The sequence below is a fragment of the Streptomyces sp. NPDC026062 genome, from assembly GCF_055568375.1.
On the sequence record NZ_JBVHOQ010000004.1, the window covers coordinates 1 to 106,921 of the forward strand.

The following is a 106,921-nucleotide window of genomic DNA, read 5'->3' on the forward strand; positions in this document are numbered from 1 at the left end:
CATCGCGACCCGCTACGACAAGACCGCCGAGTCCTACCAGGCAGCCGTCACCCTCGCCTCGCTGCTGATGTGGGCGTGACACTTTGACGACAACTTCTAGGCCCGGAGGCCGTGCGCCGCCCGTGGGCCGGCGCACGGCGGGTGTCTCCCGCGCGTACGGTCCGGCCCCCGAGCGTCGCCACCTGAGCGGGCGTCACGGCCGCCGTTCGGTTACCGCGTGACCGCTGTGCCGCCGAACGTCACGACCAGATGCCCGTCCGCAGCGAACGACCAGCCCAGAGCTCCGTCGCACGCGGAGCACCGGGAACCGTTCGAACCGGTCCAGAACTGGTTGGAACTGTCGGCGTCACCGACCGTCTTGTCGTTCGATCCGCTGCCGCTGCGGCAGGAGGTGTTGTTGCGGTACACGGAAGTGCCCTTGTCGAAGGAGAAGTTGCGCTCCTCGTTGTCGATGGCGACATTGTCCGACACCTTCATCGAGCCGGGGTTGCTGTTGTACGTGAACCCGTGGTGGCCGTTGTCGTAGGCGATGTTGCGGCGCACGATGTGGTCGACCTCGATGCCGTCCCCGCCGAGCTTGAAGCCGTTGCGGTCGCCGTCGGCGTTCACGGTCCCGTCCGAGAGAGTGCCGTTGTCGTAGGAGAGGGAGTCCTCGATGGTCACCGGGCCGATGGGACCTGTCTCAGTCTTGGTGTAGAGGTCCCAGCCGTCGTCGATGTTGTTGTGGGACACCGTGTAACGGAAGACGTTCCCCGGGCCCGAAGTGAGCTTGGAGGCGAAGCCGTCGGCGTCCTCACCGTCGGAGTCGGCGTTGTCGTGCGACTCCGAACTCAGGATGAGGTTGTTCGCCGGCCACTCGTCGTCGGGGGTGGTCGAGGCGATCCGTGAGATCTGCAGCCCCGAGTCATGGTTGAAGCGCGTCACTACTCGTTCGATGATGTTGTTGCTGCCCCCGACGAAGATCCCGTTGTCACCGGCGTGCTCGACGGTGATCCCCTCGATGTGCCAGTAGGCCCCGTTGACGGCCAGCCCGCGGTTGGCCGGGTCCTCGCTCATTTCCGAGAAGTTCAGCACCGGGGCCTCACCCGGGTAGGCGGCCAGGGTCGTACGGGCACTCGATGTGCCGTCGTTGCCCGGCGGAATGGTGACGGTCTGCGCGTAGTGGTACGTCCCGCCCCGCAGGTAGACCGTCCCGCCGGAGTCGACGCGGCTGATCGCCGATGCCAGCGTCGTCGGGTCCGCCTCCGTTCCGGTCGCGTCGTCGGTGCCGCCGGGCGCCACATAGAGAGCGGCCGCGTCGAGCGAAACGGAGGAGGCCGCAGCCTCACTGCCGAAGGCGCTGAGGCCGGGCAGGCAAGGGGCGCCGCTCGCGGCGGAAACGGAACAGCCGGTGGGCGATCCTTGTGCCCGGTACGGGGTGGTCGCTGCCTGAGCGGTCGCGCCCGAGACTGCGGCCAGCGAGCCGGCCAGCAGGCCGACGCATGCGATGACGGGTTTGATCTGCATCGTTCGACTCCAGGTGGGGTTGGTTCGTTCGACGAGTTCGCGCGACGCACGGCGCGGCGGCCCGGTCCGCCTCTGGGTGGGGCGGCGAATCGGGCAACCGCACTGTGCGGATGACGATTTCGCGGTCGGCACTGCCGTCGCGGCGTCAGGGGGGCACGCGGAATCCCGCTTCTGCCGAGGCTTCACTCGCGACCACGTGTTCGTTCGAATTCATGAACAGGTCGTCCGGAAAGGGTTCCTCGGATGACCCGCACAAGCGCTTTCTACGGACGATAGACTTAAGCCATGTTCACGTCAATGACATGTACCTGAAACATGGTCATGTCCATGAACATCGCGCGGCGTGGTCACAGCCCCTGCCGTGCGCGCGAGAGATGAACAGCACAGGCTGCCGAAGCACCCCGCGCGCGGCCGACAGACGTCACGGGCACCGGCGACCGACCGGCCCAACGGGCACCAGTACCCCTTCCCATGGCGCCCTGCCAGGCCATGAGGCGGATTCAGGCCGGCCGGAGGGGGCAGCCTCGCCGAGGTTCGGGGAGCCCTCGGCAATACCCCGGAAGCGGTACCCTCCGCCACCCCCTCCGCGCTCCGGCGCCCCGACCGGACGCGCGCCCCGCTTCAATCGGAGCCCGTCGTCCGCGAGTCCCGCTCAGCCGCTTCGGCGACGCGTTTGATGCGCGCCAGTCGCCGGTCCCAGTCGGCAGCGAGGGATGTCATCCATCGCGCCGTCGCGTCGAGCGCCGCGGGCCGCACCGCGTACCGCACCTCTCGTCCGACCCGGGTGCCGGACACGAGCTCGGCGGCGCCCAGAACGGCAAGGTGCTTGGTCACCGCCTGCCGCGAGACGGGAAGCCCTTCGGCAAGCGTCGTCGCGGTGGCTTCGCCCAGCGCGGCGAGCCGGTCGAGCAGCTGACGTCGCGTCGGGTCGGCGAGCGCGCCGAGAACGCCGCCGACGGCCTCGGCGGCGCCGGACCGTTCCTCCGTCACGTCGAGGGCTGTTCGGCGCGCATCCTGAGCGCGTCGAGCTCCATGGGCCAGCCTCCGCTGTGGTCCTCGTGATTCCGGATGCGCAGCTCCTCGGAACCCGCCAGCGCCGCAAACCCGCTCTCGACGACGCGCAGCCGCGTCCGGTCACCCTCCTGGGACAAGGTGAACTCCACGAGGGTGCTGTTGTCCTCACGCAGTTCCTCTCCGGGGAACGCGCTGGTCCAGCGATACGCCAGGTAGGTCGGCGGCCGGACCTTCTCCACACGCACCGGGAAGTCCCCGTGCTCGGCATGCTTCGCCACCATCGATTCACCTTCCCTGGCCACGGTCCCCGGCAGGCTCGCCTTGTCGGCCACCCAGAATCCGGGCTGGGCCACCAGCGACCAGACCCTCTCCAGGGACGCCTCGATCAGGGTTTCGCGTTCGATCCGATCCTCGCTCATGACCCGTCTCCGCTCCGTCACCATCAACAACTTGCAACTCAAGAGTTGCACGAAGAGGATTCATCCGCAACCCACAGGTTGCACCAAGGGCGAGGCGGACACATTTCGCTCATCAATTTGTTCACTCGAACAGAACAGTGGTAGAAAAGCGTCATGAGTGTCGCCAAGCGTTTGGATCTGACCCTGCGACTGGTGCAGGGCACCGACCGGGTTTCCGTGTCGGAGCTCTCCCAGCGCCTGGGCGTGTCGGAGATGACCGTGCGCAGGGACCTGGATGCGCTGGAGGGCCAGGGGCTGGTGCGGCGCGTTCACGGCGGGGCCGTGGCGACGCGCTCCCGGGCCGAGGACGCCGGTTTTTCGGCTCGGGAGCAGTGGCAGGCAGCCACCAAGGACCGTCTGGGTGGTGCTGTGGCGGCGTTGGTAGAGCCCGGGTCGCGGGTGTTGCTGGACGCGGGGACCACGACGGTGCACGTGGCCGAGCACCTGGCCGACCGGGCTCCGCTGACGGTGGCTGTACTGAGCCTTCAGGCTGCGGTGCGCCTGGCCGACCGTCCGGGGATCGAGCTGCTGGTGGTGGGCGGCCGCTCCCGCCCCGGCGAGCGTTCCTTCGTCGGTCCGCTGGCACTGTCCACGCTGGATTCCCTGGCCTTCGACTACTTCGTCATGTCCATCGGTGGTGTGCACGCCGAGCACGGCTGGTCGGAGTTCTCGCTGGACGACGCCGCCGTCAAGCAGACCGGGCTCGCCCGGTCCACGCGCACCATCGCGGTGGCAGACGCCACCAAGCTCGGCGTGCGTGCCTTCAGCCGGGTCGCCCCGCTCGACGCGGCGCACCACTTCGTCACCGACAGCGCCGCGGAGAACGCCGACACCCATCCCCTCGGCCCGCAGACCCTGGAGGCACTGAGTGAAGCGGGCGTACAAACCGTCCTGGCCTGATTCCCCTTATCCGAAACCGAATTGAGGAGTGTGCCGTCATGGCAACTGATCCCCGCTCGCTGATGATCCTCGTCGCCGGCCCTTACAGGTCGGGGACCGGCGACGACCCCGACAAGCTCGAAGCCAACGTCCGCGCGATGAACCGCACGGCCCTCACCCTCTTCCGGGCCGGGCACCTGCCCGTCACCGGCGAAGCCCTCGCCCTGCCGCTCCTCGACGCCGCGGGGAGCACCGGCCCCGGCGATCCGTTGTTCGAGGAGATCTTCCACCCGATCGCCGGGCAACTGCTCGCCCGCTGCGACGCCGTACTGCGGGTCGGCGGTCCCTCGCAGGGCGCGGACATGATGGTCTCCCAGGCCCGCGCCCTGGGCAAGGACGTGTACACCGGCATCGCCGACGTTCCGGAGGCCCGGTGACCGCCGGCCTCGACACCCCCGACCGCCGCGGGCGCACCGGCCTGGACCGGCACGGTCTCGGCCTGACCGGCAATCCACGTGTGCGGATCCGCGATGTGGAGGTGCTTTCCTGCGACTGGTACATCCTGCGCAAGACCACCTTCGACTACGAGCACAGCGACGGGCACCTCAGCAGCGAGCAGCGGGAGACCTACGACAGGGGCGACGGGGCGACGATCCTGCTGTACAACGCCTGCCACGGCACGGTCCTGCTCACTCGCCAGTTCCGCCTTCCGGCATACGTCAACGGCCATCCCGACGGCATGCTCGTGGAGACGGCAGCCGGGCTCCTGGAAGGCGACAGCCCGGACGAAGCGATCCGCCGCGAGGCCGCCGAGGAGACCGGACACGTCATCGGCACTCCCGAGCATGTCTTCGACGTCTACATGAGCCCCGGCTCCGTGACCGAGCGTCTGCACTTCTACGCCGCCCCGTACGATCCTGCCGACAATCCCAGCGGGGCGACAGGGGTCGAGGCCGAGGGCGAGGACATCACCACGGTCGAGCTCCCGTTCGCCGACGCGCTGGCCATGGTCCGCAACGGCTCGATCGCCGACGCGAAGACGATCATGCTGCTTCAGTGGGCCGCTCTCGACGGCCCGTTCAGGCAGGACCGTCCGAACCCGGGGCTGCGCTGAGACGGACCGGCACCCCGCACAGCCCCGTCGGCCCGAAGTCGCCCGGCGGCCAGAAAGCGTCCGGCGGTCAGAGGGCGGCGAGCAGTTCGTCGAGCGGACGGGGTACACGGTCGGGCTCCAGGGCCTCGGTGAGGACGCGGCCGTAGTGGATCTTGCGCCCCTTCTTCGTACCGAGAAAGCGTCGCAACTGCCGCTCAGCGGTCCGGCCCTGCTGGGCCGGCTGGCGCAGGAACGTCTGCAGGGGGCGCAGATCACCCTCCGATGTGATGAGCGCCTCCACCCGCTTCACGCCCAGAGCTCGGATCAGTTCGTCCTCCAGATCCGCCGCGCAGACGAAGTATCCCGGCTCCGCCGCACCGCATCCCTCCCAAGCACGGGCGTAGTAGGGACGCTCGGCCTCGTCGCACAGTCCCGTGAGGCGAAGGCCGAGGCCGGACGGCCCCATGAGGTGGGCGAAACGCCCGACGCTCATCGCGCCTCCCATGGGCAGGACGCACACTCCCTCGGCAGCCAGGTCCCTGCCTCGGCCGGTGGCCAGCGCGTCAACCGCCGCGGCGTCACTGGGCCCTTCCAGCAGAACCGCTGCACGGACGGACAGCCGCGCGGCAATCTCGCGCGCGGGCTCGCCGGATCCGCCTGCCGCCCAGGCAACGACCGCCTCGCGGAACAACCCCATGTCAGCCACGTGAGGAGTCTGGGCCATCGCCCGCCACAACGGTAGGCAATTCTTTTCTCCGGCGGACGGACAGCGGGGAGTAGCCTGTGGCGCCATGCCGTTTCCCGATGAGCCCACTCACGTCGATGTCGTCGACTACCAGCCGCTGTGGCCAGAGGAATTCGACTCTCTTGCCGGAGTGTTGCGTGACGCGCTGGGGAAGCTCGCGCTCGGCGTCGACCATGTGGGATCCACTTCGGTTCCGGGGCTGCCGGCCAAGAACTGCATCGATGTGCAGGTACGGATGAGGTCGGTCGAAGAGGCACAGTGTGTCCCCACACTCGCCGCGATCGGCTTTCGGTGCCGCCCCGAGCCGTGGAACCGTTCCGAAACCGTCGGCGGGCGGATGTGCCACAAGCTCGTCTTCGCACCGCCTGTCGGCGCGCGCCTGTGCAACGTACATCTGCGGGAGGCCGACGGGCCCAACGCCCGCTTCGCGCTCCTCTTCCGGGACTACCTCCGTGCGGAGGGAGCCGCCCGCCGGGCGTGGGGAGCGTTCAAGCAGCGGCTGGCACTGAGCGTGCCGGAACTCTCCGACTACGGGCAGATCAAGGCTCCCGCCACCGAGGTCCTGATGGCCGGGGCCGAACGCTGGGCGGCCATGAACGGCTGGGACGGCGTCTCGGGGACGTGAGCGACGCGAGGAGAAGGCCGTCGTGGGCCGGCGCAAGTTGCCTCGAACCGGCCTGCCGGATCCGCTCACGCGACCATGGAACGGCCGACGTCGGGCTCCGCCTTCAACAGGCAGGACCGTTCAGCCCGGTGCGGGCCGGGCCCAAGGTCCCGCCCAGCACCTCGTCCATCACCTCGTCCAGGGCCGAGCGAGCGAAAGGCGCGAAGCGTTCCGTTCATGCCGAGGCAGTGAGGGAGTTCAGGCACACGGAGCGCAGCGCCTGCGTCAGCGCCTGCGTCAGCGCCGCCGTGTGGAGGTGATCGAGGTGGAGACGGCACCGTACGCGCGCCTGCGCGGCCGTCAGTGCGCCGGCGCAGGAAGGGGCCGCTCGCACGGTCACGGAGCCGGCGATGGCACCGACCAGACCGGCATTGAGCCGGTTGATCTCCTCGCGCACCTCCGCGAGGTCCGGGCGCGCCTCCGGGGCCCCGGAGGGGTCGGCGTCCCAGCGGCGGTGCAGCGTGCGCTGCACCCGCTTGTTCGCCTCGATCTGGTCCCGGAAGATCCGTCTCACCGCCCGCGGGTCCGCTCCGGCTCGACGCGCTTGCCGGACAGCCGTGTCGAGCACCCGCTGCTCACGTACCGGATCGTCGATCGGCCTGCCCGTCCCCCATTTGGCGGCGGCGACCGGACGCGCCGTGGCCAGTCGCCGGGCCGTGAGATCGGCGAGCAGCCGAATCCCTCCGGGCGCGCCAGGGCGTGCTGTGGCGGTGGGGGCCACCGCTGACGGGGCGGCTGCCTCGCCCGGGCCCGTAAGGAGTGCGGCTGCGACAGCACCGGGGATCAGCAGGCACAGTGCGTTCGCGATCGGCTGCATGGGCACGGGCCGATGCTACGTTCGCGCGCCTGCCCGTCCCCGAAGGCGCACGCGGGCGGGCCGCTTCCCTTCCGAGGCGGCGGCTCCGTCGGATGGTGACGGGCCAGACGGTCGGCCACAGCAGGTGCAGTCCCGTCGCAGGTTCCCGTCCCGGGCTCTCCACCGGAGCCGCAGGGGTTCTGAGGCGGTGTCGGGAGTCGGATGACCCGAAGCCTCGCGCTCCGGCCACCGCTCACGGAGCCGATGAGCCGGCCTCGCGGCACGTGACGCACGCCATCCTTTGCGCCCGCGATCTCTGGGAAGGTCTCCGGTACGGTGTCGAACGCTCCGGCCCCGAGAACCGCGGAGCACGTCGCCACCGCCACGTGACCACCGGATACCGATGGGTGCGTCCCGTGCGACATCGCCTGTCCTGAGGCCACGCGCCCGTGACACGACTGGGGAGTTTGATGTTCGACAAGGTATTGGTCGCCAACCGCGGGGAGATCGCGATCCGGGCGTTCCGCGCGGCGTTCGAGCTCGGGATCTCCACCGTGGCCGTGTACCCGCACGAGGACCGCAATTCGCTGCACCGTGCCAAGGCCGACGAGGCCTACCGGATCGGGGAGCCCGGCCATCCCGTACGGGCCTACCTCTCCGTGGACGAGGTGATCGAGGCGGCCCGGAAGGCCGGAGCGGACGCGATCTACCCGGGGTACGGCTTCCTGTCGGAGAATCCTGACCTCGCGGCGGCGTGTTCCGAGGCCGGAATCACGTTCGTCGGACCGCCGGCCCCGGTACTGAACCTGACGGGGAACAAGTCCCGGGCGGTCGCGGCCGCCCGTGCTGCCGGTGTTCCGGTGCTGAAGTCGTCCGAACCCTCCGAGGACGTCGACGCGCTCGTCGCCGCCGGCGACGACATCGGCTTCCCGGTCTTCGTGAAGGCCGTCGCCGGTGGCGGCGGACGCGGCATGCGCCGGGTCGCGGAGCCCGGTGAGCTGCGCGAGGCGATCGACGCCGCCATGCGCGAGGCCCGTTCCGCGTTCGGCGACGCAACGGTCTTCCTGGAGCAAGCGGTCATCAACCCCCGCCACATCGAGGTACAGATCCTGGCCGACGCCGAGGGCAATGTCGTCCATCTCTACGAGCGGGACTGCTCGTTGCAGCGCCGCCACCAGAAGGTAGTCGAGATCGCTCCCGCCCCGAACCTGGACCCGGAGCTGCGGGACCGCATCTGTGCCGACGCGGTCGCCTTCGCACGCCACATCGGATATGTGAACGCGGGCACCGTCGAGTTCCTGGTCGACGAGCGCGGCAACCACGTGTTCATCGAGATGAATCCGCGCATCCAGGTCGAGCACACCGTCACCGAACAGGTCACCGGACGCGATCTGGTGATCGCGCAGCTGCGCATCGCCGCGGGCATGACGCTGCCCGAGCTTCACCTCTCCCAGGACGACATCACGCTCAACGGCACCGCGATGCAGTGCCGCATCACCACGGAGGACCCGGCCAACGGGTTCCGGCCGGACACCGGCACCATCTCCGCGTACCGCTCCCCCGGCGGCCCCGGCGTGCGACTGGACGGCGGCACCGTCCACACCGGCGCCGAGGTGTCGGCGCACTTCGATTCGATGCTGGTCAAACTGACCTGCCACGGGCACGACTTCACCAACGCCGCCCGCCGGGCGCGCCGGGCGATCGCGGAGTTCCGCATCCGCGGGGTGGCGACCAACCTGCCGTTCCTGGGGGCCGTGCTGGACCAGCCCGACTTCCGGGCGGGGCGGATCACGACCAGCTTCATCGAGGAGCACCCGGAGCTGATCCGGGCCCGCCCCTCGGCCGACCGGGGCAGCCGCATGCTCAGCTATCTCGCGGAGACCACGGTCAACCGGCCGTACGGTTCCCGGCCCTCCGTCATCGACCCTGCCGCGAAGCTGCCCCCTCTGCCGGCCGGTACGCCGCAGGCCGGGTCGCGTCAGCGTCTCGCGGCCATCGGTCCGGAAGCCTTCGCCGCCGAGCTCCGGGCCCAGTCGGCCGTGGCCGTCACCGACACCACTTTCCGCGACGCCCATCAGTCGCTGCTGGCCACCCGGGTCCGTACCCGCGACCTGCTGGCCGTCGCCCCGCACGTGGCACGGACCGTGCCGGAGCTGCTGAGCATCGAGTGCTGGGGCGGGGCCACCTACGACGTGGCGCTGCGCTTTCTCGCCGAGGACCCGTGGGAGCGGCTGGCCAAGCTGCGTGAGGCCGTGCCAAACATCTGTACCCAGATGCTGCTGCGTGGTCGCAACACGGTCGGTTACACGCCGTATCCCACCGAGGTCACCGAGGCGTTCGTCGCCGAGGCCGCCGCCACCGGGATGGACATCTTCCGGATCTTCGACGCCCTCAACGACGTGTCCCAGATGCGTCCGGCGATCGACGCCGTCCGCGCCACCGGCACCTCGGTCGCCGAGGTGGCCCTCTGCTACACCGCGGATCTCTCGGACCCCGCCGAGACCCTGTACACGCTGGACTACTACCTGCGCCTGGCCGAGGAGATCGTGGAGGCGGGCGCCCACGTACTCGCCGTCAAGGACATGGCCGGGCTGTTGCGCCCGCCCGCGGCCCGCACTCTCGTCACGGCGCTGCGTGAACGGTTCGACCTTCCCGTCCACCTGCACACCCACGACACCGCCGGCGGGCAGCTCGGCACACTGATCGCGGCGATCGACGCGGGCGTGGACGCGGTGGACGCGGCGGTCGCCTCCATGGCCGGGACCACCAGCCAGCCGCCGCTGTCGGCGCTGGTGGCCGCCACGGACCACACCGAGCGGGCGACCGGCCTCTCGCTCCAGGCGGTCGGCGATCTGGAGCCCTACTGGGAGGCGACCCGCAAGGTGTACGCCCCCTTCGAATCCGGGCTCGCCTCCCCCACCGGCCGGATCTACCACCACGAGATCCCGGGCGGACAGCTGTCCAACCTGCGTCAGCAGGCCATCACCCTCGGGCTGGGCGACCGCTTCGAACTCATCGAGGACTGCTATGCCGCGGCCGACCGCATGCTCGGCCGCCTGGTGAAGGTGACGCCGTCGTCGAAGGTGGTCGGTGACCTGGCGCTGCATCTGGTGGGCGCGGGGGTCGAGGCATCGGACTTCGAGGCGGACCCCGGCAAGTTCGACGTACCGGACTCCGTGATCGGATTCCTGCGGGGCGAGCTGGGCGACCCGCCCGGTGGCTGGCCGGAGCCCTTCCGCACCCGCGCGCTGCAGGGCAGGCCGGCGAAGGCCGGGGCGCCGCACCTGTCGGACGAGGACCTGCAAGCGCTGCGGCAGTCGCCGCGCGCGACACTGAACCGGCTCCTGTTCCCCGGCCCGACCAAGGAGTTCAACGCCCACCGTGAGGCGTACGGGGACACGTCCGTGCTGCCGACGCAGGACTTCCTGTACGGCCTGGAGACGGAGACCGAGCACACCGTGACGCTCGACCCCGGTGTCACGCTGCTGATCGAGCTGGAGGCCATCTCGGAGGCGGACGAGCGTGGCTTCCGGAGCGTACTGGCCACGCTCAACGGGCAGTTGCGACCGGTTTCCGTACGGGACAAGTCCGTGGCGACCGATGTGAAGGCGGCGGAGAAGGCGGACCGGGGCAACGACGGGCATGTCGCCGCACCGTTCGCCGGCGTCGTGACGCTCCAGGTGGAGGAGGGCACGTCGGTGTCGGCCGGTCAGACGGTCGCCACCATCGAGGCGATGAAGATGGAGGCTTCGATCACCGCGCAGACCTCAGGGGTGGTGCGGCGGCTGGCGATCGGCAAGGTGCAGCAGGTCGAGGCCGGCGATCTGCTCATCGAGATCGCCTGACCCGACGGGCCCGCCCGTATCCCGGCGGGCGGGCCCGGCCGCCCGGTATGCCGTCGGTCCGAACACGGGCCCACGGGGCATGGGCTTACGGGCCGGGGTCGTATCAACTCCACCGGCGCATGTTTCGGCAGGCTCTCGGCCGGCGTGAAGGTGGGCAAGTCGCAGAGACGGAGACAGCAGCGGTTCTGCTGCGACTGCGAACGCTCAGGACTTTCGCATATGCCGTGCGGGCATCCCGTCCGCTTCGCGGGACGGTGAGGAGACGCACGTCACAGGCGCCCCTGTCACACTCCATCGGGCCGGCCCGTCAGAGAGGTGTATCCCCGCAATCACGGCAAGGAGAACACCATGGAAGCGCGTTTGAATCTGTCGGCCAACCCGCTGGCGGCCAAGTCCTTGAAGCACATCGTCGCCGCCGGCAAGGCCCTCGCGGACTCGACACTGCCCGCTGCGACCGCGGAACTGGTGAAGCTCCGTGCGAGCCAGATCAACGGCTGCGGTTTCTGCACCGACATACACACCAAGGACGCCGCGCACGCCGGGGAGACGTCGACCCGTCTCAACCTCGTCGCGGTCTGGCGGGAAGCCACGGTATTCACCGACGCCGAGCGTGCCGCGCTGGAGCTGGCGGAGCAGGGCACCCGCATCGCGGACGCGGCCGGAGGTGTCACGGACGAGGCCTGGGCGAACGCCGCCAAATACTACGACGAGGACCAGCTGGTCGCGCTGGTGGCGACCATCGCACTCATCAACACCTTCAACCGGCTGAACGTCATCGTCCAACAGCCTGCGGGCGACTACCAGCCCGGTCAGTTCGGATAGCCCGGGACACTCGCCGCGGCGAGGACCGGTCCGTCGTGGCTGCCGGTGTCACCGGGCACCGGCAGCCGCTCGGAGGCTTGTCGACCGGCGTACGGGCAGGTGTCCTCCACGATCCGCCCCGATGCGTCTCCACGGGGCCCGGCCCGGCTCCGCGATCTCGGCTGGGGGCGCGGCCGTCCGGGTCAGCGATCAAGCGTTCCGGGCTCCCTGGCCGAGTCGAGCCCGCTCCGGGAACTCGCCGGCCCTCACCGCTCCTGACGGGGCAGCCCCAACTCGGCTGCCCGCAGCCCGGCCTGGAAACGTGAACCGGCCTCCAGCGCGGTCATCAGTTCGGCCACGCGCCGCCGGTAGGTACGGATCGACACGCCGAGCCGTCTGGCCGCCGACGCGTCGGTGAGGCCCGAACCAAGGGCTCTGAGGACCGTGCGGCCCTCGTCGTCGAGATGGGGAACGTCGCGGCGCAGATAGGCGTCGAGCTCAACAGAGTCGTCCCAGATCGCCGAGAGCAGCGAGAGCACCCCGTCGACCATGGTCGGCGATGTCGTCACGCTGTACTGGCGGCCCGCAGGCGTCTCCCGTCCGGCAAGGATCATCACCCGCCGGTCGATGATGATGGTCTCGTGCGGCAGTGGCGCGCCGCTGATCCGGACGAGAGCGCCGTTGCTCTGCACCTGCCGCAGGTGCGCTCGGGCCTTCTCGTCGGCGAGTGCCACCGGGCTGAGCAGCTTGCGGGAGATGAAGGACGGGGAATCCGCCGCACGCATCCGGAGCTGGATCGAGGCCCTGGCCTCCGGCTGCGACCACGTATCCAGGTCCCGGGCGGCGCAGAGGAAGTCGGTGGTCGCGGACGCGAAGAGATGACCGGCGCGCGCGATCAGCTCCGCATCCCCTTGGACTGAGAACATCTGTTCATTCCGCACCTCGCCAGTCTGACAGCAAGCTGCCAGGAGGTCGCCGGATCTCCTCCCGGAGGACACCATGACACCCATGACGATCAAGACTTTCTCCCTCGGCGGAGACCTGGAAATCAACCGTCTCGGATTCGGCGCCATGCGCCTGGCCATGGGAACCTTCGACGGTCCGACGCGAGCCCCCGAGACCGGAATCGCGGTGCTCCGCCGCGCGGTGGAGCTGGGCGTGAACCACATCGACACAGCAGGGTTCTACGGCAGAGGAGCCGTGCGGGCCAACGAGCTGATCCGTACCGCACTGACGCCCTACCAGGACGACCTGGTGATTGCCACGAAGGTCGGGCCGCTTCCGGGACCGAATGGTGTGCCGAGCGGACAGGCGACGCCCGGTCAACTGCGTGGGCTCGTCGAGGCGGATCTGCGCGCCCTCGGGCTGGACCGGCTCGATCTGGTCTACCTGCGGGTGGGCGGCGTCAACGGACCCGGCGGCGAGTCGATCGCGGAGCGCTTCGCGGTGCTTGCCGAGCTCCGGGAGGAGGGACTGATCCGGCACCTCGGCGTCAGCAACGTCGATGCCTCCCAGTTCGCCGAGGCCCGGGCGATCGCACCCGTCACGGCGGTGCAGAACCCGTACGTCGATGAGACGGGGCTGCTCGCGGAATGTGAGGCTTCGGGAATCGCGTACGTGCCGTTCTTCCTGCTCGGCGGAGGCGGCACCCCACTCGACACGGACCGGCTCGGCAAGGTCGCGGCGCGGCTGGGCGCGACCACCGCTCAGGTACAGATCGCCTCACTGCTGGCGATGTCGCCGTCGATGCTGGCGATTCCGGGTACCGGTTCCCTGGGTCACCTGGAGGAGAACCTCGCAGCGGATGATCTCGGTCTTGATGCGGAGGACCTGTCCTACCTGCGGAGCGCTGTCTAGTACCGCATCAGGCGACGCCGGCCCTGCTGTGTGTCCCAGCTGATGCCGTGTCACCGAAGAGCCATGCCGTCCGCGGTCGGACATCAACAGGGTTCGTCCTCGCTGCCGAAGTCACCGGCGAGGAGAACCCTGTTGCCGCAGTCGCAGGGACCGTTGTGTGACGCATCTTCCGATCTGCGGAAACACAGAAGTCCGGCCCTGGTGTAGAGGTGGCGGCTGGCGGTCAGGCGTCAGGGTCGACTTCGGGGTGCGTGAAGCGCACGGGTTTGCTCAGCGACCGGGAGTAGGCGATTTCCGCTCGGGTGCTGTCTCCGATGTAGTCGCCGACCACGAGCACCTCATCAGCGAGCCGGATCTTCGCTCGGTGCAGATCATCGAGTCGAACCTTCAGCGCCTCGGCCTCGACAGGATCGGACCAGAGTTCGTGCGGCGACTTCATGTCGCAGCCCGGTCTGACGACGATCTTTCCGGCTGTCGTCTCCCGCAGATCGGCCTCGGTCATCTCAGCCATGAAGCGGGTGGAGCCGCAGATCACGACGATGGGCGGGAGACTCAGCTGCTCCTTCGCGCCGGCGAGCTTCTCCTCGGGGGTGAGCAGGTGCGGATATGACACCGGTTCCTCCTGGTGGTGTGGTCCATGGGTGCCCGCGGAGACAGGAACCGAGGGTGTCCAAGATCTTTTTGCGGGCAACGACATGGCGTCCCTCGCGATGGCACCCTATGCGCCGACCGACGACACCCGGAAGGAGCAACTCCGGGCCGGTGCCAGGGCTCCCGCCGGTCGGCATCGCTCCCCGCCTCAGCGATGCCGCGCCGGTCGTTGGAGCGACTCCTGGCAGGTCCACCCACCTGCTCCAACGGCAGCCTCACGGTGGTCGTGCTCGTCACGCGGACGCGTTGCGGTGCCCCTCTGCCCGCGGGCGGCAACATCGAGTGCGATGTCGTCGAAGCGGCGCCCCTTCTCGTGACTGCCGGTTTCGTTCACACACTCGCATAGGCATCCGATCGAGGGGGCAGCGGCGATTGTGCGACATCATCCCGGCCGCCCACAGGATGATCACCTGGGCGCAGCTCGGCTCGGCTGATGGACCCCGGTGGTCTGTCTCTCGCTGCGCGGACTCATGTTCACCGCTGGATCCGGGAAAGGCCGTAGGCATTTCACTCCCCGAGTACTGGCGATCTCGTCTCACGGGCGTCGGCCCGGAGGTGCCCTGGCTGCCTTCCTTGAGCCGAGGTCACCAGGGGCCGGAGCGACCATCACGACGACCGAGGAGCACGGATGCACCTGATCTCGTCGGAGCAGGAAAAGCTGCTGTTGAGCGTGGCGGGGATGCTTGCCAGCTACCGCAAAGAGCGCGGCATCAAGCTGAACCATCCCGAGGCCGTGGCCTACATCAGCTGTTGGGTCATCGAGGAAGCCCGTGCGGGCAACTACACCGTCGACCAGATGATGAGCGACGTCTGCGTTCCCCTGGAGCAGCGGAAGGGTGACACACAGGGCGAGGGCGAGAGCGTCCTCACGACTGACGACGTCATGGAGGGCGTCGCCGAGATGCTCGACGTCCTCCAGATCGAGGCGACCTTCCCCGACGGCCGCAAACTCGTCACCCTCTACGACCCGATTCGCGCCCCGAAGAATCCCCCGAAGGTCGCACCGATCCACTGAGGACGAACCCGTGCCCTATTTCCAGCCACTGGCGGCGAATCCCACGCCGACCGCGTGTCCGAGCCTGCGACCTGCCTGCGCTTTTCCTCCCGACCTCGGGCCGCCCTCCGATCTGGATCCGGAACAGGCCCACGACTTCTCCCGGTACAAGGTGGGCGGAGTGTGGGTCAAGGACCCGACCGCGGAGCACGTCCTCAACTCCGAAGAGGGCAAGACCACTGTTTACGTGGTGAACATCGGCGACCGTGACATCCAGATCGGTTCGCACATCCACCTGGCCGACGTCAACGAGGACCTGCTGTTCTTCACCGACCTGGACGCCGCCACCGCTACCGAGGCCGCCCTGACCGACCCTGATCGCTTGCGATCCCAACAGATCTCCGCGGCACGCGCGTTGGCGCATGACCGGTCGAAATCGCCGGGAGTGGCTCCTTGGGGCTACCGCCTCGATGTCGCTCCGGGGGACTCCATGCGGTTCAGCCCCGAGAACGCGCCCAGCGACGCGATCGAAGTCGTTCCGATCCGCGGGAAGCGGCGAGTTCCGGGCCTGTGCAAGGACAAGCAGGCCGGCGACGCCGATCTCGGCTAACGGTGCCCTCGATCCCCCAGCTGAAGGAAAGCAATGGCGAACATCACCCGCGAGCAGTATGCGAAGTCCTACGGCCCGACCGTGGGCGACCAGGTCCGTCTGGGAGACACCGACCTCTGGATCGAGGTCACCGAAGACCTGACCTTCGGTGGTGACGAGGCGATCTTCGGCGGCGGCAAGACCGTGCGCGAGTCGATGCTGCAGGGAATCACGACCAGTGCGGAGGGTGCCCCTGACACCGTGATCACCAACGTGGTCATCCTGGATGTCGCCCCCGCCCTGGAGCGGGACAGCACCAGTGCCATCGTGCGTGCCGACATCGGAATCAAAGAGGGCAGGATCGTCGCCATCGGCAAAGCCAGCAACAGCGATGTCATGGACGGGGTCACCGACGGGCTGGAGATCGGTCCTTCCACGGACGTGATCTCCGGCGAGGGCAAGATCCTCACCGCCGGTGCCATTGACACCCACGTGCACTACATCTCCCCCTCGGCCGTCATCGAGGCCGTGGCCACCGGAACCACCACACTGATCGGCGGCGGTGTGGGCCCCTCCGAGGGATCCAAGGCAACCACCGTGACCCCCGGCCCGCAGCACCTGGTGAACCTGCACCGCAGCTTCGACGACCTGCCGGTCAACGTGATGCTGCTGGGCAAGGGCAACACGGTCAGCAAGGAAGGCCTGGACGAGCAGGCGCTGGCGGGCGCCGGCGGTTACAAGATCCACGAGGACTGGGGAGCCACTCCGGCGGTTCTGGACGCCGCACTGCAAGCCGGAAAGGAGTGGGGCCTGCAGGTCACCCTGCACGCCGACTCCCTCAACGAGGCCGGCTTCGTCGAGACCACCCTCGGCGCCATCGGCGGACGCGGGATTCACGTCTTCCACGCCGAGGGCGCCGGCGGCGGGCACGCCCCCGACATCCTGAAGGTGGCCGCCGAGGACAACGTCCTGCCCGCCTCGACGAACCCGACACTGCCGTACACCAGGAACACCGTGGCCGAGCACATCGACATGCTGGCCTCCGCCCATCACCTCGACCTCAGCAACAAGAACGACCAGGCGTTCGCCGACTCGCGCATCCGCTCCACGACCATGTTCGCCGAGGACGTGCTGCATGACATGGGGGCGATGTCCATCACCTCCTCCGATGCCCAGGCCATGGGCCGCATCGGGGAGGTCATCACCCGCACCTGGCAGGTCGCCCACGTCATGAAGGAGTGGAGCCACAAGACCTTCCAGAACGCGAACTTCTTCTACGCAGCCGAGCAGGGAGCCGGCGACAACGCCCGTGCGCTGCGCTATGTCGCCAAGTACACGATCAATCCCGCCATCGCCCACGGCATCGACGACCACGTCGGCTCGGTGCGAGTGGGCAAGCTGGCCGACCTGGTGCTGTGGGACCCGCGGTTCTTCGCCGTGCGGCCCGAAATGATCATCAAGGGCGGCGCCATGGTGCTCGGCAACCTGGGAGACCCCAACGGTTCGGTGTCGACGCCGCAACCGACGTTCCTGCGCCCGGCGCTGGCCGACGCCATCGCCTCCCAGTTGTCCTGCTCGTTCGTCTCGGACAAGGCCCTCAACCCGTCCTCCAGCACCGACCCGTACAACGCGCTGGACGGCAAGGGCGTGTTCAAGGACTCACTGAAGGCCACCCTCGGCCTGCGGCGTGAACTGAAGGGCGCCAAGCCCGTCAAGGACGTCAAGAAGGCGGACATGGTCTTCAACGGCGGGACATTCGACATCGACATCGACCCGCTCACATTCAAGATCGCGGTGAAGATCCCGGGGCTCGACACGACCCAGCGGCACAGCCTCACCAAGCACAGGAGCCGTGCTGAATTCTGGTATCTCGACCAGCCGAATCCGCCGAAGAGCCTGCCACTCGCCCAGCGTTACCTCCTGTTCTGAGACGCCCGGTGAGCACCTCTTCGCTTCTGCTCGCCCTCCTGGGCGACGCCCGGCTCCCGTCCGGGGGACACACGCAGTCCGCCGGTCTGGAGCCGGCCCTGCGGGCCGGCACGACGTCGGCCCAGGTTCCCGCCTACCTGCGGTCCCGCATCCGCACGGTCACCCGTGTCGAGGCGGGGACCGCCGTGGTCGCCCGTGCGGTGGCAGCGGAGGGCGGCGACCTCGCCGAGGTCGAGGCCGCCTGGGCCGCCCGTACCCCCAGCCAGGCGCTCAGGGCCAACGGGCGGCGCCTGGGGCGTGGTTATCTGCGCGTCCTGCAGACGCTGTGGCCGGGACCCGTCGACGCCCGCGCACGCACCTGGCCGCGCCCCGTCGTGCTGGGCCTGCTCGCCCACCGCGCCAGGATGGACCCCGCCGACGTGGCCCGCCTGGTCGGCTACGACGACGTCCAGACCGTGACGGCGGCCCTGCTCAAACTCGAACCGCAGGACCCGCTGCTCGTCGCCGCATGGGTGAAGGCCCTGCTGCCCGACATCGACGAGATGGCCGCTCAGGTCGCCCACCTGCACGCCCCCGAGCACATTCCGGCCCACGGCGCCCCTCTCATCGAGCGCTGGGCCGAGACCCACAACACGACCACAGAGAGACTATTCAGTGCCTGAGAACACCACCGCCCCCACCCGCGCCATGCGTCTGGGCGTAGCCGGTCCCGTCGGCACCGGCAAGAGCTCGCTGATCGCGACTGTGCCAGGCACTCTCCGGCGAACTGCGCCTGGGTGTCATCACCAACGACATCTACACCGACGAGGACGCACGCTTCCTCAGGAGCGCCGGAGTGCTGGACCCCGAACGGATCCGTCCGGTGGAGACGGGCGCGTGCCCGCACACCGCGATCCGCGACGACGTGACCGCCAATCTGCTGGCAGCCGAGGACATGGAGGCCGACTTCGGCCCACTGGACCTGGTCATCATCGAGTCCGGCGGCGACAACCTCACCGCGACGTTCTCACCGGCCCTGGTGGATGCCCAGCTGTTCGTCCTGGACGTCGCCGGCGGTGGTGACGTCGTCCGCAAGGGCGGTCCCGGCATCGCCCGCGCCGACCTGCTCGTGATCAACAAGACCGACCTGGGCCAGTACGTCGGCGTGGACGTCGAGCGCATGGCACGCGAGGGCCGACAGGCCCGCCAAGGCGCCCCGGTGATCGCGCTGTCCCGGCACGACGGGCCGTCCGTCCAGCTGCTGACAAACTGGGTCCGCGACACCCTCGCCCATTACCGCACCGGCGAGCACACCCCCGTGGACCCCGGCCCCATGGCCCCGCACTTCCACGCCGGCCAGGACGGCGGGGGTGGCCACCCGCACGACCACGCGCCGGCGAATGCCGGTCAGCGCGCGTGACCGGCCCGACCCGCCTGAGCGTCACCCCCACGGCGAGCCGCAGCCGCGTCCACCATGCGACCGGGCACCTGACGGTGCGGGTCATGGACCAGGACGCGGACGGAGCCAGGGTGGGGCTGCTCGCCACCCAGGCCCTGCTGCTGTCCGGCGACGCGGTCCGCATCGAGGTGAACGTCGCTCCCGGCGCCTGGCTCGACGTCGTGGAGACGACCGGCACGGTCGCCTACGAAGGCGAGGCACCGTCGTCGTGGACGGTCGACGCCACCGTGGGCGACGGAGCCGTACTGACGTGGGCGGGCAAGCCGTTCGTCGTCTCGGACAGGATCGCCACCCACCGTCGCACCCGGATCCGGCTGCACGGCACCGGCAAGGCGCTGACGCAGGAGAAGGTCGTGCTCGGTCGTGCCGGGCAGTTGGGCGGGGACCTGACCATGTCCCTGGAGGCGAGCGACGACACCGGGCCGGTGCAGGTGGAACATCTGGACCTGGGGCAGCAGACCCGTCAGATGCCGGGCATCCTCGGAAACCTGCGTGCCATGGACACGGTCACCGCCCTGGGATGGACACCTGAACCAACCGGTACGCCAGAAGCCGGCACCACCGGGCCCGGGGAGACCTACTTTCCCCTGGACCGGTCCGGGGCCGCACTGCGCTGGATGGGAATCGGCCGATTCCGCGACCGGCTGTGCGACGCCACCTTCGCCGCCTGGCGCGAGGAGGCCATACGCGATTACCGGCACCGGCGCACCGCAACTGGGTCACGCCGTGGAGGAGACCGGCCTCGGAGGAGCTGATCGTACCCAGGCTGCGGATGCCGTGGCAGCCGCGGCCGAGTGACTGCGTGCCGTTACACGCTGCCCTCCCTGGCCACGTAGCGGAACGGCCCCACTCGGCACCACTCGGAGCGGGCGAGATCGGCGCTGCCGCCCCCATGACGCTGCGCGGCGGACGGCTGCCATGCTGCCGACCAGGGAGGCGACGGTGCACTGATGGGCCCGACTTGCCTCATGCTCATGGGAGATCAGGAGAATACGGGCCAAAGCGGGTACAGCCGGCTGTCCGCCCCGTCCTGGTCAGTCTCCGGGGTTGTCGCCCCCGGCACCAGTGGTTTTCCTCCCGGCCGGCCCGGATCGGGCAAGGCCGGAGCGGTGCCCGTGCGGGGCCGCTGGCCTGCCGGTGTCGGCCCACCAGTAGTTTCTCGGGTGCGAGCCCAGTGGAGACCTGCAGACGGAGGAATGTGCCCCATGGACGACCGCACCGCGCTGGCCGAACGGTTCGAGGAGGACAGGAGCCACCTGAAGGCGGTCGCGTACCGGATGCTGGGTTCGGCCAGTGAGGCCGACGACGCCATCCAGGAATCCTGGCTGAGGGCCGCTCAGGCCGACATCCGTGGTGTGCAGAACCTCACCGGCTGGCTGACCACCGTGGTGGGGCGGGTCTGTCTGAACATGCTCCGCACCCGCCGTACCCGGCGTGAGGACCCTCTTGACGTGTACGACCGGACCCCTGGCCGTGACGAGAGTGACGACCCGGAGCAGGAGGCCCTGCTCGCCGACTCCGTCGGGCTGGCCCTGCTCGTGGTACTGGACACTCTGGCGCCGGCGGAGCGCCTGGCCTTCGTGCTGCACGACATGTTCGCGGTGCCCTTCGCGGAGATCGGCACATTGATCGGCCGATCCCCGGACTCTGCCCGGCAGCTCGCGAGCCGGGCCCGCCGGCGGGTGAAGGGTGGCACCACATCGCCGGATGCGGATCTGCCCCGTCGCCGACGGGTCGTGGAGGCCTTCCTATCCGCCTCCCGCGGTGGGGACTTCGACGCGCTCCTCGCGCTGCTGCACCCCGATGTGGTGCTGCGCGCCGATCCGTCGGTCACTCCCACCCCCGAGCCCGTCGTGGTCCGTGGCGGGTACACCGTGGCAAAGGGAGCAATGGCGGCCACGGGACGCGCGCTGTTCACAGGGATCGCGCTCATCGACGGCGCGGTCGGGCTGGCGATGGCGCCCCAGGGACGGCTGCGGCTGGTTCTCGGCTTCACCATCGTGGACGGGCTGATCACCGAGATCGACGTCGTCGCGGACCCGGACCGGCTCGGCGGGCTCGACATCGGTGTCCTCGATGGCTGATACCGGCCCGGGTCCGGCCGCCGGCACGCTGTCGGCCCGGACCCGGGCCCGGCTCCCCGGCCCGTTGTCGTACCCCTGCGGCAGGATCCTCTCGGGCGCCCTGACGGGTGTCCTGATCTCACCGACTGAGGCCGTCGCCAAGCTGCCGAAGGAGCCTTCCCCGTGGCCCAGGGCCGTCACACCACGGGCTGCGCGGAACGCCGGTAGCTGACACCGTCCTTGGTGCGCGCCAGCAGGCCGCCGATGACCAGGTAGCGGCGGAGCGCGGCGCAGTCCTCATGAACGGTGAGGAGAGCATCGTTCACTTCACGTTCGGTGTACGTCCGGCCAGGCTCGAACAGCGTTTCCGCGAGATGTTCAAGGAGCTGTTCGCGACGGGCCGTCTTGCGCGGGATCGTCGTCAGCCGCCCTCGGGAGAAGAGGGCGGTCACGCCTTGGCTGGTGCTTGATCGGTTGTCTGGCATGGCCCGGAGCCTTTCAGCCGGATCAGGCGCGCGGCAACATCATTTCTCCGGACAGGGGGGATGAGCTGCGGCGATGAGCCATCACACCGTCCGATGCCAGCCTGGGGGCGCGCAAGTTGACGTAGCGGGAAGCCACGGTTTCCTGCTGCGATGACCGCACTTCGTATCGAGCGGGTGGACGGCGATGCCATGCTCCAGGACTGGCAGTACGTCCACGACACGATCATCCCCACAGCGGTGCTGTCGCTCGACGAGGTCCGCGACCGCGCCGGTCGCAACCGGCTCGCCGTCGCGTATCTCGGCGACCTTCCGACCAGCTGCTCCACTGCGCGGCCACCGGCGCGGATGGATGGCTGCCCGGAAGACGCACCGGGAACCTGCCGGATGGGATCGGGGTGCTCCCCATGGCAGGTCCCCGGGACCGGTCGGACCCGGTCAGGCCGTGTCAGGCCGTGTCAGGCCGTTGTCAGGCCGTGTGCAGCGTAAGCCCGTACCGGTTCAGGATCTCGTTGATCGGCTGGTGCCAGGTCTCACCGCCGGAACTGCAGTTGCCCCACCCGCCCGAGGTGACGCCCTGTGCCTGGTCCCCGCTGATGAAGGATCCGCCCGAGTCGCCCGGTTCCGCGCACACGCTGGTCTTCGTCATCTGGTGCACCGCGCCCGCGCTGTAGTTCACCGTCTCGTTGGTGGCGAGTACGTTTCCGCAGTGCCAGTGCGATGTCGAGCCGGACCGGCAGATCGAGGCACCGACCGGAGCCACCGCAGAGCCCCGGACCAGTTGGTCGGAGACGGTGCCCCAGCCCAGGACCACGGGGACGGTCCACCAGCCGTTGCCCACGCTGACCCAGGCGTAGTCGTTGTCGGGGAAGGAGGATCCCTGGAAGTTGCCTATCCCCGATCCGTCCCAGCCGCTGACGGACGCACCCGCCTGTCCGCAGTGTCCGGCGGTGACAAAGCCGCCGTACACGGAGAAGCCGATCGAGCACCTGACGTTCCCCGTGTAGTACGGGTCGCCGCCGACGGTACCGGCGGAGAAGGTCCGAGGTGCCTCTGCCGTCTGCTGGACGGCGACGGGGCCGGCGTCCCGGGCCTGTTCGACGAACTTCAGGACATCGTTGTCGGAGCGCGCCGAGGAGACGACGCTGACGACGACTTTGTTGGCCTCGGGATCGACGTGCCAGCTGCTGACGCCGGCGGGCGCCGGGAGCCGGTCGATCTTGGCCTTGACCGCGTCGAGGCTGCGCGCGGTGTGCGTCACCAGGCGCACGGCGGCGCCCGTCGCCCGTACGGCTGCCGCCTGGTTCTCACTGGTGACGGCGACGGTGAGCGCGTTCGTCGACGGATCGAACCAGGAGCCTCCGTACGACCGCCCGGCAGCGCGTTGCGCCTCGGGCTGCAGCGCGGTCGCCGTCTTCTCTGCGGAGAGCCGTGCCCGGGCCTGGCTCTCCGTCAGGCCGAGGTCCCTCCGCATGGCGGCGAGCAGGCCGTCGGATGCCTGGCGCGTATCGGTGGCGGTGCGGGAACCGGTAGTGGGGGTGTCCGAGGCCGAGGCGGACGGGAAGCCTGCTCCCGCCCAGGCTCCGACGAGGAGCACGGCTGACAGGGCGGTGCGTAAAGCTGTGGTGCGTCTCATGGTGTTGGCCCTTCTGTTGTTCCGGTGGTGTGGGGGAGGAACAGCAGGCGTCCGGGAGACGTCTCGCCTGAGAGCGCTCTCAGAGTGTGCCGATCGGGACTGTAGCCGAGTGACGTTTTCAGGTCCATGCCAATGACGGACCATCGCAGTGGCAACGACGCACTCGCCGGCACCGGTTCCCCGCGCGGCCGGTCGATGAGCGCAGCGCAACGGCGTGATGCGGGCGGCGATGTCCCGGACCTCCGACCACGCCCCTCTCTCGCGGCAACGACTCGGATAACCGAGTCAGGGCAGCTCGGGACAGTAGGTGAATGCGCTCCACAGCTCGCGCAGTGCCTCGCTGTTCTGCCAGAAGTCGGGGCCTGCGAACGGCTCCACCGTTCCCCAGACCCTGACGGCGACGGGTGAGACAGCACCGACAGGTTCCCACCCCGGATCGCCCGTGGCCGCGAATCCGGCCCAGGCCGCGACCATCCGGTCCGACAGAAGGTGGTCCGCCCGAATCGGCGGACCTCCTATCAGGAACTGGACACTCTCCTGCGCCAGGTTCCCGAAAGCGAAGGGAACGTCCGCGCAGTGCCAGGCATACACCCCCGGACCTGATCCGCCCCGTTGCCGGGCAAAGCGGGACAGGAAGGTGCGTCCGCCGGTCCGCGCGTGCGCGACGGCGAGCCGGTTGCTGTACTCACCGAACGACAGGTCACCGTACATCGCCAGGTGAATATCGCGCACGGCCGCCTCAGGCACGAGGCGCCGATAGCCCGCCACCAAGGATTCCGGCAGCCCGAAGTCCTCGGCGAACCGGGCGAGTTCATCCTCGGTGGTGACCTCGGCGAGGCTGCCGACAGCGTCCATCAGCCAGTACTCCTGGGTGGTGTGGCAGACAAGGAGATCGATGTCCGGGGCCGCCCCGGCCCCGATCAGGTCCAGTGGATCGGCACGCAGGAGACGGCCGTCGGCAACCGGGCCGTAGATGACGGGGTCCCAGGAGAGGCGTCCTGAGCGAGCGCCCTGCCGGAATCCGTCGACGACCGCGTCGGATGCCCGCAGGAGCGCCGAGGGGGGCGCGGCCGCCAGAGCGGCATGCGTCGCGGCGATTCCCGCCTCGGTGGCCACCTTCCGTGTGAGCTGCTCGGCGAGCTCCGGTGAGAAGACCGGACCGACGGCACTGTGCGCGATCGCCCGCCGGAAGAGCCCCCGAGCCCTGTCCATGCTCATCAGGCAGGCCACGGACGTCGCTCCGGCGGACTGTCCGGCTACGGTGACGTTGTCCGGCGCTCCTCTGAAGGACGCGATGTTGTCGCGCACCCACTCCAGCGCGGCGATCTGGTCGAGAAGCCCGCGGTTCGGCGGGCAGGCGTCCTCGCCGTCCGCCGGGACATGGCCGAAGCCCTCGAACCCGACCCGGTAGTTGAGGGTGACCACCACGAGGCCTGCCCGGGCCAGCACCACGCCGTCGAAGTCCGGCTGGGCGCTCGACCCGAAGGTGTAGGCCCCGCCGTGGATCCAGACGAGCACCGGCAGCGGGCGATCACCGGCCCCGCTGCCGGGTGCCGGGGTCCAGATATTGAGGCCGAGGACGTCCTCGTCCCCGGGGGACCAGCGAGGTGCCCCCGGCAGTTCAGCCGACTGCGGCGCGACGGGACCGTACTCCACACAGTCACGGACACCTTCCCAGGCGCGCCGGGGGCGCGGTTCCCGGAAACGGTCGGCTCCGAACGGCGGTTCGGCGTACGGAATGCCGAGAACGGCGATGACCCCTCGGTCCGGTGCGCGTCCGCGCACCTGGCCGCTCACTGTGTCGAAGACGCGTGTCAAGGCTGTTCCGCCGTCCTTCGCTCCCCCGCCCCCGCCGGACGGCACGAAGATCACAGTGACAGAGCGGGCGGCCTCCGCGCGAACGAATTGACCGTCACCGCCAGGGGCCTGTCACCGGGTGGAGAACGCGTGCACGGTCGTCGTCCGGTAGGTCCGGCCGGGGCGCAGCACGGTGGAGGGGAAGGACGGCTGGTTCGGCGAGTCGGGAAAGTGCTGGGTTTCCAGGCAGAAGGCATCGCCCTGTCGGTAGAGGCGGCCGGAGGTTCCGGTGAGGGTGCCGTCGAGGAAGTTTCCGGTGTAGAGCTGCGTGCCGGGTTCGGTGGTGTACATCTTCATGACCCGGCCGGATTCGGGGTGGGTGACGGTGAGCGCGTACTCCGGCCGGGGCGTGAGCCCTTTGTCCAGTACGTAGTTGTGGTCGATTCCCTGCGCGATCACGGTCTGCCCGTGCGGTGTGCGGGCCTGTGGGCCGATGCTTCTGGCGCGGCGGAAGTCGAAGGGGGTGCGGGCCACGGGGGCGAGTTCGCCGGTCGGGATGAGCGTGGAGCCGACCGGCGTGTACCGGGCGGCAGCCATTTCCAGCAGATGGCCGTCGATCGAGCCGTTTCCCTCCCCCGCCAGGTTGAAGTAGGTGTGGCTGGTGAGGTTGACGACGGTCGCCCGGTCCGTGGTGGCCTCGTAGTCGATGCGCCAGGCGCCGCGCGGGGTGAGGGTGTAGGTGACCCGGACGGCCAGGGTGCCGGGGTAGCCGGCCTCGCCGTCCGGGCTGGTCCGGGTGAGGACCAGGCCTGTGTCCGCGCCCCGGGTGAACGGCTGGACGTCCCAGATCCGCTTGTCGAAGCCCCGGTCTCCGCCGTGCAGGCTGTTCGGGCCGTCGTTGACGGGGAGTTGGTGGGTGGTGCCGTCGAGGGTGAACCGGCCGTCGGCGATGCGGTTGCCGTAGCGGCCGATCAGTCCGCCGAAGTAGGGCGACTTGGTGACGTAGTCGTCGAGGTTGTCGAAGCCGAGGGCGACGTTGACGGCCCTTCCGTGACGGTCGGCGGTCTCCAGGGAGTGGATGACGCCGCCGTAGGAGAGGACCTTGAGCGTGGTTCCGCCGTTGCTCAGCGTCCAGCGGTGCACCGCCGTGCCGTCGGCGAGCCGGCCGAAGAGCTCCTTGACCGGTGTGCCGCCCGGTACGCCGCGACGGCCTTCGGCCGCGCGGGCGGTTCCCGCGGCGGTGGCCGTGATGCCTGCGGCGGCCGCTGCCGTCAGCACGGTGCGCCTGGTGGTGCTGGGCATGGGTGACTCCTTGACGGGGAGGGAGTTACGAGCCGACCTTGCGTTTGTTGTACACGTCGAAGCCGACGGCGGCGAGCAGCACCAGCCCCTTGATGACCTGCTGGTAGTCGGTGCCGATCCCCACGAGCGACATGCCGTTGTTGAGTACCCCGAGCACGAGCCCGCCGATGATGGCTCCGAGGACGGTGCCGACTCCGCCGCTCATGGAGGCTCCGCCGATGAAGGCGGCGGCGATGGCCTCCAGCTCGAAGTTGGTTCCGGCCTGCGGTACGCCGGCGTTGAGGCGGGCCGCGTAGACAATGCCCGCGAGTGCCGCCAGTACGCCCATGTTGACGAAGACGAGGAAGGTGACGCGCTGGTCCTTGACGCCGGAGAGCTTCGCCGCGGCGCGGTTGCCGCCGAGCGCGTACACATGACGGCCGATGATCGCGTTGCGCATGATGTATCCGAAACCGATCAGCAGCACGGCGAGCAGCAGCAGGACGACGGGGACACCCCGGTAGCTGGCCAGGGTCATGGTGAAGGCGAGTACGGCCGCGGCCATGGCCACGCACTTGGTGAGGAAGATGTTCCTGGGCAGTACGTCGAGTTCGTAGCGCTGCTGGCGGCGGCGGTCGCGGACCTCCTGGAGGAGGGCGAAGGCCAGCAGCGCGCAGCCCATGAGAAGGGTCAGGTTGTGGTAGTTGGTCTCGGGCCCGATCTCCGGGAGGTATCCGGTGGAGATCTTCTGGAAGCCCTCGGGGAACGGGCCGAGCGAGCGGCTGCCGAGGAGGATCTGCGTACCGCCGCGGAAGAGCAGCATTCCGGCGAGTGTGACGATGAACGAGGGGATGCCGACGTAGGCGATCCAGAACCCCTGCCAGGCACCGGCGATCGCTCCGACGGCCAGTGAGAGCACGAGCGCGAGGACCCAGGGTATGTCGTGCTCGACCATCATGACCGCGGCGGCCGCCGAGACGAAGGCGGCCAGTGAGCCGACGGAGAGGTCGATGTGCCCGGCGATGATGACGATCATCATCCCGATGGCGAGAACCAGGATGTAGCTGTTCTGGAGGACGAGGTTGGTGACGTTGTTCGGCTTGAGGAGGACTCCGTCGGTCCATATCTCGAAGAGAACGACGATCAGCCCGAGGGCGATGAGCATCCCGTACTGGCGCATGTTGCGGCGGGCCGCGTCCAGCAGGAGGCTTCCGGTCGTCGGGGGCGCGGCCAGGGCTTCCTTGCCCGGGCGCTGCGCGGTGTCGGTGGGGGCCTGGGGCATTCCTGCTACCTCTTGTCGCTGGTCATATGGCGCATGAGGACCTCCTGGGTGGCCTGCGCGCGCGGGACTTCGCCGGTGAGCCGGCCGGCGGCCATGGTGTAGATGCGGTCGCACATTCCGAGCAGCTCGGGAAGTTCGGAGGAGATGAGCACGACGGCCTTGCCCTGGGCAGCCAGCCGGTCGATGACGGAGTAGATCTCGTACTTCGCCCCGACGTCGATACCGCGGGTCGGCTCGTCGAGGATGAGGACGTCGGGACCGGCGAAGATCCATTTGCCGAGGACGACCTTCTGCTGGTTGCCGCCGGAGAGACGGCTCACCTGCTCGAAGACCGTGGGGGTCTTGATGTTCATCGAGGTGCGGTACGACTCGGCGACACGGGTCTCCTCGTGCTCGTCGACGATCCCGTGCCGCGACACCTTGCCCAGGGCGCCGAGGCTGATGTTGCGGCCGATGGTGTCGATGAGGTTGAGGCCGTACTGTTTGCGGTCCTCGGTGACGTAGGCGATCTTGTGGCGGACCGCTTCGGAGACGCTTCGGGTCCGGATCTCCTTGCCGTCCTTGAGGACCGTGCCGCTGATGTTGCGGCCGTAGCTGCGGCCGAAGACGCTCATGGCGAGTTCGGTCCGGCCGGCGCCCATGAGCCCGGCGATGCCGACGATCTCACCGCGCCGGGCCTGCACGGAGACGCGGTCGACGACCTTGCGGTGCTGGTCGATCGGGTGGTGGACGGTCCAGTCCCGGATCTCCAGGGCCGGGTGTGCTCCGGGGGCGCCCTCGTAGGGGGTTCGTTCGGGGAAGCGGTGATCGAGGTCGCGGCCGACCATGCCTCGGATGATGCGGTCCTCGGTGGTCGATCCGGCGCCCACGTCAAGGGTTTCGACCGTGCGGCCGTCGCGCAGGACGGTGACGGAGTCGGCGACCGCCGTGATCTCGCCGAGCTTGTGCGAGATGATGATCGAAGAGATGCCCTGGCCCTTGAGCTCCTTGATGAGCGCGAGAAGTTTGGCACTGTCCTCGTCGTTGAGGGCGGCGGTCGGCTCGTCGAGGATGAGCAGTTCGACCTTCTTGGAGAGCGCCTTGGCGATCTCGACGAGCTGCTGCTTCCCGACGCCGATGTCCGCGACCCTGGTCTGCGGGTGCTCCCGAAGACCGACCCGGTCGAGGAGGACGGCCGCGTGGCGCAACGTCTCGTTCCAGCTGATGAAGCCGCGGGTGGCGTGTTCGTTGCCGAGGAAGATGTTCTCGGCGATGGAGAGGTACGGCACCAGGGCGAGTTCCTGGTGAATGATCACGATGCCGCGTGCCTCGCTGGCCCGGATGTCCTTGAACGCACAGCTCTCGCCCCTGAACCGGATCTCGCCGTCGTAGCTGCCGTGCGGATGCACTCCGCTGAGGACCTTCATCAGGGTCGACTTGCCGGCACCGTTCTCCCCGCAGATGGCGTGCACCTCGCCCTGGGCCACGGTCAGGGAGACGTCGGAGAGCGCCTTCACACCGGGGAACGTCTTGACGATGGACCGCATCTCCAGGACGGGTACGCCGCCGGCCGCCGGGGCCGTCGGGACCTTCATCGGAGGTCGCTCTCCTTGATGTAGCCGGAATCGACCAGCTCGGCGCGGTAGTTGGCCTTGTCGACGCTCACCGGGTCGAGCAGGAACGACGGGACGACCTTCTTCTCGTTGTTGTACGTCGTGGTGTCGTTGACCTCGGGCTTCTTGTCGTTCAGTACGGCATCGGCCATCTGGACCGCCTGCTTGGCGAGGGCCCGGGTGTCCTTGTAGACGGTCTGTGTCTGCTGCCCCGCGATGATCGACTTCACGGACGCGACCTCGGCGTCCTGGCCGGTGACAACGGGGTACGGCTTGGATCCGGTGCCGTATCCGTCCGATTTCAGGGCGGAGATGATACCGATCGAGATGCCGTCGTACGGGGAGAGCACAGCATCGACGCCGGCGGATGAGTAGGCGCTGGTGAGCAGGTCGTCCATGCGCTTCTGGGCGGTTCCGCCGTCCCAGCGGAGCGTGGTGATCTGGTCCAGCTTCGTCTGCTTGCTGCGGACGACCAGCTGCTTCTTGTCGATGTACGGCTTGAGCGTCTTCCAGGCGCCCTGGAAGAAGTAGCGCGTGTTGTTGTCGTCGGGCGACCCGGCGAACAGCTCGATGTTGAACGGCCCCTTCTCGGCACCGGACTTCAGCCCGAGCTTGTCGAGGATGTAGCCGGCCTGGAGCTCGCCGACCTTCTCGTTGTCGAAGGATGCGTAGTAGTCGACGTCCGGGCTGCCGAGGATGAGCCGGTCGTACGAGATGACCCTGATGCCCTGCTGCCCCGCCTGGTGCAGCACATCGCTGAGGGCGCGGCCGTCGATGGCGGCGACCACGAGGACATCCACCCCCTTGGTGATCATGTTCTCGATCTGGGAGACCTGCTGGTCGACGTCGTCCTCGCCGTACTGCAGGTCCGTCTTGTATCCGAGCTTCTCGAACTCGGCGGCCATGTTCTTGCCGTCGGCGATCCAGCGCTCCGACGACTTGGTCGGCATGGCGATCCCGATCGTGGAACTCTTGCCGCCCGTCTTCTTTTCCTTGCTGCCGCCTTCGCTGCTCTGCCCGCAGGCGGCGAGGGTCACGGAGAGCGCGAGAGCGGTGAGGACCGTTGCGGTCCGGGCGACGCGCGGGGCGGACGCGGTTCGTGAGGTGCGCATGGTCGGTCCTCCGGGTACGAGGGGAGCGGCTGGGCGGACGGCGCTGCCCTCATCGATGGTTCGGTATCTCGGACATAGTTCGGTGTGCGCGACAGGTGGCAACATTCGAAGGCCCGCCACCTGAGGACATTCCCTTGCACGACAAGGCAGTTGAGCCTCGTCGTTCGAAATTTCGTCATGCGTTCGAAATGTGGGCGTGACGGTAGTGAGAGAGCGGGGGAACTGTCAATGGCGCACGCAGGCTCGGCAGGCAACTCGCGGCCTGGCAGGAGGCATTCGGCCGCCGCGCTCGCGATACGGAGTCAACCGCCTCAAGGGACACCGCGCTGTTGCCGAGAGGCGCAGCGGACGCACAATCCGCTACGAGGTGACCGTCGGGATGCGCCGTCCTTCGGAGTTCATGACTCACCTGCCGGTCTGTTCAGCGAGACAGCCGCCCTCGTCCTCATGGAGCGGCTTTCCTCGCGACCGCGGGGCACGACAGGTCTCGTCCAGAGCGGCGGAGGAATCCGGGACTGACCATCGACGTACGCGCCCAGGCACGCACGTACGCGCACGGAACCGACCGACACCGCGGACCGCCGTCAACGGCTGAGCCGCCGCAACCGGGCCCGGTCAGCCGGCCTGGCCGATCGCACTGCGGAGCATCGCCACCGTAGTGGCCGCCGCGGCGCGTTCCGCCTCGTCACTTGTAGCGCGCACCCGCTCCTCCAGCAGCACGACGGCCGCCTGGAGCACACCCACTCGGACCGGAACGCTCTGCATGGCCGTCAGCACGGCCGCCGCCTGTTCGGCGGGCGTCGCCGTCGCGGCCTGAGGGATCAGGGTGGAGATTCCGCGCCCGAGCGCACGGTCACGAGGCGGCTGAGCCGCGGCAGTGGTCACCGAGGAAGTCTGCCGCACCTGGGGCACGGAATGCGTCAGCGACCTGGCCGCTGTTCCCCGGATCCGCCCTGGAGATGATGGTGAACGCGCGCCAACAGAGCAGCGAGCTGGGCACGTTCGCGCGCGTTCAACGGTGCCAGGACATCCTCCTGCACGGCCTTCGCGTCGGCCTGGAGCCTGTCGAGCAGCGCACGGCCCGCCGGGGCGGCGGTGACGGTCACGCGTCGCCGGTCGGTCACGTCGCGTGCCCGCACCACCAGGTCGGCCGCACCCAGATCGTCGACGAGCCTCACCATGTCGCTGCGGTCGATGGCCAGTCGCTCTGCCAGCTGCCGTTGTGCGTGGGGGCCGAAATCCACCAGCGCGGCCAGCACCGCCATGTGCCGGAGGCGCAGGCCACGGTCGGCCAGCCGCTCGGCGATCCGGCTCCGCGCCGCCTTGCCCGTCCTGGACATGAGGTAGGTGGTGGATCCCAGGAGAGTGGGCGGCGTCTCGTTCTTGTTCACATGTATATCGTAGGCACACACCCATGGTGGGTGCCCACCCATCAATGCGAGGTGGGCGTCACGCCGCAGCGCCGCTCATGTCGAACACGAGGCGGCCCGACACCGCACCCTTGAGAACCGCGTCGATCGAGGCGTTGATGTCCGCCAGGTCCCGGCTCTCACGCACCACACGGGTACGGCCGAGGCGGTGCAGCCGGAACACCTCGGTCAGGTCCTGCCGGGTACCGACGATCGAACCGACGATCTTTGTGCCGTTCAGGACGGTGTCGAAGACCGGGATCTCCAGCTTTCCCTCCGCCGGAAGGGCCACCAGAACGAGCGTGCCACCCCTCCGCAGCGCACCGTATGCGGCCGCGAACGACTCATTGCTCACGGCCAGCGAGATCGCAGCGTCGGCCCCGCCCAGGCGGCGAGTCTCCTCGGCAACGTCCTGGACGCGTGCGTCGATCACATGGTCGGCGCCCAACTCCTTGGCGAGGGCCAGCTTCTCGTCCGTCACGTCGACGGCGATGGTCTCCGCGCCGAAGATCCGCGCGTACTGCAGAGCGAGATGCCCCAGGCCGCCGATCCCGGAGATGAGGGCCCGGGTCCCGGGCCGCGCCCCGGAGAGCTTGACTGCCTTGTACGTGGTGACACCCGCACACGTCAGGGGCGCCGCGTCGAGCGGGTCGATGCCGTCGGGCACGGGCACGACGTACGTGCCGTGGGCAAGGGCGTACTCGGCATGGCTGCCGTCGACCGAGTAGCCGCTGTTCTGCTGCGCCAGGCAGAGCGTCTCCCACCCTGAGACACAGTGGTCACAGTGTCCGCACGCTTCACCGAGCCACGGGATGGCCACCCGGTCCCCCACCGCGAGATGGCTGACCTGGTCCCCTGTCGCCTCGACGATCCCGATGCCCTCGTGGCCGGGGACGAACGGCGGACTCGGTTTGACAGGCCAGTCCCCCTGGGCCGCGTGGATATCCGTATGGCACAGCCCGGAGGCCTCCATGCGAACCAGGACCTGAGGTCCGGCCGGCGTGGGTACCGGCCTGTCCTCGACGACCAGGGGCTCGTTGAAGCTGCGGACGACGGCGGCTCTCATGGGCACTCCTCCACTTCGATGCGCTCCTCCGGCCGGCTCGGTTCGCGCAGCCCGATTCACACAAGCCTCGAAACAGAGTATTTCGATTGTCTGATTCTCGCTCTTTTTCTCCTGCCCAGCCAGTCACTTCCCCCGCGCCCACGCGCGCATGGCCGCCCGCGAGGAGAAGGCCGCGACGTCCTTGTCGAGCGGCTGGTCGGTGTACTGGTGAATGCGCCAGGATGCCTTGATACGCGGCTTTCCCGCGCTGACGTAGTCGGCGATCCAGAGGCCGTCCCCGGCGTACGACGTGGTGTCGTGGTGCAGCCAGAAGTACCGGTTGCAGTAGAGCAGGACCTTGTGGTGCGGCCGCAGTCGTTTGACCTCGCGGATGAACCGGTCCTTCTCCGCATTGCTCGGACGGGTGCCCTCCCCGTTCTGCTCCCAGTCGACGGCCAGCAGCTCGCCCGACTTTTCCGGCGCCTTGCTCAGGAAGTACTCCGCCTGCGCCGTGATGTTCCCGGGCCACAGGAAATGGTAGAACCCGACCACGCATTCCGCGTCCCGAGCCCGCTTCGTCTGCGATGTCAGACGTGGATTGACATACGAGCGGCCTTCCGTGGCCTTGATGAAGACGAAATCAAGGCCGTCCGTGCCAAAGGACGACTGATACGCGCTGACGTCGACACCGTGCAGCATGGGCACCGCCTTACGAAGGGTCGGAGAGATTCCGCTTCCTGCTCTCTTACGTTCCCTCAGCCGGTGGGTCCCATCCTTCCGAACGGCGGAAAAACCTTTCGCCCTCGCGCGGAATAGCTTCCGGGAGAGATGAGTTGGAGAACCGGCGAGACATGTTGCACGTACCGCTTGCATGATCGGAAGGTCGTATCCATGAAGATCGGCATCATCGGGGCAGGAAACATCGGTGGCAACCTCACCCGGCGCCTCACCGCGCTCGGCCACGAGGTGTCCGTCGCCAACTCGCGCGGCCCTGAGACACTGACCGCCCTGGCGGAGGAAACCGGCGCCACCGCGGCCACCGCCGCCGAGGCCGCGAACGGCGCCCAGGTCGTGGTCGTCACCGTTCCGCTCAAGGCCGTGCCCGCTCTGCCCGCCGGATTCCTCGACGGTGCCGCGGAGGGCTTCGCCGTGATCGATACGGGGAACTACTACCCCCGCGAGCGCGACGGCCGGATCGCCGCGATCGAGGACGGCCAGCCGGAGAGCCTGTGGACACAGGATCAGATCGGCCACCCCGTCATCAAGGCCTTCAATGGAACGTACGCGCAGGACATCCTCGCCAACGGCCTGCCCAAAGGCGCGGATGCCCGGCAGGCACTGCCGGTGGCCGGGGACGACGTGGCCGCCAAGCAGACGGTCCGTGAACTGATCGACGAACTGGGCTTCGACACGGTGGACGCCGGCGGGCTCGCCGATTCGTGGCGGCAGCAGCCGGGCACGCCGGTCTACGGCAATCGGGGTGATGCAGCGGCGATCGAGAAGGCCCTCGCCGCGGCTTCCGCCGAGCGGACCGCCGAGTGGCGCGCCTGACGGCTGGCTCGGGGCCGTGCGGCAGTAGCGAGCTCCTGCCGCACGGCCCCGAGCCAGCCGTCAGGACGCAGACCGCAGACGAACTGCCGAACACCGGGGCAGAACCGCCCACATGCCCGATCAGCGCCGCGATGTCGTCGATCTCAAGCAGCACCGTGCAGAGGGCACTATCACCACTGGCGCCCCGGCTGCGGCGGTCACAGTGGACGACGAGGAAGTGCGGAGAGGCCGACGAGCTTCTTGGTGTCGGGGCGGTCGGCCGGTGCCGAGGACACCAGGATGGCCATGGGCCCGCTGCCGGACCGCTGACACGCGATCGGGGTGCCGTCGCTCGAGGCAACCGCCGACGGGGGTCGGTTCCTGGTACAGAGTGGGCCTCGGAGGCAAATCACCATCACCACACTTCAACCGCAAGACAAAGAACGGGCTAAAGGGCCGTCCCGCAATTCCTGGCGGTACAGCCATCAGGCCGGTTCCTCCTCACGAGGCGGCAGACTGTCCATGAACGAACTCACCGAGAACACCGCGCGCCCCGGGCCGGGCGGTCCGTAGCCGGGAGGCGAGCTGAGTCCGTACTCCTCCATTGTCGAGCGGTAGGCGTCCAGCAGTCGGATGTGGTACTCCAGCGGCGCACCGTCCGGATTGGTCTTGCCCAGCGGTGTTGTCGGTTCGGGGCACCAGGTGGTGAAGCGCGGGGTGATGCCGTGCGACATGAAGAACCGGAGCCCTTCGGTGGTGGAGTCGATCGCCTCCTTCACCGTGGTGAAACCGAACGGCTCGGCCATCTCCACACCTGCGACGAAGTTGGGAATGACGTTGCGCGCGCCGAAGACGTCGGCGGAGTCCAGGATGCGGCGGTGCCATTCGTCACGACCGACGTAGCGCTCCTTGCCCGGGCAGTAGAGCTCGAACAGTCGGCGGTCCCACACCTCGTAGTTGGGGTGGTAGATCTGCACGCCGTAGTCGTGGAAACGCTGGACGTCGGACTTGGGCAGAGCCTGGGCGACGACCTTGCCGATCCAGCGGCCGGGGAAGCGTTCCTCGATGGCCTTGGCGTACTGGCCGTAGAAGTCGGCCTCGTCGCGTCCGCCGATGTGAGAGGTGATGGCGCCGCCGGTGAGGGTGTAGGCCGTGGAGGTCTTCGCCGTGTCGTAGCGGTCGATGATGGCCAGTGCCTCCAGGACCTCCTCGACGGGCTTCACTCCGGTGTACGGACGTCCCGCGGCCTTGTGCTGGCGCCAGTTGTGGTTGATGTCGCAGTACTGGCACTCCTCCTTCGCGCCGAAGTACTGGCAGACGCGGAAGACCGTGAGGTAGACCAGGTATCCCCACTGGATGGTGGGCGCGACCTCCATGACCGACTTGCCGTTGCCGAGGGTGTGGCGGTAGTAGTCCGGCATGGGCGGCAGCCCGACGTCGGAGATCCGTCGGCCGTCGAGATGGAGGCCGAGCACGCCTTCGGCGTCGGCCGCCACACGGTAGGGGGACGCCGGGTTGACCCGCACGGACACAACGGTGCGCCGCAGTTCGTACGGACCGCCGGTGAGGACGATCTCCTCGGGCGGCCGACGCAACGCGGCCGCGCCGAGCTCGGGGAGGGTGCCGTGGTCGAAGGAGAAGATGAAGTACGACTTCGGCTTGACGTCACCGTCCTCGTTGTCGCTGAGCGCGGACTCGTCGAAGGCCACACCGCCGCGCAGCAGGTCCTCCTTGATGACGGCCTCCCGCGGTACGTGCGGGAACTGCTCCATGAGCCGCTCGATCAGACGGGTGCGGCTCGTGTCGGTGCTGCCGGGGTCAGTACGGCTGGGCATGTGCGGGCTCCTGGGTCCGGTCGTCGAGGGTGTTTCGGATACGCCGTTCCGTCCAACGAACCAGAGGGACGAAGCGTTCGCGCTTCGGTCCGCCGGAACGGCCGGATCCTGCCGTCCGACCATATGTGACCGGTGAGTAAGGTGTGGGGCCCGGGAGCCCGTCGGCCGTGCGGCCGTTCCGACGCCCCGGTGGTAGCCGCAGTCGGCCGCGGATCGGAAGTGCCTCATGGCCCGCACGATGTCCGTGTCCGGCAGCATCGTTGTTCGCGCCGCTCCCTCGTTTGTCTACGACCGGTTGAGTGACCCGACGGCGATGGGGCGCTGGAGTCCGGAGAACAGAGGCGCGAAGGTGCTCGGGGAGCGCCGGGGCGCGTACGTCGGGATGGTCTTCGAGGGCCGGAACAGGCGCGGAGCCATGCGCTGGACGACCCGGTGCACGGTGACGGCGGCCGACCCCGGTGAGCGGTTCGCCTTCCGTGTCCACGCCATCGGCGCCCGGCGTCCGCTGCTGCCGGGGTCCATCGCCACCTGGGAGTACCGCTTCGAGGCCGTGGAGGGCGGCACCAGGGTCACCGAGATCTGGACCGACGACCGCCGCGCCTGGCCGGACTTCCTGGCCAACGCCTTCGACCGCGCGGCAACCCGGGGGCACACCTTCGGCGAGTTCCAGCGCGGCAACATCCGCACCACGCTTGAGCGCCTGAAGGAGGCGCTGGAGACCTCGTCGGCCGACGAGGCCCCTCAGACATGACGTGATGGCGGCCCGTCACTTCTCCCAGTGCGCCGGGCGGCTGAGCGAGGGAGGGAGCCGGGTGGTGTCACTGCCCCTTGCGGCGTTGAGCTGGGACTGCGTCAGGAAGAGGGCGCCGGTCAGGTCGGCGCCGGACAGGTCGGCGTCGCGGAAGTCGGCGCCGATGAGATCGGCCAGCCGGAGATCGGCGCCGGAGAGGTCCGCAGCGATGAGACAGGCGCCGCGAAGATCGGCGCCCCGGAGATCCGCTCCCCCGAGGCGTGCGGCGATGAGGTCCGCACCACGGTGGCTGCGCTTCTTCTTGCGGGGCGCGGTGGCGCGCACGAGTTCGCTGGTACGTGCCAGCAGCGCGGCAACCTCGTCCCGGTGCGCTGCCACGTCCAGGCCGGCGAAGGCATCGGCGTCGAGGCGGGTGAGACGTTCGGTCTCTTCCAGGGTGCGCCGGATCTCGCCGTGGAGGGAGCGGGCGGCTGCCAGGGACACCGCCTCCGTGAGGTACCAGAGGAGTTCGTGGAGCTGTCGCACGACCGGGAAGACCTGGAACATCCGCTGGGCGCTCTCGGGGGCGGTACGCCAGTCCTGTCCGCCGAAGATCTCAACCGACACCTTCTGGCCCGCGCCGAAGCAGTCGTACACGGTGCATCCGGCGAAGCCTTCGCTGCGCAGCCTGGTGTGGATGCCGCAGCGGAAGTCCTCCTGGAGGTTGCGGCAGGGCTTGCCGGCGTCCTTGTTGATGGCGAAGTCCGCGGACCGGGTGAGGGTCAGTGCGACGCAGCACAGTCCGAAGCAGTTCCCGCAGTCGGCGCGCAGAGCCGGGCGGGCTGTGCCATCCGCGCCACTCATGCGTTCCGCGCCGTCGGTGCCGGGGACTCGTTCGTTGTCTGGCACGGTACGTGGGGTCCTTTTGGGTGTACGTGGTCCATGAGTGGTCGAGCCTACCGATGTCCGGTGTTGCGCCCGGCCACAAGGTGCCGCTTCGGACGGCCGATCCGGCGGCCCGCCTCCTCGGACCGGGACCGCCCCCGCCGTCCGGTGAACGGCGGACCATAATGATGGGTAATACATCTTTTGGGAGGTGGCCACCATCGTGGCGAACGCACCGGTCGACAGCATTCCGGCCCAACGGGTCCTGACCGATCCGGCGGGCCTGGCCCGGTACCAGCACGACGAGGCCGAGTGGGCGCCGTACGGCACTCCGCTGGCCGTGGTGCGCCCGCAGAACACCGAAGAGGTGCGGGACGTGGTGCGCCACTGCGTCACCCATCGCATTCCGCTGGTTCCGCGCGGCGCCGGCACGGGTCTGTCCGGGGGCGCGAACGCAGTCGACGGGGCGATCGTCCTGTCCTTCGAGGACATGAACCGCGTCGTCACCATCGACCGCGCGGAGCGGCTGGCCGTCGTCCAGCCGGGTGTGGTCAACGACGATCTGCGTGCGGCGAGCGCTGAGCACGGACTGTGGTACCCGCCGGATCCGGCGAGTTCGCCCTGGTCCACCATCGGCGGGAACGTCGCGACCAACGCCGGGGGCATGTGCTGCGTCAAGTACGGCGTGACACGCGACTACGTCCTGGGGCTGGAGGTCGTCAACGGACTCGGCGAAGTCGTCTCGCTCGGGCGCAGGACCGCCAAGGGCGTGGCGGGATACGACCTGGCGGGGCTGATGGTGGGTTCCGAGGGCACGCTCGGGGTGATTACGGAGATCACGGTGCGGCTGCGGCCGGCGCGGCTCCAGGAGCGGACCGTGGCGGGATACTTCTCCTCCGTGGTCGCCGCCGGTGAGGCGGTGAGCGCCGTGACCGCGTCGGGCGTCATCCCCTCGGCCCTCGAACTCGTCGACCGTCACTGTCTGGCCGCGGTCGACGCCTGGAAGAAGATGGGCCTCTCCGCGGACGCCGACGTGGTCCTGCTCGGCCGTGTCGACACACCGGGCGCCGAGGGGGACGCCGAGGCCGAACTCGTCCGTGACTGCTTCGAGCGTGCGGGTGCCACCTGGGCCGCGGTCTCCACGGACCAGCAGGAGGCGGACGCGCTGTTCCAGGCCAGGCGGCTGGCCTATCCCGCGCTGGAGCGGCTCGGCCCGGTGCTGACCGAGGACGTCTGTGTGCCGCGGACCGCGGTGCCGGAGATGCTGGCCCGGATCGAGCGGACGGCTGCCCGGCACGACATTCTCGTCGCCAACATCGCGCACGCGGGAGACGGCAATCTCCATCCCCTGATCATCACACCGCCGGGGGACGAAGCCGCGCGCGCCCGCGCCCAGCTCGCCTTCGAGGACATCCTGGACGACGCGATCGCGCTCGGCGGCACGGTCACCGGTGAACACGGGGTGGGGCTGCTGAAGATGCGCGGCATGAACAGGGAACTGGGCCCGGCGGTGCTCGGCATGCATCACGCGGTGAAGACGGCACTCGATCCCCACGGCATCCTCAACCCGGGCAAGGTGCTCGGGGGCGCGTGACCCGGTTGTCAGTGGGGCGGCGCACACTGGCACTCGGGCGGCACGGCGAAGGGGAGTCGGATGAGCACCGAGGAAGAGACCGGTTTCGAACCGGCCACCGGGGACGGTCCCCCGTTCCCGGTGCCGTCCGAGCGGAGGGCCGCCTCGGTGCGTACCGCCTTCGCGGGACTGCTCCAGATCCGGCACCTCACGAACACGGGGCACCCGGAGCCGGAGTCGGTGCCGGCGGAATGGGAACTGCACAGTCCGGTAAGGGCCGTTGCCCTTGCCCTGGAGGCTTCGGGGCCGGCCGCCTCGGCCGTCGACGCGTCGGGCCTGCGTACGGCGACGGGTTTCCGGGTGACCGCGGGAGACTCGCCCGGCACCGCACGGGTGGAGTGGCTCGGTCCGCCGGGCAGCGGGGCGGCGCAGGCGGAGGAGGGTGAGCTGACCCGCTGCGCGGCGGTTCTGCGGGAGTTGGGCTGGACCGCCCTGATGTACCGCGGGCCGCGCCGGCGCCGGTTCCTGGAGGTGGAGCCGCCGGCGGGTACGGCTCGGCCGGACAGCCGATAGGAAACGCGCTCCAGCCGTCGCCGAGGACCTGTTGTCAGACCCATGAGGGATGCTTGTGGGTCCGACACCTCTGACCGGGAGATGCTGAGATGCGCAATGACGAACTCGCCGCGGCGCAGGCGTACGTCCGCTTACTGGAGGCGACGCGGGCGGCGCTCTCCGATCCGGACCAGGCCCCGCTGTACATGCCGTTGCTCGCCTCACCGATCGAGGAAGCGGACGGCGCGCTGCGTCGCGCGGGCCTCTCCGGCAATGAGTCGCGCTTCTTCGACCTCGTCCGCTCACTGAGGCCCAGCATGTCGGGCAGTGGGCACTGAACCGTGCCGTCCGCAGGACTGCCGCACGGCAGGCGGCCGGGCCCCCACGGCTGTCATCTGCTCCCCGGGCCGCGTGCGATGGCTGCCCACCGGCTTCCGGACGGCCGTTCACCGCGTCCGACGGGCCCGGCCACCCCGGATTTCCGGGCTGGCCGGGCCCGTCTTCGGCCGTGACGCCCCGATCCGTGGTGAATTGATTCAACCTGCCTCCAACCCAGATGAACACCCTCTGACGGCTTGACTAGCGAGCGTCGCCATACCTAGCGTACGCATGGATGAAACGATTCACTTCATTCTGACGATCACGGTCGTCAGGTAACTCTGCTCACGAGGTGTTCATGTCTGATGTGTCGGCCGTCAAGGCAGCCCTGAAGTCTCAGGTGATCGAGACCCCGTCGTGGGGATACGGCAATTCGGGGACCCGTTTCAAAGTGTTCGCGCAGCCCGGGGTGCCGCGCGACCCGTTCGAGAAGATGGAGGACGCGGCGCAGGTCCACACGTTCACCGGCGTCGCCCCGAAGGTGTCGTTGCACATTCCCTGGGACAAGGTCGCGGACTACGCCGCGCTCACCCGCCACGCCGAGGGCCTCGGGCTGCGGATCGGTGCCATCAACTCCAATGTCTTCCAGGACGACGACTTCAAGCTCGGCTCGGTCACCCATCCCGATGCGGCGGTGCGGCGCAAGGCGACCGACCATCTGCTGGAGTGCGTCGACATCATGGACGCGACGGGGTCGCCCGATCTCAAGCTGTGGTTCTCCGACGGTACGAACTATCCGGGGCAGGACGACATCGTTGCCCGTCAGGACCGGCTGGCCGAGGCCCTGGCGGAGGTGTACGAACGGCTCGGCGACGACCAGCGGATGCTGCTGGAGTACAAGCTCTTCGAACCGGCCTTCTACACCACGGATGTGCCCGACTGGGGCACGGCGTACGCGCACTGCCTCAAGCTCGGCCCGAAGGCGCAGGTGGTCGTGGACACCGGGCACCACGCCCCCGGAACGAACATCGAGTTCATCGTCGCCCTGCTGCTCCGGGAAGGACGGCTCGGCGCGTTCGACTTCAACTCCCGCTTCTATGCGGACGACGATCTGATGGTCGGGGCCGCCGACCCGTTCCAGCTCTTCAGGATCATGCACGAGGTCGTCAAGAACGGTGGTCTCCGCTCCGGTGCCAACGTCAATTTCATGCTCGACCAGTGCCACAACATCGAGGCGAAGATCCCCGCGGTGATCCGGTCGGTCGCCAATGTCCAGGAGGCGACGGCCAAGGCCCTGCTGGTCGACGGGGACGCTCTCGTCGCCGCGCAGACGTCCGGCGATGTGCTCGCGTCGAACGCCGTGCTGATGGACGCCTACAACACCGATGTGCGGCCGCTGCTGGCCGATGTGCGGGAGGAACAGGGGCTGGCTCGCGACCCGTTCGCCGCCTACCTCGCTTCCGGCAATCAGGAGCGCATCGCCGCAGCCCGGGTGGGGGGTACCCAGGCCGGCTGGGGCGCCTGACTCCGGTCGCGCCCGTACACCGCCGCCCGTCGGCCACACCCCGACGGCCCCGTCTCCGTACTGTTCCGTCCCGTCCCGAAGGAATTGCCATGACGTCCCCGACGCACGCCGAAGTCGCCGCGCTCCTGGAGCGCGCGCACCGGATCGGATCCGACCCCCGCAACACCAACTACGCAGGTGGCAACACCTCGGTGAAGGCCGCGGGCGCCGACCCCGTCACCGGCGGCGAAACCGTACTTCTCTGGGTCAAGGGTTCCGGAGGTGACCTCGGCACCTTGAAGGAGGAGGGCCTCGCGGTGCTGCGCCTGGACCGGGTCCGTGCCCTCAAGGACGTGTATCCGGGAGTGGAGCACGAGGACGAGATGGTGGCCGCCTTCGACTACTGCCTGCATGGCAAGGGCGGCGCGGCGCCGTCGATCGACACCGCCATGCACGCCCTGGTCGAGGCTGCGCACGTCGACCATCTGCATCCGGATTCGGGAATCGCCCTGGCGTGCGCGGCCGACGGGGAGAAACTGACCGCCGAGTGCTTCGGCGACAAGGTGGCCTGGGTGGGCTGGCGCCGGCCGGGCTTCCAGCTCGGGCTGGACATCGCCGCGGTGAAGGAGGCCAACCCGCAGGCGGTCGGCGTCGTCCTGGGCGGCCACGGGATCACGGCCTGGGGCGGGACATCGGACGAGTGCGAGCGCAACGCCCTGTGGATGATCCGCACGGCCGAGAGCTTCCTGCAGGAGCGCGGACGGCCCGAGCCGTTCGGTGACGTGCTGCCCGGCCGTACGCCTCTGTCCGCCCAGGAACGCCGCGAGCGGGCGGCCGCGCTCGCCCCGGTGATCCGCGGCCTGGCGTCCACCGACCATCCCATGGTCGGTCACTTCACCGACACCGAACCGGTGCTGGACTTTCTCTCCCGCGCCGAACACCCGCGGCTCGCGGCACTGGGCACCTCGTGCCCGGACCATTTCCTCCGTACGAAGGTCAGCCCGCTGGTGCTCGACCTTCCGGCGGACGCACCGGTCGCCGACGTCGTGGAGCGGCTGAGGACGCTGCACGGCGAGTACCGCGAGGCGTATCGCGCGTACTACGAGCGGCACGCCGTCGCCGGCTCCCCAGCCATGCGCGGCGCGGATCCGGCGATCGTGCTGGTCCCCGGAGTCGGGATGTTCTCCTTCGGCAAGGACAAGCAGACCGCGCGCGTCGCCGGGGAGTTCTACCTCAACGCCATCAATGTGATGCGCGGCGCCGAGGCCGTCTCCGCCTATGCGCCGATCGAGGAGTCCGAGAAGTTCCGGATCGAGTACTGGGAACTGGAGGAGGCCAAGCTCCGCCGGATGCCGAGGGCGAAGCCGCTGGCCACCCGGGTCGCCCTGGTGACCGGGGCCGGTTCGGGGATCGGGCGCGCCATCGCGTACCGGCTGGTGGCCGAGGGTGCCTGTGTCGTCGTGGCGGACCTGAACGCCGAGAACGCGGCCGAGGTCGCGCAGGACCTCGGCGGACCGGACCGGGCCGTGGCCGTCACCGTCGATGTCACGAGCGAGGAACAGATCGCGGAGGCCTTCCGGGCCGCCGTGCTCGCCTTCGGCGGTGTGGACCTCGTCGTGAACAACGCGGGAATCTCCATCTCGAAGCCTCTGCTGGAGACCACGGCGCGTGACTGGGATCTGCAGCACGACATCATGGCGCGCGGCTCGTTCCTCGTGGCGCGCGAGGCCGCACGGGTCATGCAGGCGCAGAACCTCGGCGGCGACATCATCTACATCGCTTCCAAGAACGCGGTGTTCGCCGGCCCCAACAACATCGCCTACTCGGCCACCAAGGCCGACCAGGCCCATCAGGTGCGGCTGCTGGCCGCCGAGCTCGGCGGCCTCGGCATCCGTGTCAACGGCGTCAACCCGGACGGGGTGGTGCGGGGTTCGGGAATCTTCGCCGCGGGCTGGGGCGCCCAGCGGGCGGCGACGTACGGAATCGAGGAGGAGAAGCTCGGTGAGTTCTACGCCCAGCGGACCCTACTCAAGCGCGAGGTGTTGCCCGAGCACGTCGCCAATGCCGTCTTCGCTCTGACGGGCGGCGACCTCACCCACACGACCGGTCTGCACATTCCGGTCGACGCCGGTGTGGCAGCGGCGTTCCTGCGATGACCCGGACACGATCCCCATGGCTGTGAACCCCATCGACACCATGTCCGGCGCCTCCCTCTTCGCCGCCGTGGACCTCGGCGCGACCAGTGGCAGGGTGATCACCGGCCGGGTCGGGCCCGGAAGGCTCGAACTGACCGAGGCGCACCGGTTCGTCAACACACCGGTTCGCCTGCCGGACGGCCTGCGCTGGGACGTGCTTGCCCTGTACCAGGGAATGCTGGACGGGCTGCGGGCTGCCGGGCGCTCGGGTCCGGTCGCCTCCGTCGGCGTCGACACCTGGGCGGTGGACTACGGTCTGCTCGATGCCGACGGAGCGCTGCTGGGGCTGCCGTTCCACTACCGGGACGGGCGCAACGGCCGGGCCTCGGAGCGGCTGCCCGACGGCTGCGGTATGCGGGAGCTGTACGCGGTCAGCGGCTTGCAGCACCTGCCGTTCAACACGGTCTTCCAGCTTCTCGCGCACCGGACAGCTGCCCAGTGGGAGGCGGCCCGGACGCTGCTGCTGATGCCGGATCTGCTGGTGCACTGGCTCACCGGATCGGTGGGCGCGGAGATCACGAACGCATCGACGACCGGACTGTTCGACGCACGCGGCGGCGACTGGTCGGATGAGCTGATCGAGCGCCTGGGTCTGGAGCGTTCGCTCTTCCCCCCGCTGCGTGAGCCGGGCGATCCGGCGGGGACGCTGCTGCCGCACGTCGCCGAGTACACCGGTCTGCCGGGCGGTACTCCGGTGACGACGGTCGCCTCGCACGACACGGCGTCGGCGGTCGCGGCCGTCCCGGCGACGGAAGCGGATTTCGCCTACATCTCGTGCGGCACCTGGTCGCTGGCCGGGCTGGAGCTGGATGCTCCGGTGCTGTCCGAGGAATCCCGGGCGGCGAACTTCACCAATGAACGCGGTGTGGACGGCACCGTCCGCTACCTCCGCAACATCATGGGCATGTGGCTGCTGGAGGAGTGCCGCAGGGGGTGGGACCGCGCGGGCGTGCCCCTCGGTCTGGCGGATCTGCTCGCCGAAGCGGCCGCGTCGGAGCCGTTCGCCGCCGTGATCGACCCGGACGACGCGTCGTTCCTCGCACCGGGCGACATGCCGGCCCGGATCGACGCGTATCTGCTGCGGACGGGGCAGGCCCCGCCTCGGAGGCCTGGCGGGTACGTGCGCTGTGTGCTGGAGAGTCTGGCGCTGGCGCACCGCAGGACGTTGCGCAGGGCGGCCGAACTCTCGGGGCGCGACCCGGTACGGATCCATCTGGTCGGCGGCGGTTCACGCAACGAGTTGCTGTGCCAGTGGACGGCCGACGCGAGCGGACTTCCGGTGACGGCGGGCCCCGCGGAGGCGACGGCGCTCGGCAACATCCTGCTGCAAGCCCGCGCCCACGAGCTGGTGAGCGACCTCACGGATCTGCGGCGGCTGGTCGCCCGTACCCAGGAACTGCGGCATTACGCGCCGCAGGGAAATCAGCGCGCCTGGGACCGCGCTGAAGCCCGGCTCGGGCGCTGAGGCCCGGGCGCTGAACCTGCGCGTGGGCGACGGGGCGGCGCCCCGGCCGGAGGGGAGAGAGGTCCGGCCGTGTCCCGCCCGGGACACGGGACGTCCGACAGCCGGGGCGCCGGACATCCGCCGAAGCCGACATGTACGGGTGTCGGCGGATGTCCGCCCGGGCCCGGCACCGTCCTGACCCGTCCTGACCCGCTGGGGACCATGGGGACCCGTCGTGAGGCGAGGTGAGGCGACGATGCTGCCGTCGGGCGCGTAATGGGTTCCGCGGGACCTCAGCCGGTCATCGCACGGCCGGTCTCCACGTCCGGGCCGAGACCGAGCTCGCCCTCGCCCAGCGGCGCGAAGTGGCGTGCCACAACCTCCTCGGTGACCTCCGCGAGTTCGGCCGGGCTCCACCGGGGGGTGCGGTCCTTGTCAATGATCTGGGCGCGCACGCCCTCGACCAGGTCGGGACGGGTGAAAGCGGTGGACGAGACTCGGTACTCCTGGTCGAGGGCCGCTTCCAGGCTTTCCAGACGGCGGACGCGCCGGAGGGCCGCCAGGGTCACCTTGAGTGCTGTGGGCGACTTGGCCAGGATCGTCGTCGCCGCCTCCTTCGCAGCAGGCACCCCGCAGCCTTCGAGGCGCTCGATGATCTCCTCGACCGTTTCTGCCGTATAGCAGGCGTCGATCCAGTCGCGGTGCCCGGCCAGCTCACCGGCGGGGGCGGTGCGCGCGAACCGCTGCGCCGTCGCGACGACCCCCTCGGGCGTGGTGCACGTGTCGAGCGCGGCAACGAGGGCAGGGACGTCCTCCGACGGCACGAAGTGGTCGGCGAGGCCGCAGAGCAGAGCGTCAGCCGCTCCGACCGCCTCGCCGGTGAGCGCTAGGTGCGTGCCCAGTTCGCCGGGCGCCGCGCCGAGCAGATGGGTACCGCCGACATCGGGCACGAAGCCGATGCCGGTCTCGGGCATGGCGACGCGGGAGCGCTCCGTGACGATACGGAGCGAACCATGGGCTGAGACGCCGACCCCACCGCCCATCACGATGCCGTCCATGAGGGCTACGTAGGGCTTGGGAAACCGGGCGATCCGGGCGTTGAGCCGGTATTCGTCACGCCAGAAGTCCAGTGAGGTCCGGCCTCCGGCCAGGGCGTCGTCGCGGATGGAGCGGATGTCCCCGCCCGCGCACAGCCCTCTCTCCCCCGAACCGGCGAGCAGCACCGCGACGACCGAGCCGTCCTTCTCCGCGGCGTCGAGCGCCTCCCCCATCCGCAGCACCATGGCGTGGTTCAGGGCGTTCAGGGCGCGCGGCCGGTTCAGCGTGATGTGGCGGATGCGTCCCTCGGTGTGCAGCAGGACGGAATCGTCGTTGTTCATGCGTGCGCTCCGGTCAGCCCCAGTGCCGTACCGTCCGCCGGTCACGGACGATCTTCCACTGCCATTGTGCGTGGCTCTCCGGGAAGCACGGCAGGAGGGGTGGCACCGCCGGAAGAGGGCCTGTTGGGACCGGGCCCCGGAGCACCGTACGGCGGGGGTTCCGCTGTGGCAGGCGCACCGAACCCGCCAGACAATTGAGTCACGTGTACGGCAGCCCCGCCGGACGATCTTCGGAGCAGGAATGACCGATCACGACCGGCCAGCATTCATCCCCGTCCCGCCCCGCCTGTTGGTCGAGAGGACGCACCACAGCGAGACAGCGACGGAGGAACGGCTTGCCCTGAACCGCACCGGCAGTTTCGAGTGGGATCTGGACGCCCGGACGCTGGACATCGACGAGGCCGGACTTCTGGTCTTCGGCCTGGACCCGGCCGTATTCGATTCACGGCCCGAGTCCCTCATGGAGAGGCTCGATCCCGCGGAACGCATCCGCCTCGATGTGGCGATCGACGAGGCCATCAAAGGCGGGAACAACTCCTACAGCATCCACTTCCGGGTTCCGCTCGAGGACGACAGTGATCAGTGGACCCATGTTCAGGCACGGATCCTGCGCGGCGCCGACGGGCGGGCGCACCGGGTGATCGGTCTGGTGCGCGACGCGACGGCGGAAGTCACCCATTCGGCCTTCGTGCTGGAACTGGAAAAGCGCCGCCAACGCCAGACCAATATCGTTGAACGTACAACAAGTGCGCTGTCGCGTGCGGTTACCGTGGACGATGTCACGGCCGCGCTGACAGGACCGGGCTCGCTGGCGCGGTTGGGCGCCGACGGTCTCGCGCTCGGACTGCTGGACAACACCACGCTCAATGTCATCGCGCTGAGCGGTGATTCGCTGGAGGTCGTCGACGCGCTGGGGTCGGGCCGGCTCGACCCGAAGTTTCCGCTGGCCGACACCGTTCTCAGTGGACGTCCGCGGTTCGTGAGCTCGCTCAGCGCGCTTCTCCGGCGCTATCCGGTGCTGGAGCCGTTCATGGGACGGCTCAAGTTCCAGGCCGCGGCCTATCTGCCGCTCGTCGCCCAGGCCCGGACCCTCGGTGGGCTGGCACTGTTCTACCGCGAACGCACGGCGTTCAACGCCGATGAACGCAACCTGTGCCTGGGGCTGGCCGCGATCGTCGCCCAGTCCCTCCAGCGGGCCACGCTCTTCGACGAGGAGCGCGAGTTCGCGACGGGACTCCAGTCCGCGATGCTGCCCCGCCGGATCCAGGACATCGAGGGTGGCGAGATCGCCGTCCGCTACCACGCGGCGTGGAGCGGCCGTCAGGTCGGCGGCGACTGGTACGACGTGATCGCGCTTCCCAAGGGCCGCTTCGGCATCGTGGTCGGTGACGTGCAGGGCCACGACACGCACGCGGCGGCGATCATGGGCCAGCTGCGCATCGCGCTTCGCGCCTACGCCGCCGAGGGGCATCCTCCCTCGACGGTACTTGCACGGGCCTCCCGGTTCCTCGCCGAACTGGACACCGACCGGTTCGCCACCTGCACGTACGCCCAGGTCGATCTGGGTACCGGCACCGTACGCGTGGTTCGGGCGGGCCACTTCGGACCGCTGATCCGGCACATGGACGGCCGCGTCGGCACCCCGCAGGTGCGCGGCGGCATCCCGTTGGGTATCGCCACCGACTTCGGGGACGAGGAGTTCCCGGAGACCCGGCTGGATCTGGTCCCGGGCGAGACGCTGGTCCTGTACACCGACGGTTTGGTGGAGGAGCCGGGCGCCGACATCGAAGCGGGGGTGCGGACTCTGATCAACGAGGTCAGCGCGGGACCGGCAGGCGCCGAGGCGCTGGCCGACCATCTGTCGGACCGGCTGTGGGAGCGCTGGGGCTCCGGCGACGACGTCGCCCTGCTGGTGCTGCGGCGCAGTCCGGACCCCGGGTCGCCACGGGCCCCCCGGCTCCATCAGTACATCCACCAGGCCGATCCGGAGGGTCTCTCCGACGCACGGACGATCGTGCGTCAGGCCCTGACCGACTGGGACATGGCCGAACTCGCCGACGACGCCGAGCTGGTGACCGGTGAACTGCTGGTGAACGTGCTGCTGCACACGGAGGGCGGCGCCGTGCTCACCCTGGAGGTGCTTCCCGAACCGGTACGGCGGGTCCGGCTGTCGGTACAGGACCGCTCCAGCGCATGGCCGCGGCGTCGCACACCCGGCGAGACCGCGACCTCGGGGCGGGGGCTGCTGCTCCTGGACGCCGTCGCGACCCGCTGGGGCATCGAGCCTCGTGGCGAAGGCAAGGCCGTCTGGTGCGAGATCGGCCCGGCGGCGCCTCCCACGTCCACGCCGGTGCACAGAAGCGCCACGGTCCACGGCGACCCAGCAGAACCGGTGCGTCCTGCGGGCTCGGACCGTCGGGGCGCTGAGCCCCCGAAGGATCCGAACCGTCCCGGCTCCGCCCCTTCGGGGGCTCATCGCGGGAAGCACTGAACGGACCGACGCCGAGGGGCATGCCGTCTCGTCCCACAGGACACGGCACGCCCCTCGGCCGGGCCCCGGCCACGCTCGGCGCGCCCGGGATCACCCGGACTACGTCAGTGCTGAGCGGTACGGCGCTTGCGCACGGACCACATGATGCCGCCACCGGCCAGCAGCACGGCGACCGCCGCACCACCGATGACCGGCGTGGCGGACGACGAACCCGTCTCGGCCAGATCCGGCGAGCTCGGGCTCGGCGCGGCTGCGGCGGGCGCAGACGACGAGGCGGACTCGCTGGCAGTGTCGGCCGGCGTGGACTTCGCCGGTTCGGGCGTCGCCGTGGTGGGCGTCTCGGACGGCTTCGTCTCGGACGGGGTCGGGACAGGCTCCGAAGGCGTCTCCTCGCACACCGGCGCCTGCTTGGACTCGTCGCGCGAGTACTGGTTGCCGTCGCCGGCCTTGACGACCAGACGGACCGTCAGCGCCTTGTCGTGCTCGGGCAGGGTGATCGTCTTGTCGATGCCCGTGCCGAAGTTCTCCGTCGGCAGAAGGTCCTTGCCGTCAACAGTGACGGTCACCTGGTTGGTGACACGTCCGTTGTACGCGGTCAGGTGCAGGCTCACTTCAGTACAGGTCACGTCCCAGGTGGGGGTGTGAGCTGCGGCCGGACCGGCGGTGAGAACCGTACCGGTCAGGCCGACAACCGCAGCGGCAGCGAGGGTTCCCGCAGCACGCAGCGATCTCCTGGGTATGGTCATGGATTTTTCCTCCGCAAATGTTTCATCGCCCGAATGGCGGTGGGGCGCACAGTACTGCCCCCGCCCTCCAAGTGCGCACCCGCCCCACATATCATTCGACGTAACAACTGGTCGCACATCATCACCGGTTGGTGCAACACGGACACATCACCGGCGCCCGGCCCATCAGGGGCGTGGCCCGAAGTGAACGTGAGAGCCCGAACCATGTCCGTGACGGCGATCCCCGGTCATGTCCCCCTCAGATCCGTCAGAGCGGCCGGTGCATGATGTGCAGTCCCACGAACCCCTTCTTCGGGTGGTTGAAGCCCTCCGGCAGGGTCCCCAGCACCTCGAAGCCGAGCGAGCGATAGAGACCGACCGCCGCGGAGTTACCCTCCACGACCGCGTTGAACTGCATCGCACGGAACCCGGCCGTGCGAGCCCAGTCGATCGTGTACTCGCACAGGGCCCGCCCCACTCCTTGTCCGGAGTGCCGGGGGTCGACCATGTAGCTGGCACTGGCGATGTGCGAGCCGTTGCCCATGTGGTTGGTGTTCATCTTCGCCGTGCCCAGCACACTGCCGTCCTCGCCGACCGCTACGACCGTGCGGTTCGGAGCCTTGAGAAGCCACCATTCGAGGGCATCGGTCTCTCCGAGATCGAGAGGGTAGGTGAACGTCTCGCCCGCGGCGACGATTTCATGGAAGAAGGGCCAGATGGCGGGCCAGTCCTCAACGGTTGCTTCCCTGATCAACATGGTGCAAAGAATGCCTGGATCGGGTGTCGGTGGCGAGCGGTTTGCCCGCGCCCCCGGCAGCCCGGGAAGGACACCGGCTTCCCCGTGCCCTGCGCAGGCGGAACCTGGCCAGCAGGCCTGGAGTGTCGCTACGGGCACCGTTCGAGCCACCACGCCTGCCGCGCTCCCGCATGACTGACTGCGATCGTTCGGCCGATGCGTCCCCCGGTCCAGCCGGACGCGCGGGGCCCGCTGGAGCTACGGGATCCACCGGAATCGCCGGCCCCGCCGGCATGGCTGGTTCGGCCCATGCTCCCGGTCCGCGCGCCGCCCCTTCGACCGGCTCGTCCTCCGTACCGGGCCACCGCCCTTCTCCGGGGCGCGGGGCGCACCGCAGCTCTCGTGCAGCGTCCAGCTCCATCCCGAGGGTGACCCGGCGCCAGAGGATCTCGTCCGGCTCATCGGCGAGCATCAGCTGAGCCATGACCTCGCGCCCGGCAGCCGACCCTCGCCGGCCGACGGACGGCTCGGGACGGACCCTGCCGAAGTAGGCGCGCTCGTACGGGTCATCCACCACCTCGGCCAGCTGGACCGGGTCCAGCGCCTCCGCGACGATGGCCGCACGGGCCCAGGGGTCCTCGGTCAGGGCCAGCAGCCGCTCGATCCGGCGCGAGCGCCAGTTGCGCGCCCGGCAGTCCGTCCCCGCGTCCAGCCGGTCGCGCATCCAGGCCGGGCTGTTGCCCACCAGGAGTTCAGGTGACCGGGCCACCAGTCCGCCCAGCTCCTCCGCGAGATAGAGCCACACCACCGCCCGGTAGCGATTCAGGTAGAACGCGACCGGCGTGACACAGCCCGCACGTGCCAGCCGCGTGAAGCGGACCGGGCTGATCCCGAGCAGCCTGGCCCCTTCTGCGGTTCCCACCGTGCGCACCCGCTCCCGCAGGGTCTCCGGGAATCCGGCCTCCGACCTGAGCCGGTCGAGCTCTTCCTGACACACCCTGGCCCGCCCGTCCGCCTGCCGCACGTCCACCCGGACCATGCCCAGGTGCACCGCCAGGGCGAACTCCGCGCGCCTCAGCTCCAGTTCCGCAGCCGCCCGGCTTGTGGTGATCATGCGAGCGCCGCCGTCGCCCGCTGTTTCCGTCATCGGCATGACGATGCTCCCCCGTGAGATTCAGATACTCTCCGTAACCACGGTAGCCCGGAACAGGCAACTGCCGCCCGCCCTGTGGATAACTCCCGGACCGAGCCGGCCCAGCAGGGGGAACGGGCCGAGCCGGACGAGCGGCAGCACCGATCAGGCAGTCAGACCCGATCGGCCCCCACGTCCCCGTCCTGCCGCACGGCCACGCCGAGATGCTCTCCGACCCGGTTGACCAACAGCGTCATCTCGTACGCCACCTGCCCCACATCGGCGTCCGCCGCGCTGAGCACACACAGGCAGCTGCCGTCCCCGGCGGCCGTCACGAAGAGCATTGCCTCGTCGAACTCCACCATCGTCTGCCGGGCCCTTCCGGCACGGAAGTGCCGTCCCGAACCTCGGGCGAGGCTGTGCAGACCCGATGAGACCGCGGCCAGGTGTTCCGCGTCCTCACGTGCCAGTCCGGTGCTCGCTCCGGTCACCAGGCCGTCGTTCGACAGCACCAGGGCGTGCCGAATGTGCTCCACCCGGCTGGTGAGATCGTCAAGCAGCCAGTCGAGTCCCCTGTCCAGCGCCATTCTGTTCCTCCCCGCTCACATGTTCCCCGTACCCCACTTGTGCGCAAGCCTTACGCACCGGCCACTTACGGGCAAGCGCTCCGCTGTGCAACAGCGGGGCGGGATCAGGCCATCCCGGCTCAGCCCACCGGGTCGAGGCGCCGTGCGGTGTGCATCCGGCCCGCGTATTCGACCATCCGGATCAGGACCTCTTTGCCGGAATCCCGGTCTCTGGCGTCGCACAGCACCACGGGAGTTCCGGGATCGAGGTCGAGGGCGCGTGACACGTCCTGCTCGCCGTACGAACGCGCCCCCGCGAAGCAGTTGACGGCGACGACGAAGGGGATGCGACGGTGCTCGAAGTAGTCGACAGCCGGAAAACAGTCCTCCAGCCGACGGGTGTCCGCCAGAACAACGGCGCCCAGCGCGCCTTGGGAGAGTTCGTCCCAGAGGAACCAGAACCTGTCCTGTCCCGGGGTGCCGAACAGGTACAGGGAGAGTCCGGACCTGATGGTGATGCGCCCGAAGTCCATGGCGACGGTGGTGGTGGTCTTCTGCGCGACGCCCTCGGTGTCGTCGACCGACTGCCCGGCCTCACTGAGGAGTTCTTCCGTGCGCAGGGGCCTGATCTCGCTCACCGCACCAACGAGCGTCGTCTTGCCGACTCCGAACCCGCCGGCGACCAGGATCTTCAGGGCCAGGGCGTCGGTCGGGGCAGTCACCGCGGTCTCGTCCCTCGTGCTGTCGTGCTCGGTCGGCATCGATCACTTCTCTCACCAGTGAACCTCAAGACGTCGAATGCGCAGGTCAGAACCATCTTGAGGGGTTTCGGGTTCAGTGAATCATCGGCAGGCGTACGGCCGTACGGCGACAGCATGGCAAATCAGGACCTGACCGGGGAGGCACGATCGCAATTTTCAGGATGTGACTGTTTCGGGCTTCTCCACGCCCGGAACATTACGAATTCCGCTGCGCTTGTCAGCCGTTCGATTGTTCTTGGCCGATCACCTCGTGTGGGCTCCGCTCTGGCTCCGTGTTCCCGCTCCGTTCCAGTCGCTCCCCGCCGAGAAGGGAGCGCCGCACGGGTGCCGGGGCAGCCGGGGACCCTTCGCAGGCCTGCGCGACCACCTCCGTGCGGCAGATGCCCGGGCTCACGAGCGCGGCCCCGTTCGCCGTCCCGCACCTTCGCGGGGCCACCGCGGAGGCCCTCGGACCCGACGGCCCCCCTGACACACCCCGCCGGACCTCCTGGCCCGCCCCGCCGGACACCCGAAGCTACGCGGTTCGCCGCCGACCTTGCTCCGGCCCCGTGGCTTCCGCACGGGCGGTACGGCCCCGAGTGTCCAGGGACGCTCCGACCGCGGCACCTACACTGGTCGTCTCGGGTGCGAGGAGTCGGCCCACGCTGATGGGAGTACGGAAGTGTCGACAGGTGCCGGCGGCGGTTTCCAGGATCCGCCAGCGGATGTGCTGGCCCAGGCAGCTGCCGCCTTCGGTCTTCTCGCGACCCCGGCCCGGCTGCACATCGTCTGGGTGCTGGCCCAGGGTGAGAGCGACGTGACAGGTCTGGCGGAGCGGGTCGGCGGCACGCTCCCCTCGGTCAGCCAGCATCTGACGAAACTGAAGCTCGCCGGTCTCGTCCGGTCCAGGCGCGAGGGCCGTCGTCAGGTGTACCTCGTCGATGATCCCGATGTCGTGACTGTTGTACGGCTGATGGTCGGGCAGCTCGCGGAACGGGCCGGGTATCCGGCCGGTCAGTCCGTACGTCTTCGTGAACTCGGTGCCTGAGAACCCTGCCGGCGCAGGGTCCTCAGGGACCGGCGAGCGGTCGGCTGTCGTCGTTCGGATGCCCGGTACACGTTCCGTGACCGGGACCGGCTCCGTGTCCGGTGCCGGTTCCTCGGCCGGTGCCGTACGGCCGTCTTCCATACCGACGTCGCTCCAGGTCCTGCGCTCCCTGGACAGCGGGCCGCGAGGGCTGACGGAGCAGGAGGCGCAGGAGCGGCTGACCCGGTTCGGCGAGAACACCCTCCCCGCCTGGCGCGCGGTTACCTGGCCGCGGCGGTTCCTGGGGACGCTGCGGGACCCCTTCACGTCGGTACTGCTCTGCCTGGGGCTGGTCTCGGCAGTGGTCAGCGCGTGGGGCACGGCTGCCGTGATCTCGGTACTCGTCGTCGTCAGCTGTCTGCTGCGTTCCACGGAGGAGCACCGGGCCGACCGGGCGACGGCCGCGCTGCGCGAGCTGGTGGCGACGACCGCGACGGTGCTGCGCCGCAGCGGGCCGGATACAGCGGCTCAGACCCGCGAACTGCCTGTCGAGGAGCTCGTGCCGGGTGATGTGATCCGGCTCGCTCCGGGCGATCTCGTACCCGCCGATGTGCAGTTGCTGCGGGCCAGCGGTCTCACCGTGCACCAGGCGGCCCTCACCGGGGAGTCCGCCCCGGTCGGCAAGCATCCCGCCGGCCCCGGGCCCTCGCGGGCGGCCGGGCCCGGGGCACGGAGTGGGCCCGGCGACGAGGAGGGCGTCCTCGCGGAGCACCCGCGGTGTTTCCAGGGCAGCAGTGTGATGTCGGGCAGCGGCACGGCGGTGGTCGTCGCGACCGGCAGGAACACCCGGTTCGCCGCCGCGTACGACCGGCCGGTGCTCCGACGCGGCGCGAGCGCGTTCGACCGCTCGGTTCAGGGGATCTCCTGGACGCTGATCCGGTTCATGCTGCTGACTCCACCACTGGTCCTGATGGCCAACGCCGCGCTGCGCGGACGCGGTCTGGAGACCTTGCCGTTCGCTGTGGCGGTCGCGGTCGGGCTGACACCCGAAATGCTGCCGGTCATCGTCACCACGGCCTTGGCCCGGGGCGCTTCGCTGCTCGCCCGGGACCATGCGGTGATCGTGAAACGGCTGCCCGCACTCCACGACCTGGGCGCGATCGATGTGCTCTGTCTGGACAAGACCGGCACCCTCACCCAGGACCGCCCGGTCGTCGACCGGGCGGTCGGCCCCGCGGGGAGACCCGATCCCCTGGTCCTGCACTGGGCGGCCGTCAACGCGCTGTGGACGCTGCAGCTCGCGGATCTGCCGGTTCCGGACGCGCTCGACGAGGCCGTACTGGACGCCTGGAACCGACGGGACGAACGGGATGCGGCGCCCCTCGTTCCCGCCGAGGAGTACGACGCGGTGGCCGTGCTGCCGTTCGATCCGGTGCGCCGGCTCTCCACGGCGGTCGTCCGTGTTCCCGGACGGTTCGCCACCCATGTGCTGGTCACGAAGGGTGCCGTGGAGGCTGTCCTGGAGCGGTGTGCGCTCGACCCGGCGGAACGGGACCGGCTGGGTGCGCTGGCCGCGCGCGAGGCGGCCGGCGGTCTGCGGCTGCTCGCTGTGGCCCTGACCGAGCGGCCTGCCCGGCTCGGCTCGTACACACCGGCCGACGAGCACGGGCTGGCGTTTCTCGGATTCGTGGCCCTGCGGGACGCGCTCACGCCGAGCGCGGCAGGCGCGCTGGAGGTCCTCGCACGACGCGGAGTGGCGGTGAAGGTCCTGACGGGTGACCACCCGGGCACCGCCGCCCGCGCCTGCCAGGACCTCGGGCTGGCGCCGGGACGCGTCGTCTCCGCCGAGGAGATCGACGCCCTGTCCGCCGAGGGGCTCGCCGAGATCGTCGGCGGGACGACCGTCTTCGCCCGCTGCACACCCGCGCACAAGGCCCGTATCGTCGATGCGCTGCGCGTCTCGGGACACACCACCGGCTTTCTCGGCGACGGTGTCAACGATCTGCCGGCGCTGCACGCGGCCGACGTGGGTATCTGTCCGCGCAACGCGGTGGACGTGGCACGGGAGACCGCTGACGTGGTCCTCGCCGAGAAGGACCTCGGTGCCATCGATCACGCGATCACGGCGGGCCGCCGCAGCAGCGGCACCATCGCCACGTACCTGCGCATCACGCTCTCCTCGAACCTCGGCAATGTGATCGCGATGCTCGCCGCCGGTCTCCTGCTGCCCTTCCTCCCCATGCTGCCCGCACAGGTACTGGTCCAGAACCTGTGCTTCGACGCGGCGCAGCTCGCCTTCGCCTTCGACCGGCCCGCGTCCTCGGTCCTGCGGCGTCCGACGGTGCTGCGTCCCGGGGACTTCCTGCGCTTCATCACAGGTTTCGGGCTGCTGAACGCCGCCGCCGACCTGGCCACGTTCGGCGTGCTCGCCCTTGCCCTGCACAGTTCGCCCGCGGACGGCCAGGCGGCCTTCCACTCGGGATGGTTCACCGAGAACCTCCTCACCCAGGCCCTGGTGATGGTGCTCCTGCGCACCGGGCGGCGGACCGCACAGGGGCGGCGCGGCGGGCCCTTGCGGGCAGCGGCGGCCGGCCTGGCGGTCGCCGGTGTGTTCCTGCCGCTCACCCCGCTCGGCCCGCTGCTGGGCATGACCGCGCTGCCGCCGCTCTATTACCTGTTGCTCGCCACCGTCCTCGCGCTGTACGCATGCGGCCTCGGATGGGCGCGCAATCGCTATGAAAGGAACCGGGGGATCTCATGACAGCGGTGAGTGCCGATCGCACGGACGGCGGGCCCGCCCACAGCCGGCCGGTACGGGTACGCCGGGCCACGCTCGACGACGTCCCGGCGCTGGTGCGGATGCGGGCACTGATGCTGGCCGACATGGGGATGGACACCGGGGACGAACACGCTGTCTGGCGGGCGGACGCGGCGCGGTGGTTCACCGACCGGATACCCCGGACCGACGAGTTCGCCGCCTTCCTCGTCGAGGATCCGGAGCTGGGCGTGGTGGCATGCGCGGTGGGGGCGTGCGACGCCCACGCGCCGAGTCCGGCCAATCCGACCGGGCTCCGCGGTCATGTGTCCAATGTGAGCACCGATCCTCGGCAGCGCCGGCGGGGGCATGCGCGCGCCTGCGTGGACGCGCTGCTTGCCTGGTTCCGCCAGGAGACCCGGGTGAAGGTTGTCGGTCTGAACGCCACGGGCGACGGGGCCGGACTGTACGAGTCGCTCGGGTTCACCCCGCCGCCGCACCCCTCGTTGCAGCTGCGGACGGCCTGACCCCAGGCCTGAGCTGTCCTGTGCCGGCCGTCGCCCCGCGCCCGATTCATCCGTACGAGAGGTCGCCGCACAGGTCGTCGTCGGCCGAGCGCGCTCCGTCCGCGACGGCGGACGGGATCTCGGACGGCACGGTCGCGGGTGCCGGTGCGGCGGGAGCGGCCGAAGGGCTGTCGGCGAAGTCACGGCCCACGATCAGCTTGATTCCGGGCTCGCCGGACTCCTTGGTCCGCGCACCCCCGAAGAGCCGGGCCGTGGTCTCGGCCTCGTCCCGCAGGCCGGGTCCGTGGATGACGACGGTGCCGGCCTGGTCCTGGGAGTTCGCGGTGGCCGTGCCGGTGACGTTGAACCCGTGGGTACGCAGCAGCCCGGCGGCACGGGCCGCGAGCCCGGTCACCGTGGTGCCGTTGTACACCGCCACCTCGATGCCCTCGCCCGAGACAGGGCCGGTGGGAGAAGGTGTCGCGCCGGACGCGGTGGTGCCCGGTCCGGGCGTGGCTCCCTTGTTCCGGGATGTGCCCGCCGCGTCCTGGCCGTCGATCGTACGGTCGGCCTTCAGAGCCGCCCACAGCGCGTCGGCCTCCGGTTCGACGATGGCGACGCGGGCTCCCTCGTAGCGCCAGGGGACGGTGACGAACTTGGTGTTGTGCAGATCGATGTTCTTCATCGACATGGCGAACGACAGGAGTCTGTCGGCCGAGCCGAGGCCCGGATCGACAGTCATCGCGTCGGTCGCCGCATTGGCCAGCGGGAGAAGGGTGTTCGGGTTCAGACCGCGGGACTTCACCTTCTTGACGAGAGAGCCGACGAAGGCCTGCTGCCTCTTGATGCGGCCTATGTCGGAGCCGTCGCCGATACCGTGGCGGAGGCGTACGTAGTCGAGTGCGCGCTGCCCGGAGACCTTCTGGGGTCCCTTGCCGAAGACCAGTTCGCCGCGGGTGGGGCGCTTGGGGTTCAGATCCCGCTGGTAGACGTCCTGCGGAAGACAGACGGGCACTCCGCCGACGGCCGAGGTCAGAGCGGAGAAGCCGGCGAAGTCGACCACGACGGTGTGGTCGACGCGCAGGCCGGTGAGGTGCTCGACAGTGTTCTGGGTGCAGGCCGGATTGCCTTCGGCGGTCTCCCCCACCGAGAACGCGCCGTTGAACATGACGCGCCGCTGAGGGGCTGTCCAGTCGCCGCCGGGCTTCTTGCAGGCCGGGATGTCGACCAGTGAGTCACGGGGTATGGAGACGGCGACGGCGTGCTTGTGGTCCGCGTAGACGTGCAGCAGGAATGCGGTGTCCGAGCGGCCGACCTCGCCCGTGCCGCCGCCGAGTCCTTTGTTCTCGCCCGACCTGGAGTCCGATCCGATGACGAGAACGTTCTGCCCCGCGGATGTGTCGGGCGGCCGGTCACCGGAGATCCCGTCGGCGCTGAACGTATCGATGCTGCCGTTGAGTTCGAGATATCCCCAGCCGGCGCCGGCGACCAGCAGGACGAGAAAGGACACCCCGATCAGCGCCGTCCGCCGCAGGCGGCCTCCCCTGCTGCCGCCGGCTGTCCCCTTGCGGCTGCCTGTCATCGATCGCCCCGTCCGTCCATCCGCCATGGAGGAGGACTGACGCCGGCCCCACATGGTTGTACAGTTGCGCAATGTAGCAAGTGTTGCGGTCCGCGTGGATCACGGCCCCGTCCATCGTCGGCCCGATCCCCCGTCCTCAGACTCCTGCTGGAAACATTGACCGGAAGACACCTCAAGAAAGGGCGTGACGCACATGCTGCGCAACGGCCTCGAACCCTGGCACCTGCTGGTCGTGGCAATCGTCGTGCTGGCGCTGTTCGGCTCGAAGAAGCTGCCCGACACCGCCCGCGCCCTGGGCAAATCCATGCGGATCCTGAAGAGTGAGACCAGGGCCATGAAGGAGGACGCATCCGTGCGAACCGAGGGCGACTCCCGCGACAGCCCCGCCACTTCATGACCCGCGCAACCAGAGAACCATAGGGGAAGGGCCGCCGCCCTCTTCGGCGGCGGCCGAAGAAACGCTGATCATTGGAGGAAGTTCATGGGTGTGACCCTGGCCAAGGGCGGCAACGTCTCCTTGTCGAAGGAGGCGCCCGGCCTGACCGCGGTGACAGTGGGCCTGGGCTGGGACGTACGGACGACGACGGGCGCCGACCACGACCTCGACGCCAGCGCGCTGCTGTGCTCGGACGCCGGCAAGGTCCTCTCGGACCAGCACTTCGTCTTCTACAACAACCTCAACAGCCCGGACGGGTCCGTCCAGCACACCGGTGACAACCTGACCGGCGAGGGCGAGGGCGACGACGAGTCCATCAACGTGGACCTGGCGGGCGTTCCCGCGAACGTCGCGAAGATCGTCTTCCCGGTCTCCATCCATGACGCACAGAGCCGGGGGCAGAGTTTCGGCCAGGTGCGCAACGCGTTCATCCGCGTGGTGAACCGGGCCAACGGGCTTGAGCTCGCCCGCTACGACCTCAGCGAGGACGCCTCGACGGAGACCGCGATGGTGTTCGGCGAGCTGTACCGGCACGGTGCGGAGTGGAAGTTCCGCGCGGTGGGCCAGGGGTACGCCTCCGGGCTGGCCGGAATCGCGTCGGACTACGGCGTCAACGTCTGACCGTCGGACACGCCGTCTCGCAGCGCTCGGGGCCCCAGCCCCGCCCCGGACGTCCCGAGGGCGGGACAGGGGCCCCGATGCGTCGGCCGCGTCAGCCGTCCGTCCCGGCCTGCCCCGCTCCGGCCGGCATCCGGCTGATCCTGCTCGGCCACCACGCCTTGGGGCCGACGTCCACGACCAGGGCGGGAACCAGGAGCGAACGCACCACCAGGGTGTCCAGCAGTACGCCGAAGGCCACGATGAACGCGATCTGGGCGAGGAACGCCAGGGGGATGACGATGAGCGCCGCGAAGGTGGCGGCGAGCACCACCCCTGCCGATGTGATGACTCCGCCGGTACTGACCAGCCCGCGCAGCACCCCCTGCCGGGCGCCGTGCTCCAGCGCCTCCTCACGGACCCGTGACATCAGGAAGATGTTGTAGTCGACTCCGAGTGCCACCAGGAAGACGAATCCGTACAGCGGTACGGAGGCGTCCGTGCCGCTGAACCCCAGGACGTGCTCGAAGACCAGCGAGGAAACGCCGAGGGTCGCGAGGAAGTTGAGCCCCACGGTGGCCACCAGCAGGACGGGGACCAGCACCGACCGCAGCAGCCCCATCAGGATCAGCAGAATGATCACGAGCACCACCGGCACGATGATGCCCCGGTCACGCTCGGCGGTCGTTTGCGTGTCGTACTGCTGCGCGGTGTAGCCGCCGACGAGCGCGTCGGCTCCCGTGACGCCGTGGACGGCATGGCGCAGGCGCTGGACGGTCTCCTTGGCCGCGTCGCTGTCCGCGGCATCGTCCAGGGTCGCGTCGACGCGCACCCGGCCGTCGACCACCAGAGGCGGCCCACCACCCGGAACGCCGGACGCGGTGACGGGTGCCGCGGCGGCGACACCCGGTGTTCCCGCGGCCGCGGCGGTCACCTCGTCCACGCGGCCGGCCGCCGCGACGACCACGGCGGGGTTGCCGGAGCCGCCGGGGAAGTGTTTGCCCAGGGTTGCCTGGGCGGAGACGGACGGGGCATCGTTCACGAAGATCTCGTCCAGGGGCACACCCCGTGACGTGAGCGTGGGTGCGAACGCCGCACAGGCGACGAGGACCAGGGTGGTGGAGACCCACACCTTGCGCGGGGACCGGTCGACGCGGGTGGCGACCCGGCGCCAGATGCCGTGCCCGCCCGACTCCTCGTCCACCGGTCGCGGCCTGGCGGGCCAGTAGGCCGCCCGGCCGCACAGGACCAGCACCGCGGGGAGGAACGTCAGCGTGGTCAGTACCGCGCAGACGATGCCGATGGCACCCACCGGCCCCAGCGCCCGGTTGTTCGTCAGATCGCTGAGCAGCAGGGCCAGCAGACCCAGTGCCACGGTGGCGGCGCTGGCGGTGATCGCACCGAAGGAACGGCGGAGCGCGGCAAGGGCCGCGGCCGTCCGGTCACCGTGCCCCGTAAGTTCCTCCCGGAAGCGGGCGGTGAGAAGCAGGGCGTAGTCGGTGGCCGCCCCGATCACCAGAATCGACAGGATGCCCTGGACCTGCCCGTCGACACGGACGATGTCCTGGTCCGCGAGGGCGTACACGACCGCGCAGGCGAGGCCGAGGGCGAGGACGGCGCTGATGATGATCAGGAAGGGCAGCAGAAGGCTGCGGTAGACGAGCAGCAGAATCACCAGCACGGCGGCCAGGGCCACGCCCAGAAGCAGCCCGTCGATCCCCGAGAACGCGTCCTTGAGGTCGGCCTGACTGGCCGCCGGCCCCGCGATCTCCGCCGTCGTGCCCGGCACGGAATCCGCTGCGGCGCGCACCCGTTCGAGAGTGTCCGGCAGCGCGTCACCCAGGTCCGAGCGCAGCTGTACGACGCCGGACAGCGCCGCACCGTCCGCGGAGGGCTTCGCGGCCGAGGGTGTACCGACCACACCGGGCTGCCCGGCCAGGGAGGCGAGCGCCCGGGTGGCCGCTTCCTGTCCGCCGCCGGGGATCCCGTCCGCCCGGCCGGTCCAGACGACGATCGCGGGTACGGTCCCCGACTTCTGGAACGCCTTCTGCGCCTCGGACACCTTGGTCGACTCGGCGCTGCGCGGCAGGAAGGCCGCCTGGTCGTTGGTGGCCACCTCGCCGAGCTTTCCTGCGTAGGGACCCAGCGTCCCTCCGATGCCGAGCCAGACGACGAGCAGGGCTACAGGCACCAGCCATCGGACGATGCGGTGCCGCGGTGCGGGCTTCATTGCTTCCCCATGGGTCGACGCACGACAGATATCTCTCCGGCATTGATTATCTCAATGAGTGAGAGATATTACTCTGGGAGTATGCGCACCGCAGACGGAGGCCCGGGCAGAGGAATGAGCGAAGGTTCCACAGGACTCCAGTCGTTCGCGGTGCTGCTGCGCCGCATGAACAGCGAGTTCAACCGCATCGCTCATGAGTTCGCCCAGGCCCAGGGGCTCCATCCCACCGACGTACAGGCCCTCATCGCCATCCTGGACGCGGATCACGGCGAGACGGGCTCGGTCATGACCCCGGGGCGGCTGCGCGAGCAGCTGGACCTCACCTCGGGTGCGGTGACGGCGTGTCTGGACCGGCTGGAACGTGCGGGGCACATCCACCGCGTCCGGGACGGCGGAGACCGGCGGGTGGTGCGTCTGCATTACGCCACCGCCGCGAAAGCGGTCGCCCGCGACTTCTTCCGGCCGCTTGCGGCAGGCACCGAAGCGGCCCGTGAACAGTTCGACGAGGACGAGCTGCACATCGTGGTCCGCTTCCTGGAGGCCATGAACGACGAGCTGGGACAGTTGCGCGGACGTGGGCCGCGCCCGTAGAACCGGCCCGCCGGCACTCAGAGCGCCCGCAGACCGTTGATCACCTCACGCAGGACGCGTTCATCGGGCAGTTGGGCGGGTGGTACCGGACGGCCGACCGTCACATACCCCGATTCGAGCAGATCGCCGAGCAGCACGCGCACCACACCGACCGGCAGGTCGGCGTCGGCGGAGAGCTCGGCGACCGACTGTGTCTCGGTACGGCAGAGGGCCAGCAGCATCCGGTGCTCGGGCCCGAGAAGGGCGTCCTCGGAGCTCCCGGACACGGTGTCGTCGAAGGTGATGAGCGCGATCAGGTCGAAGCGCGTACCACCGGGGCCGGGTTCGGTCCGGCCGCCGGTCATGGCATAGGGGCGGACGAGCGGGCCGGCGTCGGCGTCGTACCACTGGCTGCCCGGCAGCTCGTACGGTTCGGGGGCCTCCGGGCCACCCTCGGTCATGGACACTGTTCTCCCCGTTCCTCAGCCTGCTGCCGACGGGTACTCGGCGAAGCGTGCCGGGGTACACAGGTGCTCACCGACCCGTTTGACGAGGCGGGCCATCTCATAGGCGACCAGACCGATGTCGGCGAAGGCCGTACTGAGCACGGCAAGACACGAACCTTCCCCGGCAGCGGCGACGAACAGGAATCCGTCGTCCATCTCCACCATCGTCTGCCGCACGTCCCCCACTCGGAAGTGCCGCCCCGCCCCCTTGGCGAGGCTGTGGAAACCGGAGGCGACCGCGGCCAGATGATCGGCGTCCTCTCGGCTCAGTGCGCTGGACGCACCGACGGCCAGCCCGTCGCCGGAGAGCACCACCGCGTTCCGGACCTCGCCGACGCGGGTCACCAGATCGTCCAGCAGCCAGTCGAGTTCACCGGACCGGCGGGACGCCCCGGTCCTCTCGTTCGCGATCATGCGGGTTCTCCTTCGCTGGGCGGGCCGGGTTCGGTGGAGCCCGGAACTGCTGATGTGGCCCCCGGGGCGGCGCCTCCGCCGCGTACCCAGCCGGCCCGGTAGGCGGTCATGCGGTCCCTGGCCTGCTCGGGGGTGCGTGGTGCGCCCGTGTCCCCGTCCGGTCCGCCGACCCGCGGCGGTTCGGGCCTCGGTTCCTCACGCAGCTGCGGTACGAGGCTGGCCTGCCGCACCCGGCGGGGCAGGGAGACGTCGTCGGCGTCCTCCCGGGCCGGTTTCCCCGGTGCCTGCCGGATTTCGCCCTTGCCCTCGGCACGGCGGGTGCGCAGCGAGGTGACCTGGGCACCGGGGCCTGTTCGCGGCTCCGGGACCGGAACGGGCGCGGGAAAGGCCGTGTTCTGGTGGCGTACGGCGCGGGGACCCGGCTCGGACAAGGGGTGTCCGGAGGCGTCCCGGCGCTCGTCGGAAACCTTCGGCGCCGTCTCTTCCCCGGGCGGCGGCAGCGCGGGCTCCAGGAGCGCGGTCGGCAGCAGGACCACCGCCGTCGTGCCGCCGTACGGGGAAGTACGGAGCCGGACCTTGATCCGGTGCCGTACGGCGAGCCGGCTGACGACGAACAGGCCGAGCCGGTCACTGTCGAACAGGTCGAGCGCTTCCGCCTGATCGATGCGGCGGTTGGCCTCGGCAAGCAGTTCGGTCCCCATGCCGAGGCCGCGGTCCTCGATCTCCAGGGCGTAGCCGTTGCCGACGGGTTCGCCGGTGATGCGAACCCTGGTGTGCGGGGGCGAGAACTGGGCCGCGTTCTCGACGAGTTCGGCAAGCAGGTGGGTCAGGTCGGCGACAGCCGTGCCCTTCACCGCCGCGTCGGGCAGCCTGCTGACCTCCACCCGGGCGTAGTCCTCGATCTCGGAGACGGCCGCGCGCACGACGCTGGTCAGCGGCACGGGCATCCGCCAGGCCCTGCCGGGGGCGGCGCCGGAAAGGATGATCAGGCTCTCGGCGTGCCTGCGCATGCGTGTGGTGAGGTGGTCGAGGCGGAAGAGGTCGCTCAGCTCGTCGGGGTCGTCGGCGCGGCGCTCCATGCTGTCCAGGAGGTTGAGCTGGCGGTGGACCAGCACCTGGCTGCGCCGGGCGAGGTTGACGAAGACGCCGGAGATCCCGTCCGCGAGCTCGGCCCGTTCGACCGCGGCGCTGAGGGCGGCTCGGTGCACGGTGCCGAGGGCCTCGCCGACCTGGCCGATCTCGTCCTGGGAGGCGAGGCCCGGCGGTGCCTCGGCCATGATGTCGAGCTCTTCGCCCGCGCGCAGTCGCCTTATGGCCAGGGGCAGTTCGCGCCGGGCGATCTCCAGGGCGCTGTTGCGGAGGCTGACGAGTTCCACGACGAGGGCGCGCCCGATGCGTACGGAGATCGCCAGGGACGCCGCGACGGCGACGCAGCCGAAGATCACGGCGGCTCCGGAAGGGCTGAGGAGTCCGCGGGCGAGGGGGTTCGCGCGGTCGGCGGCCCGCTCACCCGCACCGGTGCCGATGCCGTGCAGCTCACTGCGGACGTCGTCGGCGGCGACCTGCCAGTCCGCGGCGCGTACGGCGCGGGCGGCGTCGCGGCCGGGCGCGGCAGCGAGCACCTTGTCCTCGGCGGCCCGGACGGCACGGTAGGCGGGCCGGGCGGTGAGCTCCCGCCAAGCGGCACGCTCGGTGGCGGGGAGATCGGCGCCGGCGGCCCCGGTAAGACTGCGCCGCGTGTCGACCGCGCCGGTGAAGAGCCGCAGCGGGCGGCTTTCCAGTGTGCCTACGCGTGCGGCGATGGCCAGCAGGGCGTCCTCGCGGGCCAGCATCTCGTCACCACGGGCGAGTTCGAGCAGGACGCGGGCGTCGGAGCCGGGGGAGTCGTCCTGAATGCCGGTGAGGGCTCCGGAGACGGCGAAGGCGGCACTGACCGCCGAGGTGTAGCGGTCGTACACGGCGGACTCGTCGCCCCCGGCACCGTTGGGGGTTCCCTTGTCCGCCCCCAGCTCCTGGGCCAGTCGCAGGAACCGGTCGAGCCGGCCCGCCACTCCACCGGGAAGGCTGCCGGTGCCGGCGATGGTGTGGCCGTCGTCGAGGCGCAGTGCGTCGAGCGCTGTGCGGGTTCGCCCGGCGTGCTCCTTCAGTGCCGAGGCGTGTGCGCTGCTGGGTTCGGCGGCCTGGAGCATGGCTGCCTTGCGTTCGTCCTGGAGAGCGGCGACGGCCGCGGCGACCGGCGCCCGCACTTCCGCGTCGACGCGCTGCAACTGCCGCAGCCTGGCTACGTCCTGGGCCGTGGACACGGTGGCGAAGCCCCAGAGGGCGAGCAGGGAGACGACCGGCAGCATGAGCAGCGAGATGATCTTCGCCCGCACGGTCCTGGGGCGCAGCGTCCAGCGTCCGGGCGGGGCGGATATGCCGTGTGCGACCGGCGGGCCGTCGTATTCAACGCTCTCGTCGGCCGGCGGCCCCGCGTGCGCACGCCGGCCTCGGGCCTGTGGAGCGGCGGCCCGGGCGGCGGAGACACCGGGGGCCGGGGTCGTGCGGGGTGGGCGCATGGCCTCCTCGTTCCGGGTCGGGGCTGGGTGGGCGGGTGGGCGGGTGGGCGGGCCGGGCCGCTGGTCAGTGAGTGCCGACGGGTGCTCCGGTGGCGACGGGTGGCGGGACGGAACTGTGGGCGGCGCGCCGGGGCCGCAGGTCCCGGCCGCGCCCGGCCGGTCCCGCCTCGGTGAGATCGGCGGGATTCGGCGCGCGCCCCGCGTGGGCGTACGCGGCGCGTTCGGGCGCGGTAGGGGAAAGGGCCACGAACGCCGAGGTGAGGAAGAGGTAGGAGCCGAGCCCGACGGCGAGGGGGAAGATGAACTGCATCGCGGTGGCCCCCTGCGGTACGGCTCCCGAGGGCGTCACCCGCACGGTCACGGCCATCATTCCGGTGTAGTGCATGCTGCTGACCGCCGCTCCCATGACGAGCGAGGCAAGGGCCACGGCGCGCGCCGACCTGATGTTGAGCGCGGCCCAGAGTGCGGCCGTCGCCGCGATGACCGCGATGGCGACGGAGAGCACGACCCTCAGCGGGTCGTAGTGGACGGTGCCGTGCAGCCGGAGTGCCGCCATGCCGAGGTAGTGCATGCTGGCGACGCCGAGTCCGGTGGCGAACCCGCCGAGCAGCAGCGCCTTTGTCCGGTCGCGGCTGTAGCCGACGGCGAAGACGCCGCCGCCGACCACCAGCATGGCGCCGAGAAGGCTGAGGAAGGTCAGCGGCACGTTGTAGCGGATGTCGGTGCCGTACACGCCGAAGCCGAGCATGGCGACGAAGTGCATGGTCCAGATGCCCGTGCCGATGGCCGATGCGGCCGTGATCAGCCAGTTGCGGCGCGAGCGCCCTGTCGTGTCGAGCGCGCGCACGGTACAGCTCAGGCCGAGTGCGGCGCCGATGCAGGCCATCGCGTACGACAGCAGAGGTGTCAGCCAGCCGAAGGTGGCGTGGTCCAGATGTCCCATGACCTGGGGACGCTAGTCGTGGCGGGGCGCGCGCCCGGCGCGCATTCGCAAGCTGTCGAAATATGACAGAGAGATGTTCCTCAACGATCGCAGCATGGTCGATCGTGCGCGTCGCTTCACAACGTTTCGTTCGGGCTCACACTGCGCGATCATGTCCGTATGGCCGATGACCACACACACGTCCAGGAGTTCTTCGCGGCTCGCGCCGCGAACTGGGACACACGGTTTCCCGACGACGGTCCGGCCTTCGTCACCGCGGTCGCCGCGCTGGGACTTGGCCCCGGCGACGCTGTGCTCGACGCCGGCTGCGGGACGGGGCGTGCGATGCCTGCCCTGAGGGCGGCGGTCGGCCCGCGGGGCACCGTGCTGGGCGCCGACCTCACCGCGGCCATGCTGGCGTCGGCGGCGCGCGCGGGGCGCGGCAGCAGCGGGCTGCTGGTCCAGGCCGATGCCGCACGGCTGCCGCTGCGGTCGCGGAGTCTGGACGCGGTGTTCGCGGCCGGGCTGATCTCGCATCTGGCCCGGCCCGGTCCGGACCTGGCCGAGCTGGCCCGGGTGGTCCGGCCGGATGGGCTGCTGGCGCTGTTCCACCCGATCGGGCGGGCGGCGCTGGCCGCGCGGCACGGCCGGCAGATCACGGACGGTGATCTGCGGGCCGAGCCGAACCTGGGCCCGCTGCTGGCCCGTTCGGGCTGGCGCCTCACCTCGTACATAGACGAGGACAGCCGGTTCCTCGCCCTGGCCGAACGGACCGGCTGACCCCTCCCTCAGACAAGTGGGCGGCCCCGCCGCCCGTCATCCGGACCGCGGGTCGCGGCCCCGGAGGCGCGGGACCGGGCAGCCGCCGACGCCCGGTGTGGGGAACGTGCCGAGCGCGGCCACCTCGTAGCCGTCCGGGTATCCCTTGATCTCCGGGTTCTGCCGCGCGTAGTGCGGCTTGGCGCGCGGCGGCAGGAGACGGACCGCACGCGCTCTCAGACGCAGAGCGCCGCGGGTGAGAGTGCGAGCTGCGGTGCTCGGCCGTTCGTAACGGAAGGCTCTCAACAGCGGGTCGTCGAGCAGAGCGAGGCTCGCCCCGCGCGCACGAGCGGTGCGAGGGGGCGCGGATACCAGGAGGCCATCAGGTCCAGCGTGGCATCCGACACCGACCGCGCCCCTTCGTCCCAGCCGAAGTGCGCGTCCTCGTAGGTGTCGAGGGTGTGCTCGAAGTCCTCGTACGTCTGTGGCAGGTCCTGGATCCCCATATGCGCGCCCAGGGTCCGGTAGTAGGCCGCGGATGCCCGCAGTTCGTGGCCGGACAGCCGACGCCAGCCGTAGACGTCGAGCCATCGCTTCGGTGTGACGACGAAGGTGCACAGGACATAGCGCATGTCGTCGTTGCTGATGTCGAAGCTGTTGTGCATCCGGTTGATCCGGCGGATGGCCGTACGCCCGGGGTCGCTGTCGAAGCCGTGCTCGACGACCGTGTCCAGAAGCAGCGCGGTGTCGTCGTACCGCTTCTGCGAACGGTTCGTCAGTTCGGCTGTCTCCGCCAGGAGCCGCCCGATGGCGGGGACCGCATACGTCCGGTAGAGGGCCAGTTCGAGGGCGCGGGCGATGTCCCAGGGGAACTCGTACGTCACCGTCATCCGGTAGATCTCCAGGAAGTCCCGCTCCGGATCGCGGCGTTGGATGTCCTTCAGCCGGTCGTAACGCTTCACCGCGGCGTCCCCCTTGTCCAGGTCGAGTGTCCAAGCCTACGTGTGGGGGCATGACGGTGAGTACGTACGGACGGCACCGTACGCACAGCACGTACCGCTTCACGCGTGTGCGCCGGCGCTCCCATCGACGAGAGGCGGTCCCCCATGACCGGAGTGTTCGGCCTTCTGCGCAGAGCCGTGTCCCCCGGGCGCGCGAACGGCCCCTCCGCCGGGGCCGCGCGGACGCCTGAGCGCCGGCAGCACAACCTCTTCGAGGCGGCCGCCACGTACGTCGCGGCGTCGGTGGAGGACGACGAGGACCGGATGGACGAGGCGAGCGGCTGGGTGTCGCCCGAGGCGCTCTCCTTCGGCGTCGGTGAACTCGCCTGCCGGGCCGTCATCGCGCTTGCCCGGGAGCGCGACGAGTCACCGGAGACGGTGGCCCGTACGCTGCTCGGCCTCGCGGACGGCTGAGCGGGGCCGCACGGTTCGCCGCCGAAGTCGGCGTCCGGCCTTGTCAGGGCCTCGACGAGCGGGTTACCCACTGGTTAAGGTGCGCCGACGACACGCACGACGGAAGAGGAGGGTCCGGTGGCCGGGACCGACAACACAGTCGCCGACGACGCGCTGTATGTGCTGACCGCGGTCCTGCTGACCCCTGCGCAGTTCCCGAGCGTCCTCGGCGACGACTACCCGGCGGCCTGCGCGGCCCTGGGCCTGGAGCCGTACGCCGAAGGATACGGGCTGGTCCTGGGCCAGGACTCCGACGGGGCCCGGTGGACCGTGGTCGTCGACGACGTCTCACTGGTGGCCGTGGCGATAGCGTCCTGGGACTGCGGGATGGAGTACGACCTCTCGCCGGACGACCGCACGGTGGTCTGTGCGCTGCCCGGCTGGCCGCTTGCCGTGGCGGTCGCCGCTCCGGGAGTGGCAGCCCCCCACGATCCGGCGCCCGACCCCGATGCGGGCGGGGAGGACCGGCCGCCGCTGTCCCCGCCCGACACCGATGCGTGGGGGCCTGCCCAGCGCAGGCTGGGGGCGGACGCGATCGCACTTCAGTGGGCGGTCTGGCGGGAACAGATCGACGACGCGACAGCCTTCGAGCCGGAAGGCGGCAAGGACGCGGATCCGGACACGCCCGCCGAGACCGGCGCGGACGCCGGCACGGACGCCGGCACCGAGACCGCTGCCGACGCGGGCACGGACTCGGTGTCCCCGTCCGGCTCCGAGAAGACCCTTCTCCGCCGAACGCATCCCGGCGTCCGGCGGGCGCTGGCCGACGCGCACGCCTATGTCGGCACCCCGCCGCCGCCCGGCCGCATCCGCTCGTCCTTCGCCCCCGGCGACGCCCGGATGATCCGGGCGGACGGCCCCGGATGGTCCATGGTCGCCAGGACCGACGACATCGCCTTCCTGCTGCTGGACGAGGTGCCGGGGGAAATCCTGACCGTGGGTCGCGGCACCGAGCTCCCCAAGCTGCTCAAGGCTCTGGACGCGATCGCCGTCCGGCCGTCCTGACCTCGGCGGGATGCCGAACCACTGGGTCCGGGAACCTTGGGGATCCAAAACCCCCGGTCTCCCTGGAGTCAGGCTCTCAGACCTGCGCGAGCGGCAGGTGGGGCTCCGCGGGAAGCTCGACCTCGACCGGGTCGCCCGGCCGGACCTCGCCGCCCGCAGCGACCACGCTCATGATCCCGGCCTTACGGACGATGTTGCCCGCCTCGTCCCGGCCGACGACCTGCTTGAGCAGCCCGTTCCGGAAGTTGTCGATCTGGAGGCACGGGTTGCGCAGCCCCGTGACCTCGACGACCGCCTCGTCACCGAGGTGAAGCCTGGTACCGACGGGAAGGGCCAGCAGATCGACACCGCGGGTGGTGATGTTCTCCCCCAGGTCACCGGGGGCGACCTCGAAGCCCACCTCGCGCAGCTCGGCGAACAGCTCTTCGTGTATGAGATGGACCTGCCGCAGATTCGGCCGGGTGGGGTCCTGCGCGACCCTGGAACGGTGTTTGACCGTCACCCCCGCGTGTACATCCCCCTCCACGCCCAGTCCGGTCAGCAGCCTCACACTGTCCCGGTTCGGCTTGGTGAAGCTGTACGTGTCGTTTCTGCTCACGACGGTGACTGTCCCGCTCACTGCACAGGTCTCCTCTAGCGGCCTATTTCCTTGCGCGTGATCCTACGGAGCCTGCGTCGCTGGCCCGGGTCCAAGGCCAGATAAGCGATCGCGGGAACTCCGATGAGCACCAGCAGTGACAGCCAGAACCCGATGAACGGCATCAGGACGACTGCGACGACAACTCCCCCGATGGCGATCTTCGCGCTGTTCGACATCGTCCACGCCTCCTCCGCGGCCGTGGGCCGCTCCTGCTGTGAGAACGCCTGCGGGCGCCCATCGGTTCCATCCGCCGCGGACACGCCCGCGCACGGCCACCTCTGCCGGTTCCACCCCGGCCGGCCCGACCGGTTGCACTCGGGCCGGCCCGCCTCAGCCGGTCCGCCCCCGGCCAGTCACCTCAGTGGAGCACCGACCTCGTGCATGTGCTCCAGCGCCTGCCGGTAGGACTCGGTCGGTCCGGTCTCGGCATACGGCATGCCGAGCGCCTCGCAGTGGGCCTTGACCAGGGGCTGGGCCAGCCGCAGATGCGGTCGCGGCATGCTCGGGAAGAGGTGGTGCTCGATCTGGTAGTTCAGCCCGCCGAGGAACCAGTCGGTGAGGACGCCGCCGCGCACGTTGCGCGAGGTGAGGACCTGCCGCTGCAGATGTCCCCAGCGGTCACCGTCCGGGTCGGGCATCTCCATGCCCTTGTGGTTCGGAGCGAAGGCCATGCCCAGGTGGAGTCCGAAGAGCGCGTGGTGCACGAGCGCGAAGACGACCGCCTTTCCAGGAGACATGACTGTGAGCAGCAGCGTCGCGTAGAGCCCGAGGTGGGCCAGCAGGAGCAGGGCGGACAGGGCCCGCTCCCTGACGGGCTGCTGTCGCAGGTACCGGAAGCCGGAGATCTTCAGGGCGATGCCTTCGAGGAGCAGCATCGGGAAGAACAGCCGGGCCTGGTTGCGGGTGAGCCAACGGGCGAAGCCCGCACGCTGTGCGGCCTGCTTCTGGGTCCAGACGAGGGCTCCGACGCCCACGTCCGGGTCCTTGTCGATATGGTTCGGGTTGGCGTGGTGACGTACGTGCTTGTCGTTCCACCACGCCTCGTTCATGCCGAGCAGGAGGTTGGCGTGGAAGAGGCCGATGGTCCGGCTCACCCGCCGGCTGCCGGATATCTGGGCATGGCCGGCGTCGTGCCCGACGAAGGCGGTACGGGACCAGACGACGGCAAGGGGCAGAGCCAGCGGGAGGGTCCACCAGGTGTTCCCGAGGAGGACCACTGCGGTGATCACCGCGCCCAGTGCGAGCAGATTGACGGCGATGCCTGCCGCGTACCAGCCGGTGCGCCGTTCGAGGAGTCCCTGCTCCTTGACGGCCCGCAGCAGTGGCGCGAAGTCACTTCCCGGACTTCCGGCGCTTCCTGCGATTCCCGGACTTCCCGCAATTCCGGCGCTGTCGCGGGTCCGTTCCGCGACGGCGGTTGCGGCCTGAGGCATGATGTCTCCGGTCTCATAGGTGCGTTGACCTGATGAAACGTACGGGTCGCCGTGGGACGGCAGCCATGGAGCCACCACCCGGGGTCTCCTGGTGCCAGCCCCCTCCTTCCGACAGGGGCCCGCACCACCGGGCAGAAACAAGGAACACCCCCAAGTGACCCGAATCACATGTGCGGCACTCCCCCTGGCGCTTCGAGTGGAGTACCCTCGGCGACCTCGACTCACTAGTCAAATTTGAGGACTCTGATATCGCTGTGCACCGCCTCCCCGCAGCAACGCTCTCCGAGATCTCCGCGCTCGCCGGCTGTTCCGCGGTCTTCCTCCCCGCGTCCCCTTCCCGGACCGGACGGGTCGCCTTCTGGTATCCGGACGGCAGCAGTCCTCCCGACGCCCCGGGATCCGTCGAGGAGCTCACCGTCGCCGGCGCCGACGCGCTGCCGCACGGGGTGCCCGCGCGGATCCTCCCGGTGAGGGACGCACTCCCGGTGCTCACCCGCGCCCGGGCTGCGGCGCACGCCTCCGCCGCAGCCCGGTTCTGGGGCGCAGCGGCTCTGCTGGCCCTGCAGTTCGCCGCCCGGGGGCTGTTGCTGCCGGGGCTGAGTGCCACCGATCATGACGCCTGGCGGGCCGGCCCGCTCACGGCGGACGACCGGGAGCGGATCCGTACCCTTGCCGCGTCCATGCCGCCCACCGCGCACGCGGTGCCGGTCGACGCCTTGGCGCAGCCTCTTCTCCTGCCCGAACCACATGAACTGGTAAGGGAGTTCATCGACGCGATCGCGGACGGGCTGCCGCGCTCACCCGGTGCCCCGTTCGCCTCGGGTGGCCCGGCGTTCACCTCGGACGAGCCCCAGCACCTGCCCGGGCAGCGCGCCTGGGTCGCCGATGTCGCCGCGGGGCACGACGCGGGTGTCCGGCTCTCGCTGCGCGTGGAGGTCCTGGGACTCGACGGAACCGGTGAGACGCCGTCGGGGCAGCCTGCCGGCCCCGTCTTCCGTGTCGTTCCGCAGATCCACGGCGTGAGCGATCCGACGCTGGTCGCCGACGCCGCCGAGATCTGGGCGGGCTCGGGACCGGCAGCGGCGGCGTTCGGGCCGAAGGCCAGGATGGACACGCTGCTCATGCTGCGCCGGGCCGCCCGCGCCTGGCCGCCCCTGGCCCCCTTGCTGTCGGCCGCCGTGCCGGACGCCGTGGAGCCGGCCGACGAGGAGATCACCGAACTCCTCGGTCCCGCCTCCCGGGCCCTCGCCGCCACCGGTGTTCAGGTGCACTGGCCCCGGGAGCTGTCGCACGAGCTGACGGCTCGCGCGGTGATCGGCCCCTCGGGCGAGGCGGACGGGCCGGGCGAGCCCGACGGGAACCCGCTTCACGCGCGCACCGCTCCGGACACCGCGCCGCTGCTGTCCGCCGACTCCCTGCTGACATTCAACTGGTGGTTCGCCCTCGGTGACCAGCAGCTCAGCCGGGCGGAGCTGGACCGGCTCGCCGAGGCGGGACGGCCGCTGGTACGGCTGCGCGACCAGTGGGTGCTGGTCGATCCCGAACAGGCGCGTCGCGCCAGGGAGACGCAGGACCGCAAGGTCACCGCCATCGATGCGCTCGGCGCCGTGCTGACCGGCTCCGCCGAGATCGACGGGCACCGGGTCGACGTACAGGCGACGGGCTGGCTGGAACGTCTGCGGCAGCGGGTCGCGGATCCGGAGTCCCGGCAGGGCGACGAGCCGGCGGTCGGTCAGCCGGCCGCGCTCACCGCGACGCTGCGTGACTACCAGCTCCGTGGCCTCAACTGGCTGCACACCATGACCTCGCTCGGGCTCGGCGGCTGCCTCGCCGACGACATGGGGCTCGGCAAGACCATCACGCTGATCGCCCTGCATCTGCACCGCCAGACCCTCGAAGAGGCCGCCGGACCCACTCTGGTGGTCTGCCCGACCTCGCTGATGGGCAACTGGCAACGGGAGATCGAGAAGTTCGCACCGGGCACCCCCGTCCGCCGCTTCCACGGCGGATCGCGCAGTCTGGAGGACCTGGCGGACGGCGAGTTCGTCCTCACCACGTACGGCACGATGCGGCTGGACGCGTCGCGGCTCGCGACCGTGCGGTGGGGCATGGCTGTCGCGGACGAGGCACAGCACGTGAAGAATCCGTACTCGGCAACGGCCAGGCAGCTTCGCACGATCCGGGCGCGGGCACGCGTCGCCCTCACCGGTACCCCCGTGGAGAACAACATCTCCGAGCTGTGGGCCATCCTCGACTGGACGACCCCCGGCCTGCTGGGCAGGCTCGGCACCTTCCGTACCAGGTACGCGCGTGCGGTGGAGGGCGGCGGCGATCCGGCGGCGGCCGAGCGCCTCGGGGCGCTGGTGCGGCCCTTCCTGTTGCGCCGGCGCAAGTCCGATCCGGGCATCGCCCCGGAACTGCCGCCGAAGACGGAGACGGACCGCGCGGTGTCGCTGACGGCCGAACAGGCGGGTCTGTACGAGGCGGTGGTACGGGAGACACTGGCGGCCATCTCCGAAGCCGACGGGATGGCCCGGCGTGGCCTGGTGGTGAAACTGCTGACCGCGCTCAAGCAGATCTGCAACCATCCCGCGCAGTATCTCAAGGAGGAGGAACCGCGGATCGCGAACCGCTCGGGCAAGGTGGAGCTGCTGGACGAGCTGCTGGACACGATTCTCGCGGAGGGGGCGGGCGTCCTCGTCTTCACCCAGTACGTGCAGATGGCACGGCTGCTGGAGCGGCATCTGGCGGCGCGCGGGATCGATACGCAGTTCCTGCACGGCGGGACGCCGGTGGCCCAGCGCGAGGCGATGGTGAGCCGGTTCCAGTCGGGCGGGGCACCGGTCTTCCTGCTGTCACTCAAGGCCGCCGGGACCGGGCTCAATCTCACCCGGGCCGGCCATGTGGTGCACTTCGACCGCTGGTGGAACCCTGCCGTCGAGGCGCAGGCCACCGACCGCGCGTACCGCATCGGGCAGACCCAGCCGGTGCAGGTCCACCGGCTGATCGCCGAAGGCACGATCGAGGACCGGATCTCCGAGATGCTCGCCCGCAAACAGGGGCTCGCGGACGCGGTGCTCGGTTCGGGCGAGAGCGCCCTGACCGAGCTCAGCGACGCGGAACTGGCCGATCTGGTGGAACTGCGAGGGGGCGCACGATGAGCGAAGGATACGAGCCGGACGCGTTCGGCGAGGGCGAAGGCACGGTGCCCGGGCAGGAGCGCACCTTCGCCGCGCTGCCTCCCGCGCAGGGACGCGGCTTCGCGGAGTCCTGGTGGGGCCGGGCCTGGCTGAAGGCTCTGGAGGACACCGCGCTGGACGGGCAACAGCTCAAGAAGGGCCGCCGGTTCGCCCGTGAGGGCCGGGTCGGCGCGGTGTCCGTGCGGCCGGGCCGGATCACCGCGGTGGTCCGCGACCGTGACGAGAGCGGCTTCCGCAGCGACGTACTGCTCCAGGAGCTGACCGACGGGGAGTGGGACCGCTTCCTCGGCATGGCCGTCGACCGGGCCGGGCACATCGCCGCGCTCCTCGACCGGGAGATGCCTCCGCATCTGGTCGAGGACGCGGCGGCGGCCGGTGTGGACCTGCTGCCGGGGATCGGTGACCTGGACCCCGAGTGCGGCTGCGAGGCCTGGGACCACTGCCCGCACACCGCCGCCCTCTGCTACCAGGTGGCGCGGCTGCTGGACCAGGATCCGTTCGTCCTGCTGCTGATGCGGGGCCGCGGTGAACGGCGGCTGCTGGACGAGCTCCAGGTGCGGATCGCCGCCCGGGCCGCGCGGCACGGACCGTCGGACCCAGCGGACGACGCGGCCGAGGAGGGCGGAAGGACCGAAATCCACGCCGTGCGCGGGGTCGTGGCGGCCGAGGCCTACGCGGCGGCCGGCCTCCTCCCGCCACTGCCACCGGTCCCTGTGCTCCCCGCCGAACCGGGACCGTCTCCCTCCCTGGAAACGGAGACGGATCCAGAACCGGGCGTGGACCCGGCCGCCTTGGAGATGCTGGCAACGGACAGCGCGGCGCGTGCTCACCGGATGCTGGCTGAGGCGCTGTCGCCCGGTCATGGACAGCAGCCGGTCCCTGCCGGGCTGACTCCCGGGCAGGACGCGGTACGGCTGGCGGCGGACGCGCGGCCCGAGCCGTGGATCGCGAACCGGCTGGCGGCGGGATCGGGCCGGCAGCGTGCCGGTCTGGCGGCCGCCGTGCGCGCCTGGCGTTACGGCGGCCCGGCCGCGCTCGCCGTGCTCGACGAGGAGTGGACGCCGGGCGCCGGCACCCTCGCCCGGGCCAGAACGCGGCTCGCCGGAGCCTGGGAGGAGGACGAGGCTCCCCGGCTGCGCGCCGAGCGCAACCGCTGGACGTCCGTGGACGGCACGGCTCAGCTGCGCTACGGACGGGACGGCCGCTGGTATCCGTACCGCAAGGAGAGCGGCCGGTGGACTCCGGTGGGTCCGTCCGACGAGGATCCGGCGGCGGCCTGGGCGGATGCGACGGCGTCTTCGGACGGCTGACAACGGCTCGCCGGCGGCGGGCAGGGTACGCCTTCGACCCGGCCGGACGGCTCCGGCATGGAGACGTCCGTGACGCCTCCGGAGCTGCCGCACCCACCGACCGGCCGAGGACCGGAGCTCCCGGGCCGCGGGGCCCCACCGCCCGGCGGCCCGGCCCCGGCCCGACTACGGGGCGGCCCACGTCACCGCAACTCCCCCTGGTTCGGACCGGTTTCGGACCGCTGCCGTCTTCCGCCACCCGCGCGGCGCCCGTACGGTGGGGCGCGCACGCCGCTCGGCCGCACATCGGACAGCACGTTCCGGTCATCGGACAACAGGGAGTCACGGGATGCCGGTGAATCGGGTACCGGCATTCCACGCGTTGCCGAACGGCCGCGCGAGGCCCGTTCCGGAGCGTCACGCCGCTGCCCTCCCCCACACTCAGGAGTACGCATGGACCGCAGAAGGATCCTTCAGGGCGCCGCCGCGACAGCGGCGGGGGCACTGCTTCCCGCCTCCGTCCGCGCCACCGCGGCAACTGCCGGCGAGACGGACTATCCGGCGGCCCACTGGGTACCGGCCTCGGCGTCCAACTACACGGTATCGACGCGGCCTTCGGCCTATCCGGTGCAGTACGTGATCATCCATGTCACCCAGGAGACGTTCTCGGACACCGTGGCGATCTTCCAGAATCCGGCGAAGCAGGTGTCCGCGCACTATCTGGTGCGTTCCGGGGACGGGTACATCGACCAGTGCGTGCGGGAGAAGGACATCGCCTGGCATGCGGGGAACTGGGACTACAACACCCGTAGCATCGGCATCGAGCACGAGGGCTATGTGGACCAGCCCTCCTACTTCACCAACGCCATGTACGAGAAGTCCGCACTGCTGACGGCCTCGGTGTGCGACCGCTACGGCATCCCCAAGGACCGGGCGCACATCCTCGGCCACGTTCAGGTCCCGGGTACGGACCACACGGACCCGGGTCCCCACTGGGACTGGGTCCGCTACATCCGTCTGGTCAACCTGCTGAGCGCCGGCTGAACCACGCACGGTCGGCCGGACTCCACGCCCCGGGTGTACGCCGGGGGCGTGGACCGGCCGAATGGCCGCACCAGTGCTTCCAAGTCGCCCCGGGCGGGCGGCGGATCAGGAGCGGCCGAGCGGCAGCCGGGGCGGGCCGGCCGGAAAACGGGTGCCGTACCGGATCGGAAGGCAACGCCGGTGACCACCAGGCGAGACGGCCGGTCCCGCCTTCTTGACGGCACCACCGGGCGCACCGAGACTGACGTGGACGGTCACGATTGTCAGCGCTGCCCGTGCGGGGTCTCCCGCTCGTGCGGTGATCGGCCCCGGCCCGCTGGCAGGCAACCCTTCCACCGCGATGGGGTGCCCCGGGTGACGACCGGGTCCTGTCGCACCGACAGGGCAAGCGCGGTCTCGCGTCTCGCGAGCCCCGATGGCAGGACCGGTGGGAATTGCCCAGGAACGGCTTGACGAGGCGCTTGCACATCGATCTGTTGCGTGTCTCCAGCGCTTACTAGTCCACACGCAGGACCTGTCCCGGTCCGATCCGCCGGATTCCCTTTTTTCCGGTGTGATCGCTTCGGGACCCTTCGGGTCCTCCAGGTCCGGACCGGTACGCAAGCGCAGTCGTTCCGCATCCGGCCGCCGGCGCCCACGAGGTGACGGTGGCTTCGTCGTTCCCCCAGGGATCCCCACAGGGAGAGTCATGCCCGAGACAGCATCACGCGGTTCCATCACAGGCAAGTCACCGAATTGCGGCCCCGTTTCGTCCGCCGCCGCATCCCGCGCCGCAGGCCTTCGCCCCTCGTCGGGGGTCCGGTCCCCCCGCTTCCACAGCCGGATCGGCGTCGGGCTCGCCGGCGGGTTCTATCCCGCACCACACCGCTACGAACTGTTCCTGTCGGCGAGTTGTCCGCGCTCGCTGCGCATCTCCATCACACTCGATCTCCTCGGGCTGCGGGACTCGGTCACCACCACGCTCCTGACCCACCCGGCCGGGACGCCCGAGGCCTTCGCCTCGCTGCTCGGTGCGTACGAGGCCACGGTGCTCCACTACGACGGACCGCTGACGGCACCCGCGCTGCGCGACCGCTGGAGCGGCCGCATCGTCAGCAACCACACGCCCGGCATTCTGCGCGATCTCGCGGGTCTGCTGTCCGGGCACGACGAGTCACGCCCCTCCGCGCTCCACCCGCCGGCACTCGCCCGGGACGTCGAAGCCTTGCGTGAACTGCTGGACCGGAAGGTCACGCCGTCCGCCGCGCCCTCGGAGCGCTCGGCGGCACTCGGTCTGATGGAACAGAGTCTCTCCTTGCGGCCCTATGCGTTGGGCGCGGAGCTGACGGCCGCCGACGTGGACCTCTGGGTGGCGCTCGTCCGTCCGGGCCCGGCCGGTTGCCTGTCCGCGTATCCCCGGCTCCAGGAGTTCGTCCGACGCCTCGAAGGCCATCCCGCCTTCCCCCGCGCGGACGACATCGTGCTCGACGACGGCTCCGCGCTCCCGTGCGCGGACGATGCCGTGCCCGACGACCGCTCCGCGTTCTCGTGCGCGGACGATGCCGTGTCCGACGCGGCGTGAGCCCAGGCGTTCAGTCCGAGGCGCGAGCGGTTCCCCGGTCCACACCCTCCGCGGGCTCCCCCGCCGGGGGATAGCGGACGAAGAGGATGCCCTGCACGTCGCCGTCGGGCGCGCCGTAGACGTGGGGCGCGTCGGCCCGCCAGTGCGCGCAGGAACCGGGACCCGCGGTACTGGTGTCGTCCGGCGGGCCGACGACGGCGGTCCCGGCCAGCACCATCAGGCTCTCCCGGGTGCCCGGGACATGCCCCTGCGACTGCTGCACGGCGCCCGCCCTGATGCTGATGCGGAACACATCGGTGACCGCGGGCCCGTCCTCGTGCCGCTCCAGAAGGACAGCGGTGACGGCACTTCCCGAGACACCGGGGAGTGCCGGACCGGAGCCCCCTGCCGGGAGCGGGTCGCTCAGCACGGCGCTGAGCGGTAGACCGAGCGCCGTGGTGAGTGCGTACAGCGTCTCCAGGGTGGGATTCCTGGTGCCGCTCTCCAGCGCCGAGAGCGTGCCCTTGCCCACGCGGGAGCGCCTGGAGAGCTCCGAAAGGGACAGGTCCCGCTCGCGCCGCAGCGCTCGCAGCCTGCGCCCCACGTCCTCGTTCAGCCCCATCGGCCGTGCACCCGCTCCACTCTCCGGTTGACGGGCGTCGGCCCGCTTCTCTAGTGTTCCACATACAGAACGTTCCGTATACGGAACGCACCTTCACGGGCACGCCCCGTCAACCGCGGGCCATCGGTCCAGCCAGGGGCAGCACCCGGTCAGGCACATCGCAGGGGAAGTGGCTCACTCATGTTCGCGATCACCCGCATTCGCTCGATCGCGCCGCCCTCGGCCGTGGCCGCCGGACTGATCGCCGTCATGGTGGGCGTCACCAGCTCGGCCGCCCTGGTCTTCACGGCCGCGCAGGCGGCGGGGGCCGACTCCCGCGAGATCTCCTCCTGGATGCTGGCGCTCGGTGTCGGGCTCGCCTGCACCTGCGTCGGACTGTCGCTGCGCTTCCGGGCCCCTGTCGTGACCGCGTGGTCGACGCCGGGAGCCGCGCTGCTCGCGACCGGACTGAGCGGTGTGCCGATGGCTCAGGCGGTCGGCGCCTTCGTCTTCTCGGCGCTGCTCATCCTCGTGAGCGGGGTGACGGGCTGGTTCGGCCGGCTGATGGGCCGGATCCCGGTGCCCCTGGCGGCCGCGCTCCTCGCCGGGGTACTGCTGCGGTTCGGAACAGGGCTGTTCAGCACGATGGACGGCGGATTCGCGGTCGCGTTCCCCATGTTCGTGATCTATCTGCTGGGCCGGCGCCTGCTTCCCCGCTACGCCGTGCTGCTGGCGCTGGCCGCGGGCGTGGCGACCACCGTGTTCACCGGCGGCTGGCAACTGGGCAAGGTCCGACTCGCCCTGGCCGCCCCGGTCTTCACGGCACCGGAGTTCGACTGGAAGGTCCTCGTCAGCGTCGGCGCTCCCCTTTTCGTCGTCACGATGGCCTCGCAGAATCTGCCCGGCGTCGCCGTGATCCGCGGCGCCGGCTACGACGTGCCGGTCTCGCCACTGATGACATGGACCGGGGCGGCCAACGCCGTTCTGGCTCCCTTCGGCGCGTTCGGCCTCAATCTGGCCGCGATCACGGCCGCCATCTGCACCGGCGAGGAAGCGCACCCCGACCGCGACAAGCGATATCTCGCCGCCGTGTGGGCAGGCGTCTTCTACCTCTGTGTCGGTCTCCTCGGTGCCACCGTCGCCTCGCTCCTCACCGCGATGCCGCAGGAACTCGTCCTGACGATCGCCGGCATCGGTCTGCTCGCCACCATTGAGGCCTCGCTGTCCGCCGCACTCGCCGACAAGGCGTCGAGGGAGGCGGCCGTGGTGACCTTCCTCGCCACTGCCTCCGGCGTGACACTGCTGGGGATCGGCTCCGCGTTCTGGGGCCTGCTGGCCGGCCTGGTCACCGGCGCCATCGCCTCGGCGGGCCGCCCGCGCCACGAGGAGCCGGTACCCGAGCCCCTGCCGGCCGAAGTCCGCGTCCACTGAAGCCCGTAGGGACCTGGAACCCGCCGTGGCGCACCCGGCACCTTCCTGTCCTGTCCGTGGAACGGAGTTGCTCCGGACAGCGGGGGCGGGGTGGGATGGACACCATGCAGAAAGCGGTTTCCCCACCCTCCGCCGAACCCCTGGCGCCCTTTGACCACCTCGACCACCGCTACCGCGGCGAGAACCCGATCCGTACGCTCGGCCACCTCTTCCGGCCCGACCGCGGGCGGCTGGTCCTCGCGGCCGTCATCTTCGTCGTGAAGCACAGCCCCATCTGGCTGCTTCCCCTGATCACCGCCACGGTGCTGGACGTGGTCGTCCAGCACGGCCCGGAGTCCGGGCTCTGGAAGTCCACCGGTGTTCTGCTGTTCATCCTCGTGATCAACTACCCGCTCCACCAGTGGTACGTACGCTGCCTCGGCGGCAGCATCCGGCGCATGGGCACGACCCTGCGCTCGGCGCTGTGCCGCCGGATGCAGCAGCTGTCCATCGGCTATCACTCACGGGTCAGTTCGAGCGTCCTGCAGGCCAAGGTGGTCCGCGACGTGGAGTCGGTCGAGCAGATGATGCAGCAGAGCGCCGACATGGGCCTCGGCGCCGTCGTGACACTGATCGGCGGGCTCGTCGTCATCGGCGTGCGCGTGCCCGCCTTCCTTCCGGTCTTCCTGATCGTGGTGCCGGCGGCCGGCTTCCTCGTGATGAAGCTGCGCTCCCGGCTGCGCAGCCACAACGAGTCCTTCCGGCGCGAGGTCGAACAACTCTCCTCCCGCGTCGGCGAGATGACCACCCTGATACCCATCACCCGCGCCCACGGACTGGAGCGCACCGCGCTCGGCCGGGTCGACGGCTCGCTGCGCCAGGTCTTCGCGGCCGGTCTGCGCCTGGACGTGATCAACGGCCGCTTCGGGTCGCTGGCCTGGGTCATACTCAACACGCTGGGGGTGCTGTGCCTGACGGGGTCGGCTCTGGTCGCCTACCACGGCTGGATGCCCATCACCCCCGGCGACGTCGTGATGCTCAGTGCCTTCTTCACCGTCCTGACCGGTTCCGTCACCACGCTGCTGGGCCTGGCGCCCATCCTCACCAAGGGGCTGGAGTCGGTACGTTCGGCAGGCGAGGTGCTCCAGGCACCCGACCTCGAACACAACGCCGGCAAGGCACAGGTCGACCGTGTCACCGGCCGGATCGACTTCGAGAACGTCGGCTTCGCATACGAGGACGCGGCCCCCGCCGTGGACGGGTTCACCCTCTCGGCACGGCCGGGCGAGACCATCGCCCTGGTCGGCGCGTCGGGCGCGGGCAAGTCGACCGTCCTGAACCTCCTCATCGGATTCATCCGGCCCACCTCGGGCCGCATCCTCCTCGACGGAACCGATATGGCCGGCCTCGACCTGCGCAGCTACCGGCGGTTTCTGTCCGTGGTTCCCCAGGAGTCGATCCTCTTCGAGGGCAGCATCCGCGACAACGTGACGTACGGGATGGGAGACACCGACGAAGCCACGCTGATGCGGGCGCTGGCGGACGCCAACGCACTGGAGTTCGTCAGGAATCTGCCGCTCGGTCTGGACACGGTCGTCGGCGAGCGGGGGGCGCGCCTCTCGGGCGGCCAGAAGCAGCGGCTCGCCATCGCCCGCGCGCTGATCCGCGATCCCAGGGTACTGGTACTCGACGAGGCCACCTCCGCACTGGACAACCGCTCGGAGGCCCTCGTACAGGAAGCTCTCTCCCGGCTCGTGCACGGCCGGACGGTCTTCGTCGTCGCCCACCGGCTCTCCACGATCCAGGGCGCCGACCGGATCGTGGCGATGGAGGGCGGCCGGATCGCGGAGGTGGGGACGCACGACGAACTGATCGGCAGGGAAGGGGTGTACGCGGGCCTTCAGCCCGCCTACCCGTAACGGTCCCCCGCCGGACGACGGCGGCGCCCCCGGCTCACCAGTCGTGGACGCTGCCGTCCCGGAGGCGGTTGACCGGAAGGTAGGCGCGCGCGTACGGATGCGCAACCGCCCTCTCCTCGTCCAGCTCCACACCGATGCCCGGCGCCTCGCCGGGGTGCAGGTATCCGTCGGTGAAGGTGTACGCGTGGCGGAACACCTCCTCGGTCAGGGCGTTGTGGCCCGAGTACTCCTGAATGCCGAAGTTGTGAACGGCCAGGTCGAGGTGGACGGCCGCGGCCATCCCGACCGGCGAGATGTCCTCCGGTCCGTGGATGGCGCTCTTCACCTGGTACTGGGCGGCGAAGTCGAAGAGCTTGCGCAGCGGGGTGACCCCGCCGAAGTGGGTGACGGCCGAACGCGCGTAGTCGATCAGCTGCTCGGTGATCAGCGCCTGGTAGTCGTACACCGTGTTGAACACCTCGCCGACGGCCAGCGGCGTGGTGGTGTGGCGGCGGACCAGACGCAGCGCCTCCTGGTTCTCGGCGGGCGTGCAGTCCTCCAGCCAGAACGGCCGGTAGGGCTCCAGGTCCTTGCCGAGCCGCGCCGCCTGGACCGGGGTGAGCCGGTGGTGGGCGTCGTGGAGCAGCGGCAGCCCGGCGCCGAACTCCGCGCGTACCGCCTCGAAGACGGCCGGCGTGTGGCGCAGGTACGCGTCCGTGTCCCAGTCCTCGACCAGGGGGCGGGCCTGCTGGTGGGCGACGGTCGTGCCGTCCTCGTCCTGGTTGTACACGCCGTACACGGCCTTCAGCCCGGGGATTCCGGTCTGGATGCGGACGGCGGGGTAGCCCTCGGCGAGCCTGGCCCGTACGGAGTCGAGGAGCTCGGGGATGTCGCGGCCGTTGGCGTGTCCGTAGGTGCCGATACGGTCCCTGCTCGCGCCGCCGAGCAGCTGGTAGAGCGGCAGCCCCGCGGCCTTGGCCTTGATGTCCCACAGCGCCACGTCCACGGCGGCGATCGCGGCCATGGTCACCGGCCCGCGCCGCCAGTAGGCGCCGCGGTAGAGGTACTGCCAGGTGTCCTCGATCCTGTGCGGGTCGAGGCCGGTGAGCAGGGGTGCCACATGGTCGGTGAGGTAGCTGACGACAGCCAGCTCCCGTCCGTTGAGTGTGGCGTCGCCGAGGCCGGTGAGGCCTTCGTCGGTCGTCAGTTTCAGGGTGACGAAGTTGCGTCCCGGGCTGGTGACGACGGCCTTCGCGTCGACGATCTTCACGCGCGCTCCTTCCCGGGGACGGAGACGGAACCTCGGCGCCCGGGCGCACCTGGGCCCTCCTGCCGCCCGACCGCCCTCGGAATCGGCCACACAGGTTCGTCCACGTTCATCGGTTCGGTGAGCTGCCGCATGCGGATATCGTCCCATCGCCTCGCGACCGGGCCACCGGCAGGGGCGATCTCAGAGCCGCCACGGCGGGCCGGAACCTCGCCGCAGCGGCTCTGCGTGCCCCGTCCGGCGCTCCGCCGGAGCGCCGGTCAGCCGCACTCCGTCCCGTTGAGGGTGAAGGAGGCGGGCGTCTCCGTCGGCGCACCGGTGGCCTGGAATCCGAAGGAGACGGTGCCTCCCGCCGGGATTCCCGCGTTGTGCGTGGCGTTCTTCACCGTGACGCGGGAGCCGGTCTGGGCGGCGATGGCGTTCCAGGCGTTGGCGACCGTCTCGGCTCCGCCGAAGGCGAAGTCCAGCCGCCAGCCGTCGACGGGGGCCGGCCCGGTGTTCCGGACGGCGACGTCAGCCGTGAATCCGCTGTCCCAGGACTGGCTGACTCGGTAGGTGACCACACAGGAACCGGCCTGACCGGGCGGGTCCGTCGGGTCGGGTGTCGGCTCGGGCGTCGGCGTGGGATCCGGGGTCGTGGTCGGATCGGGGGTCGTGGTCGGATCGGGTCCGGGCGTCGGGTCCGGGCCCCCGTCCGGTGCACTGCCCCACTGCGGCGCCGGACCCTCCAGCAGCACCATGTGCGGTGCGTCCACCGGCGTGGTGCCGGGGGTGGTGGCCGACGACGGGTAGGACCAGTCGTTCGCCGGATCCCAGGCCCCGGCCGAGGTGATCCGGAACTGGACCTCCTTGCGGTACGCCGACTGGCCGGCGGGTGCGATGTCCGTGCCTGAGCAGTCCACCGTCACGTAGTAGACATCGCCCTCGTCATGCGTGGGACCGGTCACCTCACCGCACTGGTTGTAGTTCGTGGTGAGGCTGATCTGCGCGGGCGTGACCCCTGGTTCCAGGGTGAAGTAGTAGCGCGCGGAGGCGTCGGTGAGAGCACGCGCCGGCCAAGCGGACCGGTTGACGAGATATGCCTTGATCTCGGTGAAGTTGCCGCCGGCCGCGTTGACCGAGGCCTGGACGGACATCTCGTGCCCGTCCGGCGTCTCCTGCTGTGGGAAGTCCGCGAGCGGGGCTCCGCCGTACTCGCCGTAGAGCCGGGCCAGCGCTCCGGTGAAGGCCGCGTTGTAGTCGGTGGCCACCTCGTTGTTCACGTAGTTGGCGCGGTCGTCGGTGTAGGTGTCGTCCGCCGCACTCGGTCCGCCGACCAGAGCTCCGTACAGCGTGTGCCGGCTCTCCACGGGGCTGTTCATCTGGTCGGTCCAGGAACCGTGGGCGGTGCGGTGGTGCGGCTTGGTCGGCGGGTTGCTGCCGAAGCCCACCACGTAACTCGACTTGCGCGGGTTGTCACCGAGCGCGTAGTCGATCTGGCGGACAGCGAAGTCGTGGTAGCGGGCCTTGCGGGTGCTGTCGGTCAGCCAGTCGGAGTAACTCAGCGCCACGAAGGCGGTGTTCGCCGCGTAGCGCAGCGATCCCCAGCTGTCCAGCACCGCCTGGCCGCCGGGTGAGTAGGCAACGCGCTGCCCGTTGACGCCGACCGTCCACCAGTCGAGCCAGCGGTTCGCGTCGTCGACGTACTTCTGCTTCCCGGTCAGCTGCGCGAGCAGCACGTAGGCCCCGTAGGAGCTGTCGTCCCAGGAGAGCGTCCAGCGGTAGGACCGTGTGCTGCTCTGCGGCTCGGTGGAGAGGTTGTCGTAGTACGACTCGGCCTTGGCGAGGTACGAGGAGTCGCCGGTGGCCTTGTACAGCCAGATCGCGCCCCAGACCAGTTCGTCGTTGTACCCGCTCCAGGAGTTGTAGTACGACTGCGCGTCGGTGATGCAGTCGCTGTACTTGCCGCGATAGGTGTCGGCGAAGGTGTACAGCTGCTTCGCGTGGGTGATCAGCTTCGCGGCGTACGCCGGGTCACTGTCGGCGAACACCATCGACGAGGAGGCCAGGGCCGCGGCCGTCTGGCCTGCCAGATCGCTGCCCGGGCAGGAGGCGTCGATCTTGTAGGCGGGCCGCTTCATCGGCATCACCTCGGCCGGTCCCCACCACTTGTGATCGTCCCCGCCGTTGCCCACCTGCCCGTACAGGACGTTGGGTGACGGGTGCGCCCTGAGGAAGTAGTCGTTGACGAACCGCAGGTTCTCCCTCAGGTGAGAGAGCTGACCGGAGGCCGCGTAGGCGTCCTTCTGCTCCGAGCCGCCCCAGGCGAGCATGGTGGCGGAGAAGGCCATCGGCAGGCCGAACTTGACGTGGTCACCGGCGTCGTACCAGCCACCTGTCAGATCCAGGCCCGCGTCCTTGCCGTCGTCGAGGGCCGAATCACCGCGCCAGCCGACGCGGTTGGTGGACGGGAGGGGGCCCGACTGCTGAGCCTCGTAGAACAGCACGGACTTCTGCAGCGCTTCGCCGTAGGCGAAGGCCGGTGCGGCGGCGGCGTTGCCGGACAACGACAGCGGGAGCAACAGTCCGGCAACGAGAGCGAGAGCCGGCGCGAGGGCGCCGGGGCGGCGTGCGGAGGGACTGCCGACGGCCGGCCGGTGTCGTCTTCGCAGGGTGGGGAGAGTGAGCGGGCGCAACGGAACAATCCCTTCCGTACGTCGGTGGGGGCACGGCACCGCGGAGGCGTGGGAGCGCTCCCAAAGGCGTTGCTCATGAAGCCAGTTCCCGCGAAGGCTGTCAACAGTTCCGACAGAAGCCGCTCTCGGGGGGCACCTCGCCGCCTCGGCGCGCCCGCGGTTTCGGGGCAGCCCTCGTGCGTCACCCGTTCGGGTGACCCGCGCGCGAACGCGGACCGGTCACCGGAAGCTGGCGGTCTGAACGCCCCGTGCCTGTGGCGTTCCGACCGGAGGTATGCATGAGCGCGATGGACATGCCGGCTGACCTGCCGAAGGAAGCGGGACGCCCCGTGGCCAGGGCCCGGCCGGCGGCCCCACGACTCAGCTGGCTGACCCTGGCCCTGATGACCACGGCATCGGTGGCGAGCCTGCGGGCGGCCCCCACCATGGCCGTCTACGGGCTTGCCTGTGTCTTCCTCTATCTCATCCCCGCGATCGTGTTCCTGCTGCCGACCGCCCTGGTCTCGGCCGAACTGGCATCGGGCTGGCCCGGCGGCGTGTACCGCTGGGTGAGCGAGGGGCTCTCGAAGCCGCTCGGGTTCCTCGCGGTGTGGTGCCAGTTCGCGATGACGATCTTCTACTATCCGAGTCTGCTGGCGTTCGTGGCCTCCACCGTCGCCTATGTCATCGATCCGGCGCTGGCTTCCAACGGTGTCTACACCGCGATCGTGATCATGGTGCTCTACTGGTCCGGGGTCTGGATCTCCTCGCGGGGCACCAAGGCGCTCGCCGGGCTCTCCTCGTGGGGACTCGTGATCGGGACGCTGGTCCCCGGCACCGTCCTGGTGGTGCTCGGCATGGTCTTCCTCGGGCAGGGCAACAGCTCCGCCGCGCCGATGGCCTCCTCCCACCTGCTGCCGCAGTGGGCCGGCCTCGCCAGTCTCGTCCTGATCGTCAACAACTTCCTCTCCATACTCCGGCATGGAGATGAACGCGGTCCACGTCTCCTCGCTCATGAACCCGGCGAAGGAGTATCCGAAGTCGATGTTCCTGGCGATGGGGCTGGTCCTCCTGATCTTCATCCTGCCCGCGCTGGCGATCAGCTGGGTGGTGCCGTCCGACCAGCTGAGCCTGACGGCGGGTGTGATGCAGGCGTTCGACGCGTTCTTCGCCTACTTCCACGTCGGCTGGATGACGCCGATCGCCGCGGTGATGGTGGTGTCGGCGGCCCTCGGCGGGATGCTGACCTGGCTGGCCGGCCCGTCCAAGGGCCTCCTGGAGATCTCCCGCAGCGAGGGCTACCTGCCGCGCCGTACCTCCAGCGCCTGAACAAGCACGGCATCCAGCAGAACATCCTGGTCACCCAGGGCGTGGTGACGACCGTCATCACCCTGATGTACGCGCTGATCCCGAACGTCTCCAGCGTCTACTGGATCTTCTCCACCATCACCACTCAGGTCTATCTGATCGTGTACCTGCTGATGTTCGTGGCGGCGATGCGGCTGCGCCGGACGCAGCCGGACCACCCTCGCGGCTACCGGGTCCCCGCGATCAACGTGATGTGCGTCGTCGGCCTGCTGGCCTCCGTCGCGGCGCTGGCGATCGGCTTCGTGCCGCCCTCCCAGTTCGGCAACGGAAGCGTGCTGGTCTACATCTGTGTCATCGGCGGCGGTCTGGTCATCCTCGGCCTGCTGATCCCGTGGCTGTTCCTCAGACTGCGCAAGCCGGGCTGGCGTACCGCCGCGGCCGACGAGGAGGCCATGTCATGAGCCCCACCCGATTCGCCTCGGAGCACCGCTGGCTGTACATCGGAGTGATCGTGATCCTGGTGGCGCTCGCCGTCGTCGGCGTCATCCGGTACGAGAACGTCAAGACCGGCAACCAGGCGGCGCAGAAGGCCGAGCAGCTGGCCGACGCCGCCGAGGACGCCGGGCTCCCCCGCCCGGACGTGGACACCATCGAGCGGACGCTGGGCAACGACGGCGGGCAGGTGTGCGACAAGCCCGGCTCTGCGCTCAACTCCGCGCTGTGGAAGATCAATCTGGGTAACGGGGCCACCGGCCCCGGTATGCGTCCGGTGATCGCGGACACCCGGGCGGTCAGGGCCGAGGCCAAGATCCTTGAGATCTACTGCCCGGACAAGCTGCACAGGATCCAGGACAAGATCGACGATCTCAAGACCGACGACACCGTGAGGCGCTGATGACCCCCGACGAACTCGCGGACCGCATCGCCGGGCTGATGCCGCGCGCGCAGGCCGATCTGACCGAGCTGGTATCCATTCCCTCGGTGGCCGATCCCCGGCAGTACCCGCCCGAGGAGTGCCGCCGGGCCTCGCAGTGGGTCGCCGACGCGTTCACCGCGGCCGGGCTGCACGACGTACATCTCGCCGAGACGCCGGACGGCAGCAACGCGGTCATCGGACACCGTCCGCCGCCGCCGGGCGCCCCGACCGTACTGCTCTACTGCCACTACGACGTGCAGCCCCCGCTCGACGACGACGCCTGGACGACACCGCCGTTCACCCTGACCGAGCGGGACGGTCGCTGGTACGGGCGCGGCACGGCCGACTGCAAGGGCAACATCGTCATGCACCTCACCGCGCTGCGGGCGCTCGGCGACGACATCCCCGTCGGTCTGAAGTTCGTGGCCGAGGGATCGGAGGAACAGGGCACCGGCGGTCTGGAGGAGTATGTGGCCGCGCACCGCGAACTGTTCACGGCCGACGCCCTGCTGGTCTGCGACACCGGGAACGCGGCCGTGGGCCTCGGTACCGCGACCACCTCGCTGCGTGGACTCGTGAACGTCGTGGTGACCGTCGACACGCTGGCCGGCGAGGTCCACTCCGGAATGTTCGGCGGCCCCGCCCCCGACGCGCTGGCGGCCCTGATCCAGTTGCTGTCCACGCTGCGGGATCCGGAGTCGGGGGCGACCCGGGTCGACGGTCTGGACGCCTCGGGCGGCTGGGAGGGCGCGGGCTACGACGAGCAGCGGTTCCGTACCGACGCCGGTGTCCTGGACAGTGTGCCTCTCACCGGTACCGGCAGCGTGGCCGACCGGCTCTGGGCCCGCCCGGCCGTCACCGTTCTCGGTATCGACTGCCCACCGGTGGTCGGATCGGCGGCCTCGGTACCGCCGACGGCCCGCGCCCGGGTCAGCCTGCGCATCCCGCCGGGCACCGACGCGGCCGCTGCCCGGACCGCCCTGACCGGCCACCTCACGAAGGCCGCGCCGTGGGGTGTGCGGGTGAAGGTGGAGCCGGAGTCCACCGGTTCACCGTTCCGCGCGGCCACGGACGGCGCGGCGTACGGTGCGCTCGGCAAGGCGATGCGCGCGGTGTACGGCAAGCCGATGGCGTTCCTGGGGCAGGGAGGGTCCATCCCGCTCCGCAACGCCCTCGCGGACGCGTATCCGGCCGCCGAGATCATCCTGATGGGGGTCGAGGAGCCGCAGTGCCTCATCCACGCCCCGAACGAGAGCGTCGACCCCACCGAGATCCAGCACATGGCGCAGGTCGAGGCGCTGTTCCTCCACGAGTACGCCCGGACGTTCCGCTGAACGTCCCGCGGCAGACCGGTCCCTGAGGCCGGCCCGGCGGGGAACGTCGGGCCGGCCCGCGCGGTTGGGTCCCGCCGGGATCAGCCCGCAGCTGAGTCACCGGCGTCCGCCGGAGGTCCTTCGGCCAGCGCGAACCAGGCTGTCTTGCCCTCGGGTTCGGGGCGCACACCCCACTGATCGGCCAGGATGTCGAGCAGCATCAGGCCTCGTCCCGACGAGGCGAGTTCGCCGGGGGTCCGCTGGTGGGGCAGCTCGTCGCCCCGGTCCATGACCTCGACGAGCAGCCGGCGCCGGCCGGTCTCACCGGTGACGTACGCGGTCAGCGCGCCGTCCTGGTCGGTGTGGACGAGCACGTTGCCCAGGAGTTCGGTCGCCAGGAGCACCGCGGTGTCCACCTGATCGGGCCGCGCCCAGTCGTGCAGCAGCGCCTTCAGTTCGGCCCTCGCCTCGGCCAGCCCCTCACCCTGGTCCTGGCCCACGGTCAGCATCAGCCGGCGCCGGCTGATCTCCGCTCGTGCCTGCCCGGGGTCCCGGCGAAGGAGCAGAAGGGCGATGTCGTCGCCGTCGCGCGCGGTGCCGTCCGCCCGGTCCCCGGGGCCGGGGCTGAGCACGGCCGCCATGAGCCGGTCGGCCATACCTTCGAGATCATCCACGGGGCCGGGCGAGAACGCGTCGCGTACCCGGACCCAGCCGGTGTACATGTCGTGGCCGCCGTTCTCGATCAGCCCGTCCGTGCACAGCATCAGGACCTCGTCGTCGTGCAGGCGCACGATGTCGACGGGATAGTCCTCCTCGCCGGGCATCAGGCCCAGCGGCAGACCGCCGCTGACATGCTTGACCAGACAGGTGCCGTCCGGGGTCCGCAGGACCGGATGCGGATGTCCGGCCCGCGCGATGTGCAGGTCACCGGTGGACGGATCGGCCTCGATGTAGAGGCAGGTGGCGAACCGGTCCTCGTCGAGCGTGGTCAGAAAGCGTGAGGCCCGTGCCAGTACGGCATCCGGACCGTGCCCCTCCGCCGCGTAGGCGTGTACGGCGGTGCGCAGTTGGGCCATCAGTCCCGCCGCGTGCACATCGTGTCCCTGGACGTCGCCGATGACCAGGGCGAGGCGGCCGTTGGGCAGGTCGATGCTGTCGTACCAGTCCCCGCCGACCATGAGGCCTCCCCCGGTCGGCACATAGCGCGTCGCCACGCTCAGTCCGGTCATGGCCGGGCCGTCGGTGCGCATGCTGTGGCGCAGACCGCGGGAGAGTTCGAGTTCGGCTCTGCTGGCGCGGGCCCGTTCCAGCACCTGGGCGAGCCTCCGCCCGGTCGTCGTCAGCAGTGCGCGCTCGGCAGCGGTGAACGCCACGGGTGCGCGGAAGGCGGTCAGCCAGACTCCGGTGATCCGTCCGGCGGTCACGAGCGGCACGAAGGCCCACGCCGCGCGGCTCCTGCGGGCGGAGATGTGCCAGGTCGCCGGGAAACGGCGGCGGTACTCCTCCTGGGAGGCGAGATAGACGGCCCGCCCGGTTCTGGCCACCTCGGCCGCCGGATAGCCGGTCGTCATCGGCATCCGGAAGTCCCGGTCGACGCCTCCCGGCTGCAAGCCGTACTGCCCCAGGGCGTTCAGGCTTCCCTCACCGATTCCGAACACACACTGGCCGTCCAGCGGGAATGCGGGGGCATACAGGGCGGACACCAGCTTCAGAACCTCATCGACGGAATCCGACTCGGCCAGGTCGTGCCCGGCGGAGAGCAGCCGGGAGTCGCGGCGCCTGGCCTCCTCCTCCGTCCCTTCGACCGGCAGCGGCGGGCTCGGGGGGCCGGGCCGGGGCGCCGCCATGTGGTTCAGGGCGTCGATCTGGTCCAGCTCGGCCTCGACCCCGTCCGGAGGCGGCTCATGCCGTTCACCACCCATCCGGCATCCCTTCGTCCCGATGTCGTCGGCGACTGCTCGTTCCATGCTCCGACGGGAGAGCCCGGTCCGCAGTGCGAGATGTCGGGACGGCAGTGGGGCGCGGGGCCCCACGAGGCCGGCCCCCGGCTGCTACCGGTAAGCGGCCGCCCTTCGCACGTCACTGAAGTCGATGGCCCGGTCGGCCTCGCGCAACGTCTCCTCAGCCACCCTGCGCACCTCGGCCGGCACGTCCCCGTGCTCTTCCACGAGTCCGGCGTAGATAGGTGCATCGGTACTGTCGGTGAAACTCACGTCGCACTGCCTCAATCGGTTGTGTTTGCCATCGTTCGGCCGGAAACAGGGGCCGATTCTACGTGGTCCGCATCCGCTGCCGCCGACGGCACCGAGGAATGGGCGGCCAGGCCGCCGACCTGCGCTCTTGTCGCAGGATCCGGTCTTCGACGCTGCTCCTTCCGCGCCCTCGCAGAGATATCCGTTGACCTCAAGTGCGCTTTAGCTCATAGCGTTCCTTCTGCGCCCCGGTCCGTGTCCGGGAGCCACGCAGGCTTTTTCGCACCCCGGAGGCACCGCATGAGTATGGAAGTCACCGCCTGGTCGTCGCTGCACAGCGCGATGAACGCCCAACAGGACCGCAGACCCTTCTCCCGGGCCACCCTGCGCCGGGTCGCCGGCTTCGCCCGGCCACGCCGCCATGAGGTCTACCGTTTCCTGCTGCTGAGCGTCGTCATGGCGCTGCTGGCCGTGGCCACGCCGGTGCTGGCCGGCCGGGTCGTCGACGCGATCGTCCAGGGTGAGGAGAGCGGGACCGTCACCCGGCTCGCGCTGCTCATCGCCGTGATCGCGGTGGCGGAGGCGGGGCTCGGCCTGCTGACCCGGCTGCTGTCGGCCAGGCTTGGCGAGGGCCTGATCCTGGACCTGCGTACGGCCGTCTTCGACCATGTCCAGCGGATGCCGGTCGCCTTCTTCACCCGGACCCGTACCGGGGCTCTGGTAAGCCGGCTCAACAACGACGTGATCGGGGCGCAGCGGGCGTTCAGCAACACGCTCTCCGGGGTGGTCTCCAACCTGGTGACCCTGCTGCTGACGCTCACGGTGATGCTGACCATCTCCTGGCAGATCACCCTGCTCGCGCTCGTCCTGCTGCCGGTGTTCGTCGTCCCCGCCCGCCGGATGGGCTCCCGCATGGCGCGGATGCAGCGTGAGGCGGCCGCTCACAACGCGGCCATGGGCACGCAGATGACCGAGCGTTTCTCCGCCCCCGGAGCCACGCTCGTCAAGCTGTTCGGCCGGCCCGATGACGAGTCCGCCGAGTTCGCAGCCCGTGCGAGCCGGGTCCGTGACATCGGAATCCGTACGGCCATGGCGCAGTCCACGTTCATCACGGCGCTCACCCTGGTCTCCGCGCTGGCGCTGGCCCTCGTGTACGGGCTGGGGGGTTACTACGCGCTGCGCGGCAGTCTGGAACCCGGTGCCGTGGTGGCCCTGGCTCTGCTGCTGACCCGGCTCTACGCCCCTCTGACGGCGCTGGCCGGTGCGCGGGTCGAGGTGATGAGCGCGCTGGTGAGCTTCGAGCGGGTCTTCGAGATCCTCGATCTGAAGCCGCTGATCGCCGAGAAGCCGGATGCGCGCAGGGTGCCGGAGGGGCCGGTGTCGGTGGAGTTCGACGGTGTCTCGTTCGGCTATCCGTCGGCCGACAAGGTCTCGCTCGCCTCGCTCGAAGAGGTCGCGACGCTGGACTCGCGCGGGGGGACGGAGGTCCTGCACGAGGTCTCCTTCCGTGCCGAGCCCGGCCGGATGGTCGCTCTGGTCGGCTCGTCCGGCGCCGGGAAGTCGACGATCGCCCAGTTGCTGCCCCGGCTGTACGACGCCGATTCCGGTGCCGTACGCCTCGGCGGCATCGACGTACGCGAGCTGACCGCCGAGTCGATCCGCGAGACGCTCGGGATGGTCACCCAGGACGGGCATCTCTTCCATGAGTCGGTCCGCGCCAATCTGACCCTGGCCAGGCCGGAAGCCACCGAGGACGACATCTGGGACGCGCTGCGCCGTTCCCGGCTCGACGGCCTGGTGGCCTCGCTGCCCGACGGGCTCGACACGGTGGTGGGAGAGCGCGGCTACCGGCTCTCCGGGGGTGAGCGTCAGCGGCTGACGATCGCCCGGCTGCTGCTGGCCCGCCAGCGCGTGGTCATTCTCGACGAGGCGACCGCTCACCTCGACTCCACGTCGGAGGCCGCGGTGCAGGAGGCCCTGGCCGAGGCGCTGGAGGGGCGCACCGCCGTGGTGATCGCACACCGGCTGTCGACCGTGCGGGCGGCCGATCTGATCCTCGTCGTCGAGGAGGGCCGGGTGGTCGAGCGGGGGACCCACAACGAGCTGCTGGCCGCGGGGGGCCGGTACGAGGAGCTGTACCGGACGCAGTTCGCGCCGCCGGTGGCCGGGGAGGAGCAGGGGGCGCACGCCACGTCCCTCTGATCCTGGCACGGCCCGCGGCACAGCGCGGAGCAATGCCCCCGGTCCGTGCGAACCGGGGGCATTGCTCCGCGTGCGGTGGTACCGGGCCGTGCACGGAATCAGTCGGTGTCGGTCTTCTCGGCGGTGACGGCGCCGGTGGCCGCGTCGATGTCGACCGTGGTCTCGTTCCAGCTCTTGTCCACGACGTCGACGGACCAGACGAGGACGTTCTTGTCGTTCATCTCCAGGTCGAGGGAAGTGACCGTGCCCTTCTTCTTGTCCGTGGCCGCCTTGGCCGCCTGCTGCGGGGTCTGCTTGGCCTGGGCGATCTGGTCGGCCGTGCGGCTCTTCTCGCCGGCGTCCTGTTCGGAGTCCTCGGTGGACTTGATGACCTTGCCGGAGACGGCGTCGATGCGCACGTTGTGCTCGGTCCCGTCCTTCGCGGCAACCGTCGCGACCCATTCCGGGCCGGTGGCGGCGGGCGAGGCGCTCCCGCTGGGTGAGGCGGTGGTGCCCGTCGCAGAGGGGCTGGCGCTCCCCGCAGGGGAGGCCGTCCCGGACGGCGAGGCGGTTCCCGACGGCGAGGCCGTCGCGGTGGGCGACGCGCTCTCGCGGTCGGTGTCGTCGTCCCAATCCCCCGGCCCCCGCAGATCGAGCTCGACCACCTTGCCGCCGCTGACGGCGCCCTCCGCCGTCGTGACGGCCTTGTCGAAGGTGATCTTGGTGGAGTCGAGGAGTGTCTTGCGGTCCTTCTGGTCCTTGGTCAGCGTGGCGCTCGCCGACGCGCTCCTGCTCGCGCTTTCCGAGGGGGTCGCGGTCCGCTCGGGGACGGCGCGTGCGGCTTCCGAGGTGGCCGTACCGACCGAGGTGTCACCGCTGTCCTGGCCACAGCCCGTGAGAAGGGCCGCGGCCAGGAGGACGCCTGCGGCGCCGGCTGCGCGGAAGCGCCGGGTGCGGAGGAATCCGGTGTTCTTGGGTGGGGAGTCACATGTCATGCCCGCATACCTAACCGCGCCGCAGGCCCGGCATGACGTGCCGCGCCCGGGTGTCACCCGATCACCGGAGCAACCGCCCCGGACCTGCGTGTTCCTCGGGGAGGGTCCCAAGGCCGTCGCGGCCGGGGGCGGCGGGCGGCACGGCCTGCGGTTCGCCGGGGGCTCCGCCGTCACGGGCCTCGGGCCGGGCTGTTCCGGGGACTTGTCGCCCGTGGGTCGCGTTACGCGGGCATCGGTGCGAGCCTGGATACATGACCTGGGCGTCCTGGACGACACGTGGCATCTACTCGGGGCACGGCGGAGTGCTCACCGAGGAGGTCGGGCCGCTGTCCGGCGACCTGACCGTCCACACCACTTGGGCCGAAGGCACGGCGCAGATCACTGTGCAGTACACCGATGCGGCCGACTGGTTCACGATGGCGGGCAGCCCCGTGCCCTGTCCGACGGAGGAGGCCAGTCGCGCGCTTCACGAAGCGGCGGTCGAGGCCGTCCGGAAGGGCTCGGCAGCGACGGTTCCCACGGCACCGGCCGGACCGGACCGCGCGACAGGTGACGCCGCCGCGGAGTAGCGGCGCGGCCGCACGCGTGCCGTGACACGGCCGGGCTGCGTCACGGCACTCGCGCGGCCGCGTACGGGGTGCTTCGTCGGGTGGCATGGAGCGCGCTCGGCCGTCCCTCAGTGCGCCTTCTTCACGAACTCCGTGGTGTAGGTCCTGGAGAGGTCCACATCGGCGTTCTTCAGGTTGGGGTTGAAGGCCTTCATGACCCGCTCGACGGTGGCCGGACCGTCCGGCGGCATCACCCCGTCCGTGGTGAACATGGGGAGGGTGTTCTTGATGGACTGCGCGTAGAGCGCAGCGCCGCCGCCCTGCGCGTAGTCGGCCGGCATCTTCGCGGCTGTCTCGGCCGCGCTGTGCGTCGACATCCATTTCAGCGTCTTCACGAAGGCGTTGGCCAGCTTCTGCACGGTCGCCTTGTGGCCGTTGACCCACTCGGTCCGCATGTAGAGGCTGGAGGACGGGTAGAGCCCGCCCAGCGCCTCCTTGGATCCCTCGGGTGTCCTCATGTCGATGAGGATCTTGCCGAGCTTCTTGTCAAGGATGGTGGCGACCGTGGGATCGGTGGTCATGCCGCCGTGGATCGAGCCCTGCTGGAGCGCGGAGATGAAGGTCTGGCCGGCGCCGACCGCGACGGGGGTGAACTCGCTGGTCCGCACGTTGTTGTCGACCGCGAGGTACTTCGTCAGGAAGTCGGTCGAGGATCCGAGCCCGGTCACCCCGAGCTTCTTTCCCTTGAAGTCCTTCGCCGAACCGATGTCGTCCGCCGCGTCGTTGGAGACGATCTCCACCTCGCCCGGGGCCTGGGAGAGCTGGACCACCGACTCGACCTGCTTGCCCTTCACCTGGAGGTCCAGTGTGTGGTCGTAGAAGCCCACCGTGCCCTGCACATCGCCGGAGACCAGTGCGGTCTCCGCCTGAACGCCCGCGGGCTCGGTCAGCAGCTGCACCGACACGCCCTCGTCCTTGAAGTAGCCGAGCCGCTCGGTGAGCATCGCCGGCAGGTAGATGACCTTGTCCAGGCCGCCCACCATGATCTTGACCTTGTCGTTCTTGTCGCCTGAAGCGGAGACGGAGTCGCCTCCGCAGGCGGTCAGGCTCGCGGCGGCAAGCACGCCGACGACGGCCAGGGCCGGGACCCGGGGGGACATACGCATCTGGTTCACGTCCTTGTGAGAAGCGGCGGGGAGGGGTGGCGCACGAGGGAAGGGGGCGTTCAGCGGGCGGCTCCGGCGTCGGCCGGCTTCCAGCGGAAGAGCTTCTTCTCCAGGAAGGTGAGCAGCGCTTCGGCGAGCAGGGCGACGACGGCGAGGATGACCATGGCGGCGTAGACACCGGCCGCGTTGAACGTGCCCTGCGAGGCCGCGACCAGCAGGCCGAGTCCCTTGGTGGCTCCGATGTACTCACCGACGATGGCGCCGATCAGCGCGAAGCCGAAGCTGACATGCAGGCTGGTGAAGATCCATGAGGTGGCCGAGGGGATGACCACCTGAAGGGTCACCTGCCGGCTGTCGGCACCCAGGACGCGGGAGTTGGCGACGAGGTTGCGGTCGACCTCCCGGGCTCCCTGGAAGGCGTTGAAGAAGACGGGGAAGAACACCAGGACGACCGCGGAGGCGACCTTCGACGCCGGGCCGAGGCCGAACCAGATCAGGAAGACCGGGGCGAGCACGATGCGCGGCAGCGCGTTGAGCACCTTGATGTACGGCCCGAGCACATCGGCGGCGAACCGGACCCGGCTCAGTGCGATACCCAGCAGCACGCCGGCGATGACGCCGATGACCCAGCCGAGCAGTGCTTCGTAGAGCGTGTACCAGATCTGCTCCCACAGGGAGCCCTGCGCGGTGCCGTCGGTCACCCAGATCCGGATCTGGTCCCAGATCTTCGACGGCATGGAGAAGTTGAACGGATCGATGACCGCGGTCCTGGCCAGCCACTCCCACAGCCCGACGACCGCGACGAGTACGGCGGCCCGGCTGCCCAGCACCAGCAGTCTTCGGTTGCGGGCGGCCCTTGCGCGGGCCTCGGTCCGTCCGGTCCTGTTCAGCTTCAGCGGGGCGTCCGTGGTGACGGTCTCAGGCGGCATCGGCGGCACGCCTTTCCCGGGTGATGCGGACCTCTTCGCCCAGTGAGGTCCAGATCTCGCGGTAGATCTCCAGGAACTGGGGCTCCAGCCGCACCTGTTCGACCTTCCGCGGCCGTGGGAGTCCGATCTCGAAGACCTCCTTGACCGTGGCGGGTCCGGCGGTCATCACCACGACCTTGTCCGCCAGGGCGATGGACTCCTCCAGGTCGTGGGTGACGAAGACGACGGAGGCACCGGTTCCGCCCCACAGCTCCAGCAACTCGTCGGACATCAGCGCCCGGGTCTGCACGTCCAGCGCCGAGAACGGCTCGTCCATCAGCAGGATCTCCGGATCGTTGACGAACGTGGCCGCGAGAGCGACCCGCTTGCGCTGCCCGCCGGAGAGCTGGTGCGGATAGCGGTCCTCGAACGAGGTGAGGCCGACCCTGGCCAGCCAGGTCCGGGCCCGTTCCTTCGCCTCTGCCTTCGGCACACCCCGGAAACGGGGCCCGGCCATCACGTTGGACAGGACGGTCCGCCAGGGGAAGACCGCGTCCTGCTGGAAGACAAAGCCGACCTTGTCCCCGATACCGCGCACCGGCTCACCGGCGACCAGGACCTCGCCCTCGGTCGGCTCCTCCAGTCCGCTGACCAGAGTCAGGGTGGTCGACTTACCGCATCCGGTCGGACCGACCACGGCGACGAACTCGCCCCGGCCGATCGTCAGATCCAGATCCCGTACGGCGGTGTGGAGCGCCCCCGACGGAGTCCGGAACGCCTTGCTCGCCCCCCGCAGCTCGATGGCGGGGCTCGTTTCGCTTTTCATGTGGCGGGACGCTAGGGGCGGCCCGGCACGGGCGGGAGCCTTGCGCCCACAACCGTGGCTTGTGCTCGTAAGCCGGGGTTCTGCCCATTGTGCTCACGCCCGCACAACGAAGCCGGAACGAGGGGTAGGCAGCACGGCCGGCGGGCTTTACGTTGCGTTCACACGGAACGAATCGGAATACCGGATTCGAGGGCTGCGAGAGAGACCGAGGGCGACGGCATGCGGATCCACTGGCCCCGTCGTGTCTTCGCGCAGGTGCTGCTCGCTCAGGTCGCCATCACCGTGGGCGTGGTCATGCTCGTCACCGGGCTCTTCCTCGCGCCCCTCAGCCACGAGCTCGACAGCCAGGCCATGCGCCGGGCCCTGTCCATCGCCCAGACCACCGCCGCCGAACCCGGTCTGGCCGACAAGCTGCTGACCACCGGGCCCAGCCCCACCGGGCCCGTGCAGGCCGAGGCGGAGCGGATCCGGCGGGCCACCGGGGCGCTGTACATCGTGGTGATGGACACCCGGGGCGTGCGCTGGTCGCACACCGAGACCGACCGGATCAGCATGCGTGTATCGACCGATCCGAGCATGGCGTTGTCGGGGCGCGAGGTCATGCAGATCGACGTCGGCACCCTGGGCCGCTCGGCCCGCGCGAAGGTTCCGCTGCGTGACCGGCACGGCTCGGTCGTCGGGGCCGTCTCGGTGGGCATCGCCTACAAGAGCGTCCGGCAGGGGCTGCTGGGCACCATTCCGACGCTTCTGCAGTACGCGGGCGTGGCGCTGGCCGTCGGGGTGCTCGCGGCCCTCGTCGTCTCGCGGCGGCTGCAGCGCGGCACCCATGGTCTCGCCTTCGCCGACATCTCCGCGCTGCTGGACGAGCGCGAGGCCATGCTGCACAGCATCCGGGAGGCCGTACTGGCGCTCGACGCCCGCGGCCGGATCCGGCTGCTCAACGACGAGGCGCAGCGGCTGCTCGATCTGACGCCGGAGTCGGTCGGCCGGCCGCTGGGTGACGTTCTGGCGCCGGGCCGGACGGCGGAGGTGCTGACGGGGCGGGTGGACGGCGCGAACCTGCTCACCGTGTGCCGGGGCCGGGTGCTGATCGCCAATCGGATGCCGACCGGCGACGGCGGTGCGGTCGTGACGCTGCGCGACCGCACCGAGCTCGAACTGCTGGGCCGTGAGCTGGACTCCACTCATGGCCTGCTCGACGCGCTGCGCGCGCAGGACCACGAGCATGCCAACCGGCTCCACACGCTGCTGGGCCTCCTGGAACTCGGCCGGCACGAGGCCGCGGTGGAGTTCGTCACCGAGGTGACGGATCTGCACCGCGCTTCGGCCGAGCAGGTCGCCGAGCGGGTCAGCGATCCGCTGCTGTCGGCGCTGCTGGTGGGCAAGGCGGCCGTCGCCGCCGAACGCGGTGCCTCCCTGCGCATCTCCCCCGCCACCCGGCTGCCTCATGTGGTGGTGGACCCCCGGGACCTGGTGACCGTACTGGGCACCCTCATCGACAACGCCCTGGACGAGGCCACGCTGGTGGAGGTGGAGCTGCTGGCCGAGGGGGCCGGGGCGGTGCTGCGGGTCAGCGACAACGGTCCCGGGGTCCCGGTGGCGATGCGGGAGCGGATCTTCATGGAGGGATGGTCCACCAAGCGGCCTCCGGCTCACCGGGAGCGCGGAATCGGCCTGCCGCTGGTGCGCCGCCTGGCCGAGCGGTACGGCGGCTCGGCCCGGGTCACCGCCAGGGCGGGCGGTGGCGCGGTCTTCACCGTCGTGCTGCCCGAGGCACTCGCCGTACGGCAGTTGAGTGAAGTGGGAGAGACACAGTGATCGACGTTCTGGTGGTGGACGACGACTTCCGCGTGGCGGAGATCAACGCGGCGTACGTGGCCAGGGTGCCCGGATTCCGTGTCGTCTCCCGCGCGCACACGGCCGCGCAGGCCTGGTCCGTTCTCGAACGTGAGCACGTGGATCTGATCCTGCTCGATCACTATCTGCCGGACCGGACGGGTCTGACGCTCGTGGCCCAGCTGCACCGGCTCGGTCGTCCCGCCGACGTGATCATGGTGACGGCTGCCCGCGATGTGGTGACCGTGCGGACGGCGATGCGGCTCGGCGCACTGCAGTACCTCGTCAAACCGTTCAGCTTCGGCGGTCTCCGGTCCAAGCTGGAGAGCTACGCGACGCTGCGCCGCACCCTGGAAGGTGTGGAGAGCGGCCGGGGCGAGGCCGGACAGGAGCAGGTCGACCAGATCTTCGGAGCGCTGCGCACCCCCGAGTCCGTGCCGGCGGCGGGTCTGCCGAAGGGACATTCGGCACCCACCGCCCAGGTGATCCGCCAGGTGCTGTCGTCGGCCGGTGAGCCGCTGTCCGCGCACGAGGTGGCGGTCCGAGCGGGGCTGAGCCGTTCCACCGCCCACCGGTATCTCAAGTACCTGGAGGGAGCGGGCCGGATCAGCCTCAGCCTGAAGTACGGCGACACCGGCCGGCCCGAGCACCGTTATGCCTGGGCCGCGGCCGGCTGACGCCGTCGTGCGCCGGAATCACTGGGTGTCACGGACCGCCACGATGCCGTTGAAGACCCCGACGTACGCCGTTCCGTCCGGACCGATGGTGACCGGCGCCCAGTTGTTGTCGTACGAGAGCCCCGTGCCGGTGAGCTTGGACCAACGGCGTTCTCCGGTGCGGTAGTCGACGGCGGTGAGGTACCAGGCGTCGATTCCGAGGGCGTTGGGCTCCTTCTCGTAGAAGTAGAGAAGGCCGTTGGCGGTGGACAGTTTGGGCACGGTGGAGGGCGAGCGGACGGCGCTGTCCCAGACCGTGTCGCAGCCGCTTCCGTCGGGCCGTACGTCGATGCGGGCGACGCCGCCGACGACGCTGCGGCCGAGGAGGAGCGTGCCGACGTTCTCGTAGCCGTAGTTGTTCTCGACGACGAGGCTGTTGCCCCAGCTGATCATGGAGTTGTCGGTGGTGGAGGCGCCGGCGCCGAAGACGGGGATCTTGCAGACGAGGCGTCGGTCGTCGGGGACGTCCGGGGCGCGGCGGTAGACGAGGACGTTCATCCGGTCGTCGGCGTTGTCGGTGATGGCGACGTAGTCGTCGCCGTCACCGAAGAGGTCGGGGGTGGTGCCCGAACCCTGGTTCACCGAGCCGGGTTTGGTGCCGGTCCCCCGGTCGTACGTCTGTCGCCACTGGACGCGCGGGGTGCCGTCGGACGCGGCCGCGAAGCTGTAGAGGGCGTGGTCGGTGACGATCGAGACGCCGTCCTCGGCGACGGAGAAGGAGTTCTGGATCTCCTCGCCGGTGAGCTGCACGGACCGGATTCCGGAGGTCTGCGGGGTGACCGTGCCGACCCGGCCGAGCCGGGTCACCCACCAGATGCGGCCCTGCCAGTCGGGCATGACGGAGGTGACGGGGTCACAGGTGCCGCTCGGGTAGAGGTTGGTCCAGCTGACGCAGTCGTGCGGCACCTGGCCGGTGAGATCCCAGTCGTCTACGACCGTGAATCGCCAGCTCCCGTCCGCGGCCTGCTCGTGCGCGATCCGCTGGATGTGCTGGCGGGAGTCGGCGAGGACCACCCGGTCCTGGTCGTCGAGGTAGAAATAGGCTCCGCCCGAGGTGTCCTTGAAGATCTTCGAGAAGTCGAGCCGGGTGATGGCCTCGACAGTGGAGGAGCGCTGCGGCAGTGCGTACTCGGCGAGGGTGTCGAGGGTGCGCGGATCCAGGAGCTTGAGCAGGAACCCGGTGAACGTGCCGCACACCGTGATCAGCCGGCCCGCCGCGTCGAAGGTGGCGGTGGCGCATTCGCCGCCCAGCGGCGCGATCTGTTCGCTGCTGACCTCCGGGTCGCGCCCGAGCGGTCCCTCGTACGGGTAGGTGCCGCTGCCCGCCGCGTCGGCATGCATACCGCTGCGGCCGTTCGGGGCGAGGAAGGGGTGCTGCGGCGGGGCCTGTCCGGGGAGGGGAGCGGCGGTGGCCGGACCGCCCGTGTAGTCGCTGACCAGCCGGTGCCCGGGGGCCCGCGGGATCTCGGCCGCGACGGCCGGCACACCGGACACCATGATGGCCGACGCACAGAGGGCAAGTATCAGGGCAAGCGCTCGGAAGGGTCCACTTCTGGACTGCGGGGACATCGGGCTCCTCGGTCGTGGGCGGGAGGGGTCGCGCCGCCGCCCGACGCTAGGACGAGCTCCTTGAGGTGTCCATGGAAATGCATGGCGTTTCATGGACGCTTCACGACAGCGCAATGTCGCCGGACCGCGCGAGGCCCGCCCCCGCATCGGGCCTCAACGCCGTCCGCCCGTACGGCGGTCGAGCAGCTCGCGTCTGATCGTGGCGGCCGTGTTCCTGGCCCGGTCGGGGGCCGTCCCGCGGTCGGACTGTGCGGGCACGAAACGGTGCAGTGGATTCGCGCACTGCGGGCACGGGGAGTCGGAGGTGAGCAGCCTGCCGTCCTCGCAGTTCGGCTCGGCGCAGCGTCCCGGCCGGAGCAGCTGTTCGGCGATCTCCAGAGGCTGCCGGCGACGCCCTTCCTCGTCCTGTTCCTGAAGTGAGTGGGACCAGCGCGCGTTCCACCGGCGCTCGACCCGGTCCAGAAGCTGATCCGGGGTGCGCCGGCCGAGCTCCCGCCTGATCAGGGCCACCAGTTCAATCGGGTAGCGGCCGCAGAACGCCCTGGCGAGGGGCGGCGGCAGCGCATGGAGGAGATAGCCGATCGGGTCGGATCCCGGCCGCTGCCATCGCGGACACTGGCAGTCGCCGTCAGCGTCGAGCGGCGTACCGCAACGGCCGCACAGCCCCCGGCAGCCACCGCAGAGTCCATGGTCGAGCCCGTCCAGATACGGGGCGGGCGCCCGGCCGCACTCCCGGCAGCAGGAGGCGCAGAGCCCGCAGAGGCGTTCACTGCCGACGGACGTCGTCCAGGGCCGCTGCTGGCACCGGCAGCAGCGGCTGCTCATGCAGTGCTCGCGATGGGCGGCGCCCCGGTCGCGTCCGAATGGAGGGGATGACATGGCCGCGCTCTCCGGATCCCGGGCCGGCGGAGCGCCCGTTGGCCGTCGCAGCGCCGGGCGAGGCCTCGGTCCGGCCCGTCCCGCGCCCCAGCCGGACCGTTTCACACCCGAATGCCCGCAGTCCCGGATTGGCGGCGATATGCGCATAGTTGACCGCGACGATCATGTTCCGGCATGTTCAGGCACCGAACGGGACCGTTCGTGCGCGATGTCGCGCCGCTGCCCGACTGTGCCACCGGCAGCGACAGCACGGCCGCCGACGCGGCTGCTACGGACCGGCCGACGGCCCGCCCCGGGATACGGGCGACCGCCCGGACAGTGGAGGGCCCGGCCGGCGGCGTTCCGCCGTCTCGGAACCGGCCGCCGTCCGGGTACCGCGGTCAGGGCCTGATGCTGCTGACAACATCCGCGGTGGCCATGATGCCTTCCTGGATGGTGGGCGCCATCCTCGTGCCCGCGAGGAAGAACCCGAGGAGGGCGCAGACCACGGCGTGCGAGATCTTCAGTCCCCCGCCGCGGAGGAAGATCACCGCGAGAATCAGCAGAAGCAGCACCAGTGAGATCGAAATGGCCATGGCAAACCTCCTCCGCCGCACCCGAGTTGCGGCATTCGGCGCCAGTGTGGCGCAGCGGAGGAGCCGTCCGGCGCACTGGCACGTCCGCCAAACGGGTACGGCTGGAACAGCCCCGCCGGGTTGCGAACTCCTCAGTCAGGGACGGGGAGCGCGTGCCGGCTCAGCGCGTGTACCGGTGGCCGCTGTCGTGCGTACGGAGGAACCGGGCGAGGCCCGCGAGGTCATCGCTGTTGAGGTGGTCCACCCCGGCCGCCAGCAGTTCGGCCCAGACCGCCTCGCGCTCGGGCCCCGGCGCATCGGGCGTGGCCCAGAAGCGCACGCGCTGCCCCGCACGGTGCGCGACGGCGGTGACCGTCCGCAGCGCGTCCCGTTCGGCGGGAGGGATCGGGCCGGCGCCCAGCCAGCTGAAGGTCCCCGTCCAGCTGCCGCTGATGAGGGGGATGAACGAGGCCGCGGACTCGGTCCCGAGGTCGTCGAGCCTGCCGTCGTAGAAGGCGTAGCGGGTCGGCTGGGCCTCCATCGGAGCACGGGCGGCCCGGTCTCCGGAGATCACGGGGGTGACGGCTCCCGGGCGCACCCGACCGTGCTGGAAGGAGGTCAGCATCTGCCGGTAACGGCGGAGCTGCCGGTCGAGTTCCGCGTAGGCGGCCGCGCCGTCCGTCTTGATGTCGATCAACAGCTGCACGGGTGTCCGGTCGCCTCGGAACACGGTCCCGTGGTTGGCGCGGACCCTGGCGAGAAGGGGATCGAGGTAGAGCGCGGAGAGGGTGCGGGCGGGGTCGAGGCCGGTGGCCTCGTGAGCGACGAGCAGTTCGCCGTCCACGAGGAAGATGTCGGCCTCGACACTGGTGAATCCCTGTGCCAGTGCGTCGTGGAGCGGCCGGGAGTGCAGATAGTCGTTGTGCGCGTGCGCCCGGAGCAGCGGCCGGGGAACCCGGGCGGGCAGGGCCTCGCCCGCGGTGGCTGTCCGGAGGGGTGCAAGGGTACCTGCGGCCGCGGTGGCCAGTGCGGTGGTGACGACGCGGCGGCGGGTGGGGAACGCCATGGAATCTCCCGGGTGCGAGGCGTGCCGGACGGACGGACGCGACCGAGTATGGAAGCGCCTTGCCTCAACAGGGGCGTGGACGAGGAGAGTTGTCTCGTTCGCCGTCGGCCCGACGGCCGGCGTTCCACCCGCCGTGGCCGGATCCGTACGCAATCGGCCCTTGCCGCCTGTCCGCCGGGCCCGGACGGATCGGCCGTGTGGCCTTGCCCGGGTGCGTGCGGCGGGGGGGGGGGGGGGCGGGGGGGCCCCCCCCCCCCGGGGGGGGGGGGGGGGGGGGGTGCGGGGGGGGGCGCCCCCCCGGGGGGGGGGGGGGGGGGCGGGCCCGGGGGGGGGGCGGGGGGGGCGGGGGCCGGCGCGG

General features: G+C 70.1%; 92 protein-coding genes, 3 pseudogenes and 1 riboswitch. Of the genes and pseudogenes, 46 read left to right on the forward strand and 49 right to left on the reverse strand.

Translation table 11 applies throughout. The annotated features are described in order from the left end of the window. Window positions 1–210 precede the first annotated feature (210 nt). From ACZ4LX_RS04660 to ACZ4LX_RS04670, 3 genes are all read right to left on the reverse strand, one after another. On the reverse strand, window positions 211–1,506 hold the full coding sequence (locus tag ACZ4LX_RS04660) for a right-handed parallel beta-helix repeat-containing protein (RefSeq protein WP_467639893.1): 1,296 nt from the start codon (window positions 1,504–1,506) through the stop codon (window positions 211–213). A gap of 621 nt (window positions 1,507–2,127) precedes the next feature. Beyond that, complete coding sequence (locus ACZ4LX_RS04665) at window positions 2,128–2,496, reverse strand: ArsR/SmtB family transcription factor (RefSeq protein WP_467639890.1); 369 nt, start codon at window positions 2,494–2,496, stop codon at window positions 2,128–2,130. Next, on the reverse strand, window positions 2,493–2,939 hold the full coding sequence (locus ACZ4LX_RS04670) for an SRPBCC domain-containing protein (RefSeq protein ID WP_467639887.1): 447 nt from the start codon (window positions 2,937–2,939) through the stop codon (window positions 2,493–2,495). Before ACZ4LX_RS04670 ends, ACZ4LX_RS04665 begins: the two co-directional genes overlap by 4 nt. 153 nt (window positions 2,940–3,092) lie before the next feature. On the opposite strand from ACZ4LX_RS04670, the gene ACZ4LX_RS04675 reads away from it, so the two are divergent. From ACZ4LX_RS04675 to ACZ4LX_RS04685, 3 genes are read left to right on the forward strand one after another with little or no spacing between them, the layout of a single operon-like run. Beyond that, window positions 3,093–3,878 carry a DeoR/GlpR family DNA-binding transcription regulator gene (locus ACZ4LX_RS04675; protein WP_467639883.1) on the forward strand — a complete coding sequence of 262 codons (786 nt, stop codon included), beginning with the start codon at window positions 3,093–3,095 and terminating at the stop codon, window positions 3,876–3,878. A gap of 38 nt (window positions 3,879–3,916) precedes the next feature. Then, window positions 3,917–4,294 carry a DUF4406 domain-containing protein gene (locus ACZ4LX_RS04680; RefSeq protein WP_467639880.1) on the forward strand — a complete coding sequence of 126 codons (378 nt, stop codon included), beginning with the start codon at window positions 3,917–3,919 and terminating at the stop codon, window positions 4,292–4,294. Continuing rightward, window positions 4,291–4,971, forward strand: a complete 681-nt coding sequence (locus ACZ4LX_RS04685; protein WP_467639877.1) for an NUDIX domain-containing protein — start codon at window positions 4,291–4,293, stop codon at window positions 4,969–4,971. Before ACZ4LX_RS04680 ends, ACZ4LX_RS04685 begins: the two co-directional genes overlap by 4 nt. Before the next feature lie 67 nt (window positions 4,972–5,038). On the opposite strand, the gene ACZ4LX_RS04690 is transcribed toward ACZ4LX_RS04685, so the two are convergent. Then, window positions 5,039–5,656, reverse strand: coding sequence for a TOPRIM nucleotidyl transferase/hydrolase domain-containing protein (locus ACZ4LX_RS04690; RefSeq protein WP_467639874.1), 618 nt, complete (start codon window positions 5,654–5,656; stop codon window positions 5,039–5,041). A gap of 85 nt (window positions 5,657–5,741) precedes the next feature. On the opposite strand from ACZ4LX_RS04690, the gene ACZ4LX_RS04695 reads away from it, so the two are divergent. Continuing rightward, a complete protein-coding gene (locus ACZ4LX_RS04695) occupies window positions 5,742–6,320 on the forward strand; it encodes a GrpB family protein (protein WP_467639871.1) in 579 nt (192 codons plus the stop codon). A gap of 214 nt (window positions 6,321–6,534) precedes the next feature. Here ACZ4LX_RS04695 and aroQ read toward each other — a convergent pair whose 3' ends face one another. Continuing rightward, complete coding sequence (gene aroQ, locus ACZ4LX_RS04700; RefSeq protein WP_467639925.1) at window positions 6,535–7,176, reverse strand: gamma subclass chorismate mutase AroQ; 642 nt, start codon at window positions 7,174–7,176, stop codon at window positions 6,535–6,537. A 449-nt stretch (window positions 7,177–7,625) separates the two neighbouring features. Here aroQ and ACZ4LX_RS04705 point away from each other — a divergent pair, with 449 nt between their 5' ends. Both ACZ4LX_RS04705 and ACZ4LX_RS04710 read left to right on the forward strand, forming a co-directional pair. Continuing rightward, a complete protein-coding gene (locus ACZ4LX_RS04705) occupies window positions 7,626–11,000 on the forward strand; it encodes a pyruvate carboxylase (protein ID WP_467639868.1) in 3,375 nt (1,124 codons plus the stop codon). Between the two features lie 348 nt (window positions 11,001–11,348). Continuing rightward, window positions 11,349–11,822, forward strand: coding sequence for a carboxymuconolactone decarboxylase family protein (locus ACZ4LX_RS04710; RefSeq protein WP_467639865.1), 474 nt, complete (start codon window positions 11,349–11,351; stop codon window positions 11,820–11,822). A 245-nt stretch (window positions 11,823–12,067) separates the two neighbouring features. Here the strand turns inward: ACZ4LX_RS04710 and ACZ4LX_RS04715 are convergent, their stop codons facing one another. Beyond that, window positions 12,068–12,727 carry a helix-turn-helix transcriptional regulator gene (locus ACZ4LX_RS04715; RefSeq protein ID WP_467639862.1) on the reverse strand — a complete coding sequence of 220 codons (660 nt, stop codon included), beginning with the start codon at window positions 12,725–12,727 and terminating at the stop codon, window positions 12,068–12,070. An 82-nt stretch (window positions 12,728–12,809) separates the two neighbouring features. Here ACZ4LX_RS04715 and ACZ4LX_RS04720 point away from each other — a divergent pair, with 82 nt between their 5' ends. Then, window positions 12,810–13,658 carry an aldo/keto reductase gene (locus ACZ4LX_RS04720; RefSeq protein ID WP_467639859.1) on the forward strand — a complete coding sequence of 283 codons (849 nt, stop codon included), beginning with the start codon at window positions 12,810–12,812 and terminating at the stop codon, window positions 13,656–13,658. Between the two features lie 223 nt (window positions 13,659–13,881). Here ACZ4LX_RS04720 and ACZ4LX_RS04725 read toward each other — a convergent pair whose 3' ends face one another. Next, window positions 13,882–14,271, reverse strand: a complete 390-nt coding sequence (locus ACZ4LX_RS04725) for a hypothetical protein (RefSeq protein WP_467639856.1) — start codon at window positions 14,269–14,271, stop codon at window positions 13,882–13,884. 666 nt (window positions 14,272–14,937) lie between these two features. Between ACZ4LX_RS04725 and ureA the strand changes: the two genes are divergently transcribed. The 7 genes and pseudogenes from ureA (at window position 14,938) to ACZ4LX_RS04760 (ending at window position 21,343) form a co-directional block, all read left to right on the forward strand. Then, the gene (gene ureA, locus ACZ4LX_RS04730; protein WP_467639853.1) at window positions 14,938–15,324 is read left to right on the forward strand and encodes an urease subunit gamma; all 387 of its coding nucleotides are present in this window, start codon (window positions 14,938–14,940) and stop codon (window positions 15,322–15,324) included. 10 nt (window positions 15,325–15,334) lie between these two features. Beyond that, window positions 15,335–15,913, forward strand: coding sequence for an urease subunit beta (locus ACZ4LX_RS04735; RefSeq protein ID WP_467639850.1), 579 nt, complete (start codon window positions 15,335–15,337; stop codon window positions 15,911–15,913). Window positions 15,914–15,946: 33 nt separating this feature from the next. Further along, entirely contained in the window at window positions 15,947–17,821 is a 1,875-nt protein-coding gene (gene ureC, locus ACZ4LX_RS04740) for an urease subunit alpha (RefSeq protein ID WP_467639847.1), read from the forward strand. Between the two features lie 8 nt (window positions 17,822–17,829). Further along, window positions 17,830–18,483: an urease accessory protein UreF gene (locus ACZ4LX_RS04745; protein ID WP_467639844.1), complete on the forward strand. Its 654-nt coding sequence runs from the start codon at window positions 17,830–17,832 to the stop codon at window positions 18,481–18,483. 25 nt (window positions 18,484–18,508) lie between these two features. Next, window positions 18,509–19,220, forward strand: a pseudogene (ureG, locus tag ACZ4LX_RS04750) (urease accessory protein UreG). After that, complete coding sequence (locus tag ACZ4LX_RS04755; RefSeq protein ID WP_467639841.1) at window positions 19,217–20,014, forward strand: urease accessory protein UreD; 798 nt, start codon at window positions 19,217–19,219, stop codon at window positions 20,012–20,014. Before ureG ends, ACZ4LX_RS04755 begins: the two are co-directional and overlap by 4 nt. 450 nt (window positions 20,015–20,464) lie before the next feature. Continuing rightward, window positions 20,465–21,343 carry a sigma-70 family RNA polymerase sigma factor gene (locus ACZ4LX_RS04760; protein WP_467639838.1) on the forward strand — a complete coding sequence of 293 codons (879 nt, stop codon included), beginning with the start codon at window positions 20,465–20,467 and terminating at the stop codon, window positions 21,341–21,343. A gap of 176 nt (window positions 21,344–21,519) precedes the next feature. Here the strand turns inward: ACZ4LX_RS04760 and ACZ4LX_RS04765 are convergent, their stop codons facing one another. The 11 genes from ACZ4LX_RS04765 to ACZ4LX_RS04815 form a co-directional block, all read right to left on the reverse strand. Beyond that, a complete protein-coding gene (locus tag ACZ4LX_RS04765; RefSeq protein ID WP_467639834.1) occupies window positions 21,520–21,807 on the reverse strand; it encodes a DUF2087 domain-containing protein in 288 nt (95 codons plus the stop codon). A gap of 466 nt (window positions 21,808–22,273) precedes the next feature. Further along, window positions 22,274–23,440 (reverse strand): S1 family peptidase, encoded by a 1,167-nt coding sequence (locus ACZ4LX_RS04770; protein ID WP_467639831.1) that lies wholly within the window; start codon window positions 23,438–23,440, stop codon window positions 22,274–22,276. A 285-nt stretch (window positions 23,441–23,725) separates the two neighbouring features. Further along, window positions 23,726–25,258 (reverse strand): carboxylesterase/lipase family protein, encoded by a 1,533-nt coding sequence (locus ACZ4LX_RS04775; protein ID WP_467639828.1) that lies wholly within the window; start codon window positions 25,256–25,258, stop codon window positions 23,726–23,728. Window positions 25,259–25,369: 111 nt separating this feature from the next. Then, window positions 25,370–26,539, reverse strand: a complete 1,170-nt coding sequence (locus ACZ4LX_RS04780) for an aldose epimerase family protein (protein WP_467639825.1) — start codon at window positions 26,537–26,539, stop codon at window positions 25,370–25,372. A 25-nt stretch (window positions 26,540–26,564) separates the two neighbouring features. Beyond that, the gene (gene mmsB / locus ACZ4LX_RS04785) at window positions 26,565–27,800 is read right to left on the reverse strand and encodes a multiple monosaccharide ABC transporter permease (protein WP_467639822.1); all 1,236 of its coding nucleotides are present in this window, start codon (window positions 27,798–27,800) and stop codon (window positions 26,565–26,567) included. A gap of 5 nt (window positions 27,801–27,805) precedes the next feature. Then, on the reverse strand, window positions 27,806–29,374 hold the full coding sequence (mmsA, locus tag ACZ4LX_RS04790) for a multiple monosaccharide ABC transporter ATP-binding protein (RefSeq protein WP_467639819.1): 1,569 nt from the start codon (window positions 29,372–29,374) through the stop codon (window positions 27,806–27,808). Then, window positions 29,371–30,504 carry a multiple monosaccharide ABC transporter substrate-binding protein gene (chvE, locus tag ACZ4LX_RS04795; protein WP_467639816.1) on the reverse strand — a complete coding sequence of 378 codons (1,134 nt, stop codon included), beginning with the start codon at window positions 30,502–30,504 and terminating at the stop codon, window positions 29,371–29,373. The genes mmsA and chvE overlap by 4 nt, the downstream gene beginning before the upstream one ends. Before the next feature lie 615 nt (window positions 30,505–31,119). Beyond that, entirely contained in the window at window positions 31,120–31,389 is a 270-nt protein-coding gene (locus ACZ4LX_RS04800; protein WP_467639813.1) for a hypothetical protein, read from the reverse strand. Window positions 31,390–31,424: 35 nt separating this feature from the next. Beyond that, entirely contained in the window at window positions 31,425–31,895 is a 471-nt protein-coding gene (locus ACZ4LX_RS04805; protein WP_467639810.1) for a MarR family winged helix-turn-helix transcriptional regulator, read from the reverse strand. Between the two features lie 58 nt (window positions 31,896–31,953). After that, window positions 31,954–32,979, reverse strand: a complete 1,026-nt coding sequence (adhP, locus tag ACZ4LX_RS04810; RefSeq protein ID WP_467639807.1) for an alcohol dehydrogenase AdhP — start codon at window positions 32,977–32,979, stop codon at window positions 31,954–31,956. A gap of 123 nt (window positions 32,980–33,102) precedes the next feature. Then, window positions 33,103–33,657: a GH25 family lysozyme gene (locus ACZ4LX_RS04815; protein WP_467639804.1), complete on the reverse strand. Its 555-nt coding sequence runs from the start codon at window positions 33,655–33,657 to the stop codon at window positions 33,103–33,105. A 129-nt stretch (window positions 33,658–33,786) separates the two neighbouring features. Here ACZ4LX_RS04815 and ACZ4LX_RS04820 point away from each other — a divergent pair, with 129 nt between their 5' ends. Further along, the gene (locus ACZ4LX_RS04820) at window positions 33,787–34,509 is read left to right on the forward strand and encodes an NADPH-dependent F420 reductase (RefSeq protein WP_467639802.1); all 723 of its coding nucleotides are present in this window, start codon (window positions 33,787–33,789) and stop codon (window positions 34,507–34,509) included. Between the two features lie 464 nt (window positions 34,510–34,973). On the opposite strand, the gene ACZ4LX_RS04825 is transcribed toward ACZ4LX_RS04820, so the two are convergent. After that, window positions 34,974–36,323: a radical SAM protein gene (locus ACZ4LX_RS04825; RefSeq protein WP_467639800.1), complete on the reverse strand. Its 1,350-nt coding sequence runs from the start codon at window positions 36,321–36,323 to the stop codon at window positions 34,974–34,976. A 226-nt stretch (window positions 36,324–36,549) separates the two neighbouring features. Here ACZ4LX_RS04825 and ACZ4LX_RS04830 point away from each other — a divergent pair, with 226 nt between their 5' ends. Beyond that, window positions 36,550–37,074 (forward strand): SRPBCC family protein, encoded by a 525-nt coding sequence (locus ACZ4LX_RS04830; RefSeq protein WP_467639798.1) that lies wholly within the window; start codon window positions 36,550–36,552, stop codon window positions 37,072–37,074. A 15-nt stretch (window positions 37,075–37,089) separates the two neighbouring features. Here ACZ4LX_RS04830 and ACZ4LX_RS04835 read toward each other — a convergent pair whose 3' ends face one another. Beyond that, window positions 37,090–37,917, reverse strand: coding sequence for a pentapeptide repeat-containing protein (locus ACZ4LX_RS04835; RefSeq protein ID WP_467639922.1), 828 nt, complete (start codon window positions 37,915–37,917; stop codon window positions 37,090–37,092). Between the two features lie 244 nt (window positions 37,918–38,161). On the opposite strand from ACZ4LX_RS04835, the gene ACZ4LX_RS04840 reads away from it, so the two are divergent. From ACZ4LX_RS04840 to ACZ4LX_RS04865, 6 genes are all read left to right on the forward strand, one after another. Continuing rightward, complete coding sequence (locus tag ACZ4LX_RS04840; protein WP_467639795.1) at window positions 38,162–39,532, forward strand: FAD-binding oxidoreductase; 1,371 nt, start codon at window positions 38,162–38,164, stop codon at window positions 39,530–39,532. Between the two features lie 60 nt (window positions 39,533–39,592). Then, complete coding sequence (locus ACZ4LX_RS04845) at window positions 39,593–40,084, forward strand: hypothetical protein (protein ID WP_467639793.1); 492 nt, start codon at window positions 39,593–39,595, stop codon at window positions 40,082–40,084. A gap of 89 nt (window positions 40,085–40,173) precedes the next feature. Then, a complete protein-coding gene (locus ACZ4LX_RS04850) occupies window positions 40,174–40,401 on the forward strand; it encodes a hypothetical protein (RefSeq protein WP_467639791.1) in 228 nt (75 codons plus the stop codon). Window positions 40,402–40,739: 338 nt separating this feature from the next. Next, window positions 40,740–41,906, forward strand: coding sequence for an L-rhamnose isomerase (gene rhaI / locus ACZ4LX_RS04855; protein ID WP_467639788.1), 1,167 nt, complete (start codon window positions 40,740–40,742; stop codon window positions 41,904–41,906). Between the two features lie 89 nt (window positions 41,907–41,995). Next, on the forward strand, window positions 41,996–44,041 hold the full coding sequence (locus ACZ4LX_RS04860; RefSeq protein WP_467639786.1) for a bifunctional aldolase/short-chain dehydrogenase: 2,046 nt from the start codon (window positions 41,996–41,998) through the stop codon (window positions 44,039–44,041). A gap of 16 nt (window positions 44,042–44,057) precedes the next feature. Beyond that, window positions 44,058–45,545 (forward strand): rhamnulokinase, encoded by a 1,488-nt coding sequence (locus tag ACZ4LX_RS04865; protein WP_467639784.1) that lies wholly within the window; start codon window positions 44,058–44,060, stop codon window positions 45,543–45,545. A gap of 272 nt (window positions 45,546–45,817) precedes the next feature. On the opposite strand, the gene ACZ4LX_RS04870 is transcribed toward ACZ4LX_RS04865, so the two are convergent. Next, the gene (locus ACZ4LX_RS04870; RefSeq protein WP_467639781.1) at window positions 45,818–46,903 is read right to left on the reverse strand and encodes an enoyl-CoA hydratase/isomerase family protein; all 1,086 of its coding nucleotides are present in this window, start codon (window positions 46,901–46,903) and stop codon (window positions 45,818–45,820) included. Between the two features lie 241 nt (window positions 46,904–47,144). Here ACZ4LX_RS04870 and ACZ4LX_RS04875 point away from each other — a divergent pair, with 241 nt between their 5' ends. Further along, window positions 47,145–49,394, forward strand: coding sequence for a SpoIIE family protein phosphatase (locus ACZ4LX_RS04875; RefSeq protein ID WP_467639779.1), 2,250 nt, complete (start codon window positions 47,145–47,147; stop codon window positions 49,392–49,394). 104 nt (window positions 49,395–49,498) lie between these two features. On the opposite strand, the gene ACZ4LX_RS04880 is transcribed toward ACZ4LX_RS04875, so the two are convergent. The 5 genes from ACZ4LX_RS04880 to ACZ4LX_RS04900 all read right to left on the reverse strand — a co-directional run bounded on the left by ACZ4LX_RS04880 (window position 49,499) and on the right by ACZ4LX_RS04900 (window position 53,314). Next, window positions 49,499–50,140, reverse strand: a complete 642-nt coding sequence (locus tag ACZ4LX_RS04880) for an LAETG motif-containing sortase-dependent surface protein (RefSeq protein WP_467639777.1) — start codon at window positions 50,138–50,140, stop codon at window positions 49,499–49,501. A 247-nt stretch (window positions 50,141–50,387) separates the two neighbouring features. Further along, window positions 50,388–50,876 (reverse strand): GNAT family N-acetyltransferase, encoded by a 489-nt coding sequence (locus ACZ4LX_RS04885; RefSeq protein ID WP_467639776.1) that lies wholly within the window; start codon window positions 50,874–50,876, stop codon window positions 50,388–50,390. After that, window positions 50,851–52,002 carry a DUF6397 family protein gene (locus tag ACZ4LX_RS04890; RefSeq protein ID WP_467639775.1) on the reverse strand — a complete coding sequence of 384 codons (1,152 nt, stop codon included), beginning with the start codon at window positions 52,000–52,002 and terminating at the stop codon, window positions 50,851–50,853. Before ACZ4LX_RS04890 ends, ACZ4LX_RS04885 begins: the two co-directional genes overlap by 26 nt. A gap of 158 nt (window positions 52,003–52,160) precedes the next feature. Continuing rightward, window positions 52,161–52,574, reverse strand: a complete 414-nt coding sequence (locus tag ACZ4LX_RS04895; protein WP_467639773.1) for a roadblock/LC7 domain-containing protein — start codon at window positions 52,572–52,574, stop codon at window positions 52,161–52,163. Window positions 52,575–52,693: 119 nt separating this feature from the next. Beyond that, window positions 52,694–53,314, reverse strand: coding sequence for a GTP-binding protein (locus ACZ4LX_RS04900; protein WP_467639771.1), 621 nt, complete (start codon window positions 53,312–53,314; stop codon window positions 52,694–52,696). A 661-nt stretch (window positions 53,315–53,975) separates the two neighbouring features. Here ACZ4LX_RS04900 and ACZ4LX_RS04905 point away from each other — a divergent pair. From ACZ4LX_RS04905 to ACZ4LX_RS04915, 3 genes are read left to right on the forward strand one after another with little or no spacing between them, the layout of a single operon-like run. Further along, complete coding sequence (locus ACZ4LX_RS04905) at window positions 53,976–54,341, forward strand: ArsR/SmtB family transcription factor (RefSeq protein ID WP_467639768.1); 366 nt, start codon at window positions 53,976–53,978, stop codon at window positions 54,339–54,341. A 58-nt stretch (window positions 54,342–54,399) separates the two neighbouring features. Next, entirely contained in the window at window positions 54,400–57,081 is a 2,682-nt protein-coding gene (gene mgtA / locus ACZ4LX_RS04910; protein ID WP_467639766.1) for a magnesium-translocating P-type ATPase, read from the forward strand. A 5-nt stretch (window positions 57,082–57,086) separates the two neighbouring features. Continuing rightward, window positions 57,087–57,602 carry a GNAT family N-acetyltransferase gene (locus ACZ4LX_RS04915; protein WP_467639763.1) on the forward strand — a complete coding sequence of 172 codons (516 nt, stop codon included), beginning with the start codon at window positions 57,087–57,089 and terminating at the stop codon, window positions 57,600–57,602. 46 nt (window positions 57,603–57,648) lie between these two features. On the opposite strand, the gene ACZ4LX_RS04920 is transcribed toward ACZ4LX_RS04915, so the two are convergent. Beyond that, window positions 57,649–59,163: an LCP family protein gene (locus ACZ4LX_RS04920; protein WP_467639759.1), complete on the reverse strand. Its 1,515-nt coding sequence runs from the start codon at window positions 59,161–59,163 to the stop codon at window positions 57,649–57,651. Window positions 59,164–59,356: 193 nt separating this feature from the next. Between ACZ4LX_RS04920 and tatA the strand changes: the two genes are divergently transcribed. Both tatA and ACZ4LX_RS04930 read left to right on the forward strand, forming a co-directional pair. Then, complete coding sequence (tatA, locus tag ACZ4LX_RS04925; protein WP_467639919.1) at window positions 59,357–59,560, forward strand: Sec-independent protein translocase subunit TatA; 204 nt, start codon at window positions 59,357–59,359, stop codon at window positions 59,558–59,560. Between the two features lie 84 nt (window positions 59,561–59,644). Further along, window positions 59,645–60,220, forward strand: a complete 576-nt coding sequence (locus ACZ4LX_RS04930; RefSeq protein WP_467639756.1) for a TerD family protein — start codon at window positions 59,645–59,647, stop codon at window positions 60,218–60,220. A gap of 91 nt (window positions 60,221–60,311) precedes the next feature. On the opposite strand, the gene ACZ4LX_RS04935 is transcribed toward ACZ4LX_RS04930, so the two are convergent. Continuing rightward, entirely contained in the window at window positions 60,312–62,426 is a 2,115-nt protein-coding gene (locus ACZ4LX_RS04935; RefSeq protein WP_467639752.1) for an MMPL family transporter, read from the reverse strand. 81 nt (window positions 62,427–62,507) lie between these two features. Between ACZ4LX_RS04935 and ACZ4LX_RS04940 the strand changes: the two genes are divergently transcribed. Then, window positions 62,508–63,017, forward strand: a complete 510-nt coding sequence (locus ACZ4LX_RS04940; protein WP_467639749.1) for a MarR family winged helix-turn-helix transcriptional regulator — start codon at window positions 62,508–62,510, stop codon at window positions 63,015–63,017. Window positions 63,018–63,034: 17 nt separating this feature from the next. Here the strand turns inward: ACZ4LX_RS04940 and ACZ4LX_RS04945 are convergent, their stop codons facing one another. The 4 genes from ACZ4LX_RS04945 to ACZ4LX_RS04960 form a co-directional block, all read right to left on the reverse strand. After that, a complete protein-coding gene (locus tag ACZ4LX_RS04945) occupies window positions 63,035–63,457 on the reverse strand; it encodes a DUF742 domain-containing protein (protein ID WP_467639746.1) in 423 nt (140 codons plus the stop codon). A 21-nt stretch (window positions 63,458–63,478) separates the two neighbouring features. After that, on the reverse strand, window positions 63,479–63,916 hold the full coding sequence (locus ACZ4LX_RS04950; protein ID WP_467639743.1) for a roadblock/LC7 domain-containing protein: 438 nt from the start codon (window positions 63,914–63,916) through the stop codon (window positions 63,479–63,481). Then, a complete protein-coding gene (locus ACZ4LX_RS04955; protein WP_467639740.1) occupies window positions 63,913–66,474 on the reverse strand; it encodes a sensor histidine kinase in 2,562 nt (853 codons plus the stop codon). Before ACZ4LX_RS04955 ends, ACZ4LX_RS04950 begins: the two co-directional genes overlap by 4 nt. Before the next feature lie 64 nt (window positions 66,475–66,538). After that, window positions 66,539–67,417, reverse strand: a complete 879-nt coding sequence (locus tag ACZ4LX_RS04960; protein WP_467639738.1) for an MHYT domain-containing protein — start codon at window positions 67,415–67,417, stop codon at window positions 66,539–66,541. A 159-nt stretch (window positions 67,418–67,576) separates the two neighbouring features. Here ACZ4LX_RS04960 and ACZ4LX_RS04965 point away from each other — a divergent pair, with 159 nt between their 5' ends. Next, window positions 67,577–68,176 carry a class I SAM-dependent methyltransferase gene (locus ACZ4LX_RS04965; protein WP_467639735.1) on the forward strand — a complete coding sequence of 200 codons (600 nt, stop codon included), beginning with the start codon at window positions 67,577–67,579 and terminating at the stop codon, window positions 68,174–68,176. 36 nt (window positions 68,177–68,212) lie between these two features. Here ACZ4LX_RS04965 and ACZ4LX_RS04970 read toward each other — a convergent pair. Then, window positions 68,213–69,117 (reverse strand): annotated as a pseudogene (locus tag ACZ4LX_RS04970) (oxygenase MpaB family protein). Between the two features lie 144 nt (window positions 69,118–69,261). Between ACZ4LX_RS04970 and ACZ4LX_RS04975 the strand changes: the two are divergent. Together ACZ4LX_RS04975 and ACZ4LX_RS04980 are read left to right on the forward strand one after the other, a co-directional pair. Beyond that, complete coding sequence (locus ACZ4LX_RS04975) at window positions 69,262–69,570, forward strand: hypothetical protein (RefSeq protein WP_467639732.1); 309 nt, start codon at window positions 69,262–69,264, stop codon at window positions 69,568–69,570. Between the two features lie 117 nt (window positions 69,571–69,687). Next, on the forward strand, window positions 69,688–70,614 hold the full coding sequence (locus ACZ4LX_RS04980) for a hypothetical protein (RefSeq protein ID WP_467639729.1): 927 nt from the start codon (window positions 69,688–69,690) through the stop codon (window positions 70,612–70,614). A gap of 76 nt (window positions 70,615–70,690) precedes the next feature. Here the strand turns inward: ACZ4LX_RS04980 and ACZ4LX_RS04985 are convergent, their stop codons facing one another. From ACZ4LX_RS04985 to ACZ4LX_RS04995, 3 genes are all read right to left on the reverse strand, one after another. Continuing rightward, window positions 70,691–71,233: an MOSC domain-containing protein gene (locus tag ACZ4LX_RS04985; RefSeq protein WP_467639726.1), complete on the reverse strand. Its 543-nt coding sequence runs from the start codon at window positions 71,231–71,233 to the stop codon at window positions 70,691–70,693. A 14-nt stretch (window positions 71,234–71,247) separates the two neighbouring features. Next, window positions 71,248–71,430: a hypothetical protein gene (locus ACZ4LX_RS04990; RefSeq protein ID WP_326733485.1), complete on the reverse strand. Its 183-nt coding sequence runs from the start codon at window positions 71,428–71,430 to the stop codon at window positions 71,248–71,250. A gap of 177 nt (window positions 71,431–71,607) precedes the next feature. Further along, window positions 71,608–72,687 carry a fatty acid desaturase family protein gene (locus ACZ4LX_RS04995; RefSeq protein ID WP_467639723.1) on the reverse strand — a complete coding sequence of 360 codons (1,080 nt, stop codon included), beginning with the start codon at window positions 72,685–72,687 and terminating at the stop codon, window positions 71,608–71,610. A 254-nt stretch (window positions 72,688–72,941) separates the two neighbouring features. Between ACZ4LX_RS04995 and ACZ4LX_RS05000 the strand changes: the two genes are divergently transcribed. The 5 genes from ACZ4LX_RS05000 to ACZ4LX_RS05020 all read left to right on the forward strand — a co-directional run bounded on the left by ACZ4LX_RS05000 (window position 72,942) and on the right by ACZ4LX_RS05020 (window position 79,781). Continuing rightward, entirely contained in the window at window positions 72,942–75,848 is a 2,907-nt protein-coding gene (locus tag ACZ4LX_RS05000; RefSeq protein WP_467639720.1) for a DEAD/DEAH box helicase, read from the forward strand. Continuing rightward, the gene (locus ACZ4LX_RS05005; RefSeq protein ID WP_467639717.1) at window positions 75,845–77,197 is read left to right on the forward strand and encodes an SWF or SNF family helicase; all 1,353 of its coding nucleotides are present in this window, start codon (window positions 75,845–75,847) and stop codon (window positions 77,195–77,197) included. The genes ACZ4LX_RS05000 and ACZ4LX_RS05005 overlap by 4 nt, the downstream gene beginning before the upstream one ends. A 432-nt stretch (window positions 77,198–77,629) precedes the next feature. Next, on the forward strand, window positions 77,630–78,220 hold the full coding sequence (locus tag ACZ4LX_RS05010) for an N-acetylmuramoyl-L-alanine amidase (protein WP_467639714.1): 591 nt from the start codon (window positions 77,630–77,632) through the stop codon (window positions 78,218–78,220). Window positions 78,221–78,472: 252 nt separating this feature from the next. Then, a riboswitch (SAM riboswitch) is annotated at window positions 78,473–78,617 on the forward strand. 52 nt (window positions 78,618–78,669) lie between these two features. After that, window positions 78,670–78,720 (forward strand): putative leader peptide, encoded by a 51-nt coding sequence (locus ACZ4LX_RS05015; RefSeq protein WP_393063431.1) that lies wholly within the window; start codon window positions 78,670–78,672, stop codon window positions 78,718–78,720. Window positions 78,721–78,908: 188 nt separating this feature from the next. Next, a complete protein-coding gene (locus ACZ4LX_RS05020) occupies window positions 78,909–79,781 on the forward strand; it encodes a glutathione S-transferase family protein (RefSeq protein ID WP_467639711.1) in 873 nt (290 codons plus the stop codon). Between the two features lie 10 nt (window positions 79,782–79,791). Here ACZ4LX_RS05020 and ACZ4LX_RS05025 read toward each other — a convergent pair whose 3' ends face one another. Continuing rightward, window positions 79,792–80,382, reverse strand: coding sequence for a helix-turn-helix domain-containing protein (locus ACZ4LX_RS05025; RefSeq protein ID WP_467639709.1), 591 nt, complete (start codon window positions 80,380–80,382; stop codon window positions 79,792–79,794). A 180-nt stretch (window positions 80,383–80,562) separates the two neighbouring features. Between ACZ4LX_RS05025 and ACZ4LX_RS05030 the strand changes: the two genes are divergently transcribed. Beyond that, on the forward strand, window positions 80,563–81,792 hold the full coding sequence (locus tag ACZ4LX_RS05030) for a benzoate/H(+) symporter BenE family transporter (protein WP_467639706.1): 1,230 nt from the start codon (window positions 80,563–80,565) through the stop codon (window positions 81,790–81,792). A 104-nt stretch (window positions 81,793–81,896) separates the two neighbouring features. After that, entirely contained in the window at window positions 81,897–83,690 is a 1,794-nt protein-coding gene (locus tag ACZ4LX_RS05035) for an ABC transporter ATP-binding protein (RefSeq protein ID WP_467639703.1), read from the forward strand. A 34-nt stretch (window positions 83,691–83,724) separates the two neighbouring features. Here the strand turns inward: ACZ4LX_RS05035 and manD are convergent, their stop codons facing one another. Both manD and ACZ4LX_RS05045 read right to left on the reverse strand, forming a co-directional pair. Beyond that, window positions 83,725–84,939: a D-mannonate dehydratase ManD gene (gene manD, locus ACZ4LX_RS05040; protein WP_467639700.1), complete on the reverse strand. Its 1,215-nt coding sequence runs from the start codon at window positions 84,937–84,939 to the stop codon at window positions 83,725–83,727. Window positions 84,940–85,196: 257 nt separating this feature from the next. Next, on the reverse strand, window positions 85,197–87,611 hold the full coding sequence (locus ACZ4LX_RS05045) for a glycoside hydrolase family 9 protein (protein WP_467639697.1): 2,415 nt from the start codon (window positions 87,609–87,611) through the stop codon (window positions 85,197–85,199). Between the two features lie 278 nt (window positions 87,612–87,889). Here ACZ4LX_RS05045 and ACZ4LX_RS05050 point away from each other — a divergent pair. From ACZ4LX_RS05050 to ACZ4LX_RS05060, 3 genes and pseudogenes are all read left to right on the forward strand, one after another. Further along, window positions 87,890–89,359, forward strand: a pseudogene (locus tag ACZ4LX_RS05050) (APC family permease). Next, a complete protein-coding gene (locus ACZ4LX_RS05055; protein WP_467639694.1) occupies window positions 89,356–89,793 on the forward strand; it encodes a hypothetical protein in 438 nt (145 codons plus the stop codon). Before ACZ4LX_RS05050 ends, ACZ4LX_RS05055 begins: the two are co-directional and overlap by 4 nt. Next, window positions 89,793–91,148 carry a M20/M25/M40 family metallo-hydrolase gene (locus ACZ4LX_RS05060; RefSeq protein ID WP_467639690.1) on the forward strand — a complete coding sequence of 452 codons (1,356 nt, stop codon included), beginning with the start codon at window positions 89,793–89,795 and terminating at the stop codon, window positions 91,146–91,148. Before ACZ4LX_RS05055 ends, ACZ4LX_RS05060 begins: the two co-directional genes overlap by 1 nt. 80 nt (window positions 91,149–91,228) lie before the next feature. Here the strand turns inward: ACZ4LX_RS05060 and ACZ4LX_RS05065 are convergent, their stop codons facing one another. Then, on the reverse strand, window positions 91,229–93,049 hold the full coding sequence (locus ACZ4LX_RS05065) for an ATP-binding SpoIIE family protein phosphatase (RefSeq protein WP_467639916.1): 1,821 nt from the start codon (window positions 93,047–93,049) through the stop codon (window positions 91,229–91,231). 129 nt (window positions 93,050–93,178) lie between these two features. Then, entirely contained in the window at window positions 93,179–93,340 is a 162-nt protein-coding gene (locus ACZ4LX_RS05070) for a hypothetical protein (RefSeq protein WP_326733509.1), read from the reverse strand. Between the two features lie 279 nt (window positions 93,341–93,619). Between ACZ4LX_RS05070 and ACZ4LX_RS05075 the strand changes: the two genes are divergently transcribed. Next, window positions 93,620–95,521: an ABC transporter ATP-binding protein gene (locus ACZ4LX_RS05075; protein WP_467639687.1), complete on the forward strand. Its 1,902-nt coding sequence runs from the start codon at window positions 93,620–93,622 to the stop codon at window positions 95,519–95,521. Between the two features lie 98 nt (window positions 95,522–95,619). Here ACZ4LX_RS05075 and ACZ4LX_RS05080 read toward each other — a convergent pair whose 3' ends face one another. Beyond that, window positions 95,620–96,495: a PepSY domain-containing protein gene (locus ACZ4LX_RS05080; RefSeq protein ID WP_467639684.1), complete on the reverse strand. Its 876-nt coding sequence runs from the start codon at window positions 96,493–96,495 to the stop codon at window positions 95,620–95,622. A gap of 251 nt (window positions 96,496–96,746) precedes the next feature. Here ACZ4LX_RS05080 and ACZ4LX_RS05085 point away from each other — a divergent pair, with 251 nt between their 5' ends. Beyond that, the gene (locus ACZ4LX_RS05085; protein WP_467639680.1) at window positions 96,747–97,064 is read left to right on the forward strand and encodes a hypothetical protein; all 318 of its coding nucleotides are present in this window, start codon (window positions 96,747–96,749) and stop codon (window positions 97,062–97,064) included. 107 nt (window positions 97,065–97,171) lie between these two features. Here ACZ4LX_RS05085 and ACZ4LX_RS05090 read toward each other — a convergent pair whose 3' ends face one another. Genes ACZ4LX_RS05090 through ACZ4LX_RS05100 form a run of 3 tightly spaced genes read right to left on the reverse strand, consistent with a single transcriptional unit; the run spans window position 97,172 to window position 99,943 of the window. Beyond that, window positions 97,172–98,209, reverse strand: coding sequence for an ABC transporter substrate-binding protein (locus ACZ4LX_RS05090; RefSeq protein ID WP_467639677.1), 1,038 nt, complete (start codon window positions 98,207–98,209; stop codon window positions 97,172–97,174). 59 nt (window positions 98,210–98,268) lie between these two features. Then, window positions 98,269–99,138, reverse strand: coding sequence for an ABC transporter permease (locus ACZ4LX_RS05095; RefSeq protein ID WP_467639674.1), 870 nt, complete (start codon window positions 99,136–99,138; stop codon window positions 98,269–98,271). Then, window positions 99,128–99,943, reverse strand: a complete 816-nt coding sequence (locus tag ACZ4LX_RS05100; protein ID WP_467639671.1) for an ABC transporter ATP-binding protein — start codon at window positions 99,941–99,943, stop codon at window positions 99,128–99,130. Before ACZ4LX_RS05100 ends, ACZ4LX_RS05095 begins: the two co-directional genes overlap by 11 nt. A gap of 219 nt (window positions 99,944–100,162) precedes the next feature. Between ACZ4LX_RS05100 and ACZ4LX_RS05105 the strand changes: the two genes are divergently transcribed. Continuing rightward, entirely contained in the window at window positions 100,163–101,761 is a 1,599-nt protein-coding gene (locus tag ACZ4LX_RS05105; protein ID WP_467639668.1) for an ATP-binding protein, read from the forward strand. Next, a complete protein-coding gene (locus ACZ4LX_RS05110) occupies window positions 101,758–102,456 on the forward strand; it encodes a response regulator (RefSeq protein WP_467639665.1) in 699 nt (232 codons plus the stop codon). Before ACZ4LX_RS05105 ends, ACZ4LX_RS05110 begins: the two co-directional genes overlap by 4 nt. Window positions 102,457–102,474: 18 nt before the next feature. Here the strand turns inward: ACZ4LX_RS05110 and ACZ4LX_RS05115 are convergent, their stop codons facing one another. The 4 genes from ACZ4LX_RS05115 to ACZ4LX_RS05130 form a co-directional block, all read right to left on the reverse strand. After that, complete coding sequence (locus ACZ4LX_RS05115) at window positions 102,475–104,064, reverse strand: hypothetical protein (RefSeq protein ID WP_467639662.1); 1,590 nt, start codon at window positions 104,062–104,064, stop codon at window positions 102,475–102,477. A 153-nt stretch (window positions 104,065–104,217) separates the two neighbouring features. Next, window positions 104,218–104,943, reverse strand: a complete 726-nt coding sequence (locus ACZ4LX_RS05120) for a hypothetical protein (RefSeq protein ID WP_467639659.1) — start codon at window positions 104,941–104,943, stop codon at window positions 104,218–104,220. A gap of 380 nt (window positions 104,944–105,323) precedes the next feature. After that, window positions 105,324–105,518 carry a hypothetical protein gene (locus ACZ4LX_RS05125; protein WP_467639656.1) on the reverse strand — a complete coding sequence of 65 codons (195 nt, stop codon included), beginning with the start codon at window positions 105,516–105,518 and terminating at the stop codon, window positions 105,324–105,326. A gap of 160 nt (window positions 105,519–105,678) precedes the next feature. Further along, complete coding sequence (locus tag ACZ4LX_RS05130; RefSeq protein WP_467639653.1) at window positions 105,679–106,563, reverse strand: phosphatidylinositol-specific phospholipase C/glycerophosphodiester phosphodiesterase family protein; 885 nt, start codon at window positions 106,561–106,563, stop codon at window positions 105,679–105,681. Window positions 106,564–106,921 lie beyond the last annotated feature (358 nt).

Excerpts from the sequence above, each read along its gene's own strand:
- ACZ4LX_RS04660 (WP_467639893.1), bottom strand. The coding sequence starts at position 1,506 with ATGCAGATCAAACCCGTCATCGCATGCGTCGGCCTGCTGGCCGGCTCG.
- ACZ4LX_RS04670 (WP_467639887.1), bottom strand. The coding sequence starts at position 2,939 with ATGAGCGAGGATCGGATCGAACGCGAAACCCTGATCGAGGCGTCCCTG.
- ACZ4LX_RS04675 (WP_467639883.1), top strand. The coding sequence starts at position 3,093 with ATGAGTGTCGCCAAGCGTTTGGATCTGACCCTGCGACTGGTGCAGGGC.
- ACZ4LX_RS04680 (WP_467639880.1), top strand. The coding sequence starts at position 3,917 with ATGGCAACTGATCCCCGCTCGCTGATGATCCTCGTCGCCGGCCCTTAC.
- ACZ4LX_RS04695 (WP_467639871.1), top strand. The coding sequence starts at position 5,742 with ATGCCGTTTCCCGATGAGCCCACTCACGTCGATGTCGTCGACTACCAG.
- aroQ (WP_467639925.1), bottom strand. The coding sequence starts at position 7,176 with ATGCAGCCGATCGCGAACGCACTGTGCCTGCTGATCCCCGGTGCTGTC.
- ACZ4LX_RS04705 (WP_467639868.1), top strand. The coding sequence starts at position 7,626 with ATGTTCGACAAGGTATTGGTCGCCAACCGCGGGGAGATCGCGATCCGG.
- ACZ4LX_RS04710 (WP_467639865.1), top strand. The coding sequence starts at position 11,349 with ATGGAAGCGCGTTTGAATCTGTCGGCCAACCCGCTGGCGGCCAAGTCC.
- ACZ4LX_RS04715 (WP_467639862.1), bottom strand. The coding sequence starts at position 12,727 with ATGTTCTCAGTCCAAGGGGATGCGGAGCTGATCGCGCGCGCCGGTCAT.
- ACZ4LX_RS04720 (WP_467639859.1), top strand. The coding sequence starts at position 12,810 with ATGACGATCAAGACTTTCTCCCTCGGCGGAGACCTGGAAATCAACCGT.
- ureA (WP_467639853.1), top strand. The coding sequence starts at position 14,938 with ATGCACCTGATCTCGTCGGAGCAGGAAAAGCTGCTGTTGAGCGTGGCG.
- ureC (WP_467639847.1), top strand. The coding sequence starts at position 15,947 with ATGGCGAACATCACCCGCGAGCAGTATGCGAAGTCCTACGGCCCGACC.
- ACZ4LX_RS04760 (WP_467639838.1), top strand. The coding sequence starts at position 20,465 with ATGGACGACCGCACCGCGCTGGCCGAACGGTTCGAGGAGGACAGGAGC.
- ACZ4LX_RS04765 (WP_467639834.1), bottom strand. The coding sequence starts at position 21,807 with ATGCCAGACAACCGATCAAGCACCAGCCAAGGCGTGACCGCCCTCTTC.
- ACZ4LX_RS04770 (WP_467639831.1), bottom strand. The coding sequence starts at position 23,440 with ATGAGACGCACCACAGCTTTACGCACCGCCCTGTCAGCCGTGCTCCTC.
- ACZ4LX_RS04780 (WP_467639825.1), bottom strand. The coding sequence starts at position 26,539 with ATGCCCAGCACCACCAGGCGCACCGTGCTGACGGCAGCGGCCGCCGCA.
- mmsB (WP_467639822.1), bottom strand. The coding sequence starts at position 27,800 with ATGCCCCAGGCCCCCACCGACACCGCGCAGCGCCCGGGCAAGGAAGCC.
- mmsA (WP_467639819.1), bottom strand. The coding sequence starts at position 29,374 with ATGAAGGTCCCGACGGCCCCGGCGGCCGGCGGCGTACCCGTCCTGGAG.
- chvE (WP_467639816.1), bottom strand. The coding sequence starts at position 30,504 with ATGCGCACCTCACGAACCGCGTCCGCCCCGCGCGTCGCCCGGACCGCA.
- adhP (WP_467639807.1), bottom strand. The coding sequence starts at position 32,979 with ATGAGAGCCGCCGTCGTCCGCAGCTTCAACGAGCCCCTGGTCGTCGAG.
- ACZ4LX_RS04815 (WP_467639804.1), bottom strand. The coding sequence starts at position 33,657 with ATGCTGCACGGTGTCGACGTCAGCGCGTATCAGTCGTCCTTTGGCACG.
- ACZ4LX_RS04820 (WP_467639802.1), top strand. The coding sequence starts at position 33,787 with ATGAGTTGGAGAACCGGCGAGACATGTTGCACGTACCGCTTGCATGAT.
- ACZ4LX_RS04825 (WP_467639800.1), bottom strand. The coding sequence starts at position 36,323 with ATGCCCAGCCGTACTGACCCCGGCAGCACCGACACGAGCCGCACCCGT.
- ACZ4LX_RS04830 (WP_467639798.1), top strand. The coding sequence starts at position 36,550 with ATGGCCCGCACGATGTCCGTGTCCGGCAGCATCGTTGTTCGCGCCGCT.
- ACZ4LX_RS04835 (WP_467639922.1), bottom strand. The coding sequence starts at position 37,917 with ATGAGTGGCGCGGATGGCACAGCCCGCCCGGCTCTGCGCGCCGACTGC.
- ACZ4LX_RS04845 (WP_467639793.1), top strand. The coding sequence starts at position 39,593 with ATGAGCACCGAGGAAGAGACCGGTTTCGAACCGGCCACCGGGGACGGT.
- ACZ4LX_RS04850 (WP_467639791.1), top strand. The coding sequence starts at position 40,174 with ATGCGCAATGACGAACTCGCCGCGGCGCAGGCGTACGTCCGCTTACTG.
- rhaI (WP_467639788.1), top strand. The coding sequence starts at position 40,740 with ATGTCTGATGTGTCGGCCGTCAAGGCAGCCCTGAAGTCTCAGGTGATC.
- ACZ4LX_RS04860 (WP_467639786.1), top strand. The coding sequence starts at position 41,996 with ATGACGTCCCCGACGCACGCCGAAGTCGCCGCGCTCCTGGAGCGCGCG.
- ACZ4LX_RS04865 (WP_467639784.1), top strand. The coding sequence starts at position 44,058 with ATGGCTGTGAACCCCATCGACACCATGTCCGGCGCCTCCCTCTTCGCC.
- ACZ4LX_RS04870 (WP_467639781.1), bottom strand. The coding sequence starts at position 46,903 with ATGAACAACGACGATTCCGTCCTGCTGCACACCGAGGGACGCATCCGC.
- ACZ4LX_RS04875 (WP_467639779.1), top strand. The coding sequence starts at position 47,145 with ATGACCGATCACGACCGGCCAGCATTCATCCCCGTCCCGCCCCGCCTG.
- ACZ4LX_RS04880 (WP_467639777.1), bottom strand. The coding sequence starts at position 50,140 with ATGACCATACCCAGGAGATCGCTGCGTGCTGCGGGAACCCTCGCTGCC.
- ACZ4LX_RS04885 (WP_467639776.1), bottom strand. The coding sequence starts at position 50,876 with ATGTTGATCAGGGAAGCAACCGTTGAGGACTGGCCCGCCATCTGGCCC.
- ACZ4LX_RS04890 (WP_467639775.1), bottom strand. The coding sequence starts at position 52,002 with ATGACGGAAACAGCGGGCGACGGCGGCGCTCGCATGATCACCACAAGC.
- ACZ4LX_RS04895 (WP_467639773.1), bottom strand. The coding sequence starts at position 52,574 with ATGGCGCTGGACAGGGGACTCGACTGGCTGCTTGACGATCTCACCAGC.
- ACZ4LX_RS04900 (WP_467639771.1), bottom strand. The coding sequence starts at position 53,314 with ATGCCGACCGAGCACGACAGCACGAGGGACGAGACCGCGGTGACTGCC.
- mgtA (WP_467639766.1), top strand. The coding sequence starts at position 54,400 with ATGCCCGGTACACGTTCCGTGACCGGGACCGGCTCCGTGTCCGGTGCC.
- ACZ4LX_RS04920 (WP_467639759.1), bottom strand. The coding sequence starts at position 59,163 with ATGACAGGCAGCCGCAAGGGGACAGCCGGCGGCAGCAGGGGAGGCCGC.
- tatA (WP_467639919.1), top strand. The coding sequence starts at position 59,357 with ATGCTGCGCAACGGCCTCGAACCCTGGCACCTGCTGGTCGTGGCAATC.
- ACZ4LX_RS04930 (WP_467639756.1), top strand. The coding sequence starts at position 59,645 with ATGGGTGTGACCCTGGCCAAGGGCGGCAACGTCTCCTTGTCGAAGGAG.
- ACZ4LX_RS04935 (WP_467639752.1), bottom strand. The coding sequence starts at position 62,426 with ATGAAGCCCGCACCGCGGCACCGCATCGTCCGATGGCTGGTGCCTGTA.
- ACZ4LX_RS04940 (WP_467639749.1), top strand. The coding sequence starts at position 62,508 with ATGCGCACCGCAGACGGAGGCCCGGGCAGAGGAATGAGCGAAGGTTCC.
- ACZ4LX_RS04945 (WP_467639746.1), bottom strand. The coding sequence starts at position 63,457 with ATGACCGAGGGTGGCCCGGAGGCCCCCGAACCGTACGAGCTGCCGGGC.
- ACZ4LX_RS04950 (WP_467639743.1), bottom strand. The coding sequence starts at position 63,916 with ATGATCGCGAACGAGAGGACCGGGGCGTCCCGCCGGTCCGGTGAACTC.
- ACZ4LX_RS04955 (WP_467639740.1), bottom strand. The coding sequence starts at position 66,474 with ATGCGCCCACCCCGCACGACCCCGGCCCCCGGTGTCTCCGCCGCCCGG.
- ACZ4LX_RS04960 (WP_467639738.1), bottom strand. The coding sequence starts at position 67,417 with ATGGGACATCTGGACCACGCCACCTTCGGCTGGCTGACACCTCTGCTG.
- ACZ4LX_RS04965 (WP_467639735.1), top strand. The coding sequence starts at position 67,577 with ATGGCCGATGACCACACACACGTCCAGGAGTTCTTCGCGGCTCGCGCC.
- ACZ4LX_RS04975 (WP_467639732.1), top strand. The coding sequence starts at position 69,262 with ATGACCGGAGTGTTCGGCCTTCTGCGCAGAGCCGTGTCCCCCGGGCGC.
- ACZ4LX_RS04990 (WP_326733485.1), bottom strand. The coding sequence starts at position 71,430 with ATGTCGAACAGCGCGAAGATCGCCATCGGGGGAGTTGTCGTCGCAGTC.
- ACZ4LX_RS04995 (WP_467639723.1), bottom strand. The coding sequence starts at position 72,687 with ATGCCTCAGGCCGCAACCGCCGTCGCGGAACGGACCCGCGACAGCGCC.
- ACZ4LX_RS05005 (WP_467639717.1), top strand. The coding sequence starts at position 75,845 with ATGAGCGAAGGATACGAGCCGGACGCGTTCGGCGAGGGCGAAGGCACG.
- ACZ4LX_RS05010 (WP_467639714.1), top strand. The coding sequence starts at position 77,630 with ATGGACCGCAGAAGGATCCTTCAGGGCGCCGCCGCGACAGCGGCGGGG.
- ACZ4LX_RS05020 (WP_467639711.1), top strand. The coding sequence starts at position 78,909 with ATGCCCGAGACAGCATCACGCGGTTCCATCACAGGCAAGTCACCGAAT.
- ACZ4LX_RS05025 (WP_467639709.1), bottom strand. The coding sequence starts at position 80,382 with ATGGGGCTGAACGAGGACGTGGGGCGCAGGCTGCGAGCGCTGCGGCGC.
- ACZ4LX_RS05030 (WP_467639706.1), top strand. The coding sequence starts at position 80,563 with ATGTTCGCGATCACCCGCATTCGCTCGATCGCGCCGCCCTCGGCCGTG.
- ACZ4LX_RS05035 (WP_467639703.1), top strand. The coding sequence starts at position 81,897 with ATGCAGAAAGCGGTTTCCCCACCCTCCGCCGAACCCCTGGCGCCCTTT.
- ACZ4LX_RS05055 (WP_467639694.1), top strand. The coding sequence starts at position 89,356 with ATGAGCCCCACCCGATTCGCCTCGGAGCACCGCTGGCTGTACATCGGA.
- ACZ4LX_RS05060 (WP_467639690.1), top strand. The coding sequence starts at position 89,793 with ATGACCCCCGACGAACTCGCGGACCGCATCGCCGGGCTGATGCCGCGC.
- ACZ4LX_RS05065 (WP_467639916.1), bottom strand. The coding sequence starts at position 93,049 with ATGGGTGGTGAACGGCATGAGCCGCCTCCGGACGGGGTCGAGGCCGAG.
- ACZ4LX_RS05075 (WP_467639687.1), top strand. The coding sequence starts at position 93,620 with ATGAGTATGGAAGTCACCGCCTGGTCGTCGCTGCACAGCGCGATGAAC.
- ACZ4LX_RS05080 (WP_467639684.1), bottom strand. The coding sequence starts at position 96,495 with ATGACATGTGACTCCCCACCCAAGAACACCGGATTCCTCCGCACCCGG.
- ACZ4LX_RS05085 (WP_467639680.1), top strand. The coding sequence starts at position 96,747 with ATGACCTGGGCGTCCTGGACGACACGTGGCATCTACTCGGGGCACGGC.
- ACZ4LX_RS05090 (WP_467639677.1), bottom strand. The coding sequence starts at position 98,209 with ATGCGTATGTCCCCCCGGGTCCCGGCCCTGGCCGTCGTCGGCGTGCTT.
- ACZ4LX_RS05095 (WP_467639674.1), bottom strand. The coding sequence starts at position 99,138 with ATGCCGCCTGAGACCGTCACCACGGACGCCCCGCTGAAGCTGAACAGG.
- ACZ4LX_RS05100 (WP_467639671.1), bottom strand. The coding sequence starts at position 99,943 with ATGAAAAGCGAAACGAGCCCCGCCATCGAGCTGCGGGGGGCGAGCAAG.
- ACZ4LX_RS05105 (WP_467639668.1), top strand. The coding sequence starts at position 100,163 with ATGCGGATCCACTGGCCCCGTCGTGTCTTCGCGCAGGTGCTGCTCGCT.
- ACZ4LX_RS05115 (WP_467639662.1), bottom strand. The coding sequence starts at position 104,064 with ATGTCCCCGCAGTCCAGAAGTGGACCCTTCCGAGCGCTTGCCCTGATA.
- ACZ4LX_RS05120 (WP_467639659.1), bottom strand. The coding sequence starts at position 104,943 with ATGTCATCCCCTCCATTCGGACGCGACCGGGGCGCCGCCCATCGCGAG.
- ACZ4LX_RS05125 (WP_467639656.1), bottom strand. The coding sequence starts at position 105,518 with ATGGCCATTTCGATCTCACTGGTGCTGCTTCTGCTGATTCTCGCGGTG.
- ACZ4LX_RS05130 (WP_467639653.1), bottom strand. The coding sequence starts at position 106,563 with ATGGCGTTCCCCACCCGCCGCCGCGTCGTCACCACCGCACTGGCCACC.